114 protein-coding genes and 1 pseudogene (2 of these 115 cut by a window edge) are annotated in these 110,656 nt (G+C 59.9%); 52 read left to right on the top strand and 63 right to left on the bottom strand.

Features of this window, described 5'->3' with window-relative positions; genetic code table 11:
* The 16 genes from B9Z49_RS06915 to rpmH all read right to left on the bottom strand — a co-directional run.
* Window positions 1-16, bottom strand: partial view of an ABC transporter ATP-binding protein gene (locus B9Z49_RS06915; RefSeq protein WP_108352813.1) — the start only. The gene continues 695 nt to the left of window position 1, outside the view; 16 of the gene's 711 nt are visible here — the first part of the coding sequence; its start codon is at window positions 14-16; its stop codon lies beyond the left edge, outside the window.
* A complete protein-coding gene (locus B9Z49_RS06910; protein ID WP_108352692.1) occupies window positions 9-785 on the bottom strand; it encodes an ABC transporter ATP-binding protein in 777 nt (258 codons plus the stop codon). The genes B9Z49_RS06915 and B9Z49_RS06910 overlap by 8 nt, the downstream gene beginning before the upstream one ends.
* Window positions 786-1,017: 232 nt before the next feature.
* Entirely contained in the window at window positions 1,018-2,550 is a 1,533-nt protein-coding gene (locus B9Z49_RS06905; RefSeq protein ID WP_108352691.1) for an AMP-binding protein, read from the bottom strand.
* A 43-nt stretch (window positions 2,551-2,593) separates the two neighbouring features.
* A complete protein-coding gene (locus B9Z49_RS06900) occupies window positions 2,594-3,376 on the bottom strand; it encodes an SDR family NAD(P)-dependent oxidoreductase (protein WP_108352690.1) in 783 nt (260 codons plus the stop codon).
* A 23-nt stretch (window positions 3,377-3,399) separates the two neighbouring features.
* Window positions 3,400-4,377: a fatty acid desaturase family protein gene (locus B9Z49_RS06895; protein ID WP_108352812.1), complete on the bottom strand. Its 978-nt coding sequence runs from the start codon at window positions 4,375-4,377 to the stop codon at window positions 3,400-3,402.
* A 154-nt stretch (window positions 4,378-4,531) separates the two neighbouring features.
* A complete protein-coding gene (locus B9Z49_RS06890; RefSeq protein ID WP_108352689.1) occupies window positions 4,532-5,110 on the bottom strand; it encodes an amino acid synthesis family protein in 579 nt (192 codons plus the stop codon).
* Between the two features lie 92 nt (window positions 5,111-5,202).
* A complete protein-coding gene (locus B9Z49_RS06885; protein ID WP_108352688.1) occupies window positions 5,203-6,171 on the bottom strand; it encodes a tripartite tricarboxylate transporter substrate binding protein in 969 nt (322 codons plus the stop codon).
* 55 nt (window positions 6,172-6,226) lie between these two features.
* Entirely contained in the window at window positions 6,227-7,222 is a 996-nt protein-coding gene (locus B9Z49_RS06880; protein ID WP_108352687.1) for a zinc-binding dehydrogenase, read from the bottom strand.
* 14 nt (window positions 7,223-7,236) lie between these two features.
* Window positions 7,237-8,103: a fumarylacetoacetate hydrolase family protein gene (locus tag B9Z49_RS06875; protein WP_108352686.1), complete on the bottom strand. Its 867-nt coding sequence runs from the start codon at window positions 8,101-8,103 to the stop codon at window positions 7,237-7,239.
* A 24-nt stretch (window positions 8,104-8,127) separates the two neighbouring features.
* Window positions 8,128-8,667: a VOC family protein gene (locus B9Z49_RS06870; protein WP_108352685.1), complete on the bottom strand. Its 540-nt coding sequence runs from the start codon at window positions 8,665-8,667 to the stop codon at window positions 8,128-8,130.
* Between the two features lie 30 nt (window positions 8,668-8,697).
* Window positions 8,698-9,405, bottom strand: coding sequence for a GntR family transcriptional regulator (locus B9Z49_RS06865; RefSeq protein WP_108352684.1), 708 nt, complete (start codon window positions 9,403-9,405; stop codon window positions 8,698-8,700).
* A 109-nt stretch (window positions 9,406-9,514) separates the two neighbouring features.
* Complete coding sequence (gene mnmE / locus B9Z49_RS06860; protein WP_108352683.1) at window positions 9,515-10,927, bottom strand: tRNA uridine-5-carboxymethylaminomethyl(34) synthesis GTPase MnmE; 1,413 nt, start codon at window positions 10,925-10,927, stop codon at window positions 9,515-9,517.
* A 64-nt stretch (window positions 10,928-10,991) separates the two neighbouring features.
* Window positions 10,992-12,704 (bottom strand): membrane protein insertase YidC, encoded by a 1,713-nt coding sequence (gene yidC, locus B9Z49_RS06855; RefSeq protein WP_108352682.1) that lies wholly within the window; start codon window positions 12,702-12,704, stop codon window positions 10,992-10,994.
* The gene (gene yidD, locus B9Z49_RS06850; RefSeq protein WP_233254549.1) at window positions 12,701-12,973 is read right to left on the bottom strand and encodes a membrane protein insertion efficiency factor YidD; all 273 of its coding nucleotides are present in this window, start codon (window positions 12,971-12,973) and stop codon (window positions 12,701-12,703) included. Before yidD ends, yidC begins: the two co-directional genes overlap by 4 nt.
* Complete coding sequence (locus tag B9Z49_RS06845; protein ID WP_108352811.1) at window positions 12,973-13,419, bottom strand: ribonuclease P protein component; 447 nt, start codon at window positions 13,417-13,419, stop codon at window positions 12,973-12,975. The genes yidD and B9Z49_RS06845 overlap by 1 nt, the downstream gene beginning before the upstream one ends.
* A gap of 67 nt (window positions 13,420-13,486) precedes the next feature.
* The gene (rpmH, locus tag B9Z49_RS06840) at window positions 13,487-13,621 is read right to left on the bottom strand and encodes a 50S ribosomal protein L34 (RefSeq protein ID WP_005798102.1); all 135 of its coding nucleotides are present in this window, start codon (window positions 13,619-13,621) and stop codon (window positions 13,487-13,489) included.
* Between the two features lie 240 nt (window positions 13,622-13,861).
* Between rpmH and dnaA the strand changes: the two genes are divergently transcribed.
* The 4 genes from dnaA (at window position 13,862) to B9Z49_RS06820 (ending at window position 19,748) form a co-directional block, all read left to right on the top strand.
* A complete protein-coding gene (dnaA, locus tag B9Z49_RS06835) occupies window positions 13,862-15,262 on the top strand; it encodes a chromosomal replication initiator protein DnaA (RefSeq protein ID WP_199225005.1) in 1,401 nt (466 codons plus the stop codon).
* Window positions 15,263-15,415: 153 nt separating this feature from the next.
* On the top strand, window positions 15,416-16,525 hold the full coding sequence (dnaN, locus tag B9Z49_RS06830) for a DNA polymerase III subunit beta (RefSeq protein WP_108352679.1): 1,110 nt from the start codon (window positions 15,416-15,418) through the stop codon (window positions 16,523-16,525).
* Window positions 16,526-16,610: 85 nt separating this feature from the next.
* Window positions 16,611-19,214 carry a DNA topoisomerase (ATP-hydrolyzing) subunit B gene (gyrB, locus tag B9Z49_RS06825; protein ID WP_108352678.1) on the top strand — a complete coding sequence of 868 codons (2,604 nt, stop codon included), beginning with the start codon at window positions 16,611-16,613 and terminating at the stop codon, window positions 19,212-19,214.
* A 111-nt stretch (window positions 19,215-19,325) separates the two neighbouring features.
* Window positions 19,326-19,748, top strand: a complete 423-nt coding sequence (locus B9Z49_RS06820; RefSeq protein WP_146188489.1) for a DUF3800 domain-containing protein — start codon at window positions 19,326-19,328, stop codon at window positions 19,746-19,748.
* Between the two features lie 149 nt (window positions 19,749-19,897).
* Here B9Z49_RS06820 and B9Z49_RS06815 read toward each other — a convergent pair whose 3' ends face one another.
* Both B9Z49_RS06815 and B9Z49_RS06810 read right to left on the bottom strand, forming a co-directional pair.
* Window positions 19,898-20,191 carry a hypothetical protein gene (locus B9Z49_RS06815; protein ID WP_199225004.1) on the bottom strand — a complete coding sequence of 98 codons (294 nt, stop codon included), beginning with the start codon at window positions 20,189-20,191 and terminating at the stop codon, window positions 19,898-19,900.
* A gap of 23 nt (window positions 20,192-20,214) precedes the next feature.
* A complete protein-coding gene (locus B9Z49_RS06810; protein WP_108352676.1) occupies window positions 20,215-20,628 on the bottom strand; it encodes a hypothetical protein in 414 nt (137 codons plus the stop codon).
* A gap of 119 nt (window positions 20,629-20,747) precedes the next feature.
* Here B9Z49_RS06810 and B9Z49_RS21535 point away from each other — a divergent pair, with 119 nt between their 5' ends.
* The 4 genes from B9Z49_RS21535 (at window position 20,748) to queA (ending at window position 24,133) form a co-directional block, all read left to right on the top strand.
* Window positions 20,748-21,128: a glycine zipper family protein gene (locus tag B9Z49_RS21535; protein WP_146188488.1), complete on the top strand. Its 381-nt coding sequence runs from the start codon at window positions 20,748-20,750 to the stop codon at window positions 21,126-21,128.
* A gap of 13 nt (window positions 21,129-21,141) precedes the next feature.
* Complete coding sequence (locus B9Z49_RS06805) at window positions 21,142-21,540, top strand: DUF4189 domain-containing protein (RefSeq protein ID WP_146188487.1); 399 nt, start codon at window positions 21,142-21,144, stop codon at window positions 21,538-21,540.
* The gene (locus B9Z49_RS06800; protein ID WP_108352674.1) at window positions 21,530-22,969 is read left to right on the top strand and encodes a S8 family serine peptidase; all 1,440 of its coding nucleotides are present in this window, start codon (window positions 21,530-21,532) and stop codon (window positions 22,967-22,969) included. The genes B9Z49_RS06805 and B9Z49_RS06800 overlap by 11 nt, the downstream gene beginning before the upstream one ends.
* A 66-nt stretch (window positions 22,970-23,035) precedes the next feature.
* Window positions 23,036-24,133, top strand: a complete 1,098-nt coding sequence (gene queA / locus B9Z49_RS06795; RefSeq protein ID WP_108352673.1) for a tRNA preQ1(34) S-adenosylmethionine ribosyltransferase-isomerase QueA — start codon at window positions 23,036-23,038, stop codon at window positions 24,131-24,133.
* Here the strand turns inward: queA and B9Z49_RS06790 are convergent.
* From B9Z49_RS06790 to B9Z49_RS06775, 4 genes are all read right to left on the bottom strand, one after another.
* Window positions 24,111-24,839: an alpha/beta hydrolase gene (locus B9Z49_RS06790; protein ID WP_108352672.1), complete on the bottom strand. Its 729-nt coding sequence runs from the start codon at window positions 24,837-24,839 to the stop codon at window positions 24,111-24,113. The genes queA and B9Z49_RS06790 overlap by 23 nt on opposite strands.
* A gap of 82 nt (window positions 24,840-24,921) precedes the next feature.
* Window positions 24,922-25,242: a non-heme iron oxygenase ferredoxin subunit gene (locus B9Z49_RS06785; protein WP_108352671.1), complete on the bottom strand. Its 321-nt coding sequence runs from the start codon at window positions 25,240-25,242 to the stop codon at window positions 24,922-24,924.
* Entirely contained in the window at window positions 25,239-25,727 is a 489-nt protein-coding gene (locus B9Z49_RS06780) for an aromatic-ring-hydroxylating dioxygenase subunit beta (RefSeq protein ID WP_108352670.1), read from the bottom strand. Before B9Z49_RS06780 ends, B9Z49_RS06785 begins: the two co-directional genes overlap by 4 nt.
* Window positions 25,724-26,989, bottom strand: a complete 1,266-nt coding sequence (locus B9Z49_RS06775; RefSeq protein WP_108352669.1) for an aromatic ring-hydroxylating dioxygenase subunit alpha — start codon at window positions 26,987-26,989, stop codon at window positions 25,724-25,726. Before B9Z49_RS06775 ends, B9Z49_RS06780 begins: the two co-directional genes overlap by 4 nt.
* Before the next feature lie 109 nt (window positions 26,990-27,098).
* Here B9Z49_RS06775 and B9Z49_RS06770 point away from each other — a divergent pair, with 109 nt between their 5' ends.
* The 3 genes from B9Z49_RS06770 to B9Z49_RS06760 all read left to right on the top strand — a co-directional run bounded on the left by B9Z49_RS06770 (window position 27,099) and on the right by B9Z49_RS06760 (window position 30,510).
* Window positions 27,099-28,034: a LysR family transcriptional regulator gene (locus B9Z49_RS06770; protein WP_108352668.1), complete on the top strand. Its 936-nt coding sequence runs from the start codon at window positions 27,099-27,101 to the stop codon at window positions 28,032-28,034.
* Window positions 28,035-28,096: 62 nt separating this feature from the next.
* A complete protein-coding gene (gene tgt, locus B9Z49_RS06765; RefSeq protein WP_108352667.1) occupies window positions 28,097-29,293 on the top strand; it encodes a tRNA guanosine(34) transglycosylase Tgt in 1,197 nt (398 codons plus the stop codon).
* Between the two features lie 47 nt (window positions 29,294-29,340).
* Window positions 29,341-30,510, top strand: coding sequence for an ATP-binding protein (locus tag B9Z49_RS06760; RefSeq protein ID WP_108352666.1), 1,170 nt, complete (start codon window positions 29,341-29,343; stop codon window positions 30,508-30,510).
* Here the strand turns inward: B9Z49_RS06760 and B9Z49_RS06755 are convergent.
* The 4 genes from B9Z49_RS06755 to B9Z49_RS06740 all read right to left on the bottom strand — a co-directional run bounded on the left by B9Z49_RS06755 (window position 30,497) and on the right by B9Z49_RS06740 (window position 34,683).
* Window positions 30,497-31,744: an FIST N-terminal domain-containing protein gene (locus B9Z49_RS06755; protein ID WP_108352665.1), complete on the bottom strand. Its 1,248-nt coding sequence runs from the start codon at window positions 31,742-31,744 to the stop codon at window positions 30,497-30,499. The two genes, B9Z49_RS06760 and B9Z49_RS06755, sit on opposite strands and share 14 nt — an antisense overlap.
* A complete protein-coding gene (locus B9Z49_RS06750; RefSeq protein WP_233254540.1) occupies window positions 31,741-32,433 on the bottom strand; it encodes a PhaM family polyhydroxyalkanoate granule multifunctional regulatory protein in 693 nt (230 codons plus the stop codon). The genes B9Z49_RS06755 and B9Z49_RS06750 overlap by 4 nt, the downstream gene beginning before the upstream one ends.
* 154 nt (window positions 32,434-32,587) lie before the next feature.
* On the bottom strand, window positions 32,588-33,853 hold the full coding sequence (locus B9Z49_RS06745; RefSeq protein WP_108352810.1) for a Zn-dependent hydrolase: 1,266 nt from the start codon (window positions 33,851-33,853) through the stop codon (window positions 32,588-32,590).
* 20 nt (window positions 33,854-33,873) lie between these two features.
* Window positions 33,874-34,683, bottom strand: a complete 810-nt coding sequence (locus B9Z49_RS06740; protein WP_233254539.1) for a GntR family transcriptional regulator — start codon at window positions 34,681-34,683, stop codon at window positions 33,874-33,876.
* Between the two features lie 28 nt (window positions 34,684-34,711).
* Between B9Z49_RS06740 and B9Z49_RS06735 the strand changes: the two genes are divergently transcribed.
* On the top strand, window positions 34,712-35,221 hold the full coding sequence (locus B9Z49_RS06735; RefSeq protein ID WP_158273432.1) for an ureidoglycolate lyase: 510 nt from the start codon (window positions 34,712-34,714) through the stop codon (window positions 35,219-35,221).
* A 30-nt stretch (window positions 35,222-35,251) separates the two neighbouring features.
* On the opposite strand, the gene B9Z49_RS06730 is transcribed toward B9Z49_RS06735, so the two are convergent.
* The 6 genes from B9Z49_RS06730 to B9Z49_RS06705 form a co-directional block, all read right to left on the bottom strand.
* The gene (locus B9Z49_RS06730) at window positions 35,252-36,454 is read right to left on the bottom strand and encodes an amidase (RefSeq protein ID WP_108352663.1); all 1,203 of its coding nucleotides are present in this window, start codon (window positions 36,452-36,454) and stop codon (window positions 35,252-35,254) included.
* A gap of 38 nt (window positions 36,455-36,492) precedes the next feature.
* On the bottom strand, window positions 36,493-37,503 hold the full coding sequence (locus B9Z49_RS06725) for an ABC transporter ATP-binding protein (RefSeq protein ID WP_108352662.1): 1,011 nt from the start codon (window positions 37,501-37,503) through the stop codon (window positions 36,493-36,495).
* Complete coding sequence (locus B9Z49_RS06720) at window positions 37,500-38,561, bottom strand: ABC transporter ATP-binding protein (protein WP_108352661.1); 1,062 nt, start codon at window positions 38,559-38,561, stop codon at window positions 37,500-37,502. Before B9Z49_RS06720 ends, B9Z49_RS06725 begins: the two co-directional genes overlap by 4 nt.
* A 7-nt stretch (window positions 38,562-38,568) precedes the next feature.
* A complete protein-coding gene (locus B9Z49_RS06715; RefSeq protein WP_199225002.1) occupies window positions 38,569-39,462 on the bottom strand; it encodes an ABC transporter permease in 894 nt (297 codons plus the stop codon).
* Window positions 39,463-39,483: 21 nt separating this feature from the next.
* The gene (locus tag B9Z49_RS06710) at window positions 39,484-40,437 is read right to left on the bottom strand and encodes an ABC transporter permease (RefSeq protein WP_108352659.1); all 954 of its coding nucleotides are present in this window, start codon (window positions 40,435-40,437) and stop codon (window positions 39,484-39,486) included.
* A gap of 101 nt (window positions 40,438-40,538) precedes the next feature.
* Window positions 40,539-42,155, bottom strand: coding sequence for an ABC transporter substrate-binding protein (locus tag B9Z49_RS06705; protein ID WP_108352658.1), 1,617 nt, complete (start codon window positions 42,153-42,155; stop codon window positions 40,539-40,541).
* A gap of 539 nt (window positions 42,156-42,694) precedes the next feature.
* Here B9Z49_RS06705 and B9Z49_RS06700 point away from each other — a divergent pair.
* Window positions 42,695-43,459 (top strand): aspartate/glutamate racemase family protein, encoded by a 765-nt coding sequence (locus B9Z49_RS06700; protein ID WP_108352657.1) that lies wholly within the window; start codon window positions 42,695-42,697, stop codon window positions 43,457-43,459.
* Between the two features lie 122 nt (window positions 43,460-43,581).
* Here B9Z49_RS06700 and B9Z49_RS06695 read toward each other — a convergent pair whose 3' ends face one another.
* From B9Z49_RS06695 to B9Z49_RS06620, 16 genes and pseudogenes are all read right to left on the bottom strand, one after another.
* A complete protein-coding gene (locus B9Z49_RS06695) occupies window positions 43,582-43,875 on the bottom strand; it encodes a hypothetical protein (protein ID WP_146188486.1) in 294 nt (97 codons plus the stop codon).
* 132 nt (window positions 43,876-44,007) lie between these two features.
* Window positions 44,008-44,124: pseudogene (locus B9Z49_RS06690) on the bottom strand (sulfate transporter subunit); the annotation flags it as partial.
* 37 nt (window positions 44,125-44,161) lie between these two features.
* Window positions 44,162-45,031 (bottom strand): TauD/TfdA family dioxygenase, encoded by an 870-nt coding sequence (locus tag B9Z49_RS06685; RefSeq protein WP_108352655.1) that lies wholly within the window; start codon window positions 45,029-45,031, stop codon window positions 44,162-44,164.
* A 22-nt stretch (window positions 45,032-45,053) separates the two neighbouring features.
* Window positions 45,054-45,581, bottom strand: a complete 528-nt coding sequence (locus B9Z49_RS06680; RefSeq protein WP_146188485.1) for a hypothetical protein — start codon at window positions 45,579-45,581, stop codon at window positions 45,054-45,056.
* On the bottom strand, window positions 45,565-46,800 hold the full coding sequence (locus tag B9Z49_RS06675; RefSeq protein ID WP_233254538.1) for a hypothetical protein: 1,236 nt from the start codon (window positions 46,798-46,800) through the stop codon (window positions 45,565-45,567). The genes B9Z49_RS06680 and B9Z49_RS06675 overlap by 17 nt, the downstream gene beginning before the upstream one ends.
* Before the next feature lie 89 nt (window positions 46,801-46,889).
* The gene (locus B9Z49_RS06670; RefSeq protein WP_108352653.1) at window positions 46,890-49,019 is read right to left on the bottom strand and encodes a TonB-dependent receptor; all 2,130 of its coding nucleotides are present in this window, start codon (window positions 49,017-49,019) and stop codon (window positions 46,890-46,892) included.
* A 97-nt stretch (window positions 49,020-49,116) separates the two neighbouring features.
* Complete coding sequence (locus tag B9Z49_RS06665; protein ID WP_146188484.1) at window positions 49,117-49,479, bottom strand: DUF2946 family protein; 363 nt, start codon at window positions 49,477-49,479, stop codon at window positions 49,117-49,119.
* 73 nt (window positions 49,480-49,552) lie between these two features.
* Window positions 49,553-50,803 (bottom strand): hypothetical protein, encoded by a 1,251-nt coding sequence (locus tag B9Z49_RS06660; RefSeq protein WP_146188483.1) that lies wholly within the window; start codon window positions 50,801-50,803, stop codon window positions 49,553-49,555.
* Entirely contained in the window at window positions 50,754-51,941 is a 1,188-nt protein-coding gene (locus tag B9Z49_RS06655) for a methanobactin export MATE transporter MbnM (RefSeq protein ID WP_108352650.1), read from the bottom strand. The genes B9Z49_RS06660 and B9Z49_RS06655 overlap by 50 nt, the downstream gene beginning before the upstream one ends.
* A complete protein-coding gene (locus tag B9Z49_RS06650; RefSeq protein WP_108352649.1) occupies window positions 51,938-52,843 on the bottom strand; it encodes an MbnP family copper-binding protein in 906 nt (301 codons plus the stop codon). Before B9Z49_RS06650 ends, B9Z49_RS06655 begins: the two co-directional genes overlap by 4 nt.
* A 28-nt stretch (window positions 52,844-52,871) precedes the next feature.
* On the bottom strand, window positions 52,872-53,417 hold the full coding sequence (locus B9Z49_RS06645) for a copper chaperone PCu(A)C (RefSeq protein ID WP_233254537.1): 546 nt from the start codon (window positions 53,415-53,417) through the stop codon (window positions 52,872-52,874).
* A gap of 9 nt (window positions 53,418-53,426) precedes the next feature.
* Complete coding sequence (locus B9Z49_RS06640; RefSeq protein WP_108352648.1) at window positions 53,427-54,014, bottom strand: Crp/Fnr family transcriptional regulator; 588 nt, start codon at window positions 54,012-54,014, stop codon at window positions 53,427-53,429.
* A 95-nt stretch (window positions 54,015-54,109) separates the two neighbouring features.
* On the bottom strand, window positions 54,110-54,508 hold the full coding sequence (locus B9Z49_RS06635; RefSeq protein ID WP_108352647.1) for a DUF2946 family protein: 399 nt from the start codon (window positions 54,506-54,508) through the stop codon (window positions 54,110-54,112).
* A gap of 26 nt (window positions 54,509-54,534) precedes the next feature.
* Window positions 54,535-55,008 (bottom strand): copper chaperone PCu(A)C, encoded by a 474-nt coding sequence (locus B9Z49_RS06630; RefSeq protein ID WP_108352646.1) that lies wholly within the window; start codon window positions 55,006-55,008, stop codon window positions 54,535-54,537.
* Between the two features lie 131 nt (window positions 55,009-55,139).
* Window positions 55,140-55,505, bottom strand: coding sequence for a DUF2946 family protein (locus B9Z49_RS06625; RefSeq protein WP_108352645.1), 366 nt, complete (start codon window positions 55,503-55,505; stop codon window positions 55,140-55,142).
* 63 nt (window positions 55,506-55,568) lie between these two features.
* Window positions 55,569-55,991 carry a BLUF domain-containing protein gene (locus B9Z49_RS06620; RefSeq protein ID WP_108352644.1) on the bottom strand — a complete coding sequence of 141 codons (423 nt, stop codon included), beginning with the start codon at window positions 55,989-55,991 and terminating at the stop codon, window positions 55,569-55,571.
* 130 nt (window positions 55,992-56,121) lie between these two features.
* Between B9Z49_RS06620 and B9Z49_RS06615 the strand changes: the two genes are divergently transcribed.
* The 3 genes from B9Z49_RS06615 (at window position 56,122) to B9Z49_RS06605 (ending at window position 57,654) form a co-directional block, all read left to right on the top strand.
* Window positions 56,122-56,772 carry a glutathione S-transferase gene (locus tag B9Z49_RS06615; protein ID WP_108352643.1) on the top strand — a complete coding sequence of 217 codons (651 nt, stop codon included), beginning with the start codon at window positions 56,122-56,124 and terminating at the stop codon, window positions 56,770-56,772.
* A gap of 115 nt (window positions 56,773-56,887) precedes the next feature.
* Window positions 56,888-57,259: a TraR/DksA C4-type zinc finger protein gene (locus B9Z49_RS06610; RefSeq protein ID WP_199225001.1), complete on the top strand. Its 372-nt coding sequence runs from the start codon at window positions 56,888-56,890 to the stop codon at window positions 57,257-57,259.
* A gap of 20 nt (window positions 57,260-57,279) precedes the next feature.
* The gene (locus B9Z49_RS06605) at window positions 57,280-57,654 is read left to right on the top strand and encodes a hypothetical protein (RefSeq protein ID WP_108352641.1); all 375 of its coding nucleotides are present in this window, start codon (window positions 57,280-57,282) and stop codon (window positions 57,652-57,654) included.
* Window positions 57,655-57,787: 133 nt separating this feature from the next.
* Here B9Z49_RS06605 and mrdA read toward each other — a convergent pair whose 3' ends face one another.
* The 4 genes from mrdA to B9Z49_RS06585 all read right to left on the bottom strand — a co-directional run bounded on the left by mrdA (window position 57,788) and on the right by B9Z49_RS06585 (window position 62,363).
* A complete protein-coding gene (gene mrdA, locus B9Z49_RS06600; RefSeq protein WP_108352806.1) occupies window positions 57,788-59,767 on the bottom strand; it encodes a penicillin-binding protein 2 in 1,980 nt (659 codons plus the stop codon).
* A gap of 23 nt (window positions 59,768-59,790) precedes the next feature.
* Entirely contained in the window at window positions 59,791-60,312 is a 522-nt protein-coding gene (mreD, locus tag B9Z49_RS06595) for a rod shape-determining protein MreD (protein ID WP_108352640.1), read from the bottom strand.
* Window positions 60,309-61,250: a rod shape-determining protein MreC gene (gene mreC / locus B9Z49_RS06590; RefSeq protein WP_108352639.1), complete on the bottom strand. Its 942-nt coding sequence runs from the start codon at window positions 61,248-61,250 to the stop codon at window positions 60,309-60,311. The genes mreD and mreC overlap by 4 nt, the downstream gene beginning before the upstream one ends.
* Before the next feature lie 69 nt (window positions 61,251-61,319).
* Window positions 61,320-62,363 (bottom strand): rod shape-determining protein, encoded by a 1,044-nt coding sequence (locus tag B9Z49_RS06585; protein WP_100120121.1) that lies wholly within the window; start codon window positions 62,361-62,363, stop codon window positions 61,320-61,322.
* 215 nt (window positions 62,364-62,578) lie between these two features.
* Here B9Z49_RS06585 and gatC point away from each other — a divergent pair, with 215 nt between their 5' ends.
* From gatC to B9Z49_RS06565, 4 genes are all read left to right on the top strand, one after another.
* On the top strand, window positions 62,579-62,878 hold the full coding sequence (gatC, locus tag B9Z49_RS06580) for an Asp-tRNA(Asn)/Glu-tRNA(Gln) amidotransferase subunit GatC (protein WP_108352638.1): 300 nt from the start codon (window positions 62,579-62,581) through the stop codon (window positions 62,876-62,878).
* An 8-nt stretch (window positions 62,879-62,886) separates the two neighbouring features.
* A complete protein-coding gene (gatA, locus tag B9Z49_RS06575; RefSeq protein WP_108352637.1) occupies window positions 62,887-64,362 on the top strand; it encodes an Asp-tRNA(Asn)/Glu-tRNA(Gln) amidotransferase subunit GatA in 1,476 nt (491 codons plus the stop codon).
* A gap of 5 nt (window positions 64,363-64,367) precedes the next feature.
* Entirely contained in the window at window positions 64,368-65,846 is a 1,479-nt protein-coding gene (gene gatB, locus B9Z49_RS06570) for an Asp-tRNA(Asn)/Glu-tRNA(Gln) amidotransferase subunit GatB (RefSeq protein WP_108352636.1), read from the top strand.
* 70 nt (window positions 65,847-65,916) lie between these two features.
* Window positions 65,917-66,828, top strand: a complete 912-nt coding sequence (locus tag B9Z49_RS06565; protein WP_108352635.1) for a restriction endonuclease — start codon at window positions 65,917-65,919, stop codon at window positions 66,826-66,828.
* Here B9Z49_RS06565 and B9Z49_RS06560 read toward each other — a convergent pair.
* The gene (locus B9Z49_RS06560; protein ID WP_108352634.1) at window positions 66,810-67,979 is read right to left on the bottom strand and encodes a Fic family protein; all 1,170 of its coding nucleotides are present in this window, start codon (window positions 67,977-67,979) and stop codon (window positions 66,810-66,812) included. The genes B9Z49_RS06565 and B9Z49_RS06560 overlap by 19 nt on opposite strands.
* Before the next feature lie 155 nt (window positions 67,980-68,134).
* Between B9Z49_RS06560 and B9Z49_RS06555 the strand changes: the two genes are divergently transcribed.
* Window positions 68,135-68,395, top strand: coding sequence for a prevent-host-death protein (locus B9Z49_RS06555; protein WP_108352805.1), 261 nt, complete (start codon window positions 68,135-68,137; stop codon window positions 68,393-68,395).
* Between the two features lie 91 nt (window positions 68,396-68,486).
* Here the strand turns inward: B9Z49_RS06555 and B9Z49_RS06550 are convergent, their stop codons facing one another.
* Window positions 68,487-69,497, bottom strand: a complete 1,011-nt coding sequence (locus B9Z49_RS06550) for a fumarylacetoacetate hydrolase family protein (RefSeq protein WP_108352633.1) — start codon at window positions 69,495-69,497, stop codon at window positions 68,487-68,489.
* Window positions 69,498-69,610: 113 nt separating this feature from the next.
* Here B9Z49_RS06550 and B9Z49_RS06545 point away from each other — a divergent pair, with 113 nt between their 5' ends.
* From B9Z49_RS06545 to B9Z49_RS06535, 3 genes are all read left to right on the top strand, one after another.
* A complete protein-coding gene (locus tag B9Z49_RS06545) occupies window positions 69,611-70,438 on the top strand; it encodes an IclR family transcriptional regulator (protein WP_108352632.1) in 828 nt (275 codons plus the stop codon).
* Window positions 70,439-70,503: 65 nt separating this feature from the next.
* Window positions 70,504-71,877 carry a DUF3108 domain-containing protein gene (locus tag B9Z49_RS06540; protein ID WP_233254535.1) on the top strand — a complete coding sequence of 458 codons (1,374 nt, stop codon included), beginning with the start codon at window positions 70,504-70,506 and terminating at the stop codon, window positions 71,875-71,877.
* A 100-nt stretch (window positions 71,878-71,977) separates the two neighbouring features.
* Complete coding sequence (locus B9Z49_RS06535; RefSeq protein WP_108352631.1) at window positions 71,978-72,259, top strand: DUF3567 domain-containing protein; 282 nt, start codon at window positions 71,978-71,980, stop codon at window positions 72,257-72,259.
* A gap of 7 nt (window positions 72,260-72,266) precedes the next feature.
* Here the strand turns inward: B9Z49_RS06535 and B9Z49_RS06530 are convergent, their stop codons facing one another.
* Together B9Z49_RS06530 and B9Z49_RS06525 are read right to left on the bottom strand one after the other, a co-directional pair.
* The gene (locus B9Z49_RS06530; protein ID WP_108352630.1) at window positions 72,267-73,343 is read right to left on the bottom strand and encodes an AbrB family transcriptional regulator; all 1,077 of its coding nucleotides are present in this window, start codon (window positions 73,341-73,343) and stop codon (window positions 72,267-72,269) included.
* Between the two features lie 31 nt (window positions 73,344-73,374).
* Window positions 73,375-74,709: an aminotransferase class III-fold pyridoxal phosphate-dependent enzyme gene (locus B9Z49_RS06525; RefSeq protein ID WP_108352629.1), complete on the bottom strand. Its 1,335-nt coding sequence runs from the start codon at window positions 74,707-74,709 to the stop codon at window positions 73,375-73,377.
* A 200-nt stretch (window positions 74,710-74,909) separates the two neighbouring features.
* On the opposite strand from B9Z49_RS06525, the gene purU reads away from it, so the two are divergent.
* The 3 genes from purU to B9Z49_RS06505 all read left to right on the top strand — a co-directional run bounded on the left by purU (window position 74,910) and on the right by B9Z49_RS06505 (window position 78,404).
* On the top strand, window positions 74,910-75,758 hold the full coding sequence (gene purU, locus B9Z49_RS06520; protein ID WP_108352628.1) for a formyltetrahydrofolate deformylase: 849 nt from the start codon (window positions 74,910-74,912) through the stop codon (window positions 75,756-75,758).
* A 170-nt stretch (window positions 75,759-75,928) separates the two neighbouring features.
* Entirely contained in the window at window positions 75,929-76,810 is an 882-nt protein-coding gene (locus tag B9Z49_RS06510) for a LysR substrate-binding domain-containing protein (RefSeq protein ID WP_108352626.1), read from the top strand.
* 85 nt (window positions 76,811-76,895) lie between these two features.
* Window positions 76,896-78,404: an FAD-linked oxidase C-terminal domain-containing protein gene (locus B9Z49_RS06505; protein ID WP_108352625.1), complete on the top strand. Its 1,509-nt coding sequence runs from the start codon at window positions 76,896-76,898 to the stop codon at window positions 78,402-78,404.
* Window positions 78,405-78,574: 170 nt separating this feature from the next.
* Here the strand turns inward: B9Z49_RS06505 and radA are convergent, their stop codons facing one another.
* Complete coding sequence (gene radA / locus B9Z49_RS06500) at window positions 78,575-79,960, bottom strand: DNA repair protein RadA (protein ID WP_108352624.1); 1,386 nt, start codon at window positions 79,958-79,960, stop codon at window positions 78,575-78,577.
* 28 nt (window positions 79,961-79,988) lie between these two features.
* Window positions 79,989-81,038, bottom strand: coding sequence for a nitronate monooxygenase family protein (locus B9Z49_RS06495; protein WP_108352803.1), 1,050 nt, complete (start codon window positions 81,036-81,038; stop codon window positions 79,989-79,991).
* A 172-nt stretch (window positions 81,039-81,210) separates the two neighbouring features.
* On the opposite strand from B9Z49_RS06495, the gene hpaR reads away from it, so the two are divergent.
* From hpaR to B9Z49_RS06430, 13 genes are all read left to right on the top strand, one after another.
* Entirely contained in the window at window positions 81,211-81,702 is a 492-nt protein-coding gene (gene hpaR / locus B9Z49_RS06490) for a homoprotocatechuate degradation operon regulator HpaR (RefSeq protein WP_108352623.1), read from the top strand.
* On the top strand, window positions 81,699-82,331 hold the full coding sequence (locus tag B9Z49_RS06485) for a fumarylacetoacetate hydrolase family protein (protein WP_108352622.1): 633 nt from the start codon (window positions 81,699-81,701) through the stop codon (window positions 82,329-82,331). Before hpaR ends, B9Z49_RS06485 begins: the two co-directional genes overlap by 4 nt.
* Window positions 82,328-83,092, top strand: coding sequence for a fumarylacetoacetate hydrolase family protein (locus B9Z49_RS06480; protein WP_108352621.1), 765 nt, complete (start codon window positions 82,328-82,330; stop codon window positions 83,090-83,092). Before B9Z49_RS06485 ends, B9Z49_RS06480 begins: the two co-directional genes overlap by 4 nt.
* 2 nt (window positions 83,093-83,094) lie before the next feature.
* Window positions 83,095-84,564 carry a 5-carboxymethyl-2-hydroxymuconate semialdehyde dehydrogenase gene (gene hpaE, locus B9Z49_RS06475; RefSeq protein ID WP_108352620.1) on the top strand — a complete coding sequence of 490 codons (1,470 nt, stop codon included), beginning with the start codon at window positions 83,095-83,097 and terminating at the stop codon, window positions 84,562-84,564.
* 69 nt (window positions 84,565-84,633) lie between these two features.
* The gene (locus B9Z49_RS06470) at window positions 84,634-84,909 is read left to right on the top strand and encodes a hypothetical protein (RefSeq protein WP_108352619.1); all 276 of its coding nucleotides are present in this window, start codon (window positions 84,634-84,636) and stop codon (window positions 84,907-84,909) included.
* Window positions 84,906-85,301, top strand: coding sequence for a type II toxin-antitoxin system VapC family toxin (locus B9Z49_RS06465; RefSeq protein WP_108352618.1), 396 nt, complete (start codon window positions 84,906-84,908; stop codon window positions 85,299-85,301). Before B9Z49_RS06470 ends, B9Z49_RS06465 begins: the two co-directional genes overlap by 4 nt.
* Before the next feature lie 37 nt (window positions 85,302-85,338).
* On the top strand, window positions 85,339-86,265 hold the full coding sequence (gene hpaD, locus B9Z49_RS06460) for a 3,4-dihydroxyphenylacetate 2,3-dioxygenase (RefSeq protein WP_108352617.1): 927 nt from the start codon (window positions 85,339-85,341) through the stop codon (window positions 86,263-86,265).
* A 94-nt stretch (window positions 86,266-86,359) separates the two neighbouring features.
* On the top strand, window positions 86,360-86,791 hold the full coding sequence (locus B9Z49_RS06455; RefSeq protein WP_108352802.1) for a 5-carboxymethyl-2-hydroxymuconate Delta-isomerase: 432 nt from the start codon (window positions 86,360-86,362) through the stop codon (window positions 86,789-86,791).
* Window positions 86,792-86,794: 3 nt separating this feature from the next.
* Window positions 86,795-87,616, top strand: a complete 822-nt coding sequence (gene hpaH, locus B9Z49_RS06450) for a 2-oxo-hept-4-ene-1,7-dioate hydratase (RefSeq protein ID WP_108352616.1) — start codon at window positions 86,795-86,797, stop codon at window positions 87,614-87,616.
* Window positions 87,617-87,779: 163 nt separating this feature from the next.
* Window positions 87,780-88,595 (top strand): 4-hydroxy-2-oxoheptanedioate aldolase, encoded by an 816-nt coding sequence (gene hpaI / locus B9Z49_RS06445; protein ID WP_108352615.1) that lies wholly within the window; start codon window positions 87,780-87,782, stop codon window positions 88,593-88,595.
* Between the two features lie 128 nt (window positions 88,596-88,723).
* Entirely contained in the window at window positions 88,724-89,512 is a 789-nt protein-coding gene (locus tag B9Z49_RS06440) for a class II aldolase/adducin family protein (RefSeq protein WP_108352614.1), read from the top strand.
* Window positions 89,509-90,492 carry a 2-dehydropantoate 2-reductase gene (locus B9Z49_RS06435; RefSeq protein ID WP_108352801.1) on the top strand — a complete coding sequence of 328 codons (984 nt, stop codon included), beginning with the start codon at window positions 89,509-89,511 and terminating at the stop codon, window positions 90,490-90,492. Before B9Z49_RS06440 ends, B9Z49_RS06435 begins: the two co-directional genes overlap by 4 nt.
* 4 nt (window positions 90,493-90,496) lie before the next feature.
* Window positions 90,497-91,414 (top strand): DMT family transporter, encoded by a 918-nt coding sequence (locus B9Z49_RS06430; RefSeq protein WP_108352613.1) that lies wholly within the window; start codon window positions 90,497-90,499, stop codon window positions 91,412-91,414.
* A gap of 210 nt (window positions 91,415-91,624) precedes the next feature.
* On the opposite strand, the gene B9Z49_RS06425 is transcribed toward B9Z49_RS06430, so the two are convergent.
* Window positions 91,625-92,530, bottom strand: coding sequence for an NAD(P)-dependent oxidoreductase (locus B9Z49_RS06425; protein ID WP_108352612.1), 906 nt, complete (start codon window positions 92,528-92,530; stop codon window positions 91,625-91,627).
* 122 nt (window positions 92,531-92,652) lie between these two features.
* On the opposite strand from B9Z49_RS06425, the gene B9Z49_RS06420 reads away from it, so the two are divergent.
* The gene (locus tag B9Z49_RS06420; RefSeq protein ID WP_108352800.1) at window positions 92,653-93,336 is read left to right on the top strand and encodes a YggS family pyridoxal phosphate-dependent enzyme; all 684 of its coding nucleotides are present in this window, start codon (window positions 92,653-92,655) and stop codon (window positions 93,334-93,336) included.
* A 140-nt stretch (window positions 93,337-93,476) separates the two neighbouring features.
* Here the strand turns inward: B9Z49_RS06420 and B9Z49_RS06415 are convergent, their stop codons facing one another.
* From B9Z49_RS06415 to B9Z49_RS06400, 4 genes are all read right to left on the bottom strand, one after another.
* Window positions 93,477-94,487 (bottom strand): asparaginase, encoded by a 1,011-nt coding sequence (locus tag B9Z49_RS06415; RefSeq protein WP_108352611.1) that lies wholly within the window; start codon window positions 94,485-94,487, stop codon window positions 93,477-93,479.
* A 127-nt stretch (window positions 94,488-94,614) separates the two neighbouring features.
* Window positions 94,615-95,811 (bottom strand): amidohydrolase family protein, encoded by a 1,197-nt coding sequence (locus tag B9Z49_RS06410; protein WP_108352610.1) that lies wholly within the window; start codon window positions 95,809-95,811, stop codon window positions 94,615-94,617.
* Between the two features lie 11 nt (window positions 95,812-95,822).
* A complete protein-coding gene (locus B9Z49_RS06405; RefSeq protein WP_108352609.1) occupies window positions 95,823-96,536 on the bottom strand; it encodes a TetR/AcrR family transcriptional regulator in 714 nt (237 codons plus the stop codon).
* A 6-nt stretch (window positions 96,537-96,542) separates the two neighbouring features.
* Window positions 96,543-97,316, bottom strand: a complete 774-nt coding sequence (locus B9Z49_RS06400; protein ID WP_108352608.1) for a ferredoxin--NADP reductase — start codon at window positions 97,314-97,316, stop codon at window positions 96,543-96,545.
* 206 nt (window positions 97,317-97,522) lie between these two features.
* On the opposite strand from B9Z49_RS06400, the gene B9Z49_RS06395 reads away from it, so the two are divergent.
* From B9Z49_RS06395 to B9Z49_RS06345, 11 genes are all read left to right on the top strand, one after another.
* Window positions 97,523-99,118: a 6-hydroxynicotinate reductase gene (locus B9Z49_RS06395; RefSeq protein WP_108352607.1), complete on the top strand. Its 1,596-nt coding sequence runs from the start codon at window positions 97,523-97,525 to the stop codon at window positions 99,116-99,118.
* A 10-nt stretch (window positions 99,119-99,128) separates the two neighbouring features.
* Entirely contained in the window at window positions 99,129-100,049 is a 921-nt protein-coding gene (locus B9Z49_RS06390) for a UPF0280 family protein (protein ID WP_108352606.1), read from the top strand.
* A gap of 20 nt (window positions 100,050-100,069) precedes the next feature.
* Window positions 100,070-100,714 (top strand): amino acid synthesis family protein, encoded by a 645-nt coding sequence (locus tag B9Z49_RS06385; protein ID WP_108352605.1) that lies wholly within the window; start codon window positions 100,070-100,072, stop codon window positions 100,712-100,714.
* 41 nt (window positions 100,715-100,755) lie between these two features.
* Window positions 100,756-101,340: an amino acid synthesis family protein gene (locus tag B9Z49_RS06380; RefSeq protein WP_108352799.1), complete on the top strand. Its 585-nt coding sequence runs from the start codon at window positions 100,756-100,758 to the stop codon at window positions 101,338-101,340.
* Between the two features lie 56 nt (window positions 101,341-101,396).
* Complete coding sequence (locus B9Z49_RS06375) at window positions 101,397-102,602, top strand: ABC transporter substrate-binding protein (RefSeq protein WP_108352604.1); 1,206 nt, start codon at window positions 101,397-101,399, stop codon at window positions 102,600-102,602.
* 91 nt (window positions 102,603-102,693) lie between these two features.
* Window positions 102,694-104,604, top strand: a complete 1,911-nt coding sequence (locus B9Z49_RS06370; protein WP_108352603.1) for an ABC transporter permease — start codon at window positions 102,694-102,696, stop codon at window positions 104,602-104,604.
* Complete coding sequence (locus tag B9Z49_RS06365) at window positions 104,601-105,371, top strand: ABC transporter ATP-binding protein (RefSeq protein WP_108352602.1); 771 nt, start codon at window positions 104,601-104,603, stop codon at window positions 105,369-105,371. Before B9Z49_RS06370 ends, B9Z49_RS06365 begins: the two co-directional genes overlap by 4 nt.
* A complete protein-coding gene (locus tag B9Z49_RS06360; protein ID WP_108352601.1) occupies window positions 105,368-106,102 on the top strand; it encodes an ABC transporter ATP-binding protein in 735 nt (244 codons plus the stop codon). The genes B9Z49_RS06365 and B9Z49_RS06360 overlap by 4 nt, the downstream gene beginning before the upstream one ends.
* A gap of 27 nt (window positions 106,103-106,129) precedes the next feature.
* Window positions 106,130-106,618 carry a (2Fe-2S)-binding protein gene (locus B9Z49_RS06355; protein WP_108352600.1) on the top strand — a complete coding sequence of 163 codons (489 nt, stop codon included), beginning with the start codon at window positions 106,130-106,132 and terminating at the stop codon, window positions 106,616-106,618.
* Window positions 106,615-110,283, top strand: a complete 3,669-nt coding sequence (locus B9Z49_RS06350; RefSeq protein ID WP_108352599.1) for a molybdopterin cofactor-binding domain-containing protein — start codon at window positions 106,615-106,617, stop codon at window positions 110,281-110,283. The genes B9Z49_RS06355 and B9Z49_RS06350 overlap by 4 nt, the downstream gene beginning before the upstream one ends.
* A 111-nt stretch (window positions 110,284-110,394) precedes the next feature.
* On the top strand, window positions 110,395-110,656 hold the start of the coding sequence (locus B9Z49_RS06345) for a carboxyl transferase domain-containing protein (protein ID WP_369913496.1). It continues 1,538 nt past the right edge of the window; 262 of the gene's 1,800 nt are visible here — the first part of the coding sequence; its start codon is at window positions 110,395-110,397; the stop codon falls past the right edge of the window.

Below are 110,656 nucleotides of genomic sequence, written 5' to 3'. Positions count from 1 at the left end.
CTTTGGAATCAGCCATGGGCACCCTCCAGTTGGTTGTCGGCGGTGCCCATGTAGGCTTCAAGCACTTGGGGATTTTTCGAAACCACTTCGTAAGGTCCTTCGGCAATCACTTGTCCACGTTGCAAAACGCTGATGGTGTCGGCAATCTTGGACACCACGCTCATGTTGTGTTCCACCATCAGGATGGTGCGGTTGGCGCCGACTTTTTTGATCAGCTGCGTCACACGGTCCACGTCTTCGTGGCCCATGCCTTGGGTGGGCTCATCCAGCAGCATCAGTTCGGGGTCCATGGCCAGCGTGGTGGCGATCTCCAGGGCGCGCTTGCGGCCGTAGGGCAATTCCACGGCAGTCAGATCGGCCATGCTGCCCAAATCGACCTGGTCCAGCAGCGCCATGGCCTTGTCGTTGAGCTGGTTCAGGCTGCGCTCGGAACGCCAGAAATGCAGCGATATGCCCGTGGCGCGCTGCAAACCAATGCGCACGTTTTCCATCACCGTGAGGTTGGGGAAGGTGGCCGAAATCTGGAACGAGCGCACGATGCCCCGGCGCGCCACCTGGGAGGGTTTTTCGCCGGTGATGTCGTGGCCATTGAACAGGATCTGCCCCTTGGTCGGAATCAGGAATTTGGTCAGCAGGTTGAAGACCGTGGTCTTGCCTGCGCCATTGGGGCCGATCAACGCGTGAATCTGGCCGCGCTGCACGCTCAGGTTCACGTCATTGACGGCGACAAAGCCCTTGAACTCTTTGATGAGATTCCGGGTTTCAAGGATGGTGTTGCTGGACATCTGGAGGGCTCAGTTTCTTTCGGCGTATGTTTCAAACTGTACAAAGTGGGCCATTGTGAGACTGGAGCGTCACTTTTTGCTTCATGGTTATCCCGTGGTTTGTCTCGTTGGTGTCTACAAATCGCGAGCATTTCCCATTTCAGCGGCTGCCATAGGGCTAGGCCAAATCTGTGCTGCTTGCAAGCTGACGGCGTTACCTGGGTAGGGACAAAGAATTCAGACCCATACCGACTCAAGTCCGACGCGTTTCCAGTCCTTGCGCGTCGATGGCGCGCAACTCGGTTTTCAGCACCTTGCCGTAATTGTTTTTGGGCAAGGCATTGACAAAGTGGTAGTGCTTGGGCCGCTTGAAACGCGCCACCTGGTCCAGGCAGTGCGCGTCCAAATCGGCAACAGCCAAGGGCTGGCGGCACACCACAAACGCCACCACCACCTCGCCCCACTCCGGGTCGGGTCGGCCAATCACCGACACCTCGGCCACCTGCGGGTGCGTGAGCAAGGCTTCTTCGACTTCGCGGGGGTAAATGTTGGTGCCGCCGCTGATCACCAGGTCCTTCGATCGGTCCAGCAAAGTCAGGTAGCCATCGGCATCCAGCCGCCCCACATCACCGGTTTGCAACCAGCCGCCGCGAATGGCTTTGGCAGTGGCCTCAGGATCGCGCCAATAGCCCGCCATGACCAGCTCGCTGCGGACGCAAATTTCACCCACTTCACCCACCAGCAAGCCCGCCCCTGACTCGTCGCCAATCTTCAGCTCGACCATGGCCTGTGAATGCCCGACCGAAGCCAGCCGTTCCCGGTAACGCGGGTGGGTGGTGTCCAGCACATCGCTCTTGGGCAGCACGCTGATGGTCATTGGGCATTCACCTTGGCCATAAATCTGCGCAAAGTGCGGGCCGATGACCTGCAATGCCTCTTCGATGTCGGCCAGGTACATGGGGCCGCCGCCATAGACGATGGTGGCCAGACCCTGCGGCCGCTCAGGCAAGTTGCGCGCCGCATCCACCAGCCGCCGCACCATGGTGGGCGCTGCAAAAAACGAGGCCCGCTGCCAGTGCGCAGCCAGCAACAAGGCTTCATGCGGGTCAAACCCGTCCGAGCGCGGCACCACATTCAGCCCGGCGTTCAGCACATAAGGCAAGTGGTACATGCCGCCACCGTGCGACAGCGGCGCGGGGTGCAGCATGGTGTCGCCACGTTCCACCGATTGCACCGAGCCGAAATACGCCAACGTGCAGCCGCGCAATTGGCGGGCACACAGCACCACGCCCTTGGGCCTGCCGGTGGTGCCGCTGGTGTAGAACAACCAGGCCGGGTCGTCGTCCTCGCGGGCTTGCAGTGGCAGTTCTGGGCCTTCGACTTGCAACATGAATGAGCTGTCAGCCTTAACGGCTGTAACAACGCCCAAGTCGCGCAGTGCTTGTGTGAAAGTGTGTTCCCGTTCGCTGTCGCAAAAAGCGATGTGCGCCTCGCTGTGCTGAGCGATCCATGCCGCTTCGCGTTCGTGCAGCTTGGCGTTGACGGGCACCGCCACCGCACCGGCCCACCAGATGCCCCACATGAGGGGCAAATATTCGGGCGTGTTGTACAGGAACAGCATCACGCGGTCGCCGGGCTGCACACCTTGGGCGTGCAGCCAGCTGGCCGTGCGGGCAGCGCGGTGGGCGAATTCGGCGTAATCGCACCAGACATCGGTGCCGTGCGCGATGGCCGCTTGCTGCGGGTAACGTTCGGCGGTGCGCGCCAACCAGAGAGCGATGTTCATGTGAATGGGGCAAGTATGCGTGCGGTGCGATGCGATCCGTCCACTAGACCAGGACCATGCCGCCATCGAGCAAGATAGACTGCCCTGTCATGCCGCGTGACTCGTGAGAGCCGAGGTAGACCGCCAAGGCAGCGATTTCGTCGGGGTTCAGCACCCGCCCCAGCGGCACCCGCGCCAGTGCGGCCTTGACCATGTCGTCGCCGCTCATGCCGGAGCTTTGGGCCACCTGGGCTTTCAGCGTTTCCACCATGTCGGTCTGCACAAAGCCGGGGCAGATCGCATTCACCGTGACCGCGTGCGGGCTGGCCTCAAGGGCGACGCAGCGCGTCAAGCCCACCACCGCGTGCTTGCTCACGTTGTAGGCCGACTGGTTGCGCGAGCCCCATTTGCCAGCCGTGGAGGCGATGTTGACGATGCGCCCGTGCCGCCGTGCCTGCATGCCCGGCAGGCACGCCTGCATGAAGTGCAGCACGCCAAACAGGTTCACATCGAGCATGTCCTGAAAATCTTGCGGCGCGTAGTTGAGGAAAGGCTTGGCCCGGTACACCCCGGCGTTGTTGACCAGCACATCGACACGCCCAAAGCGATCTTCGACTTGCGCCACGGCCGCAAAGCAGGCGTCACGCTCGGTCACGTTCAGGCCCAAAGTCATGATGCGCTCGGCGGGTAAGCCCAGGCTGTCCTTGACCTCCTGCAGGCGCGACGTGTCGGTGGCAATCAGGCACAGGCTGGCGCCTTCAGCGGCATAAGCCTCGGCGATCGCGCGGCCAATGCCTCGGCTGGCCCCGGTCACGATGGCCACTTGTTGGTCAAGTCGGTGTGCCATGTTCAGTCCTTGTTTTGAAGGGGTCAGATGAGTGCAGCGCGTTTGCGTTGATCGCCTGGCTTACCGTGATCGGGGTCGTCGTGCGGGTTGGACACCGCTTTGCGCAGCACGGCCAGATAACCCGGGGCCAGTTCCATGCGCGGGCCAAAGCCTTGCGCGATCAGCATGCGGTGCGCCGCAGGCAGCTTCCAGCAGGGGGTGAACACAAACAGGTGGTGTTCCAGGTGGTAATTGACCCAGTAGGGCGCCAGCACCATGCGCATGCCCCAATTCGTGAGCGTGGTGCGGGTGTTGCGCAAGCGGTCGTCGTTGTCGCCCACCACCGCATGCTCGGCAATGTTGCGGACGCGGCTGATGACCTGGTACCAGGTCAACAAAGGCAGCAGCCACAAGGCAAAGTAGGCCCACCACACGCCGACTGCTGCCGTGATGGCGAAGATCGCCAGGTTGCTGAGCAAGAAATATTTTTCTGCGGCGATCAGGTTCTTCAGACGTTGCCAGCGGCTGGGGCTGTCGCCCATTTCCAGGCGGAAAGATTCCATGCGGCGTTGGTAGCCTGTCACGCCCAGAATATCTCGCCGCATCTTGCGCCAAAAGCTGCTTTGGCTGATGGGAAACGGGGCCGACAACATCAGGTCGGGGTCTTCGGCTTGCTGGGTGTGGCGGTGGTGACTCAGGTGATAGGGGCGGTACAGCGTGAGGCTTGCGCCCACAGGCCAGCCGCACAAAAACGCGCCCAGCGTGTCATTGAACCGGGTGTTTTTGAACAAGGCACGGTGCGCTGCATCGTGCATCAAAATCGCCAGGCCCAGTTGCCGCCCGCCAATGATGACCACCGCGACAATGAAGCTCAAGGGGTTAGGCCAAGCGATGAAAACCGCCATGGCCAATGCGATCACGCCCCAAGCGTGCAACACCAAATAAGCGCCCATCCAGTCAGAACGTTCGCGCAAATAAGCGTCTTGCTCGGGGCTGAGGCTGGGCTGGGTGTCGGCGGTCATGACAAGTTCATGGGCAAAGATGTGCATCTTGGACCCATTGACCTGCAAAAACAGTCACAGGTGTGACCGGTCCATACAGCCGTAGGCAGAGGCGTCAATTTGTTTTGGGAAGGGCTGTCAAAACGAGCCCTGGCCAACTGTTTTCGCAGGCGATTCAGCGCTGGCCGTCGTGGACCGAAACAGCCTCCTTGGTCAGACCACCCAGTCGCGAGTGAATGCGGCCACCTGTTCCCATGACCAGCGCAAACAAAATTTCATTGGGGCGCGGCGCATCCTGAATGCCCACCTCCATGCTGTTGAAGTGGCTGCGCACATAACAAGCGTGGATGTAATGCACGGGAACCATCAAACGATACCCAGCGCTGGCCACCGCCTTGCTGGCCGGGACGATGGCTTTGGGGTCACCCAACAAGGACCGCATGGCCCAGCCCCCAGCTTCGTGCCAGACAGCACCGTGTTCCATTTCACCATTGACGCCCACAATGGCGGCTTTGCTGTAAACCTCGATGTTGTCTTTGCCCAGTGTGTCGATCAACTCTTGTGCCAACACGGTGCCCAGCGACCTGAGCTCTGCCATGAAAGGCATGAGATCGGGCGCATAGGTGCCGGCGTAGGGGTTTTGAATCACTGCACAGGCTGCGGCGAGTTTCAAGGGTTGGTCGGAGACGGGTCCACCTTCGTGGTAAGTCGTTTCAATGGTGAGGCTGCGTTTGCGGATCTGAATCAGTGACATCTTGAGCTTTCAAAAAAGGCGGGGACGGAGCCCTGGGTTGACCTGGCAACAAGTTGCCCGTTTGGGCAAGGCCCCGGAACCCACTGAGGGACTTAGTTTTTCGGTATTTTGGCGTCGTTCACCACTTGAATCCATTTTTGGGTTTGTGTGGCCACCATGTTCCGCATCTCCTCCGAGGTGCTGCCGCGCACCTCGCCGCCCATGTCTTCCAAGCGCGTTTTCACAGTGGGCACCAAAAGGGCTTTTTGCAACTCCGCGTTCAGGCGGTCAATGACGGGTTTGGGTGTGCCTGCAGGCGCCATCAAGCCGGCCCATGACTGCACGTCGTAGCCCGACACACCTTGCTCCGACACGGTGGGCACATCAGGCAACCCCTGCCAGCGCTGAGGACCCGTGGTGGCAATGGCGCGAAGCTTGCCAGATTTGATGTTGGCCATAACCGCCGTGGGCGGTGCAATGATCATGGGGATCTCGCCGCCCAAGAGGGAGGTGAGCGAAGCCGAGTCGCCTCTGAAGGGCACATGCAGCAACTGTGTTTTGGACATGCTGGCGAGCAACTCGCCCGCCAAATGGTGTGTGGAGCCGATGCCCGCGGTGCCATAGCTCACCTCCGTCGGGTTGGCTCTGGCGGCCGCCAACAAGGCCGACAGGCTGGGGTACTTGCTGTTGGCCGGAACGACCACCAAGAACGGGAAGTAAGTGATGGTGCTGACCATCTCAAAGTCTTGTACCGTGCGGTAAGCCAAGTTGTTGTACAAAGCGCCAGCCACCGCATGCCCGCCCGTAGCCAACAGCAAGGTATGGCCATCGGGCCTTGACTTGGCGACGGTGGTGGCCGCAATGGTGCCGCCTGCGCCTGCCTGAGCTTCGACCACGATGTTTTGGCCTAAGCCCTTGCTCATTTCTACGCCTACAGTCCGGGCGATGTTGTCGGCGTTGCCGCCTGGCGCAAAGCCTTGCATGACCTTGATGGGACGGTCGGGATAGGCTTGTGCCAGCGCGACCCCGGGCAACATCAAGGTGGTGATGGTCAAAGTGGCGAGAAGGTGTCTGCGAATCATGTTGGTCTCCTGGTTATAAAAGTATCACTGCCAAATGCACGCGTTCAGCTGCGGGTCATGGGTGCATGACCAGCTTTCCACTGACAAGTCCTTGGTCGAGCAAAGCGTGGGTTTTTTGGACCTCGCTGAGCTTGAAAATCTGAGGGGGCGAAAAGCTGACGTGCTGCTGCGCCAACAGGGCGATGGCCTCGTTCATCAGCCCGCGACGTGTGGCGCGGTTTGCGTCAAAGGTGTGCATCGAAAAACACCGAATGGCCAGGCTTTTTTCCAGCAATTGACGCATCACCTGGAAGGTGTCTTCGGAGGGCATGCCTTGCACGACGTTGTAGGACACCAGGGTGCCAAAGGGGGCCAGATTTTTGAGTCCATCGATCAGACTTTGACCCCCCAAGTGGTCAAACACCAGATTCAGGCCCTGCCCCTTTGTGATGTTCGCCAGGCGCTCATGGGTTGTTTCGTAATCGGTGCAAATGACGTGGTCAAAACCACGCGCCAACGCAAACTGAGCTTTGTCACGGCTCCTGCTGGTGCCTATGGTGACAAAGCCCTTAAGTTTGGCCACTTGGCACAACATGCCCGCCACGCCCCCTGAGGCACCGGTGATCAACACATGGGGCGCTTGAGATGCGATGGGACCCGCGATCTGAAAAAGTGCCAGGGCCAACTGCAAATTGGGCAGGCTCACCGCATCGTCAAACGAGACGGTGTCCGGTAATCGGTAGGGTGAATCTTCGGGCACCACGATGGCTTCTGCATAACAGCCGCCTCGTTGGGGCAACTCACGCGCACTGACCAAAACGCGGTCACCCGTTTGCCATTGCGTGACCCCCTCGCCCACGGCATCCACCACACCGGCCAATTCGGCGCCGGGTATCGCTGGCAGCGGCGGCATCCATTTGTAGGTGCCTTTGCGAAGCAGAACGTCAGGGCGGCCGACCCCAATGGTGCTGGCTTTGACGCGAACTTGTCCACGACCCGCAACCGGCTCTGGCAGCACCACCTCCAACAGGTTTTCTGGTCCGCCAGTTACATGGACTTGGATCGCTTTCATGTTCAGGCTTGCGCTTAGGCTTGAGCGGCGATGGGATTGACCAAGGTGCCAATGCCTTCAATTTCAACCTCGCACACATCGCCGGGCTTCATGAACCAGGCTGGCTTACGGCTCCAGCCCACGCCTGCAGGCGTGCCGGTAGCGATCACGTCGCCGGGCACCAGGGTGAAGATGGTCGAGGCATAGCTGATGAGTTTGGCAATCGGGAAGATCATGTGCCCGGTGTGGCTCGACTGCACCACTTCACCATTCAAGCGCGTGATCAGCTTCAGTTCTTGGTTGGGGGCAATCTCGTCAGCCGTCACCATCCAGGGGCCAAAGCCGCCGGTGGACTCGAAGTTCTTGCCCGATGCGATTTGCTTGGCGTGAAATTGCCATTCGCGGATGCTGCCGTCGTTGTAGCAAGAGTAGCCCGCCACATGGTCAAAAGCATCGGCTTCAGAAATGTTGCGGCCTTCTTTGCCAATGATCACGGCCAACTCACCTTCCCAGTCGAGCGAACCAGAAACCTTTGGGCAAATGATGGGTTGGCCATGCGCGACCTGTGAGCGCCAAACGCGCAGAAAAATCGGCGGCTCTTCGGACAGTTCACGGTGCATGCCTGCGGCCAACACTTCTTTGTGGTGGTCCATATAGTTGCGCACGGCACACACGATCTTTTCTGGCTTGGGGATCACGGGCAAAAACGTGATGTCGGCCATAGCAATGGACGTTTTTTGTTGGGCCGCGTCATGCTGGGCCTGCAAGTAAGCGCCCGAAGCAATGTAATCGATCAGCGTGGCAAATTGCGGCATCGCTTGACCCAGATCCACCACGGTGTCTGAGCCTGTCACGGCGCCCCATGTTTCGCGACCTTGGTGAATGAAGGAGAGTAATTTCATGGAAGTTCCTAGGGTGAAATAGATTTAGATTTTTTGAGCGAATTGCGCTTGCCATTCGGCAATGGGCATGAAGCTGGGGTCGCTGCGGCAGATGGCTTCGGTCTCGCGCAGGATGGTGGCATCGTCTTGACTCAGATCGAGCGGATCGCCGTGTGGCTGAGAGATGTAGAAAGGCATGTCGATGTAGATTTCCACCGTGTTGCCCTCGGGGTCTGCAAAGTAAACAGACAAAGCATTGCCGTGGTTCATGGGCATGACCTTGGTCGCGCCCAAGGCTGTGGCTTTGTCGCGCAGCTCGCGCAGCGATTGGATGGAGGGCACTGCAAAAGACAGCTGCATCACCGTGCTGAAAGTGGCTTCTGGGGGGCGGCCGCCGGCAATGACCAACTGATGGTGCTGGTCGGGTGTCGAGCTCAAAAAAACCAAGGGGGCTTTGAAGGTTTTGCCTACCCCTCGGTCATTGATCACCATGCCAAAAACCGAGGTGTAAAAGTTCACCATTTTGTCGACATCCCAAACATAGATGCCGAAATGAGAGGGGGTAGGTTGCGTGACTTTAAGCATATGTGCTCTGGGTTCAAAAAGTGAATGAAATCAAACGCGGTTTTTTTGCGTCAGGGCAAAAGCGGCCAGCACATTGGTTTGCGTACTGGAAATGTGCTCGCCGAGCAATTGAGCGGCCGTGGCCGCATCGCGCCGCACCACGGCTTTCATCAGGGCGCGGTGCTCGGCGTCTTTCTTCTTGAGCACGGTTCGGTTGCGTGCTGCGAAGTGCCGATACCGCTCGGCTTGGTCAAAAAGACTCATGCTCCAAGCCAATTGCCGCTCAGAGGGGCAGGCGGCGATCAGAGACATGTGAAAGTCGCGGTGGCGTTGACTCCACTCGGCATCCAACACAACGGGACCTTGGGGCAGGCGAGACTCTATTTTTTCGAGGCGGTGAAAGCTCGCCACAATGTTCGCTTCCCAAGTGTCATCGCCGTGCTGGATCGATTCGTGCAGCGCGGTCACGTCGAGCAGTAATCGCATTTTGGTGATGTCGGCCAGATCGTCTGGCGACATGGCGGCCACCCTGAAGCCACGGCGTTCATCCGCTTTGACCAAGCCCTCTTGAACCAAACGGTTCAGGGCTTCACGCAGCGGGCTGCTGGAAAAGCCATATTGTTGTTGCAGGGCGTCGACTTTGAGCTTGCTCTCTGGCACATGACGGCCAGACAAAACGTCCAGCCGCAAAGCCTGAAAGGCTTGCTCGGAGACGGTGGTATTGGAGGCTATTTCTTGCATGATTTTCAAATTGTGCATAAAAATAAGACCGGGCGCACCCTCGAAAACCCTAGTCCAAGGGGCGGCTGAGTGGTGGGTGGAAGTGCAGGGGCTGCCTTTGTCGCTGGGCGGCGCTAGCCCCCAGGGCTCATTTGCCGATACAAAAACTCGAAAAAATCACGCCCAACAAATCGTCGGCGCTGAACTCGCCCGTGATCTCATTGAGCGCGATTTGGCCCAGCCGCAGTTCTTCGGCCAGCAGGTCGAGGTTTTGCGCTTGCGCGGCCAAGTGCGCATCGGCCACTCCCAGGTGTTCGCGCACGCGGTGAAGCGCTTGCACATGGCGTTCGCGGGCGATGAAGAGGCCTTCGCTGGCTTGTTGCCAACCGGCTTGTTGCAGCAGTTGCTGGCGCAGGGCTTGCAGGCCTTCGCCCGTGCGTGCAGACAGGGTCAGGCCGCTGCGCTCGCCCGATGACTGTGCAGCATCGGCTTTGTTCCACACATCGATCACGCTCACGCTGGCGGGCACGCGGGCTTTCAAAGCCAACGCGATGTCGGCATCGGCGCTGTCGTAATCGGCCTGACCTGCACGCGTCAGGTCGTGCAAAAACAGCACCGCATCGGCGTTTTCAATCTGGCCCCAGGCACGGGCAATGCCGATTTGCTCGACTTCGTCCACACCTTCGCCTTCGCGCAGACCGGCGGTATCGATCACATGCAGAGGCACACCTTCGATCTGAATGGTTTGCTGCACCACATCGCGGGTGGTGCCTGCAATCGGCGTCACGATCGCCAGCTCGGCACCCGCAAGCGCGTTGAGCAGTGAACTCTTGCCCGCATTGGGCTGGCCCGCAATCACCACCTTGATGCCCTCGCGCAGCAAGGCGCCTTGTTTGGCCCGGCCCAAAACTCTTTGCAGTGCAGTTTGAAGGCGCGTCAGTTGGCCTTGTGCATCGGCCTTTTGCAAGAAGTCGATTTCTTCTTCCGGAAAATCCAGCGTGGCCTCGACCAACATGCGCAGGTGGATCAGGGCATCACGCAGCACATGGATCTCTTTGGAGAAATCGCCCGCCAAAGACCGGCTGGCACTGCGCGCAGCGGCTTCTGTGCTGGCGTCGATCAGGTCGGCAATCGCTTCAGCTTGTGCCAAGTCGATCTTGTCGTTCAGGAACGCGCGTTCCGAAAACTCACCTGGCTGCGCCACCCGCAAACCCGCCAAACGCGGTTGGCCCGTGGCCGAGTCGACTTCGGCCGCCGCTTGCAGGCAGCGCGCCACCAACAGCTGCAACACCACCGGTCCGCCATGCGCTTGCAATTCCAGCACGTCTTCACCCGTGAACGAGTGCGGCGCCACAAAGTGCAGCGCCAGGCCATGGTCGATCGGGCTGCCATCGGCATCGGCAAAGGGCAGGTAGGTGGCCTCTCGGGCTTTAAGGCTGCGGCCGCACAAGGCCTGAATGAGCGAAGACAGGTTCTTGCCAGAAACCCGCACAATGCCCACCGCGCCGCGACCGGGTGCTGAGGCTATAGCGACGATGGGTTCTTGGTGGCGGGCGAGCATGGTGGCAATGAGCGAGGTGAAGCAAAAAAAGGCCGCTTTCGCGGCCCTTTGAACGGATGGGGATTTACTTGAACTTGGGCAGATTGAACTGCGGGGGCACGCCCATCCGGGTGTTGATCATCCACTGTTGGGCAATCGACAAGATGTTGTTCGTGATCCAGTACAGCACCAGGCCTGCCGGAAAAAAGAAGAACATCACCGAGAAGATCAGCGGCATGAACCACATCAACTTGGCTTGCATTGGGTCGGGTGGCGCGGGGTTGAGCGCGGTTTGCAGCAAAGTGGTCAAGGTCATGACCACCGGCAAGAGGAAGAACGGATCGGGCGCTGACAAGTCATGAATCCAGCCAATCCAAGGCGCATTGCGCATCTCGACGCTGGACAGCAACACCCAATACAGGGCAATGAACACCGGGATCTGAACCATGATCGGGAAGCAGCCGCCCATGGGGTTGACCTTTTCCTCGCGGTAGATCTTCATCATCTCCTGCTGCATTTTTTGCGGATCGTTTTTCAGGCGTTCACGCATTTCCATGATCTTGGGGTTGATGGCTTTCATTTTGGCCATGCTGGAATAGGCCTTGGCATTGAGCCAGTAGAACGCAATTTTGATCAGCAGCACCAAGGCGACGATGGACCAACCCCAGTTGTTGAGCACGCTGTGCAGTTGGTCCAGCAGCCAATACAACGGCTTGGACAGCATGGCCAGCCAGCCGTAGTCCTTCACCAAGTCAAGGCCCGGAGACAGGGCTTCCAGCACTTTTTCTTCTTGAGGCCCACTGTAGAGCTGGTTGCTCAGAGATTTGGACTGGCCAGGCGCCAGATCGGCAAAGGGCGTGATCATGCCTACGGCATAGAGGTTGGTGTCGACCTTGCGCACAAAATTTTCACGCGCTATGCCATCGGGCAACAACCAAGCACTGGCAAAGTAGTGTTGAACCATGGCCACATAGCCGTTGGTGGATGTCTTGTCGACTTCGGCCTTGTTCTTTTCGATGTCACTGAACTCGAATTTTTGGTATTTTTTGGAATCGGTGTAGATGGCCGGTCCGGTGAACGTGAAATAGAAAGACGATTCGCCTTCAGGCTTGTTGCCGTCACGCACCAGCTGCATGTACAGCAGCGGCGACACGCTGGCCTGACCGTTGTTCACCACCTCGTGCTTGACATCGATCACGTAGCTGCCGCGCTTGAGGGTGTAGGTCTTGACGAGCTTGACGCCATTCATTTCAGCCGATTCGAATCGCAAAATCAGTTCTTTTTGACCCGCTTTGAGGCTGCGCTCGCCGCTGAAGGCCATGGGTGCTTTGTGGGTCGGAAAATCACCCCCGATCAGGCCGGTCTGTGCCAAATACACACGGCTGGTGCTCTGGTCAAGCAAGACCATCTTCTTTTTCGGGTCAACCAGGTCGCTGTGCTGGGTGAATTCAGAACGCACCAGCGAGCCGCCTTCTGAGTCAAAGCTGAGCTTGAGCACATCGGTTTCCACCTCAATCTTCTCGCGCGGAGCAGCCGAAGCCACAGGCGCAGAGCTGGGCACCTGACCCGGCGTCGCTGTCACTGCGGCAGATGTTGTGGGCACAGCATTGGCTTGGGCAGCCGCTGCTGGCGTAGGAGTAGACACAGACGCAGACGAAGGAGCCGATACAGTGGCGGCCACTTCGGGCTTGGGGAAAAACGTGGCTTTTTTACCGTTATAGAGCTGCCACTGGTCCCACAGCAAGACCATGGAAAAACCAAAAATCACCCAAAGGATGGTACGGCGGATATCAGTCATGGGGTCTTCTTTGACGAACGAGGAGAAAACAAAGCAGAGAACAAGCGAGGCGCTTGCGAGGGAACAGGGTCGTGACCACCGGTACACCAAGGGCCGCAACGAACCATACGGTGAACCGTCAAATAAGCGCCTTGAGCGGCGCCATGCTGCGCCAACGCTTGCAAGGCGTAAGCCGAACAAGTGGGCTCAAACCGGCAGGACGACCCCAGCCAAGGGCTCAACAGCAAGCGGTAGCCGCGCACCACACCCATCAATAAACGCTGAACGATCATGCGCGAGCCTCGGCGGTTTGTGGCCGAACGGCGCGCTCGAACAATTGCTCAAGCTCTTGCCTCACGGCCAGCTTCAAGGGATCAGATGTGGCGCTGATGAATTGCTTGCGGTCAAATGTGGTGCGCAAACGAACCACATGGGCCGCCACAGGCAGGCGATCACCAAAGTTCTCGCTCACGTTGTAGATCTGGCGTTTGATGGCGTTGCGGGTCACAGCCCGACGCGCCCAGCGTTTGGGCACCATGGCACCGAGCCAAACGTCAAACAAGCCAAAAAGGGCCTGCTCCGGTGAGGGTGCAGGCCCAATGTGTTCAGCAGGTGCCGAGGGGGTGTCTGCGGGTTGGGCCAGTGCCAGGCGATGCAACGCAAAGTGCGTTGTGCGCGAGACTGTTCCACCCGCCAGGGCGGCCTGAAACTGTGGGCGTGTTTTCAAACGCTGCACGATGGCCAAACCCTGAGATCAACCGGCTGCCGTGGCGACAGGCCACGGCCACACGGTCGAAAAGGCATTAGACAGCCAAACGCTTGCGGCCCTTGGCGCGGCGTGCATTGATCACGGCGCGACCGCCACGGGTCTTCATGCGAACCAGAAAGCCGTGGGTACGGGCGCGACGTGTCTTGGAGGGTTGATAGGTGCGTTTCATAATTCTTCCTTTGTGCCCAGGGGCATTAACTAGCTTTGGGCGAAACCCAAGATTATCGCAAACTTTCGCCACCTCGGCAAATTAACTGTATTTTCTCCCATCAGGGTGAGCCCGGGGTTCAATCGGATCGATGTGGTTTATGATCGCTCTCCCGACTTGAATCGGTATGTGGATAAGCTCTTGATAAAGTTGCCCATTTCGCCACCCCAGACCCTCACTGTCCACAATAAAAAGCACTACATGTCCGAGGGAATCACCCCAGAATTTCAGATGGATGCAGGTCAAACGCTGTGGCAAGCTTGCGTCGAAGAGCTTGCCCGAGAATTGCCCGAACAGCAGTTCAACACCTGGATCAAACCGCTCAGCGCACAGGTTTCAGAAGACCAGCTGAGCGTCACTTTGTTTGTCGGCAACCGCTTCAAACTCGACTGGGTGCGCGCCCAATACGCCAGCCGTCTGGCCGCTTTGCTGGAAAATCTGCAAGGCCATCCAGTTAAGATTGAGTTAGCGATCACTCCTCGCGAAGGCGGCATCAGGCCTGCAAAAGCCTCCACTCCTTCGTCCATGGAAGCTGCGATCGAGGCCTCACCCGCGCCCGAAGAAGCGGTGGCCAACACCTTTCGCAACCGCCTCAACAGCGCGCTGAATTTTGACAACCTGGTCGAGGGCACCGCCAACCGCATGGCGCGTGCGGCGGCCATGCACGTCTCGGGCTCGCCGGGACAGCTTTACAACCCCTTGTTCATCTATGGCGGCGTGGGTTTGGGCAAGACCCACCTGATGCATGCCATCGGCAACAAACTGCTGGCCGATAGGCCTGAAGCTAAAGTTTTGTACATCCATGCTGAACAGTTTGTGTCGGATGTGGTTAAAGCCTACCAACGCAAGACTTTTGACGAGTTCAAGCACCACTACCACTCGCTCGATTTGCTGCTGATCGACGATGTCCAGTTTTTTGCCAACAAGGACCGCACACAAGAAGAATTCTTCAATGCCTTCGAGGCCCTGCTGGCCAAAAAGTCGCACATCGTGATGACCAGCGACACCTACCCCAAGGGCCTGGCTGACATCCACGAGCGCTTGGTTTCGCGCTTTGATTCGGGCCTGACGGTGGCCATGGAGCCACCCGAACTCGAGATGCGGGTGGCCATTTTGATCAACAAGGCCATCAGCGAAGGCAGCGAAATGCCCGAAGACGTGGCGTTTTTTGTGGCAAAAAACGTGCGCTCTAACGTGCGCGAGCTTGAAGGCGCCTTGCGCAAAATTTTGGCCTATTCCCGGTTCAACCAAAAAGACATTTCCATACAGCTGGCCCGCGACGCCTTGCGTGATTTGCTGTCCATCCAGAATCGCCAGATCAGTGTCGAAAACATCCAAAAAACCGTTGCCGATTACTACAAGATCAAAGTGGCGGACATGTACAGCAAAAAACGCCCGGCCAGCGTTGCCCGTCCGCGCCAGATTGCGATGTACTTGGCCAAGGAAATGACCCAAAAAAGCCTGCCCGAGATCGGCGAGCTGTTTGGCGGGCGTGACCACACCACTGTGCTGCACGCCGTGCGCAAGATCAACGCCGAACGCCAGCAACTGACAGAGCTGAACCAGCAACTGCACGTGCTGGAACAGTCCCTTAAGGGCTGAGAACACTTGCACCCCGAACAGCCGCCTCCGCTTTTAGCTGATTTGAGCCGCATGCAGCCCGTTTTAAGTCCAAAAAACAGCGAAAATGCATGCTGTTGTGAAAAATTCGCCCAATTTTGAGCTGCAGCGATAAAAACCACCAAAGGTAGACCCATGATCGTCCTGAAGGCCACCCAAGACAAATTGCTGTCGGTCCTGCAATCCGTGTCCGGGATTGTCGAACGCCGCCACACCCTGCCCGTGCTGGCCAACGTGCTGATCCGTAAAACCGGTCACGCTCTGCAACTGACCACCAGCGATCTGGAGATCCAGATTCGCACCACGGCCGAAATGGAAGGCGACCCGGGCGACTTCACGACCACCGTGGGCGCACGCAAACTCATCGACATCCTGCGCACCATGCCCGCCGACCAGACCGTGAGCCTGGAGTCTTCACAAGCCAAGCTGATTTTGAAAGGCGGCAAGTCCAAGTTCACCTTGCAGACCTTGCCCGCAGAAGACTTTCCGCTGGTTCAAGAAGCGGCCAGCTTTGGTCCCGTGTTCAGCGTGCCGCAAAAAACCCTCAAGGCTTTGCTCGGTCAGGTGTCGTTTGCGATGGCCGTGCACGACATCCGTTACTACCTTAATGGCATCCTGTTTGTGGCCGAAGGCAACCGACTGAGCCTGGTCGCCACCGATGGCCACCGCTTGGCTTTCACCGCCGCCACGCTCGACGTGGAAGTGCCCACCAAACAAGAAGTTATTTTGCCGCGCAAGACCGTGCTTGAGCTGCAGCGTTTGCTGTCGGACGCCGAAGGCGCGATCGACATGCAGTTCGCCAACAACCAGGCCAAGTTCAGTTTTGATGGCATGGAGTTCGTGACCAAGCTGGTTGAAGGCAAGTTCCCCGACTACAACCGCGTCATCCCCAAAGGCCACCGCAACAACCTGACCTTGGGCCGACAAGCCTTGCTGTCGTGCTTGCAACGCACCGCCATCTTGACCAGCGACAAATTCAAAGGCGTGCGCCTGAACTTGGAGCCCGGCACCTTGCGTGTGGCGTCGACCAACGCCGAACAAGAAGAAGCCGTCGACGAACTCGACATCGATTACGGCGGCGACGCCATCGAGATCGGTTTCAACGTGACCTACATCATCGACGTCTTGTCCAACATGGGCCAGGACATGGTCCGCATCGATCTGGCCGATGGCAACAGCTCGGCGCTCATCACGATTCCCGAAAACGACAACTTCAAATATGTGGTGATGCCCATGCGCATTTAAGGCCCGCGCCATACGGCAATAGACCTTATCGAAACCCGCGACCCCTCGCGGGTTTCGGCCATTCAAGCGATAGAGAAAAATTCAAATGACCGACGACATTCAGCCCAGCGAAGAAGCTTTCACCACCGCGCAACCCAAGATCGACGCCCACCAAGCGGGCGCATCCGAAGGCTACGGCGAAGGCTCCATCCAGATCCTGGAAGGCCTGGAGGCCGTGCGCAAACGCCCCGGCATGTACATCGGCGACACCTCCGACGGCACCGGTTTGCACCACCTGGTGTTCGAGGTGGTCGACAACTCGATCGACGAAGCGCTGGCGGGCCACTGCGACGACATCGTCGTCACCATCCACTCCGACAACTCAATCAGCGTGACCGACAACGGCCGCGGCATCCCCACCGGCGTCAAGATGGACGACAAACACGAGCCCAAGCGCAGTGCCTCAGAAATAGCGCTGACCGAACTGCACGCAGGCGGCAAGTTCAACCAAAACAGCTACAAGGTCTCGGGCGGTTTGCACGGCGTGGGCGTGTCTTGCGTGAACGCCCTGAGCAAATGGTTGCGCCTGACGGTGCGCCGCGAAGGCAAAGTGCACCAGATCGACTTTGCCAAGGGCTTTGTGCAAAACCGTTTGCTCGATACTGTGGACGGCATCGAAATTTCGCCCATGCGCGTCACCGGTGCCACCGACAAGCGCGGCACTGAAGTGCACTTTTTGCCCGACGTGGAAATCTTCACACAAAACACCGATTTCCATTACGAAATTTTGGCCAAGCGTTTGCGCGAGTTGTCCTTCCTGAACAACGGTGTGCGCATTCGCCTGAAAGACGAGCGCACCGGCAAAGAAGACGACTTTTCCGGCGCCGGTGGCGTCAAGGGCTTTGTCGACTTCATCAACGCCAACAAAAAAGTGTTGCACCCCAACGCTTTCCACGCCAACGGCGAGCGCCCGGCCGACAGTTACGGCGGCATCCCCGGCACCAGCATCGGTGTGGAAGTCGCCATGCAGTGGAACGACGGCTACAACGAGTCCGTGCTGTGCTTCACCAACAACATTCCGCAGCGTGACGGCGGCACCCACCTCACGGGCCTGCGCGCAGCCATGACCCGCGTGATCGGCAAGTACATTGAGAAAAACGAGATCGCCAAAAAGCAAAAAGTCGAAGTCAGCGGCGACGACTTGCGCGAAGGCCTGTGCTGCGTGCTGAGCGTCAAAGTACCCGAACCCAAGTTCTCTAGCCAGACCAAGGACAAGCTGGTGTCGAGCGAAGTGCGCGCCCCGGTGGAAGACATCGTGGCCAAAGCCCTGAACGACTACCTGGAAGAGCGCCCCAACGACGCCAAGATCATCTGCGGGAAGATTGTGGAAGCCGCCCGCGCCCGCGAGGCCGCCCGCAAAGCCCGCGAAATGACCCGCCGCAAAGGCGTGCTCGACGGCATGGGTCTGCCCGGCAAACTGGCCGACTGCCAAGAAAAAGACCCCGCCCTGTGCGAAATCTACATCGTCGAGGGTGACTCCGCTGGCGGCTCAGCCAAGCAAGGCCGCGACCGTAAATTCCAGGCCATCTTGCCCCTGCGCGGCAAGATCCTGAATGTCGAAAAAGCCCGCTACGAAAAACTGCTGACCAGCAACGAAATCATCACGCTCATCACCGCCTTGGGCACTGGCATCGGAAAAGTGTCAGCCGACTCCGGCAAGAGCGGCACCGACGACTTCAACGTCGACAAACTGCGCTACCACCGCATCATCATCATGACCGACGCCGACGTGGACGGCGCGCACATCCGCACCCTTTTGCTCACGTTCTTCTATCGCCAGATGCCCGACTTGGTCGAGCGCGGTCACATCTACATTGCCCAGCCACCGCTCTACAAAGTCAAAGCGGGCAAAGAAGAGCTGTACCTGAAAGACGGCCCCGCGCTCGATGGCTTCTTGCTGCGCATCGCACTCAAAGATGCCAGCATCAGCACCGGTGGTGCTGTCCCGCAAGTGCTGTCAGGCGAACCACTCGAGGCCTTGGCCCGCAAACACCAAGTGGCTGAAAACGTCATTGCCCGTTTGTCCAACTTCATGGACGCCGAAGCCCTGCGGGCCATGGCCGACGGCGTGTCACTGAACCTGGATGGCATGGAACAAGCCGCTGCATGCGCTCCCGCGCTGCAAGCCAAACTGCGCGAACTCAACACCACCGGCATCCCTGCCGAAGTGAGCGCTGAGTTTGATGTGCGCACCGACAAACCGATCCTGCGCATCAGCCGCCGCCACCATGGCAACATCAAGAGCAGCATCATCACGCAAGACTTTGTGCACGGTGCTGACTACGGCGCCCTGGCCGAAGCGGCTGAGACCTTCCGCGGTTTGCTGAGCGAAGGCGCCAAAGCCCTGCGCGGCGAAGGCGAGCGCCAGAAAGAAGAAAAAGTGGGCGACTTCCGCCAAGCCATGCATTGGCTCATCAGCGAAGCCGAACGCACCACCAGCCGCCAGCGCTACAAGGGCTTGGGCGAAATGAACCCCGCCCAACTGTGGGAAACCACCATGGACCCCACCGTGCGCCGCCTGCTGCGCGTGCAGATCGACGACGCCATCGAAGCCGACCGCGTGTTCACCATGCTCATGGGCGACGAAGTCGAGCCACGTCGCCACTTCATCGAGAGCAACGCGCTGCGGGCGGGGAACATTGATATTTGATGGTGTCGTGCAGCACGAGCATGAAATCCGCAATCAAAAGCACGGTTGCATCGAAGTTAAGGTGCCGGCCCTAACTCATGTCACATTGATTTGGGCATCTGCTTGGAGGTTTTGCGGGTATTTCTGGCAGAAAAGATGCAGTATCACCTTCAAACTGATGTCGTGGTTGAGTGCAGAGACAAGAAGGAATACGCTGAACTGGCGTTGGAGTTCAGACGCATCTGCGATGGCGAAAACACGGGCAACCGACAACTGCCATTCAACGTCATCTTTGCTGAGAAGAAAACCAACCTGACCGGTTTGCAATTGGCCAACTTGGTGGCAAGGCCTATCGGGCTGAATGACATACGGGCCAAGCAGGCCAACCAAGCCTTTGGGTTACCCAAGAATAAATTCTTTTGCGCTGCAGGACTGGACCATGTTGGGCAAGGCTACCAAAATATAGGGTTGAAGATTTACCCAGCCCAGAAAGCGAAAAGCCCCGGTGAACCCACCGAGGCTGCAGCGCCGACCGGGAACCCCCAATCCACTTGACCATTAGTTTATAACAAAAATGACCGGCATATAACGCCATCGAAGCCGACCGCGTGTTCACCAGGCTCATGGGCTACGAAGTCGAGCCACGCCGCCACTTCATCGAGAGCAACGCGCTGCTGGCGGGCAACATCGACATTTGAGTCTTGTTAACGCCGAACCGCGATCACGGTACCGCGCAAATAAGCTAGGGCCAAACCCGCCACGGTGGGGTACACCGGCGTCAGCGCAGCGGCCAGGTTGCCGCCCGTCGTCTTGAACGTCGGTTGCATCATGATCAGACCCATGAAGTCGCCCTTGACCTCGCCCCGCGCCGGGTTGCCCACCGCCAGCACCTTTTTGTGCGAAGGGTACAAGCTGAAAAACCACAGCACGCCATCGTCTGAGCCGTTAACTACCGTGACCGTCACCTTTACCGGCAACTGTAGGGGCGGCCATGCCACGTTTGTGCTGCGAAAGAGCCTCCTCAAGTAGGCCTTTTAGCGTTGGCGGCAATCGATAACGCAGTGACGACTTCACGGACCGTCTTGCGGTCGACCAACGTCAAAGCAAGGTAACGCTTCATCATTTCGCGATCGGCCATGTCGAGGGCCCCTAAGCTGGCATCGGAGTCCGAAGTTCTAGCGTTTGCGGATGAACTGCCAAAACGCAAGGCATCTGGACTGACCTGGAGCCAGTCAGCCAAGACCCTGAGCTTGTCTTGTGTCGGAATCGCCTTGCCCAGCAACCAATTGCGTGCCGTGTGCGGCGTGATGCTCCGCCCCCAATAGCGTAGGTTGAACTCATTGGCAACCAATGTGGGTGATACGCGCACGCCTGAGCCTTCAAGCGCTTGCTTAAGACGCTGTGCAAATGCTTCTGTTTCGGATGTAGCTGCCATGTTACGAAAGTAGCTGGCGGCTTTCAGTAAATTTTGATTATTTATTACAAATTATGTTAAAGTTGATTACAAATTTAAAGTGTTGAGTGCCAAATCCACCCAAAACTGGCTAAATACATATGAGATTTTCTACCGCAATCATCGCTGCTTCCATAGCATCACTGCTCACTGGATGTGCCACCACATCTGGCACGAACTATCGCCCCATCATTGATACGCGGGGTGTTGACTTCAACCGCTATGAAGGCGATTTGCGAGATTGCCAAAGCTACGCAAAGCAGACGGCCGGAGCCGCAGAGTCGGCTGCAGCAGGCGCTCTGGCTGGCGCATTGCTTGGTGGCGTATTGGCTGCCGCAGCAGGAAAAAACTACAGCCGTACAAGCACCGCCAGGGTGGGTGCAGTGACTGGGGCCGTAGGTGCTGGCGTTCAGGGTGAAACAGATCAAAGAAATATCATTCGTCGCTGTCTTTCAGGGCGTGGATACAACGTGCTGCAATGAGAGAGACACCACAATGAATAAATTCATTTATGCAATGCTACTTTTAATCTCATCCTTAGTGTTGCCTGCTTGTGGTGGGGGGGGAGAAGATGGTGGTTTTGATTACTATACGCCCCCAAGCTACGGTTCAATAGCCATAAATCAAAACACAGGTGCCGGGGGTATAGCAACCAGTTACAGCGGCCAATCAATTGCCAACAGTAATGCACTGAAGCAATGCGGCAGCAGTTGCATTACTATTTTGGAATTTGGGTCTTATATGTGTGGTGCCCTAGCACGCTCTGACAACTTGGTTTTTGGTTGGGCAAGTGACTCCAAAAAATCCAGTGCCGAATCGAACGCAATGAACAGTTGCATATCACGCAGCGGGGTACGTTGCCAAATTGTTTTGAGTAATTGCAATGATTCTTAAAATAGAAATCCACATGAAAAATTTAAATCAACTGATAGCGATCGTTGCATTGGTTGGTTTACTGATGGGTTGTGGCGGAGGTGGCTCAGGAGGAACTGGCGGTACCAATCTAACCATACCTAATCCCGAACAAACTTACAGCTTGAGCACCCCAGCAAAGCTGCTGTCATATCCATCTACTGGAATTGCCTCAACCAGCTTGCCTTTGAGTGATTACGGCACCGCAACATTAAAATTCCCTGAAGAAACGGAATACGGGCGCAAGTATTACGCAGCTACCACTCAGCCTGAAATTTATGGTCCTCAAGCACATCTAAGCGATTTAAGCTCAATGACCGCTTGGCGTGACGGCTGGACTGGTAAAGGCACAACAATATCGATCATCGACGACTTCAATACAAAGTCAAATTGGACCCTGGCTTTTGACCCAGTCCAGCGAAAAAAAGACGGCTCAGATTACAACGGTACTTACACTGCTGATTACACAGTTTCTTACGCAATGGACACCAGCGTAAACCATGGGACTTTGGTTTCAAACATTGCTGGGGGGGACTTTTCGGCCTCTAAAGCATCGACTTCGGTAACTTTACAAGTCAAAAAAGATTCAAATTTAATTTCTAGCTCTTGCATCATCAAAACTCAGACCTCTCAATACTACAAACCAACCTGCAGCAGTTCATTTTATGGAAGTTCCTATTTAACTGGAATCTCTCAGGCCGCCGTATTAACCAGGCAACGAGTACCTGGCGTTGCTGCTCAAGCTCTTGTTATCGAAAACACCGTAAATTTATCTTCAGCTCAAAATGCATTGAAGACAGTGGCAGATCTGCAGGGTCATTTACAAAACAGCGCTTCAACTGATGTGATTAATTTGAGTCTTGGCTCAGAAATACCCACAACCAATCGAACTTTTGATGAGGTCATGGGTGAGGCTCAAAAATTTCCACTTCCACGCCAAATTAACTCCGTCATCACCGTCGCTGCAGGTAACGGTGGTGCGCCATGTGCAACTAGCAATTTGAATGGGTGTAATGCAGTTGCAGTGTCACTGGCGTTTCAGAATCAGACAAAGGCATCCACAATTGTCGTAGGTGCACTTGCTGGGTCTGGGACATCTGAAAACATTGCGACCTACTCGACAAGAGCAGGAATACTTGCAAATCGCTTCATCCTCGCACAAGGTGGTACGGGCTTCTATTCAAATATGCAAGGCACCTCTTTCGCGGCACCAAGGGTCGCTGGGGTTGCCGCACTCATAAAACACAAATACCCATCACTTAGTGCCGCTCAAATTTCAAGTGTTATCTTGTTGTCTGCAAACAAAGACATCAACAATGATGGAGTTCCTGACTTCACTGGGGTCAGTCCAATCTTCGGACATGGAAAGCTAAGTTTGTCGCGCGCTTTAGCATTGGCAGGCGCAATTTAAAGGGGGAAAACGGCGTGAGACAATCACTCCGTTTTTCATTTCTACGGGCCTGTCCAGCCCTACACCATGTCGCCTTCTGACTCTCGCCATGCGCCCCGCGCTTTCACGCTCAGCGATTTCGACTTCGAGCTGCCCCCCGAACTGATTGCCCAGCACCCCACTGCCCAGCGCAGCGGTTCGCGGTTGCTGGATGGCTCAGCCCCCCAAGTGGTCAACCGCATCTTTCACGAACTGCCCGGCCTGCTGAACGCTGGCGACCTGCTGGTGTTCAATGACACCAAGGTGGTCAAGGCGCGCATCTTTGGGGAGAAGGCCTCGGGTGGCAAGCTCGAATTGCTGATCGAGCGCGTGCTGCCTGGCCACCAGGTGGTGGCGCACATGAAGGTGAGCAAAAAGCCGCTGCTGGGCGGCCGGATGTACCTGGCCGGTGGCGCCCGCCAAGGCGGTTTTGATGCGGTTCTCCTCGGGCGCTGGCCCGATGAAAACGGCCAGTTATTTCACCTGCAGCTGAGCGACGAGCCGCATGCACTGATGGAAAAGCACGGCGTGATGCCACTCCCCCCCTACATTGAACGCCCTGCAGGCACGGCCGATCACGCGGACACCGCAGAAGACGCCAGACGCTACCAAACCGTGTTTGCGCGGGCACCCGGTGCGGTGGCTGCACCCACGGCAGCGCTACATTTTGACGAAGGGGTGTTGGCGGCCTTGGCGGCGCGGGGGGTGCACACCGCCAGCGTGACCCTGCATGTGGGTGCGGGCACTTTCCAACCTGTCAAAACCGAAAACATCGCCGAGCACACCATGCACAGCGAATGGTACGAAGTGCCCGAAACCACGCAGCAGGCCATTGCCGCCTGCAAAGCCCGAGGAGGCCAAGTGGTGGCGGTGGGCACGACCACCGTGCGCACACTGGAGTCGTGGGCCAAATTCAATCAGGCCAGCGGTGACACTCAGATTTTCATCACGCCGGGGTTTGAGTTTCAGGTGGTGGACCGGCTGATCACCAACTTCCACCTGCCCAAAAGCACGCTGATGATGCTGGTCAGCGCTTTTGCGGGCTACGAACACATCATGGACCTGTACCGTCACGCGATCGCGCAGCGGTACCGGTTTTTCAGCTATGGCGATTCGATGCTGCTCAATCGCGCCCTGCGCGGATGACCGCATCGGCGATGGTGGCCGGGTCGGTGAACCAGATTTCGTGGCTACCCTGACATTCGACCAGTCGGAAGAGGCCCAGACGCTCTGACAGGCGTGGGTGCCAAGGCATGCTGTGCGGCATGGCCGCGTCCTGCTGGCAGTTCACATAGGACTTGCCAATTTCCAGTGCAGCCAGCGGCGCTTTGAGCGAGATCGGATCGGTGAAAGTCTTGTAAGGCTGCATATTGAGCTGGTCAAAGGCCGATTGGGCCAAGGCCAAGTCGGCATCGTTGATGAAGGCTTCGCGCCAGATCGGGAAAGGCAGCATCACCGCGTTATTGCTGGCGGCGGCCACCGCGTCAAACAGCTCTTTGTAGTGGGGCGGCACCATGTCGTTGAGGCACTCACCCGGGTTGGGCACAAAGGCGTTCACGTAGACCAAGCGTGCAATGCGCTCAGGCATCACATCGGCCATGCGAGAAATGATCATGCCGCCATAGCTGTGTCCGACCAGCCGCACGTTCTTCAGATCATGTTCACGCAAATAATCGCACACCGATTGCGCTGCGTCTTCCAAACCGATCTGGCTGCGGTCATCGCCGGGCCGATTGCCTTTGAGCGTGGGGCAATGTACGGTATGGCCCTGATGGCGGATGTGTTCGGCCGTAGGCTCCATCAAGGTGCCTGTGTGCCAGGCGCCGTGAACCAAAACATAAGTGTCGCTCATGCATATCTCCTGAATGTTGTTACTTTTCAGACGTGTCTTCCCTTTAAGGGCTCGGCGCCAGAACCATTACAACCAGCCCGCTTCAAGCCGTCAATTGGAGGAAAACCCGCCCACCTTCTACCTTGACTGGCCAGGTCTTTGCAGACTCGGTCGCTGGACCACAGGCCACCGAGCCATCACGCAGGCTGAACTGGGCCTGGTGGAAGGGGCATTCCACATGGTCACCTTCGACGAAGCCATCGCACAGCTTGGCGCTGCCGTGGGTGCACAGGTTGTTGATGGCAAACACCTCACCGTCCACGTTGAACAGGGCAATGTCTTGCCCATCAGGGGCGACGGCGATGCCTGCGCCTTCAAACAAATCAGCCTCGGCGGCCACGTCGGTCCAGTTGCTCATAGTCAAATTGGGTAAATGATGGCGTTGGGGATCATTTCGCTGTCGTACACGCACAGGCGCTCAGCGAACTTCAAGCCCTCGGGGGTGGGCACGATGGTGTCAATGTAGCGGCCCACATTGAACACCGTGCTGGCCTTGTCGAGCTTGGTGCGGAACACCGCATAGTTGGCCTCGGCATGGATGCGCTCGCCCTGCACACGGCGCACCACCGGCGCGCCCACCACATGGCGCTGGTAATAAGGGTCGTGGTACAGCGTTTCCTGGATGCCATACACACGGTCTTTCAACATCCCTTTGCTGGTGAACGACAGCGTGCACAGCGGAAAGCCACGCTCATGGTTTTCACGCGGAATGAGTTTGTACACGCATTGCTCGGTAAAAAACTCGGGCCACAAATCCCATTGGCCGCTGTCCACGGCATGGGCGTAATCGGCATACAGGCGGGTCAGGGCCATGTGGGTTTCAAAGTTCACCATGGTCATCTTTTTCATGCCTCCATCACTTTGCGCCAGTATTCGTACATGCCCCGGATCAGCGTCTCGGTCACCATGTGGTCCGTCTCGCCCACATCGCGCCCGCCCAGCTCCACCAGCATGCGGTGTTCGGGTTTGGTCTCAAAGGCTTGTTGCGAGAACTCGATCACCTCGCCGTCGTCCGCGCTCACAAAACCCGCCGGGCCAAACAAATTGGACTGGCGCAGGCGGCGTTCGGTCATCTCGGGCGTGTCGTCTTCAAAGCCGAAGTGCGTCCAGACAAAGTCAAACGCACCATGCCCGTCGGGCTGGATGTGCCGGGTGGACACGCTGTTGACCTGCTGCTGAAAAATCACGCTGGGGAACAGCGTCATCATCACGGCCGTGGGCATTTGCTCTTCCATCTGCCACCAACCCTCGAGCACGATGTCCAGAAAGCTCGGGTCGTTGAGCTGCATGCTGTCCTTGAAGCTGCTCACCTGCGTGACTTGCGAGGCCGCGCCCGTGGCCTGGCCCGCGCTGCCCCGGGTCGAGATCATGGCGGCGTGGCGGTGGTGCGCGTCCATGCGCAGCTCGCTCTTGTTGTCGGCGCGCCAAAGGCCAAAGGTTACAAACCAGGTGTGCAACAGACCGGGGTGGTAGGGGTCTTTGATGTTCTCTTGCATCAGCTTCCAGTTGCCTGGGATGCGCTGTCGGTTGTAGCCCAGCACCACCAACTTGCGGCCGTTGAACAGGCGGTCAAAGTACTTGAGGATGGTCGGGCCCATGAAATCTTCGAGCGACTCCACGTTGTGGTCAAACGACGCGAAGACCACACCGCCACGCGCGGCCACTTTCAGGGGCGTGAGGCCGTGGTCTTTGGGGTCAAAGTCGGCGGGCATGCCGCCGTTGACTTTGCCGTCTTGCCGCACACCACGCCGAAACGGCACGCCCTGCAAATCGCCTTTGAGGGTGTAGCTCCACTGGTGGTAAGGGCAGACAAACTCTTTCTTGTTGCCATGACGCTCGCGACAAAACTGCATGCCCCGGTGGGCACAGACGTTTTCCACCACATGGATCTGGCCACCCTCGCTGCGCGTCATGATGACCGAGCGCTCGCCCACCACGGTGCGCTTGAAGTCGCCCACATTCGGGATCTCGGCCTCAAGGCCCACATAACTCCAGTGGTTCTTGTAGAAGAAGCGCTCCAGCTCCTTCTTGTGCCGGCCTTCGTCGGTGTACACGGCAAACGGGACACGGCTGGTGCCTTCCGTTTCCCAGTGGATGGGGTGTTCGGTCATGGGGTCTCCTGCAAATTCTTGACTCGCATCATGCGCAAAACATTGAATTCCGTAAATCGAAATTCAAAGATAATCATTATCTAAATTTCAAATATTACTAAAATCCTCCATGGAACTTGCCCGACTCGACCTGAACTTACTGCTGGTGTTTCACCACCTGCTTCGCGAAAAGCGCGTGTCCAACGTGGCCACGGTGCTGGGAATGAGCCAGCCCGCCGTCAGCAGCGCCTTGGGTCGGCTGCGTGCCAGCCTGGGTGATACGCTTTTTCTACGCACCCAGGGCGGTATGGAACCCACGCCCTATGCCCTGCAGCTGGCCGAGCCCGTGGCTGCCGCACTCGATGGCCTGCAGCAAGCACTGAATGTGCGCGCCTCCTTTGACCCCGTCACCAGCGAACGCCTTTTCACTTTGGCCATGACCGATGTAGGTGAGATGTATTTTTTGCCGGTGCTGATGGACGCGCTGGCCCAGGCCGCCCCTGGCGTCACGTTGAATGTGGTGGCCGTGACCAGCGCCAGCCTGAAAGACGACATGGCAACGGGCCGCACCGACTTGGCCCTGGGCCTGCTGCCGCAACTGCAAGCGGGCTTTTTCCAGCAATCGCTGTTTCGTCAGCCCTATGTGTGTCTGTTGCGTGAGGGCCATCCTTTGGCCAGCAAAGACGACTTGACCCTGCCCGACTTTGCCGCGGCCAGCCATGTGCGCGTGATCGCTGCAGGCACGGGCCATGGACGGGTGGACGAAGCACTGGAACGTCAAGGCCTGCAGCGGCGCATCCGCCTGACGGTGCCGCACTATGTGGCTTTGGGCGATGTGCTGGGCCACTCGGACCTGATCGCCACCGTGCCCGAACGCTTTGCCCAGCGCGTGACCCGCCCCTTTGACCTGACCACCCGCGCCCTTCCCTTGGCGGTAGACGGCAGCGCCATCCACCAGTTCTGGCACGCCCGCCTGCACAAAGACCCCGGACACCAATGGCTGCGCACGCTGGTGTCGCAATACTTTGGCGATGGCAGCAAAACCAGCGCAGAACAAATGGCCTGATTTTTTGGAGAATCGCTCACAGGTTGCGCTCCTACAATTAAAGCCTCAGCTTTAGGCCTTACATGCTCCAATTCGACCTGCTCAAAACCGATCCCTCAAGCCACGCCCGACGCGGCACGCTGACCCTGAACCATGGCGTGGTGCAAACGCCCATCTTCATGCCCGTGGGGACTTACGGCACCGTCAAAGGCGTCATGCCGCGAAGCCTGCACGAAATGGGTGCGCAGATCATTTTGGGCAACACCTTCCACCTGTGGATGCGCCCCGGGTTGGACATCATGAAAGGCTTTGGCGGTCTGCACCAGTTCGAGAAGTGGGACAAACCGATATTGACCGACTCGGGCGGCTTTCAGGTCTGGTCGCTGGGCCAAATGCGCAAGATCACCGAAGAAGGCGTGACCTTTGCCAGCCCGGTGAACGGTGACAAGCTGTTCATGTCGCCCGAGGTCAGCATGCAGATCCAGACCATCCTGAACTCCGACATCGTGATGCAGCTCGACGAATGCACGCCTTACGAAACCAAGGGGCACCTGACGACCGAGGCCGAAGCGCGCAAGTCGATGGAGATGAGCCGCCGCTGGGCCGTGCGCTCCAAAGACGAATTTGCCCGGCTGGAAAACCCCAACGCGCTGTTTGGCATCGTGCAAGGCGGCATGTTTGAAAACCTGCGCCAGGAATCGCTCGACGCCCTTGTGGAGATGGACTTTCCGGGTTACGCAGTAGGTGGCGTGAGCGTGGGCGAGCCCAAGGACCTGATGCTACAAATCATGGCGCACACACCGCACCGCCTGCCCGCGAACAAGCCGCGTTACCTCATGGGCGTGGGCACGCCCGAAGACTTGGTGCAGGGTGTGGCCAATGGTGTGGACATGTTCGACTGCGTGATGCCCACCCGTAACGCCCGCAACGGCACGGTGTTCACCCGCTTTGGCGACCTGAAACTGCGCAACGCCCGCCACAAAAATGACCCGCAACCGCTGGACACGACCTGCACTTGCTACGCCTGCGCGGGCAATCCTGTGGATTCGGCCTCCGGCTCCGGTGGCGTGTCTTGGGACCAAGGCCGTCGCGGCGGTTTCAGCCGGGCCTACTTGCACCACTTGGACCGCTGCGGCGAAATGCTCGGCCCCATGCTGACCACCATCCACAACCTGCACTACTACCTGAACCTGATGCGCGAAGTGCGCGAATCGCTGGACGCGGGTCAGTTCAGCGCATTCCGAGCGCAGTTCAAGTCAGATCGGGCACGGGGCGTTTAACGAATTTATCCTTGCAAATCATGGAATGAAACTCCATAATTGCAAGGATGTTTACACGTCATCTGCAATCTTTACTGACTGAAGAACTGAGGTTTTCACCGGCTGTGGCCTTACTCGGCCCAAGGCAGGTGGGCAAAACCACGCTGGCACTGGAAGTGGCTCGCGACATCCCGCACGTCTATCTCGACCTGGAGTCAGAGCGCGATCGCGGCAAACTGGCCCAAGCCGAGCTTTATCTGGAAAGCCACTTGGGCAAGTTGGTGATCCTGGACGAGGTACATAGGGCGCCAGGATTGTTTCCGGTGCTGCGCGGCCTGATTGACCAAGCCAGGCGCTCGGGGTACTCGGCGGGACAATACCTTTTGCTGGGTTCGGCCAGCCTGGATGTGTTGCAACAGTCAGGAGAAACGCTCGCTGGTCGCATTGCATATCTGGAACTGGGCCCCTTGAATGTTCTGGAAACGGGCCCTGATGCAGTGGACGCCTTGTGGCTACGCGGTGGTTTTCCGCAAAGCCTAAGCGCCCCCTCAGATGCCCGCAGCCTGCGCTGGCGAGAAAATTTCATTCGCACTTATTTGGAGCGGGACATTCCGCAATTCGGCCCCCGCATCGCGGCCGAAACATTGCGCCGCTTCTGGACCATGCTGGCCCACCACCAAGGAGGCATGCTCAACGTTGCCCAGCTGGCGCGCAACCTGGGTGTTGACGTCAAAACAGCGCAAAGCTACATCGACCTCTTGTGTGACTTGCTGCTGGTGCGCAGGCTTGCCCCCTGGCACACCAACACCGGCAAGCGCTTGGTCAAAGCCCCCAAGATGTATGTCCGCGACAGCGGTCTGGTGCATGCCCTGCTGAACATCGAATCCAAAGAAGGCCTGCTCTCACACATGGTACTGGGTGCCAGTTGGGAAGGCTATTGCATTGAAACCCTTCTGGCCTGCGTGCCTGGGGGTGTCACTGGCTACTTTTACAGAACCAGTGGTGGCGCGGAAATTGATTTGCTACTGGCCTGGCCGGGCGGCGAACTCTGGGCCATCGAGATCAAACGCAGCAGCGCCCCCAAAGTGGAGCGCGGCTTTCACAGTGCCTGCGCCGATCTGAAGCCCAGCCGAAAGTGGGTGGTCTACCCTGGAAAAGATGCTTACCCACTTGCATCAGATATCCAAGCCATTTCGCTGCATAGCCTTTGTCAGAAACTCGCCATCATTCGGTCGTGAACACCGTCAACACCCCTGTGTAGCCATACAACTGGTTGTGGGCGATCTCGCCTGCCGCAAAAAAGCCCACCAGAGGCACATCGCCCAAAGCGTGCCGGATGATTTGTAACTCGGCACTCGGTCCACCAAAGTGCGGACCACCGCGTCCGGTGCAACTGACGTACACCGCGCCCGCGATGCGCTGCCCGGCTTGGGGCAGCGTGGGCACCGGGTCATCGCTCAGGGCATTGATGGCTTCGATGGACAGCATCTCAGGCTCCAGCGCTTCGCGGATTTCTGCGCATACCCGGACCAAATCGGCTCGAGCCGCTTGGACATCGCGGCGGCAAAACGTCATCAGCATGCCGGGCTCCAGGTGCTCGGCAATGGCCACCCCCTGGCGCAAAGGGTCCAGGCCAATGATGTGGCGCACCCGCACATCGCTGCCCAAGTTGCCCGCTCGACCCACGCCAGACTGGCCGGGCGCACTCAAACCGACCAAGGTGGAACGAACGACGGCAATGGCTTTTTGCGGCTCGCTCAGACTGATGTTCAGATCGGCCAGCATCACATCCAGTGCAGGCTCGTCCGCCAACTTCAGTACCACATGGCCTTCGGCCTCGGTGATCTCGCGCTCGGGCGCCACAGGCTGGCAGCCTTGCGTGACGCGTGACAACAAGGCCACATCAGGCGAGAACGCCACGCCGCTCAAGCCACCTTCTAGTACGCCGCCATGCACCTCTGGCCCACCCGCGTCTTCAGCCCGCACGGCAAACTGCACGCTGCGTGTGCGACTGGCACTCAGGCCCCCAAACAAATAGCCTTGTTGCGTGCGCTCTGCCACTTCACCGATCAACTCGGCCAGGTCGGGCGTTTGCGGGTCGGCATGCACCAAGGCGGCATCTGCCCAACCTGCAGGCAAGGGCGACACACCCGAGAACACCCGGTATTGCTCTGGCGTCAGGTCGCACAGCATGAGCGCCATGGCCGGCTCGTCAAAGTACTCGGCGTTGTTAACAGCCACGCCAATGCCCACCGTGCCGGCCCAGTCGGGCACCTCGGGCAGCGCCTGGCGCAGGTGGTCAAGCAAGGCTTGCGCATCGGCCGCGTAATGGTCGGTGATGTAGAGCAGCGCCAGCTGGGGTTGGCTCGCGTAATCGGGCAAGCTCATTTGGGCGCGCAACTGCGCAAGCACCAGGCCAGCGGCTATTCGCCACTGTGGATGGGTAGCGTGACCGCAGGGAAAAAGCTTCATGGCGTTTTGCGCCGAGAGACCGCCTTTCGGGGGGCGGATTTTGCGGGCGGTTTGGTTTTGACAGTGGTGGATTTTTTGCTTACTGGGGATTTTTGGCGGCCTGCTGCCGTGCTGGCACCCTTGGCCGTCATGCCCGTCTTCATGGCTTCGGCAGCCACATCTTTGACAGCGGCGGCGGCAATGGTTTGAAACTGTTGGGTCAATGCGCCCCACCACTGCATGGGGTCCACGGCGGGCTTGGCCGAAGTTGCGCCAGAAGATGGGGGTTCTGACTGTGCGGGTTCTGGCTGAACAGGTTCTGGCACAGGTGCGGCTTTTGGTGCAAAGGGTGTTGGCGCAGCGGCCTGCGGCTCAGTAGCTGGTGCTTTGACGGTGAAGGCTTTGGCCAGATCCGCCATGTTCACGTTCATGCTTTGCAACGTGGTCAAGGTCATTTTTTGCACCTCCATCGCCTGAATCGTGGCCTTGAGCGCTGTGGTGTTTTGCTCCAGCCAGAACAGCACCGACTTGAGCTCTTGGATGCGCTTGTCAATGTCTTCGATGCTGAGCGTGGGCGCTACCCAGCTGGCCATGCCAGGCATGCCTGCAGCAGCAGATGGCTGGGCTTGCGATGCGGTTTTGGACAGGTTTTGCAAGAAGTCAAAACCTGGTACGAATTGGCCGAAGCCGAAAGCCGATGCGTCGCTCATGGTGTCTCCTGAAGAAGGACTTGGTAAAGCTTACCTCATGCAACTTTCAGCAACCATCGGGGCTCTCACAAGCGCCACCAGGCATCAGTGGGCTTTGGCGGCCGATGGCTCTAAAGCAACCCTTTCTAACGGCCTACTCAGCGACAGCACTTTCTCAACGGATCTGCGCCACTTTCGCTCTGCCGAGCATGGCGTGCAGCAACACGTTGCAGCCCGCTTCGATGTGCTCGGGCTTGGCGTCTTCGATTTCGTTGTGGCTGATGCCGTCTTTGCAAGGTATGAAAATCATGCCGCTCGGGGCCAGACGGGCGGTGTAGATGGCATCGTGCCCAGCACCCGAGACCACCGGCATTTGGCTGTAGCCCAAGTGGGCAGCGGCGGCAGACACCGCCTCCACACACTCCGGATGGAAGGGTTGCGCCGGGAAACTCGACACCAGGGTCAGATCTATGCGCAGGCCTGTGCTGCCCTGCAAACTTTGAGCCAGGGCTTTGATCTTATCGGCCATCGCCTCCACCCCGGCGTCGGTGTTGTTGCGCAGGTCGATGCTGAACTTGACCCGCCCCGGAATCACGTTGCGGCTGTTGGGGTGCACATGCACCATGCCCACCGTGCCACGGGCATGCGGGGCGTGTTGGTGGGCGATGCTCACCACGGCTTGCATCAGGTGCGTGGCCACTTGCAGGGCATCTTGGCGCAGGGCCATGGGGGTGGGGCCCGCATGGGCCTCCATGCCTGTGACGATACAGTCAAACCATCGAATGCCCAAAGAACCACTGACCACGCCAATCGTCACATCTGCGTCTTCGAGTACTGGGCCTTGTTCGATGTGCGTCTCGAAGTACGCCCCAATGGGGTGCTGGCCGGGCACTTCGGTGCCGACATAGCCAATCCGCTGTAACTCCTCGAGCACGGTTTTACCCTCTTGGTCTTGGGCTTTGTAGGCGTGCTCCAGCGAAAACGCACCCGCAAAAACGCCCGAGCCCATCATCACCGGAACAAAACGCGAGCCTTCTTCATTGGTCCAAAAGGCCACCTCGATGGGGGCCTCGGTTTCGATGCCGTGGTCGTTCAGGCAACGCACCACCTCCAGCCCTGCCAACACACCGTAGTTGCCGTCAAATTTGCCCCCTGTGGGCTGGGTGTCGATGTGGCTGCCGGTCATGATGGGTGGCAAATTGGGCTGTCGCCCGGCCCTGCGCATGAAGACGTTGCCGATTTGATCGACCGTGACCGTCATGCCCGCTTCGCGCGCCCAAGACGTGACCAGGCCACGGCCCTGTCGGTCCAGATCGGTCAAGGCCAGGCGACACACGCCGCCTTTTTCGGTGCCACCGATTTGGGCCAAGGTCATCAGCGATTGCCACAAACGGTTGGCGTCAATGCGCAAGGAAGACAAGTTGTCGAGACTCAAGTTCATCGGGTGATCTCCAAAGGTGTTCATTCGGGGCTGTCCCGGTAGGCTTGAAAGACATCGCGCAATTGCCTGCGAGGGGTTGTGGGTGCCGTCAAAGACTGCTCCAATTCGTTGAGGTGTTTGCGCATTTCTGCGCCGGCCGCTGCAGGACTTTTTTGCAAGGCGCTTATCAAATCGACATGGCGGTGGGCCACACACACTTGCCCCCCTTGGCGTTTGAAGCGCGACATGAGCAAGGACGTGGTGGGTAACAAGCCATTGAGCCAACGGGCCATGACCGGGTTGCCATGCATGTCAGCCATGGCTTGGTGAAATTCACCCGAAAGGCGAATGGCCAGGGCATGCTCACCGATGCGATCGGCCTCGGTTTCAGCGTCAGCCAAATCTTGCAAGGTCTGCAATTGCTCGGCGCTCAGTCGCCCGGCAAGTTGTTTGGCCACTTCGCACTCCACCACCCTGCGGGCATCAAAAACACTGCCCGCATCTTCCAAACTGGGAATGGGGACACGCGCCCCTCGGTTGTGCAGCAATTCGATCACCTGCTCTTGCGCCAGACGCTGCAAGGCTTGGCGCACCAAAGTGCGGGAGACATTGAACTGCTCGGCCAGCTCTTGCTCGCGCAAGCGCTCTCCGGGGGACAGTCGGCGCTCCAGAACTGCCTGATAAATCGCCTCGTATACCCGGTCGGCTCCAGTGACATGCACCACTGCACCCGCCTCCTGCGGCAAGTTTGAACCGTCAGCCACAGTCAGCACCGAAACAGGCGTTTGAACGGGCAGATCGAAGCTGGCTTTGAGCGGCTGGGACACGCCCCGGCGATGTTCATCTGTCATGATGGACCCCATGCACCCGAGTCATTCCATGAACACCGAACATCCTTTGGGCACCCTGGCTTGTCAGCCCCTGACCGCACACGCTTTTTCGCCCTATGGCGAGGTGTTGAATTTGTTTGCACCAGCCCACCAAACTATCAACCAAGGCACCAGCGGACGGCTGGATTTGCCAGCGGGCCTGGACTTGGCGGGCGATCAGGGCCAGGCGGTGTTGGCGGTGTTTCATGCGCTGGCACAGAACCCCGAGGGTCCTTGCCACATGCTGGAGCGCCACCAATGGGGCAGTCAGACCTTTGTGCCCTTGACCGGGGCGCGCTGCCGTTTGCTGGTGGCCTTGGGCCAAGACCAACCCGACCTGCGCACGCTGGTGTGTTTTGAGGTCACGGGCCAGCAAGGCTTCACGCTGAACAAAGGCACCTGGCACCACCCCTTGATGGCCATGGACAACGGTGCTTTTTTGGTGATCGAGCGCCGGGGCTTGAGCGTAGATTGCGAGATTCATTCACTGCCTTTGAGCGTGCGCCTGAGTCCTCTTTGACGCCGCGTACATGGGGTGTTCCTGCGGCGTTCAGGACCACGCGCGGTGGATGTGTTCTGCCAGTTTGACCAGGCTGCGGTCTGAGCCCTCTGGGCCCACCAAAGAGATGCCCAAGGGTGCGCCCTGGTGACTGGCCAATGGCAAGCTCACCTGCGGCAAGCCCGCCATGCCCGCCACACACAGCAAACTGGTGGCCCGGTTGCGGTAGACCTCCAGCTCGGCATCGGTCTGACGAATCAAAGGGGCCACATCGGGCATGGTGGGCATCAAGAGCACGCCGTCCGTGCCCAAGATGTCTTGCATGTGGGCGCGCCAGACTTCGCGAAAAGCCCGCGCCTTGGCCACTTGATCGTCCGTGACTTTGGACGACCAGTCAAAGCGCTGGGCCACCGCAGCGCCCAGCACAGGACGAAAGCGCTGAAGAAAACCCCCATGCACATCCCAGGCCTCGCGCCCCTGAATGGCGCGGAAATGCCAGTACATGGTGTCCATGTCATCGTTCATGACACGAACCGTTTTGGCCTTGCCCAAACACTGCTCTATTTTTTGACGCACCGGCTTGAGAGCTTTGAGGGCACCGGGTGTGGCCAGCGCCCACATGTCAGTCGGGGCCAACAAGCGGATGTGATCGGGCAAGGGCTGCGCATCCTGACCCAACAAAACATCTGCCACACGGGCAAAGGTGGGCACATCACGGGCGAACCAGCCACAGGTGTCCAGGCTGGGCGACAAGGCCATGGTGTCTTGCAAACTGATGCGTCCCTGGCTGGGCCGCATGCCCACCAAACCGCAATGGTTGGCGGGGGCACGTACCGAGCCGCCTGTGTCTGAGCCCAAAGCAAAGTCGCACAAGCGGTTGGACACAGCAGACGCCGAGCCCGACGAAGACCCGCCGCTGATGCGTTCGGCCACCGCGCCATTGATGGGCGCACCGTAATGGGCGTTCTGACCGTTCATGGAGAACGCCAATTCGTCGGTGACCGTTTTACCGACAAAGCGCGCACCGGCGTCGAGCAAGCTTTGCACCACCGGGGCCGTTCGGTCCTGAACGCCCCACAGGGCCATCAGCATGGGTTGACCGCCACTCGTGGGATAGCCCTTGACGTGGTAGATGTCTTTGGCCGCGAAGCTCAGTCCCGACAAAGGACCCGTGGCGGCATGGGCCACCGGGCTCGATGGGTAGGGCATGAAGGCTTGGGCGTTGTCCCACAGGGCATCGGTGTGTCGACTCATGTTCACCTCACGTTTAAAAAAATGATCAGGCCCAATGATCAGGCCACTTGCTGAGAATTGGGCTGAGACTGGGCCAGCAGACAACGAACACTGTGGCCTTCGGCCAGCCAGGTGACTTCCGGGCGTGTCGCACTGCATTCAGGCACCGCCATCTTGCAACGACTGGCAAAGGCGCAGCCCTGTGGCAAATTCGTCAAGTCGGGCGGTGCGCCGGCAATGGTTTCCAGGCGCTGGCCTTTGGCCAAAGCGCCGTCGGCGCGGCTTTGCAGCAAAGCACGGGTGTAGGGGTGACGGGGTTCACGAATCAGTGTTCGGGCAGGCCCCTCCTCCACAATGCGGCCGGCATACATCACGGCAATGCGATCGGCCACCTCCACCGCTGCACCGATGTCGTGGGTGACAAAAATCACCGACAAGCCCATTTCTTTTTGCAACTCGCGCAACAACAGCAAGATTTGGATTTGCACTGTGGCATCCAGCGCGGTGGTGGGCTCATCGGCCAGCAGCAGTTGGGGTTGGCAGGCCAGGGCCAGGGCAATCATGGCGCGCTGGCGCATGCCACCCGACATTTCGTGTGGATAGGCGTGCAAACGACGCTCTGGGCTGGGAATGCGCACCCGCTCAAACAAGGCCAAGGCGCGCTGCCTGGCCGCGGTCTCGCTCACATTTTCATGACGGCGAATGGTCTCGATAATTTGCTGCCCCAAACTGTAAACAGGGTCGAGCGCCAGCAAGGGCTCCTGAAAAATCATGGACGCCACGCGTCCACGAAATCGGCTGAGCTGGTCCTGCGACAGCGTGAGCACGTCCTGATCACCCACCCGAATTTGCCCTGTGATTTGGGTCTTCTTTTCAGCATGCAGACGCAAAATAGTGCGCAAGGTGACGCTTTTGCCAGAGCCTGACTCGCCAATCAGGGCGACCACTTCACCGCGTTGCACGCGCAAGTCCACGCCCGAGACTGCCTGCACGGGTTTTTTGCCGCCGGTGAAGGTGACATGCAACTGGCGGATGTCCACAAATGCGGGTGTCGAGGTGTCCGGTTTCATGCCACGACCTCCAAAGGTTTGAACATGCCCTGCGCATCGGGTGCCCCGGTGTGAGCTGCACCCGCCACATGCATCCAGCAAGCCACTTGTTGGCCGTGTTGGGCTTGGGCCAACACCGGCATCTTTTCGCTGCAAATGGCTTGGGCGTGCACACAACGGGTGTGGAAACGACAGCCGCTGGGCGGGTTGATCGGGTTGGGGGGGTCACCGGCCAAAGGCGGGGTTTCGGTGCGCCGATCCGGGTCCAGGGTCGGAATAGACGACAACAAGGCTTGTGTGTAGGGGTGTGCGGCATGCTTGAACAGGGTTTCACTGTCCCCCACTTCCACCACTTGGCCAAGATACATCACCATCACCCTGTCGCTCATGTAGCGCACCACATTCAGGTCGTGGCTGATGAAAATGTAGGTCAGGCCAAACGCCTCTTTCAGGTCGAGCAAGAGGTTCAACACCTGGGCTTCGACCGACTTGTCCAGGGCAGAAACCGCCTCGTCCAAGATGATCAGACGCGACTGCAAGGCCAAAGCCCTGGCGATGTTGACGCGCTGCCTTTGCCCGCCCGACAACTCATGGGGGTAACGCTCGGCAAAGCGCTGCGGCGCCAGCCCCACCCGTTCGAGCAAGTCACGCGCACGCTCAATCGCCTCGCGCTCAGGCAGTCCATGCACCATGGGGGCAAATGCGATCGAGTCTTCCATGGTCAGGCGCGGATTCAAGGACGCATAGCTGTCTTGAAACACCATTTGGGCCTGGCGGCGATAGTCCTTCAGGGGCAGCGACTTGCTGCCCACCGTCTGGCCATCGAACACCAACTCGCCCTGGTCGTGGCTGATCAGTTGCATGAGCAAGCGCGCCGTGGTCGACTTGCCGCAACCGGACTCGCCCACCACCCCCAAGGTCTCGCCCTTGAACACGTCAAAGCTCACCCCGTCCACAGCGCGAACCACCCCTGCGCTGCGACCCAACAAGTCTTTCTTGAGTGGAAAGTGCTTGACCAAGCCGCGCACCGAGAGCATCGGCTGGGTTGATCCGCCCACCTCATCATTGGCCAAAGTCATGCGGGCCTCACTGTTTGATTTCCATGGCCGAGCGCAAGCCGTCGGCCAAGAGGTTGAAAGCAATCGATGTCATGAAAATCATCGCACCAGGCAAGGCTGCAATCCAAGGTTGCGAGTAAATGGCGGTGCGCAAGGTGTTGAGCATCAGGCCCCATTCCGGCTCGGGGGGTTTGACCCCGAGACCCAAAAAGCTCAGGCCCGAGGCCAGGATCATGGACACCGCGATCAAACTCGTGGCGTACACAAAAATCGGCCCCAGCACATTGCCCAGCACATGCACCCGCACGATGGTGAAAGCCGACGCACCCGACGCCCTGGCCGCCTCGACAAAATCACGCTCCCGAATCTGCGTGGTCACGCTTTCGGCCACACGGGCCAGCGGGGGTATGAACACAATCGTCAAGGAGATGAGGGAATTGGTGATGCCTGCCCCCAAAGCGCCCGACAAGGCGATGGCCAGCAAGACCGAAGGAAAGGCGTAAAAAACGTCGATGGTGCGCATCATCACGCTGTTGACCCAGCCCCCGGTGTAACCGGCGGTGATACCGATCAAGGAGCCGATGAAAAAAGCACACACCACGGGCGTGATGCCCATGAACAAGGACAACTTGGCCCCCACCATCAATCGGGTGAGCATGTCGCGGCCCAACTCGTCTGTGCCCAAAGGGTGGCCTTCAAAGCCAATAGGTTTGAGGCGTTTGAGCATGGCGGACTGGTAAGGGTCCATGGGCGCAAGCCAAGGACCGAACACCGCCAGAACCATCAACAACAGCACCACCAGGGCGGCACCCACGGCCACTTTGTCACGTAAAAACCGACGGCCCACGGTTTCCCAATAACCAGCGGAGCGCTCGTACACCAGCGGGAGCACGGGACTGGCGGCCGCATTCAATGAAGTCATGTCAATTCCTTGGGGTCGAGATCAAGAGCGTGCAATGCGAGGGTCCAGCAAGGTCTGGATCACATCCACGATGAGGTTGAGCACCACAAAAAACATCGCCAGCACCAAGATCGTGCCTTGCAGCAAAGGCAGGTCGCGCTGGAAGATGGCCGAGTTGAGCAAGAAGCCCGTGCCAGGCCAAGAAAACACCGTCTCGATCAGGATCGAGCCGCCGAGCAAGTAACCCAACTGCAAGCCCATCACCGCCAGCGCCGTGGGCGCTGCATTTTTGACCACATGCCAAAAAATACCCAAATTGGTCAAGCCCTTGGAGCGCAAACCCACGATGAACTCTTGCGCCAGGATGTCGGCCACCAAGGCGCGCACCGTGCGAGAAATGATGCCCATCGGGATCACGCTCATGGTGATGGCGGGCAACAGCATGTGCTTGAAGTGCTCCCAATCCCAAACCCACTGGCTGGAGCCACCCGGTCCTGCGCCGCCGGGCGGCAGCCACATCAGGATCGAAGAAAAAACAATCACCAGCACCATGCCCAACCAATAGTGCGGAACGCTGACCCCCAACACAGACAGCAAAGAGGCGAATTTATCCAGCCAAGAGTTCTGGAAATAACCGGCCACAAAACCAAACAAACAGCCCAGCACAAACCCGATAAAGGTCGCCAGCATCGCCAGCCGCAAGGTGTTGCTCACGGCAGTCATGACCTCCGAAGCCACCGGGCGGTTGCTGGCAATGGATGTGCCCAGATCGCCCTGCAAAGCACGCCAGACCCAACTCACAAACTGTTCAGGGTAAGAACGATTGAACCCGTACAACTCGATCAACTGCGCCTGCAAGTCAGCAGAGGCGTCAGGCGGCAAAATCGACATCAGAGGATCACCGGGTGCCAGGTGCACCAAGCCAAAACAAACCAGCGCCACCCCCAGCATGATGGGCAGGGAATAAATCAGTCGCCGCAACAAAAAGCCGAACATGCCAGCACTCCAAAACTGCAATGAAGAAGTGTGCAATCAGGCCGTTCTCCACCTGACTGCACACCCAGCGGCGTGGGCCCGATGGGCCCACACCTTGACCATCAGTCCATCGACACTGGCGCCAAATCGACAAACCAACTGCGGGGCTGCACGAAGCCCTTGACCTTGGTGCTCATGGCACGGGGTCCCACGTCATGGGCAATCCAGACAAAAGGGGCTTCTTCGACAATGCGGGCGTGCAACTTGGCCAGCGCCTCATCACGCCTCTTGTCCTCGAACTGAGTCCGTGCATCGGTGATCAATTTGTCGAATTCCGGATTACCAAAGTAACCCCAGTTGTTGGACACCGGTGGGAAGGCGCCTGTGCTGGTGAAACGAACCATGGCAAAGAAGGGGTCCATCGCTGCATAGCTCACATTGATGGCATTGGCGCCGTTTGCCGATGGATCCTTTGCACCCTTACGCCAGTTGGTGAACAAGGTGTTCCACTCGATCACGTCAAACTGGACGTCAAAGAAGCACTGCTTGAGCGACTGCTGCACAAACTCGTTCATAGGCAAGGGCTGCATCTGGCCAGAGCCTGACGCCGAAATCTGCACCTTGACTTTGAGGGGCTTGGCTGCAGTGTGGCCCGCTTGGGCCATCAAGGCCTTGGCCGCGTTCACGTCGTACTTGATGTCAAATGTGGGGTTGCCCCACCAGGGGTGGCCAGGAGGTACCGTGCCTTTGGGCGCAGCCATCATGCCGCCCAAAAGGGTTTTCAAGCCCTCACGGTCCACGCACAAGTTGGCCGCGTGACGGACCCGCTTGTCCAACCAGGGCGAACCTTCGGCAAATGACAACTGCCAAGGCCACACATGCGGCTGGGCGTTGCTTTCAATCTTGAAGCCCCGCTGGCGAATTTGCGGCATGGCATCAGGGGCGGGCGCTTCGATCCAGTCGACCTGGCCCCCGAGCAAGGCTGCCGTGCGGGCATTGGCCTCGGGCATAGGCACAAGCACCACACGGTCGACCTTGGGTAGGCGCTTGGCGTCCCAATAGGTTTTGTTGGCCACTATCTCCAGGCGTTCACGCGGAACGAATCGGGCCATCTTGAAGGGGCCAGAACCGGAGGCATCTGCCGCAAATGCGGTCCAAGCCGCCTTGGATTTGTCTGCGGGTGTGGCGCCTGCAGCGGCATCGAATTTCTTTTGCCAATGGGCCGGCGAGGCAATGAACAAGTTGGTCAAGTTGATCGGCAAAAACGCATCGGGCTCGCTGGTGGTCAGCTCGACCGTCAGGTCATCAATTTTTCGGGCGCTGCGCAATGTGGGCATGCGCGAAGCCGTGACACCCACCTGGCTGGCATCGAAATGAACCGCGTCTTTGTCCAATACCTTGCGCACGTTCCAGACGATCGCATCGGCATTCAAGGCCGAGCCATCGTGGAACTTGACACCGGAGCGCAACTTGAAGGTCCATTTTGTTTTATCACTGGCACCAACAGCCCAAGAAGTGGCCAAGCCAGGAATCAACACACTGGGGCCATCCGATTTGGACAAATCCCAATGGGTCAAGGCGTCGTACATCGGGATGCCGGTGAAGCGATTGCCTTCAAAGCCTTGGTCGGGCTGCCCCAAGGTGCGGGGAATGTCGGCCGCCGTCATGGCAATGCGCAAGACTTTTTCTTGCGCCTGAACGGCCATGGAGATGGCGCTGAGCCCCATCCCGACAGCCATGGTGAACGCCCAGGATGTGGGCAAACGAGGGGAAAGGATAGACCGCTTCATCATCAAGACTCCAGTAAAAGTGCGTTGAAAAAATGTGCACCAGACCCAGGGAAACATCAGATCGGTCCCGTAAACTAACATAAGCTTTAAAAGTCTGGCAAGCATTTTTTGTATGCAATCTTCATGCCCGATGTGGGTCTCAAATCATCCGTCTGTCGAATGAAGTCACAGCTTAAAGCGATCAATTTATAAGCATCAACAAGGCACAAAAATGGTGTTTTCTGGCACCATTCTGGTTTGCACCTATGGAGTCTCGCCCCAATTTGGTGTTCTCTTTGTATGCAATAAACCCAACATCCACATCCAAATTGCAGCCCCCTGACCAACCTTTCACCAGCGCAAATACCTCTCGAACGCTGACTGCAGACCAGACCCATGGTTTGGCCGCAACCGAGCGCACACCCCGGCAAGGCCAGACATCCTGGTTTGGGCATCAGTGCTCTGGTTTGAGGTCGACGTCTCACACACACTGAAAAGGAGCACCCAGCATGGACACCACCGCATTGCGCCGTTATTTGCTGATCAACCCCAACACCAACGCCTTGACCACGCAACGGTTAAGCGACGTGTTGCAGCCCCAACTGCCGCCGGGTGTGCTGCTGGATGTGCAGACCGCTCGATTCGGGGCGCCCTACATTGCTTGCGAAGCCAGTCACGCGGTGGCCGCACACGCCTGTCTGGACGTGTGGACCGAACACCGGGGCAAGCCAGGGAATGCACTTGCCGGTGTGCTGATCGGCTGTTTTGGTGACCCGGGTTTGTTCGCACTGCGCGAAGTCAGCGGCTGCCCGGTCACTGGACTGGCCGAAGCCTCGTTCATTCAGGCCAGTACCCACGGGCCATTTGCCATTGTGACGGGCGGTGAACGCTGGAAAACCATGCTGCAGCGCCTCGCCATCAGCCTGGGTTATGGCGCGAAGTTGCGCCACATCGAGACCGTGGCCCCCACAGGCGCGGCGCTGCAGGCCGACCCCGACATGGCCATTCGCTGCCTCAGCCAAGCCTGCCAAAACGCTGCCCAAAGCGGTGCGGCCAGCATCATTTTGGGCGGCGCAGGCTTGGCCGGATATGCCCGCTTGCTGCAAGCCCACTGCGCCCTGCCCCTGATCGACAGCGCGCAAGCGGGATGGGAGGTGCTGCATGGACAACTGGCCCCCAAAGCGCCCACAGACCATGACGGTTTTTATGCCCCATGGGTGGGACTGCCAGCTGCGTTCACACAAGTCCCGGACAAAGTGAATCCCGGTATTTAGTCCATCTTCCTTTCCTTAGCACGAAAGCCAAGAAAAAAGCCAGCTGGTGCGGGTGCACATACTGGCTCTGGCTGAGTTCTTCATCCGAAAAGCCGACGCATCGGCCCTCGGCTTAAGTTCCATCACTGACCATCGGCTTCTGAGCTCTCGTCTTCAAACTCTTCATCGTCCTCGTCGATCGCGGCCATTTCAGCGTACTGTGTGGCCAACAATTGGTTGCGGTAAGCCAAGTAACCACGGCGGTGGGTTTCGTACAAGTTGCCGGCGTCGTAGGCTTCGGCAGCCAAGCCGTGCTGCTTGGCAGCTTCCAGAAAATGCTGAGCCGCCAAAGCGTGGCACTGAGAAATACTGACAAATTCATCGTCCAAGAGTTCGTCGTGTTCGTGTTCGGTTTCGTTTTGAATGTCGTTCGTCATGCGGTACCCCTTGCTTGAGAGTTGATCGGCAAATGCCGAGATCAAGCTTCCTCCATGGACAAGTCTGTGCAGTGACAAAAAAATGGCGAGATTGCGGCAACAGCAGACTCCCTGCGCAAGCCTTAACGCTCATCACTTCTTGGTGTAAATCTGGTCAAAGCTGCCGCCATCGGCAAAGTGGGCTTTGTCGGCTTTTTCACAACCACCGAAGGCCTGCTCAATGGTGAACAGTTTGAGCTTGGCCAACCGCTTGAGCGAGCCGTTCTCGCCCATGAGGTCTTCAGATTCAAAAAGCCTGATCGGCCGTAAAGGTGATGCGGTGCAATTTTCGATGCTGCGGATAAAAATCGGCCACGGCGTAGTGCTGGGTCGAACGGTTGTCCCACACGGCCAGCGTATCAGGCTGCCAGCGCCATCGCGCCTGCACTTCGGGCGCGGTGATCAACGCAAACAGCTGGGCCAAAAGTGCATCACTTTGCGCGCGCGGCAGGCCATGGATGTGGGTGGTGAAAGTGGGGTTGACGTACAAAATCTTTTTGCCTGTGACGGGGTGCACACGGACCACCGGGTGCGTCACGGGCGGGTATTTGGCGCGAGCAGCCTGCAGCTGCTCGCCCGTGGCATCTTGGCGCAGCAAGTATTCGGTCCAGCCGGTCACCTCCCAGGTGTGCATGGCGCTCAGGGTTTCCAGATAGGCTTTGAAGTCGGCAGGCAAGGCATCATAGGCGGTGGTCATGCTGGCCCAGACGGTGTCGCCACCACTGGCCGGAATCACTTGCGCATACAGGCTTGTGCCTATCGGTGGGTTGGCCTGCCAGGTGATGTCTGAATGCCAGTTGTTGTTGGCAGCCGGGCGCTCGGCGGTGCTTTCCACAATTTCAATCTCAGGCTGGCTTGCCACGCGGGGGAAGAAGGCTTTGACCTCCTGGACATGGCCAAAGCTTCGGGTGAAGGCCACCTGCTGAGCAGTCGTGAGCTTTTGATCCCGAAAGAAGATCACCTCGTACCGAGCCAATGCCGCTTTCAGCTCGGTTTGCGCCAGATCACTCAGCGACTGCGACAAATCCAAGCCATGGAGCGTGGCCCCGATGTTGGGGGTAAAGGGCTTGGCAACAAAGCTTTGGTACGCGGCTGAGGTTTGGATCGGAGAGCTCATCTTTCGATCATGCCAGAGCACTTCAAGCTGGTGCCAACCAGCGCTTGAGCATCACGGGCGTCGGTGGCCCAATCACCCTTTGGGTCTGGCCTTTGGCATCCACCAGAACCAAGTAAGGCGTGACGTTGGGCCAGGCCGGATCGACCGCCTGCCGGATGGCGGGCTCGAACCCATCAAAGGCGTACATCTGTGTCATGCCTTTGAAGTGCGGAGCATGGCGCAAGGCCTGTGGGCCCGCCACGTCCATCATGACGGCATTGAGTTCGGGTTTGTCTTTGCGTTGTTGCACGGCTTTGTGCAGCACCTCAAAAGCAGCCGGACAAGTGCTGCAATACGAGGTGGTGAACAAATAAGCAGCAGGGCGAGGGCCGTGCTGCAAAGCATGCGCCCAGGTTTTTTCGTCGAATGGCAATACCGTGCGCGGGGTCGATGCCTTGGATTGGCCCTGAGGGTGTGAGTGCGGGTGTGTTTGTGCCCCATCCGCTGCGGCACTCAAGCCAAGTGCAGCGCTACAGATGGCCAGCGCCGTGAATTTAAAAACGGAGTTCATGGACTTGTGTCTCCTGTGTGTTGCGCCACACCACCACCATGCGTGCGCCACTTTGGGCCAAGCGTGGGTGGTCGTTGTAGCCCGTGGCTTGGCCCAAAGTTTTGAGCGTGAAATTTTGCCCGCCATCGGTGGATAGCCAGGCTTTGAGTGAGGTCACAGCGCCTTCGCTGCTGCGCCAGACCACGGCCACGTTTTGGCCATCGGCCAACACATCAGCATGCTCGGCCCGCGCATCGGGCAACACGCGAAGGGTTTCGGGCAAGGGCTCACCTTGTGCATTCAGGCGGGCATAACGCACAGCAGCCTGGTCTTGGCCATTCACTTTGCGGATGCCAAACCAGACCGTGTGGTAACCCGAAGTGCTGGCATTGAGCGCCAAACCAGGGCCGTGGTGTGGGCAGGCGTTGATCTGCCAACCATCCTGCGTGGTGCGGGTGATGCGGTTGGCGGGGGCGCTCACGCTGGCAAAAGCATGGTCTCGCGTGGTGCTGTCGAACACATGCCGCCAAGTGGCTTGCAACTGGCCTTGCGGGTTGCGGGCCAGGCCAATGCGGCAGCACTCGCACGAGTGGTCGGCCAGCTTGGTATCGGGGCCAAAGGTCTGACCACCATCTTTGGACTCGTTGCGGTAAATAGCGGCCCCTGCGTATTTTTGTGCCGAACCTTTGGGGGGTTGGTCGCGCTTGTCCACCCAAAGGGTGTGCAGCACTCCTTGCGCGTCAAAGGCTACCGAATCAAAACGGTGGGTGATTTCCTGACGATCCTGGTGCACGGTGAATGGGGCGCTGAAGGTTTGCCCACCATCGCTGCTGCGCAACATGCGGATGAAGCCTGTGTAAGGCTTGGCCAACGGCATGGTGTAGCTGATCACCGCCCAGCCTTGGGGTCCAAATACTATTTTTGGGCGGCTCTCGCCATCGGCCGCAATCGGGTCGGCCCCCGTGTTCAGGATGCGTGCTTCGCTCCACTGCAAAGCGCCGCCCAAAGGCGTGCTTTGCACAAAGAGTTGCGCCTGCGCATTCAAACCCACCACCCACAAACGGCCATCGGGCGCAATGGCTGCGCCTGTGGCCAGTTGCGGGCGCTGGTGGCGGTGCTGTGAAGTCGCAGCAGGTTTGCTGGCTTCTTTGAGAGCGTCTTGCGCCCCAGCCTGCGGCACCACACACAGCACGGCCATCACAAGGCCCCACACGGCACACCAACGGTTAAAGAGGTTCATGGGCTTCTGTTCCAAAAAGAGGAGATTGAATGAAAGGCTGGCGAAGTCATGGTTACTTTTAAACAAATCATCGCCAGCCGAACTTCACATCAGCGTTGACCCAAAGATTTGGTAAGGCCCACCATCACGCTGCGCGGCGCACCAGCGGCGTAGGTGTTTTGCGTGTTGGGTGAGTAAGCGCCACTTTTGTAGCTGCTGGACGCATTGTCCGAGTACAGCTTGTCCGTCAGGTTGCGCACCTGGCCCCAGACTTCCCAGCCATCGGTGAGCTTGTGGCTGGCCGTCAGGTTGAGCAGGGTGTGCCCCGCGTATCGCACCGTGTTGGCGTTGTTCATCCAGTAGCTGCCTTGCTTGACCAGGCCCAACGCCACGCGCGATGCGGGTGTGAACTTCCAGCCAACTTGAGCGGTGATGGTGTGGTTGGGTGCCTGTGGCATGTCTTTGCCCGAGTAGTCTTCGATGGCGCCCACTTTGTCACTCACTCGGTAGCTCACAAACGTGTGCTCGGCCCAGGTCGCGCCCACGCGCCAATCCCATTCACGCAACTCTTGGTTCAGGCTCAGCTCCAGGCCTCGGCTGCGGGTGTTGCCCGCGTTCTTGTTGAAGCTGTTGCCAATCTCCGAGGTGTAAGACACGATGGTGTCCTTGCCGCTGAGTTGGTAGAGCGCCGAATCGAGGCGAATGCCCGAGGCCAACAATGCACGCCAGCCCACTTCCACGTTGTCGTAGGTGGCCGAGTTCAACTCTGGAATGGCGGTTTTGCCGTACAGCTGACTGACCTCAGGCGGTGTGAAGCCCATGCTCAGGTTGCTGTACAGACTGCTCGTGGGGCTGATGGCGTAAGTCGCGCCCAGCTTGGGACTGAACTTGGCAAAGCTTCGCACCTCGTTGGCGGCACCGTAGTTGGCCCCTGGCGTCAGGTTGTTCTTGAAGTCGTAGCGAATGCTGTCATAACGGCCACCGGCCACCACACGGATTTGCTCGCTGGGGCTGAACTCCAGTTGTGCAAACAGCGCATCGTTGGCAATGCCCGCGCCGTAGTTGCGCACACCGCTGGGGTTGGCCACGCTGTTCAAGGTGTAGCTGACATAACGACCGGTGGGCACATCGCGCACCACGGCCAAGTTGTCCGACACATAGTCGTTTTGGCTGCGGTCAATGTAGACACCTGTGACCAGACGGGCACGCAGCCATTCGAGCTTTTGTTCGTGCTTCACGTCCAAGCCCAGCGATTCGACGTGGTTGTTGTTCAAGGTGCCCTTGCAAGTGGCGCCCGCGCAACCCGAGATGGTGTAGTTGGGCAATTGACCGTGGTCGTTGTTACGGGCAAACAGCGTCACCGTGGTCAAGCCGCCTTGGGTGGTTTCGCCTTCCCAAGCCAAGTTGGCGCGGGTGGTTTTGTCTTTGCGCCAAGTGAAGGTGTTGATGCTTTTGCCGGGGTTGCTGCGGAAGTCGTTTTCAAACAAGCTGCCGGGCGTGTCCGAGTCCAGATTCGTGTGCACCAGCGAGGCACGCAACCAGGACTTGTCGCTCAGGTTGTAGTCGCCACGCAGTGTGAAAGAGTCTTTTTTGCCGCCGCTGTACTGCTGCCAGTTGTTGGTGTCGCGTTGTGAGCTGTAGTGTGAAAAGCGCAGACCCAAATCACCCCAGGTTTTGCTCGCACCCGAATCCACACGGGTAAAACCATCGGTGCTGTCGTGGCGAATGCCCACATAGCCCGTGGGCGTGCGTGAAGGTCGTTGCGTCAAAAAGTTGATCGCGCCGCCCACAGCGTTGCTGCCATACAGCGACGAGGCCGCACCTTTGACCACCTCAACCCCGCCCGAGCCGTTCATGTTGTTTTCGTTCAAGGCGTTATGGTTGAACACGCCCAGCGGACGGATCGGGATGCCATCTTCCAGGTACTGGTAGACCGCGTTGGTGCTGATGGGCTGGCGAATGGCCATGCTGTGCTGCTCGTTGCCCAGATCGTTCCAGTGCACGCCGGGAATGCGGTTGATGATCTCGCCCACCGACTTGGGCTTGTCGGCGTCCCACTGGGCGCGGCTGACGGCCCCAATGGACACGGGGGTTTCGGACAATTTGGTTTCAGAGCGCGAGCCCGACACCACGATGGTGTCCAGCGCAGGCGCAGTTTGGGCCACCGCAGCAGCACTCAAACTGGACAACAAGCCGAACACGGCCAAAGACAGAGGTGAAAAGGAGAGGGAATTTTTCATGACAAGTTTTCAATCGATCGGTCGCCATTAACCATTCAGGCCAAGGGCAACAACAGACACCAAGCACCCAAGGGTGTTCAGCATGCGGGGGTGTGGATCAATTAAAAACAGGTGGCCCGCGAGAAGGCAGTGGCGGCGCGGTGCGTGCCAACAGCAGCGCCTCGGGCAAGGCTTGCACGATGTGGGCGCGTGCATCGTGCACATGCGCCAAAGCAGCCACCGTGGGCGGTGGCAATGCGGGGGTGGCGTGGGCGCACAGCGGGCAGTCCATGCTGCTGCTCAAGGGGGCGGCGTCACCCTCGCCTTGCACCACCACCTTCATGATGCCCATGGTGGAACACACCACGTCCATGGTCTTGGGCTGCAGCGTGGCAGCCAAAACCGAAACACCCACAAACAACACGTACCAAACCAGCACGAGGCGGCTCAGTTGGCGCAGGAAGGGGCGTTGGAAAAACATGGTGTAGATTATCGCAAAACGGCCCACTTGAAATAATCCAAATCAAATTACCCACGATTGTCATGCGGCAAGTTCATGGCTTTGTCGACCACCGAAACACCGCACGGATGAGCATAAAACTTGTCGCTTGCGAACCTTGTTGCTCACGCCCCGTCTCGGCCGACAAGCTCACAAGAGGGTGCACCTGCCAGCTCAGCAGGGCCGTGTCGCGCCGCACCGGGGCGCTGCCGGTCAATCCAGCCTCTTGCACCAGCAAGCTGGCCCCTGCCCCGGTCAAGGCCAGTTGTGCGCGCACACGTTCACTGCGTGCGCCCACAGTCCAGTCGGGGGTGATTTGCCAAAGGGCTTGCAACCAGCCGCCCTGGTTCTTGCCAGTGTGATCGGCCAAGCCATTGACCGAGCGCAGCATACCTTCGTCTTGGCGCTGAACATAGGCTGCTTGGGCCGTGACGGGCCAATCGTGGCTGGCCCATTGCAGGCTGGCACCACTCAGTTGACTGCGCCCGGCAAAGCACAACACACCACTTTGCAGGCTGCTGCAATCGGGGGCGTTGTGCGTGTGCGCGCCCGTGCTGCTTTGCACCAAGCTGCCGCGCCCTTCAGGGCGAAACCAGGCCACAAAGGCATCGGCGCGCCAATCACCCCGGGCCAGCCCCAGATGCACAGACGGTGCCGAAGCTGCGCCAGCGCTGCCGGGGAAGGTGCGGCCTTGCCACACGCCTGCATCCATGTTGGCCGTCCATTCCCCCCATTCGCGCTGCCCGCTGACTTGTACACCGTCGTCGATCCAATCGCCGTCGGCTGCCAGGCGTTTGGCCAGCGGCATGAGCGAAAAGCGGTCCATGTGCCCGGCCTGTGTCATGACCGGCCCCAACTGGGGGCGGCTTCTGCCCGCTTGCAGTGACCAAGCTCCCGTCTCTGAGGGAGCCCACTGGTAGCGCACCCATGCCGCCTCGGTGTGCGCCGGGTCGCTGTCGTGTTGGCCCACCGCCACGTAACTGGACCACTGCGGACTGATGCGCCAAGCCGCTTCGAGCACGGCGTGCTCCAGCGCCGAATCACGGCGGTCCACCCCGGAGTCACCGCGCAACAAATACCCCGACATTTTTTGCGAGGGCAAAGCGCGGCTGGCACGCACATCGGCCAAGGCCGCCGACGCACCCAAGCGCCAGCCGGGTTCATCGGGCACAGACGTGCTTTCTTCGTGCGCCCATGCCCCCAGGCTCAAGCTGCACACCAGCCCGGCCAAGGCCAGACGGCTGCGCAGGGGTCCATCAAGGCGCAGCAAAGGGGTTGGCCAGTTTGGGGTTGGTGAGGAAGTCATGGTCGGTCAAGGTTTTGAGGAAGGCCACCAGATCGGCTTTGTCCTGGGCGGTGAGGTCGATGCGCGAAATCAAATCGCTCTTGTTGGGGTTCAAGCGCCCGTCTCCAGCGTGCGGGCCGCTGGTGATGTTGCGGCCGCCTGCGGCATAAAAATCCAGCACCTCTTCAAGCGTGGCCATGCTGCCGTCGTGCATATAAGGAGCCGTCACCTCCACATTGCGCAGGCTTTGCGCACGGAACTTGCCCCGGTCGGCCAGACGCTCGGTGATTTCAAACAAGCCTTGATTGCCCGCCGGGAAATTGCCCGTGCCGCCGATGTTGTAAAGCCCGGTGTTGTGAAACGGGGTGTCGGTCACTTGGGTGGAGGCGTGCACCACCTGGTCGTTGAAATTGAAGCCCGAATGGCAGTGAAAGCATTCGGCTTTTTCGCTGTTGAACAAGGCCAAGCCGCGTTTTTCACTGGCCGTCAACTGGGCTTTGTTTTGCAAAAACTGGTCGTAACGGCTGTTGCCAGAAATCAAAGTGCGTTGAAACGTGGCAATGGCCCGCGTGACGTTGCCCCAGGTCACGGGCTGATCTGCACCGGGAAACGCGGCCTTGAACAGGGCGGCGTAGCGTGCATCGGTTTTCACACGGTTCAGCACCTCGTTGACATTGCTGTCGTTGAGGCCCAATTCAACCGGGGCTTCAGAAAACAGGGGCACTTGCATCTGTGCCTCCAGACTCAGCAGCGAAGGATTTGCCCAAGTCAGGGTGGTGTTGTAGACCACATTGGCCAGCCCTTGCGAATTGCGCGGATGCATCTCGCCCGTAGAGCCCTTGGCCAGTGCCCGCCCATCGGTGAAGGCTTTGTCTTGGTGGTGGCAACTGGCGCAGGCTTGTGTGCCATTGCCCGACAGCCGACGGTCATAAAACAAAAACCGCCCCAGCTCGACCTTGGCTTCGCTCATGGGGTTGTCGGCCGGGACACGCGGGGTCGGAAAGTTGGCAGGCAAGGCCCACACCCAGGCCCCAGCCTGGGTGCTGTCGCTCACACTGACGCTGTTGCCGCCACAACCCCACAAGGACAGGGTGGCCGTGACCACCACTGTCCCCGCCAGGCCGAGCAACGCCTGCTTCAAGCGTTGCCCGTGGCTCATTTGCTGATCACTTTGAACAAGCGCTGGTTCAAGCCGCCGTTGAGCGTGGTACCTGCGGTCAGGTCCAGACTTAGGGCCTTGAAAATTTCACCGCACTCCGGATCGGTATTGCCAGACATGCACCCTGTGGGTCCACCGCCGTTGAGGGTGACGTTGTTGCCCGACAGCAGCGCCTTCACATCCACCGCCACTTTTTGGGTGCTGGGGTTGAAGCTGGCAAAGCCAAAGTCCACACGATTGGGGCGCGAGCAGGTGTCCACCTGACCTGCTGCCGGGTTGGCACCTGTACAGCCTGTTGAACCCAGGTGCACGTTGAACGTGGGGGCCGTCCAGGTGCTGTTGGTCACTTCAATTTTGGTGAACTTGCGACCGCCTGCCCAGCTCCAGGCCATGCCGGGGTGAACGGCGTTGTTGACCACGGCCGGGGTCACGCTCAAATCGGCCGTGTGGTCGGTGTGGTTCATGGCCAAGGGCACGCCCAAGGTCATTTTGACGCCCACATAGTCGCCTGCTGGCACGGTGCCCTTGATGGTGCTGTTGGTGGCGGTGGTGCCCACGCAAGTGCCGGTTTTGTCTTCCAGGTCAATCAGGGTGACGGCATCGCTGCCTTTGGTGGCGTTGAAGTTGTCAGTGGCATCCAGGGTGAGGGGGGCTGTGCTGCCATCGGCTTTCACCAGCTTCACGTTGGACACATAAAAGCGCAGATCTGACAGCGTGCCGCCGGCATTGGTGGTGCCCAGATCACTCAGGCTGGATGTGCAGGTGATGGGCGTACTGCCCGTCATGGCCGCGAAATCGATGCTGATCGACTTGGGCGTGTTGTCACTGCCACCGCCGCAGGCGGTCAATGCGGCCACGCTGACGGCTGCCATTGCGGTGAGGATGTATTGGATTTTTTTCATGTGGACTCTCCTGTTAAATAATTAAAAATCAATGCTTGTGCGCAGGTGCACCTGCTCGCGGTGTTTGCACCCAAACGTTCACACGCCGGGTGCCTGCTTTTTCAAAGACCAGCTCCAGATCGAAGCGGTCACCGTCTTTGAGGGGTTTGGCCATGTCCAGCAGCATCAGGTGGTGCGTGCCCGCGCCGCCGTGCCGCAAAGACACTTCGGTTTGTGCGGGTAACTCCAAGGCGGGCACTTGGCGCATGCGCATCACGTTGCCGTCCATCTGCATCTGGTGGATTTCGACCCGCGCAGCCACAGCGGTGCGGGCCGACAGCAGGCGGTCAGGCGTTTTGCCTTTGTTGCGGATGGACTTGAAATACACCGCGCCCGTGGTCGTGCCTGCCAAGCTGGGCGTGGCGTAAGGGTGGTCCATCACCACATCGCCCTGCTTAAAGTCGTGTGCGTGGGCAGAGCCCATGCCCAACAACGCCATGGCGACCAGACCCATGAACAAGCCGCCTGCCACAAAACCCAGGCCAAAGCCGGTTTTTTGAGCGCTTTGCCAGAACCTGAAAATCACCTGTTGCATGTCTTGCTTTCAGGCCGCCATGGCAAAGGGCTGGCCCACCGCCCACACGCTGGGCACACGCAGGCGAGGCTGCTTGCGTTCGGGCAGCAAGGTGTTGAGTTCGCGGCACACGGTCTCAAAAGTGGAGTCGACCACGCGGGCCATTTCCTTGAGTGTGGGCAGTTCTTTGCGTTGCACGGTCAACACACGGCCATCGGCCTGCTTGCCCAATACCGTCAACAAATAGGCCAGGCGTTGCACGATGGGGCCGGTGCGCAAACGGTGCATGTCGCAGGTCTGTCGTTGCTGCTGCAAGAAGCCCTGCGTCATGGTGGTGTAGCGGTCCAGGTCTTGGCCAGCTGCAAGCGGCTTTGCTTGCGCGGCCACCAAGGCCACGGCCGTGAAGGCATAGGGTTCGGCGCACAAAGACTCCACGCCGATCAGGTCTCCGGCTTGGGCCAGTTGCACCAGAATTTGGCCGTCTTGGCCATGGCGCTCCAGCTTGAAAACACCTTGGGTCACGCGCCACACGGGGCCGACACCGCCTGCGGCCAACAAGCTTTGGCCACGGTTCACATGGATGGGCTCACCCACCGGAATTTGATTGAGAAATTGCACACGCTGCTCCTGACTGAATGGGCCAGTGCACCTGCATGAAAGCAGGCTCCTGGCGAACAGCAGGCGGGCATGAGCCCGGCCTGCCACGGCTGACTTCAGGCGTGGGCAGGCGGGGCGCGGGAGTGAACCGTCCAGCAGGGGACGGCTTGAGGCATGTGTGGATCCAAGTGCGCCAACAAGGGCGGCGCTTGTGGCAAAGCCTGCCACGATAAAGGTGTGGGCGGGGGCGCCATGCGGTCGCTGGCCAACACGCACAAGGCGCAATGGTCGAGCATGGCCGCGCCTGGCAAAGAACCTTCGTCGCCCTGTGCATTGCCCTGCTGGTTGTGCACCGTCTGCTGTCTGCCCTCGGTGGTGCACACCTCCATCCATGGCACGGCGCTGCCCTGGCTCCATGCCCGCGCACGCGAGAGCGTGGGGGCCAAAGCCGCCAGCAGCATCGCGCACAGCAGCCACAGGCTGAGCCTGCGCAGTTGGGCTGAAGTCCAGGTCATGGATGGATCAGAAAAAAGTTACGAAATCAATGCTTGTGCATGTGGCCGTCGCCATGCTTCATGGCGGGTGCTGCGGCCATGCGTGCAGAGGCCTTGATCTCGATGTTCTGGCGCTTGCCGTCTTTGCCTTCAACCACCAGGGTCACGGGCACGGTGTCACCGTCTTTGACCTGGCCTTTCAGGTCCATCAGCATGACGTGGTAACCACCGGGCTTGAGGTCCACCGCTTTGCCAGCGGGCAAGGCCAAGCTGGGCACCGCACGCATTTTCATGACGCCGCCGTCCATGGCCATCTCGTGCACCTCCACCACACCCGCCACAGGCGACTGGGCCGAGATCAACTTGGCGTCTTGGCTTGACTGCAGTTGCATGAAAGCACCTGTGGCTTTTTGCTGCGCCACGGTAGCACGCACCCAAGCGTCTTTGACGGTGACTTGGGCTTGGGCCTGGCTGAACAGGGCCGACATCAGGACGGCAAAAGAGACAAAAACGCGTTTCATGGCGAACTCCAGTTAAAAAAAGACACGAGGGGAGAGGGTATGGCGCCGCTTGAAAGCCAGCGCACCGGATCACGGGCAGGTTAGCGGCTCATGCGGGCACGCCGCACTTGGCCGTCAAACAGCTGCCGTGATCAAGAAAAAGAGGGGGGAGCGCGGGCCTGCCAAGGCAGGCCGATGAGCGAAGCCAGCCGGGCCTGCTCTAGAGGACGCAGCGCATGAGACAGCCCGACATGGACTGGCGCTGAAACAGACACCACCGGGGGCGCGGCCACCGGCAAACACAAGGGGCAGTGCAAGCCGTGGTGGCTGCCTTGCGCTTCCTCGCCATCGGCATCGAGCTGAAGCAACTTGACGCTGCCCGCTGTGGTGCACACCAGTTGCACGCCCTCTGGGTTGACCAGCGGCGAAGCCACGGCCACCCCCACAAACAACGCAAACCACACCAGCACGAGGCGGGTGAGGCGGGGGGCGTTGCGCAGGGATTGCAGACTGAACATGGCGGGAATTATGGCATTGAAGGTTGAGGCCTCTGGACTCACCCGGTCCATGCACCCGTCTCTTCAGAGGGTTGTTTCGGCTTTTTCGTCCGAATATGGGGCGTTTGCCCACTGTGCGCAACGATCGGCCGCACGGGACATGCCTTGGGCATCCACCGGAAAAAAACCGGGAATATCGTACTTGTCGAAATGCGCATAGGAGGAAAACGCCATGGCCCAATCTGAAAACTGCCGATCGGTGATGGGGCCTCGCGCTAACAGTTCTACATTGTGGTGCCGCTCATCGCGCTGGAGGCTTCTCCACAAAGTGTCGATGGAGCCACTGGGGCCCTCGATGCACTGAACAAAAATTTCCTCGGTGTAGAGCAAATGCCCCGTGATGCCCAAGCTCAGGTTGCGTTTGCGGCACTGCACCAGCAAATTGAACAAATGCAAGCTACCGAGTTTGTGGGTGGCTTGTGAGCGGTAAACAAGTCGCTCCAACATACGGGCTCCGAATAAAGGGTGGCAACATTTTGGAGGGGGGTCTTGATATGGACCTTACAGGCATATTGGTGACTCGTCAGTTCAGCACCATAGGCTAATCTGTGTTCTACCTACTTAACTGGAGACCCCCATGCTCACACTCTGCGGCTTCGCAGCCAGCAATTACCACAACAAAGTCAAATTCGCCCTGCTCGAAAAAGGCGTGCCTTTTGAAGAAGAGCTGGCGTGGGTGGGTGCCACCGACGCTGCCGCCAGCCCCTTGGGCAAAGTGCCTTACCTCAAGACACCTGATGGCGCGATGTGCGAGTCGGCCGTGATGCTCGAATACATCGAGCAAAAGTACCCGCAAAACCCCTTGATACCAGCCGACCCTTTTGCCGCCGCCAAAGTCCGCGAATTGGCGCTGTTTCTGGACATGCACCTGGAATTGGTGGCACGCAACCTGTATCCCGAAGCGTTTTTCGGTGGCAAGGTGAGCGACTCGGTGAAAGAAAAGACCGCTGCGCAACTGGAAAAGAACGTCGCCGCGTTTGCCAAACTGGCCAAGTTCTCGCCCTTCATTGCGGGCGACAGCCTGACGCTGGCCGACTGCGCAGCCGTCACGCACCTGCCCCTGATTTCGGGTGCCACCAAGCTGATTTACGGCAAAGACTTTTTGGCCGAGTTGCCAGCGCGTGAGTACCTCAAAATGATAGGCGAACGCCCCCACATGCAAAAAGTCAACGCTGACCGCAAAGCCAACATGGAATTGATGATGTCACGCATGAAAGCCAAAAGCTAAATCTGTGTGCTTGAGCGCTTGAGGCACATCAACCCCTGTCCATGGCTGGTGCCCTTGAGCAGCAGGGGTTGACCCACATCAATACCTCCTCACCACAGGCACCTAGGATGAAGCCATGACTTCATCCCACACCCCAACCCTCCCCCTCCACCGCGAACGCCTTTTGCAAGAGCGCGCGCAACTGCTGCAGCGCATCGCAGAGCAGCGTGGGGGTTTGGTCTCGCGCGCCGACATGGCGGCAGAGCACGATGTGCGCAGCTTTGATGACCGGGCGCAGGCCATTTCCGAGCGCAACGACGAGTTCGCCATGAACGAGCACGAAACGGCTGAGCTGGGCGACATAGAAGCCGCACTGGCACGCATGGATGGGGGCACCTATGGCCAGTGCACCGACTGCGGCATGACCATTGCACCTGCACGCCTGAACGCTTACCCCACAGCCAAACGCTGCATCGATTGCCAAACCGTGGCTGAACAACGCCGCTGATTTTTTTACCAAGGATTTTGATGAGTACTTTTCACGCCGTCGTCTGGATGGACCACCAGGAAGCCCATGTGCTCATGTTTGACCGTGAGCACATAGAAGCTAAGCGCATCCATTCGCGCAGCCACCACAAACACCAAGGCAAAGCCGGTGACACTGCTGCCTTTTACGTCGAGGTGGCCCAAGTCCTCTCAGGTGCACACGAAGTGTTGGTGACCGGACCAGGCCTGGTTCGCAACGAATTCCGTGACTGGTGCGCAGCCCACCAAAAAAGCACCGCTGCAGCCATCGTCGACAGCATCGCCAGTGACCACCCCTCTGACGGCCAGCTGGTGGCTCTGGCCAAACATTACTTCAAAAAATTTGACACGATGGCCACAGACCCCACAAAGGTCTGAACGTCACTTGAATTCAGGCTCATGCATGAGCGGGTGTTCGGGTTGTTCCCGCTGCCCTGGCGGTTGACTCACTGATGTGCCTTCTCCAGACCTTACCGATCTGGCTACGGTCTTCGCCAGCTGAACACCCGCATCAGGGTTTTTCGGCTCTGCCAGCAGGCAAGGTTGTGGGGGCCAACAAAGGCACTTCGGATTTGGCCCGCGGCTTGCCTATCGGACTGGCAGACTGGCCTTTTTGGGTGGCCGCCATGTCTTCTTCGCTGGGGTATTGGCCCAACAGCCAATAGTCAAATACACGCCTTGCAATAGGGGCAGCCGAAGCCGCGCCAAAACCTGCGTTCTCTACCACCACCGCCACCGCAATTCGCGGCTTTTCAGCCGGTGCGTAGGCCATGTACAAGGCGTGATCGCGTTGGTATTCAGACAGTTTGCCCGCGTCGTATTTGTCTTTTTGCCCAATGGTCACCGCTTGCGCTGTGCCGGTTTTCCCGGCACTGGTGTAAGCCGCCCCGGTAAAAACACGCGCCGAGGTGCCCGAGGTGACCACTCCCACCAAGCCTTTGTGAACCACTTCCACATGCTCAGGCTTGTAGCCCAAACTCAGAGCTTGCTGCGCATTCACCTCCACCTGAGCATGGGTCAAGGCATCCTGCGTGGCAGTGACCACCCGTGGCTTGAACTGCAGGCCGCCATTGGCCAGCGTGGCTGTGGCCGAGGCCAATTGCAGCATGGTGAAGGTGTTGTACCCCTGACCAATGCCCAGCGAGATGGTCTCGCCGCCGTACCACTTCTTTTGCTCGGGCTTTTTGTAATAGTTGCGCTTCCACTCGGTGCTGGGCAAGATGCCGCGCACTTCGCCGGGCAAGTCAATGCCAGTGCTCTGGCCAAAACCCAGCGGCTTCATGAAGTCGTGAATCACATCCACCCCCATGTCATTGGCCAGCGAGTAGTAATACACGTTGCTCGACAGCACAATGGATCGCACCATGTCGACCGGGCCAAGTCCGGCATCGCCATGGCTGCGGAAAGTGTGCCCACCATACGTCCAAGAGCCTGCATCGTTGATGATGGTAGTGGCACTGCGCTTGCCCGTAGACAAAGCGGCTATGGCCATGAAAGGCTTGTAGGTCGAGCCTGGCGGGTAGGTGCCGCGCAATGCCCGGTTGAGCAACGGCTTGTCGATCGACTCGTTGAGCATCTGCCAATTTTCGACATCTATGCCGTCGACAAACAAGTTGGGGTCAAAGGTGGGCTTGCTCACAAAGGCGAGTACCTCGCCGTTGTTGGGATCCAGCGCCACCAGGGCTCCGCGCCGGTTCCCGAACAAGTCTTCCACCATTTTCTGCAGTTGAATGTCGATGGACAAGACCACGTTTTGCCCAGGTATGGCGGGACGGCTTGACAAGCTGCGTGTGGCTCGCCCCCCTGCGGAAGTTTCCACCTCGTTGACGCCCGTGATGCCATGGAGCTCGCGCTCGTAGCGCTGCTCTACACCCAGCTTGCCAATATATTCGGTGCCCCGGTAATTGGCGGCTGCGTCCTCATCCTCTTCCAGCCGCTCCTTGTCACGCGGGTTGATGCGTCCGATGTAGCCAATCACATGGCTGGCTAACTCGCTGTACGGGTACTGACGGAATAATCGAGCCTTGATCTCTACGCCAGGGAATCGGTAACTTTGCGCACTGAAGCGGGCCACCTCTTCATCGGTCAAACGATTGCGAATGGGCAGCGAGTCAAAGCTCTTGGATTCCTCCCTCAGTCGCTTGAAGCGGCGACGGTCCTTGGTCTGGATGTCGACCAACTCGGCCAGTTCGTTGATCGTAGCCTCCAGGTCCTTGACTTTAGAAGGCGTGATCTCCAGCGTGTACGCTGAATAATTGCTCGCCAGAACCACGCTGTTGCGGTCCAAAATCGTGCCACGCGGTGGCACCGTGGGCAAGATGGCTGTGCGATTGTTCTCGGCTTGTGCCAAAAGATCCTCGTGGCGAACCACTTGCAAATAAGCCAACCGGCTGGCCAGCAGCAAAAAGCAGCACAACACCACCCACTGCATGACAAGCACACGGTCTTGAAAGCGGTGAATTTCAGCGCGCGTGTCTCGCAGCTCGGCCAATGTGGTCAGGTTCAAGGACATGCTCAAAGCGGACGGATGTCGTCACGCTCAAAAGCGCGACGTTGGGGTGCCAGCAGCAAGGCCCCCACCAAGGGCCACAAGGCCGCCTGCAGCAAAGGCCCTGGCAGCTGACTCCATGCGGGCCAGGCATCATGCGCCACCAGTCTTGTGAGCCACTCCACAAGGGCAGCGACCACAAAGAGCGGCAAAATTTGTAACGCCTGCTCTCGCAAGGGGAACCAATCCATCCGCCGCTGCGCCACCGTGGCCAGTCCAGACAGCACCACATAAGACAGCGCGTTTTGCCCCAATAAGGCGGACTCGTGAACATCCAGGGCCAAGCCCAGCAAAAAGGCCAGCACTAACCCCACTCGGCGTGGTTGGTGCACGGTCCAAAAGACCATCACAATGGCCAGCACATCGGGCAGCCAGTACCAGCCCAAGAGACCCAACCACATGTGCAGCAACAAGGCCAAGACAAAACTCATGGCAATGAACTTGGGATTGGCAGGCAAGAGCAGGGGACGCCCTGCGGGCATGATCATGGCTTGGCTCCTACGGGGGGCATGGCGGGCACTTGAGACTTGGCTTTGGGCGCTTTGATCGGCTCTGGCTTTGGCGGCTCGGGCCAGTCCTTGACCGGCTGTAAAACCAGCAAATGACGACCACGCTCTGTGGCCATAGGCTCGGCATGTACACGGGCAAACGACGAGTCCACTCGGCGATCAATCCGGGCAATGCGCCCTACATGCAAGCCTGCTGGGTACACACCATCGATGCCACTGGTGGTCAGCAGATCGCCTTTTTGCATGTCTGCACCTGCAGGCACAAACTTCAAGTCAAGCGAGCCGCTCAGTGCTTGAGGATCGCCATTGGCCACATGACGGCTGCCCGTTCGGGCGTTCATGACCGGAATGCTCTGAGTCCGATCGGTCAGCAGAGTGACTTCGCTGACCAAGGGGTAAACGCGGGTGACCTGACCGACCACCCCGGTCGTGTCGATGACCGCCGAGCCTGGGACAATGCCAGCCATCAGGCCACGGTCCACCACCACACGTTGTGTATAGGGGTCAGAGGTGTCGTAGAGCACCTGCACCGCCTTGGACGGGCCTGCCACTTGGGACCGCAAATCGAGCAGTTGCCGCAAATGGGCGTTTTCCTGACTGAGTTGCTCCACTTGCTGCAAACGTTGGGCCTGTGCGATGGTACGGGTCTGAAAGCTCAAGGCCGCATCTTGCGCCTCTTCCAGATTACCAAAATAACGCGTCAGGGCGTTGACCGCATTCACCGGCTGCAGTGACACCCACTGCAAAGGGGCAAGAACCAAGGCCACACCCGAACGGATAGGTTGGGAGATCTGTAAACGATGGTCGGCCGCCATCAGCAACACCGCGAGCAGCCCCAGCAGCAAGGTCTTGGACGTGATGGACAAGCCCTGCCGGAAGGTCGGGGGGGTACTGCGTTCAAGCGTATCCAGGGCCATGGTTCAATTGCACCGGATGGTGGTGGGTTGGAAAAGTTGGGTTGCAGGAAAACTGCAACCGCCCTGTTCTTATTCGCTGGTGAAAATGCTGCCCAGCTGATCCATGCGCTCCAGCGCCATGCCGCAACCGCGCGCCACGCAGGTCAGCGGGTCTTCGGCCACCAACACCGGCAAACCGGTTTCTTCGGCAAGCAGACGGTCCAGGTCGCGCAGCAAAGCGCCGCCGCCCGTGAGCATCATGCCGCGCTCGGCGATGTCGGCACCCAACTCAGGCGGGGTGTGCTCGAGCGCGGTTTTGACAGCGGAGACGATCTGGTTGAGCGGGTCGGTCAGCGCCTCCAAGATTTCGTTGGAGCTGATGGTGAAGCTGCGTGGCACGCCTTCGGACAGGTTGCGGCCCTTGACTTCCATCTCCTTGACTTCGCTGCCGGGGAAGGCCGAGCCAATGTTTTTCTTGATCGATTCCGCCGTGGGCTCGCCAATCAGCATGCCGTAGTTGCGGCGGATATAGCTGATGATGGCCTCGTCGAACTTGTCGCCACCCACGCGCACGCTGCCTTTGTAGACCATGCCGCCCAGCGAGATCACACCGACTTCGGTGGTGCCGCCACCAATGTCCACCACCATCGAGCCGGAGGCTTCGGAAACCGGCAAACCCGCGCCGATGGCTGCAGCCATGGGTTCTTCGATCAAATACACCTCGGAAGCGCCTGCGCCCAAAGCCGATTCGCGAATAGCCCGGCGCTCAACCTGGGTGGAGCCGCAAGGCACGCAAATGATGATGCGGGGGCTGGGTCGGAAGGTGCTGCGGGGGTGCACCATGCGGATGAATTGCTTGAGCATTTGCTCAGTCACCGTGAAGTCGGCGATCACGCCGTCCTTCATGGGACGAATGGCTTCGATGTTACCGGGCACCTTGCCCAGCATGGCCTTGGCTTCATGGCCAACGGCTTGCAAAGTCTTTTTGCCTTGGGGGCCACCTTCGTGGCGGATCGCAACAACCGAAGGCTCGTCCAGGACGATGCCTTTGTCGCGCACAAAAATCAGGGTGTTGGCAGTGCCCAGATCAATGGCAAGGTCACTGGAGAAATAACGGCGAAAAGAAGAAAACATCGGAAATCCTTGGGTGCTCATGAGCCCGCAAACACCGGAAAACCCAGTGGCGGACAGCACAACGGTCAAATCGTGTGGGTCGAAAAGGGCTGGTTTTCAGGGCGTTCCGAACCCTTCAGCAAACACGGGATAATACCCGATCCCCTGACGCGTCGCGCGTGCGCCATCGCAGTCAGGCCTGGAAAAATCGACCTTTACACCCCCTTTTTCAAACCATGTCGCTGACCCCACAGGATATTGCCCGCATCGCCAATTTGGCTCGGCTGGAGCTTAAACCCGAAGAAAGTGAGCGCATGCTCACGCAAATCAATGGCTTTTTCGGCATCGTCCAGGCCATGCAGGCCGTGGACACCTCCGGCATAGAGCCGATGGCCCACCCCGTGGCCGCCATCCAGGACATCACGCTGCGCCTACGGCCAGACGTAGCCAGCGAACCCAATCAACGCGACCTGAACCAGCGCAGCGCCCCCGCCGTCGAGCGTGGGCTGTTTTTGGTGCCCAAGGTGATCGAGTGAGCCGCACGATGAATTCTTTTCATGACATGACCGTGGCCGAACTGGCCCAGGCCCTCAAGACCAAACAGGTGAGCGCTGTAGAAGTGGCCACCGGTTTTTTGGCCCGACTGGGCGGCAACCCGCACAACGCGTTCCTCGATATCGACAGCGAAGTGACGCTGGCCCAAGCGCAAGCGAGCGACGCTCGCTTGGCCGCTGGCACCGCAGGCCCACTCGAAGGCGTGCCTGTGGGCCACAAAGACGTGTTTGTGACCCGCGACTTCGCCACCACTGCAGGCTCCAAAATCCTGACCGGTTACCGATCGCCATTTGACGCCACGCTGGTGCAAAAACTCGGCGCGTCTGCATCGGGCGGCGCAGGCATGGTGACCGTAGGCAAGCTCAACTGCGACGAGTTCGCTATGGGTTCGGCCAACGAAAACTCAGCTTTTGGCAAAGTCACCAACCCCTGGGACACGGCCCGCGTTCCCGGTGGCTCGTCGGGCGGAAGCGCCGCCGCTGTGGCGGCACGCTTGGTGCCTGCGGCCACCGGCACCGACACAGGCGGCTCGATCCGCCAGCCCGCCAGCTTTTGCGGCATCACCGGCATCAAGCCCACCTATGGCCGCGCCAGCCGCTACGGCATGATCGCCTACGCCTCCAGCCTTGACCAAGGCGGCCCCATGGCCCGCACCGCCGAAGACTGCGCGCTGTTGCTGAGCGCCATGTGCGGCTCTGATCTTGACCGCGACTCCACCTCGCTCGACGTGCCTGCCGAAGACTTCACCGCGTCACTCAACAACTCAATCGAAGGCCTGCGCATTGGCATTCCTAAAGAGTTCTTTGGCGAGGGCCTGAGCGCCGATGTGCGTGCCGCCGTCGATGGTGCTTTGCGCGAATACGAAAAGCTCGGTGCCAAGCTGGTGCCCATCAGTCTGCCGCGCACCGAATTGTCGATTCCGGTGTACTACATCATTGCCCCGGCCGAAGCCAGCTCCAACCTCAGCCGCTTTGACGGCGTGAAGTTTGGCCACCGCGCCAAGGACTACACCGACCTGGTGGACATGTACAAAAAGACCCGCGCCGAAGGCTTTGGCAACGAGGTCAAGCGCCGCATCATGACGGGTGCCTACGTGCTGAGTCACGGCTACTACGACGCCTACTACCTGCAGGCCCAAAAAATCCGCCGCATGATCGCCGACGACTTCCAAAACGCGTTCAAAGAATGCGACGTCATCGCAGGCCCCGTGGCCCCGTCGGTGGCTTGGAAGTTTGGCGAGAACGCGGGCGACCCGGTTGCCGACTACCTGGCCGACATCTTCACCCTGCCCGCATCGCTGGCGGGCCTGCCCGGCATGAGCGTGCCCGCAGGCTTTGGCGCGGGCAATATGCCCGTGGGCCTGCAGTTGATCGGCAACTACTTCAAGGAAGCCCAGCTGCTTAACGCCGCACACCGCCTGCAACAAGCCACCGATTTCCACCTGCAAAAACCGGCAGGAGTCTGAACACCATGAGCAAACTCGTCCAAGGCTACGAAGTCGTCATCGGCTTTGAAACACACGCCCAACTCTCGACCAAGAGCAAGATCTTCAGCCGTGCCTCGGTGGCGTTTGGTGCCGAGCCCAACACGCAAGCTTGTGCGGTGGACATGGCCCTGCCCGGCACGCTGCCCGTGATGAACATCGGCGCCGTAGAACGAGCCATCGAATTTGGCTTGGCCATCAACGCGCACATTGCCGAGCGGAGCATCTTTGCGCGCAAAAACTACTTCTACCCCGACCTGCCCAAGGGCTACCAGATCAGCCAGTTTGAGATCCCCGTAGTGCAAGGCGGCGAGGTGTCGTTCTTCTTGGAAGTGGGCAAAGAGACCGTTCGCAAAACCGTGCGCCTGGAGCGTGCCCACCTCGAAGAAGACGCGGGCAAGTCGCTGCACGAAGACTCGAGCTTGGGAGCGTCCATCGGAGATGGCCGTGGCCAGTCCGGCATTGACCTGAACCGCGCTGGCACGCCTTTGCTGGAAATCGTGACCCAGCCCGACATGCGCAGCAGCGAAGAGGCCGTGGCCTACGCCAAAGAACTGCACAAAATCGTCACCTGGATCGGCATTTGCGACGGCAACATGCAAGAAGGCAGCTTCCGCTGCGACGCCAACGTGTCGGTGCGCAAGCCCGGTGGCCAGCTGGGCACACGCCGCGAGATCAAGAACCTGAACAGCTTCAAGTTCATGCAGCAAGCCATCGACTACGAAGTGCGTTGGCAGATCGACCAAATCGAAGACGGCCACACCATCCAGCAAGCCACCGTGCTGTTCGACCCCGACACGGGCGAAACCCGCGCCATGCGTACCAAGGAAGACGCCGCCGACTACCGCTACTTTCCGGACCCGGACCTGCCACCCCTGGTGATTGGCCGCGACTGGGTCGAGCGCGTCAAAGGCGAAATGGCCGAGCTGCCCCGCGTGATGGGCGAGCGCTTCGTTAAAGAGTACGCGCTGCCCGAATACGACGCCACGCAACTCACGCAAAGCAAGGCGGTTGCCGCCTACTTTGAAGCCACCGCCAAGGCATGCGGTCAGCCCAAACTGGCCAGCAACTGGATCATGGGCGAAGTCTCACGCCGCCTGAATGCCAGCGAGCTGGACATCGAGCAAGCCCCGGTGAGCGCAGCCCAACTTGCGGCACTCATCGGCCGCATCAGCGACAACACCATCAGCAACAACGCGGCGCGTCAAGTGTTTGAAGGCTTGTGGAATAAAGAAGGCGAAGTCGACGCCATCATCGAAGCCAAAGGCCTCAAGCAAATGAACGACACCGGTGAGCTGGAAAAAATCATCGACGAAGTGCTGGCCGCCAACCCCAAGAACGTCGAAGAGTTCAAGGCGGGCAACGCCAAGGCACTGAACGGCCTGGTCGGCCCGATCATGAAAGCCAGCAAGGGCAAGGCCAATCCGGGGCAGGTCAATGCGTTGTTGATGAAGAAGCTGGGCTGACTTCGAGTGCCATTTCCAGAGTTTCTGGCTTTCGGGCCACAAAATCGCGTTAACTTCATTGAGTCCCTCTATGGCTGTTCCAGATTTTCAGGCTTGCATGCTTCCTTTCCTCCTCCATCTTTCGGATGGGGCTGAGCACACCCCTAAGGACACCGAAGAAGGGATTGCACAAAAATTTGAATTGACGCCTGAAGATCTCACCGCGCTGCTACCTTCTGGACAGATGACTGTCTTTAAGAGTCGCGTTGGTTGGGCTCGAACCTACCTGAAGAAGGCAGGTCTTCTTGATTCACCAAAACGCGGTGTTTATGTCATTACACAACGCGGCAGACAAGTGCTTGAGCACAATCCCACACACATCAATATCAAATTTCTTGAGCAATTTCCAGAATTCATTGCCTTCCAAAACGCATCAAAACCATCGCGTAACGAAGATCTTTCATCTGGAAGCGAGGGTCTAGAAGTATCTCCAGCAGAAACCATTGAACTTGCCCACCAAGAACTTCGAAATCAATTAGCAGATGAACTTCTGAGTAGGATTCTTGAATGCTCCCCAGAGTTCTTCGAAAACTTGGTCGTTGAGCTGCTTGTGAAGATGGGCTACGGAGGTTCTAGGCGAGACGCGGGGGAGCGAGTGGGGCAGTCGGGTGATGGAGGTATTGATGGCATCATCAAAGAAGATCGCCTCGGACTCGATACCATTTTTATTCAAGCAAAGCGCTGGCAGGGGTCAGTCGGCAGACCTGAAATTCAAAAATTTGTGGGTGCTCTTCAAGGTCAGCGTGCACGAAAAGGTGTCTTCATCACGACCTCGATGTATACCCAAGATGCCAAGATCTACGTTGAAAACATTGACACCAAAGTTGTTTTGATCGACGGTCAACGTTTGGCGAGTTTGATGATTGACTTTGACGTTGGTGTTTCGCAATCGGCGACCTATGTCTTGAAGAAAATTGACATGGATTACTTTGAAGGTGCCTGATCGCTGGGGAATCGCGGCAAACGGTTTAAATCCAGGTCCTGCAGCCAATACCGCGTCCCCCGCCCCGCCCCCGTCTGCACCAACACCCCCATCTCGCACAGCGCCGTGAGTTCGCGGTAGGCGGTGGCGCGTGACACGCGGCAGAGGTTCACGTATTTCTCGGTGCTGATGCCGTTGGCAAATCCTTCAGGCCCCACGTCATAGAGCTTGTTGATCGCTTTTGTTTGGGTGGGCGTGAGTTGCGGGTGTTGCTCGCGCAGTTCTGACCAGAAGCGGGTTTTGCGCATGGCCGCTTGCATATGCTCAAAGGTGGCATCGGCGGCTTTGTGCACACAGCCCACAAACCATTGCACCCAAGGCGTCACGTCCATGTGGGCTTGCCCGGTGGCCGCTTGCAGTTGGGCGTAGTACCCCGCCCGGTCCAGCCACATTTGCTGCGACAGGCTCCACAAGCGTTTGTCGGTTTTCAGGTCTTGCGCCAGGGCCATTTCTACCAGCGCCCTTCCAACACGGCCGTTGCCGTCTTCAAAGGGGTGAATGGCTTCTAGCCACAGGTGCGCCAGAGCCGCACGCACCAGGCCATCGGTTTGGCTCAGGCTGCTGTTGAACCAGTCGATCAGCTGCGTCATCTGGTCAGGCACGTCGGCCGAATCGGGTGCTTGGTAATGGACGATGTCGGGCTTGCCCAAACGCGGCGTGACGATCTGCATGAGTTCGGCATGGTCACGGTAAGCGCCTGTGCGAATTTTCTGGATGCCGCTGCGTCCGGTCGGGAACAAGGCAGCTTGCCAGCCGTACAGAGTGTCGTGGCTCAAGGGCTGCTGGCTTTGTTCGATGGCCGCTTGCAGCACATCGAGCGTGGCTTCGGTGCGTGCGTCGCGCTCCAGCGCTTTGGCATCGGCCAAACCCAGCCGCCGAGCAGCAGAGGCCCGCACTGAATTGACTTGCAGCGTTTCACCCTCGATCTGCGCCGTGGCGATGGCTTCGTCGGCCCAGCCTTGCAACTGCAAGTCACCCAGGTCAATCAGTTGCAGATGACTGGCCAGCCCCATGGCACGCCCTTGTGCATAGCGTGCACCAGCCAGCGACGGTTGCAGCGCAGTCAAATCAACCTGAAATTCAGGCCAGCAAGGGGATTGCCAGAGGTACATGAAGCGTATTTTAGGGATTTACGCTTCACATGTGAAGCGTAAATGGCTTTTTTACGCCTCACAGCTTCGAGCAGCATGCAGCTGATCGAGAAATTTGATTGACAAATCAACCCATACTCGCAACATACAAATCTTAAACCTGAGGGATGGCGACCATGGGCAATCACACATTCACAAGCGGCAACTTCACGCGAAGCGTCTCAGCCGTCAAACGTGCCGCCTTAGAGGGTCCGGTGTTCATCACCGAATGGGGCCGCCCCGCGTTTGCCCTGCTCAAAATCGACGACTACTACCGCATGGCCGGAAAATCAACCACACCCCTGCTGAAGGTGATGGATGGCATTCCGGGCGGTGAAGGCATCGACTTCGATCCGCCCAAGCTGGGTATCCGTGTTCAGGCCAAATCCTTGGATTGACAGCAACTCAAACGTTAAGTCTGATCAGGGCGTTTACCACGCCCATCGCCCACAGGGTGGTCTCCCACGAGGGAATGACCCTCTACTGGCTTTAGCGCTCCAGCGGCACAACTTCCTGCTCAATCGCGCCAAACAAACTCTCACCGTTTTGGCCCTTCATCTCGATGCGGATGGTGTCGCCGAACTTCATGAATTCGGTGCCAGGCTTGCCGTCCAGGATGGTTTCGATGGCGCGTTTTTCGGCGATGCAGCTGTAGCCTTTTGGCCACTCAGGTTTGCCGTTGACTTCCACGCTTTTGTTGCTCACGGTGCCGCTGCCCACGATGGAGCCTGCGCGCACGTTGCGGGTTTTGCAGATGTGGGCGATCAACTGACCAAAGTGGAAGGTCATCTCGGGGCCGGCTTCGCACATGCCGACTTTGCGGCCGTTCCAAGTCGACTGCAGCGTCAGGTGCACGCGGCCGCCTTGCCAGGCGTCGCCCAGTTCGTCGGGCGTGACGGCCACGGGGCTGAAGGCGGTGGCGGGTTTGCTTTGCAAGAAGCCAAAACCTTTGCCCAGCTCAGCAGGTATCAGGTTGCGCAGGCTCACGTCATTGGCCAGCAAGAGCAGTCGCACGCTCTCGATCGCATCGTCAGCGCTGGTTTGCATGGGCACATCGCCGGTGATGACAGCGATCTCGGCTTCAAAGTCGATGCCAAAGGCTTCGCTGGCGCAGACCACCGGGTCGCAAGGGCCCAGAAGATCGTCACTGCCACCTTGGTACATCAGCGGGTCGGTGTAAAAACTGGCGGGCACTTCGGAGTTGCGCGCCGCACGGACCAGCTCCACATGGTTGATGTAGGCGGAGCCATCGGCCCACTGGTAGGCACGTGGCAGCGGGGCCATGCATTGCGCCGGGTCAAACGGGAAAGCGTGGCGGGCTTTGCCCTGGTTGAGGGTGGTGTACAGGTCTTCGAGCTGGGGGGCCAGAAAGTTCCAGTCGTCCAGCACTTGCTGCAACTTGCTGGCGATGCCGGTCGCATAATGAGCGGTACTCAGGTCGCGCGAAACCACCACCAGTTGTCCATCGCGTGAGCCGTCTTTGTAGGTCGCCAATTTCATGATTTTTACCTGTTTGTTCCGTCATTCAAAGCCAAGTTCACCATGACTGAATCACGTATTAAATTACGCATTGTTAAACTCGTTTAACTAAACGAAACCAGATTCTAGAGCATATGGCCATCGAAAGCACCTTGGACACGACCCCGGACGGGGACAAAGAACGCGCGGGCATCCAGTCGGTGGAGGTGGGTTTTGCCTTGTTGGACGTACTGGCCCAAGCCCCGGGCCCCTTGATGCTGCGCGACCTGGCCAGTGCGGCGGGCATGAGTGCAGCCAAGGCCCACCGCTACCTGGTGAGCTTTCAGCGCCTGAACTTGGTGGTGCAGGATGGCAACACCCGCTATGAACTCGGCCCCGCCACTTTGCGATTGGGCCTGGCCACATTGTCCCGGCTGGACGCGGTCAAACTGGCGCGCGAGCGCTTGCCTACCTTGATGGACCAAACCGGTCACACCTTGGCACTGGCCGTCTGGGGCAACCGGGGGCCGACCCTGGTGCATTGGCAAGAAACCCCTTTGGCCATGCCCGTCAGCTTGCGCCTGGGCGATGTGATGCCGCTTCTGTCGTCGGCCACAGGTCGGTGTTTTGCGGCCTTCATCGGCCACGGCGGCGCAGCCGACAAGGCCCAGCCCATGATCGAAGCCGAGCTGGCCCTGGCCCGCAAGCTGGGCCGCAGCGATTTGCCGTCAACCCCTGCACAAGTCCAAGCCATGCTGAGCGAGACCCGGGCGCAAGGCCTGGGCCGAGTGGTCAATGTGCTGTTGCCGGGCATTTCAGGCCTGTGTGCGCCCGTGTTCGATGCAGACGGGCACTTGGCCTTGGGCGTGGTGTCGCTGGGGTCGTCGGCCACCTTCGACGCCGACTGGCACGGCCCCGTGGCTCAGCCGCTGCGTGCATTTGCGCATCAACTGTCGGCCGACCTGGGTTGGCGCGCCGCCTGAGTGCAGCACCCTGCGCATTCAAGGCCTCCTCATGCCCACACCTTTGACCCACGCCGTGTGAACCCATGAACCCGGTGCAGCCCACTCACCCCCAGCCGCCGCTGCCCGACGCACAGCGGTCAGAGCGGCCAAGCACACGCAGCTTGCTGTGCTGGGGAGCGCTGGTGTTGGCGCTGCACCTGGTGGTGCTGCTGAGCCTGGCGGGCACACTGGACTGGCAACTGAGCAAACCCCATACGCTGCGCACGGGCCCCATGCAGACCCGAACCATCCCAGCCCCAGCGGGTGCCACTGCGGCTTCGGACCCCAGCCAAACACCTGAAGCCCGCACGCGCGTGGCCTTGGTTGAAAAACCCAAACCCAAACCCGCGCCAAAACCTGCGCCCACACCCAAGCCAGACACACAGAAAACTGCAGCGGACCCCAGCACGACGCCAGAAGACAACACCTCTCCACCCGCGGACCCGCCCGTGCCAGAACAGGCGTTGGCTAAAGAGCTGAATAAAGAGCTGGACAAAGTCGCCACCCTGGCCACCCCAGACCCAGTGCCAGCGCAGCTCCCTGTCACCCAGACCGACACCACTACAGACCCCAACGCGGACAAGGCCCTTGCTGTGACCCCTGGCACGCAGACCCCGAGCACCGCCAAGTCTGAGGTGCCTGAACCTATTCAAAGTCCTATCCCGAGCGTCGCAGCCATCGAAGCCGCCGCCAAGTCCGCCGAACCCCACCCCGAGCGCATCGCCAACGCCACCATGGCCTTGCCCGAGATGGCCTTGGGCTCGCTGCCCTCCCCAGCCTTGCTGAGCTACCGCCTCAGTGGCCAGGAAAAAGGCATCACTTACCAAGCCTCAGGCGAGCTGCGTTGGCAGCACAACGACAGCGCCTACGCCATGAGCCTGACGGTCAAAGCCTTTTTACTGGGGTCAAGGCACTGGCGCAGCGTAGGCCAGATCAACGCCACCGGCTTGGCCCCGACCCGCTTTTCTGACAGCTGGCGCAGCGAACGGGCGGCCCACTTTGATCGCCCGAACGAGCGCATCGTGTTCAGCAGCAACGCCCCCAAGGCGCCCTTGCAAGCCGGTGCGCAAGACCAGGTCAGCCTGTATGTGCAGTTGGCCGCCGCCATGGCGCAGTCAGGTCAACAGATGACGCCCGGCACCCGCTTGCAAATCCAGACGGTCACCGTGCGCGACGCCTTGCCCTGGCTTTTGACGCTGGAAAAACTGGAAACGCTTCAAATAGACGGCCAAAGCCTGCAAGCGGTCAAATGGGTGTGTCAGCCGCGCAACCGCTTTGATGCGCAAGTCGAGTTCTGGGTATCGGCCGCACACGATTGGCTGCCCGCTCGCATCCGCATCACGCAAGTCAGTGGCAGTTTCATCGACCTTCAACTGACAGGACGCCAAGTCTTGAGCGCATTACCCCTCACGCCATAACCCCACCCCTTGTGGCCCAGCGCGCACCAAAAACCACACCTATTTGAAGTTGTTACACATGCACCCACTTGCAAGGCACAAGTTGAGGGAGAATGAACCCATGAACCTGTTGTACGAATCCGAAACCTTTGCCGTGATGCACATGCTGGCCAATGCGCCGGTTGAAACATCCGCCACCAGCAGCCAGCCCCAGCTAGAGCGCCATGGTTTTGAAATCGTGGACAAACGCTCGGGCAAAGAAGTTTATCTGGACGGATCTTGGGCCGAGATGTTCCAGCAGCAAATTCAGGCCTGGCAACAGCACACGCCTACCCAGGAAGAAGTGGAAGACACGCTTGAAGGCTACACAGGCTTGGCCCAGCACCCCGTATTGGTGCACTGAGCAACGCTCAAGCCTTGGCCAGCCGGCGTGACAGCCAGGCAAACAGCGGCCCCACAATCAACAACACAGCCACCAAACGGCACACCTGAAAAGCCGTGACCACCGGCACACCCAGTTGCAGCACCTTGGCCGTAATGGCCATTTCGGTGATGCCTCCGGGCGCTGTTCCCAAGACCAGCATGGCCGGATGCAAGCCCGTACCCCATGCCAAGGCCATGCCAAACAGCACGGAAGCGCCCATCATCCAAACCGAGCCCCAGGCCACCGAGGCCAGCCAGCGGGGGGCTGTTTTGACGAATTCGCGCCGAAACCGGATGCCCAAGCTTACGCCGATGACCAACTGCGCAGCGTTGGTCAGCGCGTTGGGGACAGCCGACCATTCCCAGCCCGCCAAGGTCACTGCCATTGAAGTCAGTAGCGAACCCATGAACCAAGGGTTGGTGCGGCCCAACTTCAGCATCACCCAGCCGCCGGCGGCCGTCACCAAGCCCAACCAGAGCAAACCCGGCCATTGCGCCAGACGCGGACCGGGCAACAAAGAGGCATCCACCGTCAAACCCCACTGGTGTTGTGCCCACTGCATGCCAAAAGGCACGGCGATCACCACCATCACCAGGCGCATGCTGTGCGCTGCCGCCACCAGATCGGTGCGCGCCCCATAGCGTTCAGCCAACAGCGTCATCTCGGACGCGCCGCCAATCGATCCGGAAAAATACGTGGTGGCAAACAGGGCGCGGGGCGATAAGTGCGACAACTCAGTGCCATGCTGGCGCTGCAACCACAGGCCAAAAAAGGCCCCCAGCGCCAGCGCCCACACCACGGCCAACACAATAGCCCACCACTGGGCCAGCACCAAGGCGCTGACCTGGGGCGTGAAATACAAGCCAAGCGCGGCCCCAATCACCCACTGACCCCCGTTGCGCAAAAGGTTCTCGCTGTGAGTCGGGGCGCCGGCCATGGACGCCAGCGCCGTGATCAGCAAGGGCCCCAGCATCCAGGGAATGGGCGTGCCCAGCCAGACGCACAATTCAGCCGCAAGCCAAGCGGCGGCCAAAGTGCCCAGGGTACGCTGCCAGAACTTCAAGCGGGCACCCCGGCACCGATACCCCAAGGCATCAGGCGTGACGGCGGATGCTGTCGGCGACCGTCTGCACGATCTGGTCGATGTGCGCGTCTTCCACAATGTATGGCGGGCAAATGACGATGTTTTCGCCTGCCGGACGCACCCACACACAGTGGTGGAAGCAGTCCATGAAGATGTTGTAAGCCCTCTTGCCAGGCGAGCCCGCGATGCTGGCCAAATCAACGGCCCCGGCCAATCCCAAGGTGCGGATGCCGATCACATTGGGCAAGCCCTTCATGGCGCTGTGCATCGCGTCGCCCAGCTTCTTGCCTTGTTGGCCCGCGCGGGCAAACAGGTTTTCTTCCTTCATCAAATCCAGGGTGGCAATGGCCGCCGCACAGGCCACGGGGTGGCCGGAATAGGTGTAACCGTGGAAGAACTCGATGGCGTGGTCTGGCGCGTTGGCGTTCATCATCGCGTCATAGATGAAGTCGCGGCAGATCACGCCGCCCAGCGGGATCACGCCGTTGGTCACTGCCTTGGCGAAGTTCAGCATATCCGGCACCACACCGTAGTAATCGGCGCCAAAATTCACACCCAAGCGGCCAAAACCGGTGATGACCTCGTCAAAAATCAGCAAGATGCCATGCTTGTCGCAAATCTCGCGCAGGCGCTTCACATAGCCCTGCGGCGGGATGTACCAGCCCGCGCTGCCCGCAATCGGCTCCACGATCACGGCCGCCACGTTGCTCGGGTCGTGCAGCACCAGGATGCGGTTTTCCAGCTCCAGCAGCGGATCTTCGGCCCAGACGGGTTCCTCGTGGTGAATGTAGGCGTGGTTCACCGGGTCGTGAATAAAACGCATGTGGTCCACGCGGGGCAACAGCTGCGCACCATACACCTTGCGGTTGGCGGGCAGGCCGCCCACGCTCATGCCACCAAAGTTGACGCCGTGGTAACCCTTTTCGCGGCCAATGAAGACATTGCGGTGGCCTTCGCCCCGGGCGCGGTGATAGGCCATCGCCACTTTCAAGGCGGTGTCGGCAGCCTCAGAGCCAGAGTTGCAAAACAACACCTTGTTCAGGTCGCCGGGGGCCATGTCGGCAATCATCTGCGCCGCCTTGAAAGCCTTGTCGTTGCTGGCCTGAAACGCCGTGGCGTAGTCCAGGGTATCGAGCTGCTTTTTGATGGCCTCATTGATAGGGCGGCGGTTGTGTCCCGCGCCTACGCACCAGAGGCTGGAGATGCCGTCGATGATTTTTTTACCATCGTGCGTGGTGAAGTGCATGCCCTCGGCACCCACAAACACGCGTGGGTCTTGTTTGAAAGAGCGGTTGGGCGTGAAGGGCAACCACTGGTTGTCCATGTTCAGGTCGGTGTGGGCCAAGGCAAATGCTCCTGATTTATTGCAACAAACAAGCGTGACAGTTTACGCCTGCCAAAGCCGCAGCGATAGAGCCAGCAGCGGGGGGGCTGTCCAGAGCCGGACAGCGACACCCCCCCCGGCCCCTTCAAAGGCGCTCTTTACAATAGTCACATCTCAAGCCACTCGACTGACGCGAGCGATTTTCGGAAACATTCCACCACATGACCACCACCTACACCCTGACCCTCTCCTGCCCCGACCGCACCGGCATCGTGCATGCCGTGTCGGGTTTTTTGCTGGAGCGCGGGGGCAACATCGAAGAAGCAGCCCAGTACAACGACCGCGACACGGGTCTGTTTTTCATGCGGGTGCAATTCGCCTGTATTCAAGCAGACGGCACGGCACTGAACGCTCAGTGGGCCGCATTTGCCCAGACCTTTGACATGAAGTGGGACCTGCACGCCACCGCCCAACCCATGCGCACCGTGATCATGGTCAGCAAGGAAGGCCACTGCCTGAACGACTTGCTGTTCCGCTGGAAGAGTGGCCTGCTGCCGCTCGACATCCGCGCCATCGTGAGCAACCACCGCGAGTTCTACCAACTGGCCGCCAGCTACAACGTACCGTTCCACCACATCCCGGTGACCAAGGACAACAAGGCGCAGACCGAAGCCAAGCAGTACGAAATCATCCAGGCCGAGGGGGCCGAGCTGGTGGTGTTGGCGCGCTACATGCAGATCCTCTCTGACGACCTGTGCCGCAAATTGGCCGGACGGGCCATCAACATTCACCACTCGTTTTTACCCAGTTTCAAAGGGGCCAAACCCTACTACCAAGCGCACGACCGGGGCGTGAAACTGATCGGCGCCACCGCCCACTACGTGACAGCCGACCTGGACGAAGGCCCGATCATCGAGCAAGATGTGGCCCGGGTTGACCACAGCAAAACCGTGGAAGACCTGACGGCCCAAGGCCGCGACACCGAAAGCCAAGTGCTGGCCCGCGCCGTGAAGTGGCACAGCGAGCACCGCGTGCTGATTAATGGCCACAAGACCGTGATTTTTAAATGAATATTTTTGCGGGACAGATCTTCAGCTCTGTCCTCAACCGATTAAGTTTTGCGGGACAGATCTTTAGCTCTGTCCTCAACCGATTAAGTTTTGCGGGACAGATCTTCAGCTCTGTCCCCAACCGATTAAGTTTGAGATTGATTTTCAACGCCACCCCCAACTGATTGACCATGTCTGCCACGAACGCATCACGCATTCCGCCCATCCAATGCCTGCTGACCTTTGAGGCGTTGGCCCGATTGCGCAGCGTGACCCAGTCGGCCGAAGAGTTGTGCGTAACGCCCAGCGCAGTGAGCCACCGTGTCAAGCAGCTGGAACAAATCATTGGCACCAAACTTTTTGGCCGGGCCGACTTTTCACTCACCACCGAAGGCAACGAATACCTGGCCCATGTTCGCGAGGGCCTAGTGGCTCTGCAGCGCTTTCCCAGCGCCAGCAACATGCCCGGTCGCCGCAAGCTGCGGCTGGCGGTCACGCCCACCTTTGCGCGCTCGGTGCTCATGCCACGCCTGAAACACTTTCTGGACGCCTACCCCGAAATCGACATCACCCTGCAGGTGAGCATTCCCCTGCTTGACGTGGTGGCCGAGGACGCCGACCTGACGGTGCGTTTTGGTACAGGCCGCTATTCGGACATGGAACACGTGTGTCTGGCCAAGGACGACGTGACGCCATTGGCCTCACCTGCCTGGATTCGTGTAAACGGTCCTTTTACCAGCGCTGAAGACCTGCTGGGACAGCCCCTGCTGCGCAGCCCCCTGGAGCCTTGGCGCACCTGGTTCGCAGCGCACGACCTCGACTGGCCTGAGCCGATCGACGGCTCGTCGTTCAACGACATTGGCCTGGTGTGCGACGCCGCCGCCCAAGGCCTGGGCATCGGTCTGATCCGCACCAAGCTGGGCGCGCCTTGGCTCGATAGCGGCCAGCTGGTGCGCTTGTTCGAGCGCAGCGTCCCCAGTCCCCACGCCCACTACCTGTGCTGGCGCACCGGCACCATGGAGCGATGGGAATGCGCCACCTTTGCCGACTGGCTAAAAAAAGCGCTGGCCTGATTTCACAAGACTGTCAAAGATTCTTCAACCCCCTGTGCCGGGCTAGGGCGTACAGTGGAGGTCCTCTTTCAAGGTTTTGCATGCCATGAGCGCCCACACCCCTGCCGAAACACAGCAATTGACCGCCACCGAACGTGCCCAGCGCCAACGCGCTGTGGTGCAGGCGTTAGGTCGGGTGCTGCCCACCGACGCGATTTTGTACACCCCCGAAGACACCACGCCCTATGAGTGCGACGGCCTGACTGCCTACCGTGAGCGCCCCTTGGTGGTGGCCCTTCCCGAAACCGAGGCGCAGGTCCAGGCCGTGCTCAAGGTCTGCCACGCCTTAGCGGTGCCGGTGGTGGCACGCGGCGCAGGCACGGGCCTATCGGGTGGAGCGATGCCGCACCGCATGGGCGTGACGCTGTCGATGGCGCGTTTCAACCAGATCAAACGCGTGGACCCTGTGAGTCGCACAGCCGTGGTGCAGTGCGGTGTACGCAACCTGGCGATCAGTGAAGCGGCCGCACCCTACGGCCTGTATTACGCGCCCGACCCATCCAGTCAGATCGCCTGCACCATTGGCGGCAACGTGGCTGAAAACTCGGGCGGTGTGCACTGTCTCAAATACGGCCTCACTGTCCACAACGTCCTTAAGGTGCGCGGTTTCACCATCGAGGGTGATCCCATCGAGTTTGGCAGCGAAGCGCTCGACACCTCAGGCTACGACTTGATGGCCGTGCTGGTGGGCAGCGAAGGCATGCTGGCGGTGACCACCGAAGTCACCGTCAAGCTGGTGCCCAAACCACAGTTGGCGCGCTGCATCATGGCCAGCTTTGACGACGTACGCAAAGCGGGCGACGCGGTGGCGGCTGTCATTGCTGCAGGCATCATCCCGGCCGGTCTGGAGATGATGGACGGACCCATGACGATCGCGGTGGAAGACTTTGTGCACGCAGGCTACGACCTGAGCGCAGCGGCGATTTTGCTGTGTGAGAGCGACGGCACGCCAGAAGAGGTCGAAGAGGAAATTGGCCGCATGAGCGAAGTGCTGCGCGACTGCGGTGCCACGGCCATCTCGGTCAGCCTAGACGAAGCCCAACGCCTGAAATTCTGGAGCGGGCGCAAAAACGCCTTTCCGGCGTCTGGCCGCATCAGCCCCGACTACATGTGCATGGACTCGACCATCCCGCGCAAGCGCCTGGCCGACATCCTGCAAGCCATCTCCGAAATGGAAACCAAATACGCGCTGCGCTGCCTGAACGTGTTCCACGCGGGCGACGGCAACCTGCACCCGCTGATTTTGTTCGATGCGAATGACGCCGACCAGCTGCGCCGCTGTGAGCTGTTTGGCGCTGAGATTTTGGAAACCAGCGTGGCCATGGGCGGCACTGTGACAGGCGAGCACGGCGTTGGCATCGAAAAAGTAAACAGCATGTGTGTGCAGTTTTCCGCTGAAGAAAACGAACAGATGTTCGCCGTCAAGCGCGCCTTCGACCCACAAGGACTGCTCAACCCCGGCAAGGTGATTCCGACACTCAACCGCTGCGCCGAGTATGGCCGCATGCTGGTGCGGGCGGGGGCGATCAAGCACCCGGAATTGGAACGTTTTTGAGCCACCTTGGATGCGTGCGTTGACCGGACCATCCTCTGGGGCCAGTTGAACTTGCAAAGGGCAGTGGAACTCTGCTGGTTCCCGGATCAAGTTCTGGATGACAAAAAAACCTGTCACCCCGGGCAACGACCCGGGGTCCATGTTGATCCTTATCACTCAGCGAAGCAGAATCAGTCCAACCCGCGCACCACCTGCATGGCCTCTTCGATGCGCTCAACCGGGTAGATGGTCAGGCCTTCAAAGGCCTTGTCGTTTTTCTTGGGGGCGTTGGCCTTGGGCACCACCGCCACCTTGAAGCCCAGCTTGGCCGCTTCTTTCAGGCGGTCTTGTCCACGCGGCGCAGGGCGCACTTCACCGGCCAAGCCGACCTCGCCAAAAGCGATGAAACCTTTGGGCAGGGCTTTGCCACGCAGACTGCTGGTGATGGCCAGCATGACCGCCAAATCGGCCGCAGGCTCACTGATGCGCACACCGCCTACCGCGTTCACAAACACATCCTGGTCCATGCAGGCCACGCCCGCATGGCGGTGCAAAACGGCCAACAGCATGGCCAGGCGATCCCGGTCCAGGCCCACACTCAAGCGCCGTGGCGAAGGGCCACCACTGTCCACCAACGCCTGAATCTCCACCAACAGCGGGCGGGTGCCTTCGAGCGTGACCATCACGCAGCTGCCGGGCACCGGCTCGGCGTGTTGGCTCAAAAAGATGGCGCTCGGGTTGCTCACGCCCTTCAAGCCCTTTTCGGTCATAGCAAACACGCCAATTTCGTTCACCGCGCCAAAGCGGTTCTTGATGGCACGGATCAGGCGGAAATTGGAATGCGTATCGCCTTCAAAGTACAGCACCGTGTCCACCATGTGCTCCAGCACGCGGGGGCCAGCCAGCGCGCCCTCTTTGGTGACGTGGCCGACCAGCACGATGGTGATGCCGGTCGATTTGGCGGTGCGCGTCAGATGCGCGGCGCATTCGCGCACCTGCGCCACAGAGCCGGGGGCGCTGGTCAGTTGGTCTGAATACACCGTCTGGATCGAGTCGATGATGGCGATGCCCGGTTGGCGCGTTTGCAGCGTGTGCAGGATCTTTTCGAGCTGGATTTCGGGCAGCACCGGCACTTGCGAGTCAGGCAGGCCCAGACGGCGCGAGCGCATGGCCACTTGCGCGCCGCTTTCTTCGCCCGTCACATACAGCGTGTTCATACCGCTGCGCTGCAGCGCATCCACCGCCTGCAAGAGCAAGGTGGATTTGCCGATGCCAGGGTCGCCGCCAATCAGCACCACGCCGCCTTCGACCATGCCGCCGCCCAGCACCCGGTCGAGCTCGTCGATGCCAGTGGGGTGGCGTTCAAAATCGGCCGCTTGAATCTGGGCCAAAGGCAGGACTTCAGACGTGGGGGCCAACGAAGCGTGCACCGAACCAAAGCGGTTTTTGCCTGCAGCGGGTTCGCTCGAACCCTCAATCAGGGTGTTCCAAGCGTTGCAGCTGGGGCATTTGCCCATCCAGCGGGCGCTGGTGCCACCGCATTCGGTGCAGGTGAATATCGATTTATCTTTGGCCATGGGACGCAAGTGTGCCTGAGGCTGGCGCTCAGGCTGCGTGCCAAGCGCGCAGAAAATCGCGGGTGATGTCGGCCGCTGCAGCGGTGCGGCAAACGCTGGCGTTTTGGCCAGACCACAGCGGCGTGAAGTCGCTGCTGCCCTGCGCCTCAGCGGCCGAGCGCAAGGGTGCAATGCCTGCTGTGGCCATTGGAAACGCCGGAGCCTGTGCGCACAGGGGCCCCAACTCGCGCATCAGGCGGTTCACGATGCCGCGCGCCGGGCGCCCACTGAACACATTGGTCAAAGCCGTGTGCTGAGCAGCGGGCGATTGCAAAGCTGCGCGGTGCAGCGCACTGGTGGCGGCTTCATGGCTGCATAAATAAGCGGTACCCATTTGCACGGCCGATGCTCCCAACTGCTTGGCAGCAGCCACGCCAGCCGGTGTGGCAATGCCACCCGCCGCAATCACGGGCACTTCCACGGCCCGCACGATTTGCGGCAACAGGGCGAAGGTGCCGATTTGCGTACTCAGGTCTTCGGTCAAGAACATGCCCCGGTGGCCCCCAGCTTCCAGCCCTTGGGCAATGATGGCGTCTGCACCATGGGCCTGCAGCCACTGCGCTTCTGCCACCGTGGTGGCCGATGACAGCACCAGAGATCCCCAGCTTTTGACGCGGGCCAGCAAGTCGGGCGCAGGCAAGCCAAAGTGAAAACTCACCACGGCGGGGCGAAAGGCTTCCAGCACATCGGCGCTGTCATGCCCAAAAGGCACTCGCCCTGGGCCACCAGGCATCTCGGACGGGTCCAGCCCGAATTCGCGGTAATAGGGGGCAAGGGCCTGCTGCCAACGGGTTTCGGCTTCAAGCGAGGGCGCGGGCGGCGTGTGGCAAAAAAAGTTGACGTTGTAGGGTGCACGGGTGACCACCGTCATCGCTTGAAGTTCGGCCTGCAGGGCGTCTGGGCTGAGCATGGCCGCAGGCAGCGCACCCAGCCCACCGGCTTGGCACACGGCCAAGGCCAAACGGTGGTTTTGCGCGCCCGCCATGGGGGCTTGAAAAATGGGCGCTTCCAGGCCCAATTGTTTGATGGCATGTGACATGGGGTCCACTTTAATGCGTGATCGGCCCATCTGTCTTCGCAGCAACAGCCATTGGCTTGAACACATCACCTTTCAGGCCCACGGCCAGACACCGCCCCTTTTCACCCTCAATGCAAAAACAAGGGAAAACACCCAGGTCATAACCTTGCTAATCAATTAACATGTTAAATAAATGCACACCACCCCATTCATCCACCGCAACCTGCCGCGCCTGCTTTTGCAGGCGCGCGAGTCAGTCATGGGTCACACCCGGCCCAGCCTGCGAGCGCATGGCTTGTCCGACCAGCAATGGCGGGTGTTGCGGGTGTTGGGTGAACACGCCCACGACAGCGGGGTGGAAACCGGCCGAGTGGCCAAAGAGGCGTTTTTGCTCGGACCCAGCCTGACGGGTGTGCTCACCCGGATGGAGCGTGACGGTCTGATCGAGCGCCAACGCTGCCCGCAGGACGCCCGCAGAACGGTGGTTCGTGCGACTGCGGTCGGACTGGCCAAAGTGCAAGCCTTGTCGCGCAGCATTGAGGCCCACTACGCCTGGATGGAGGGGCAATTGGGCAAAACAGTCTTGCAGGATTTGTATGCCCTGCTCGACCAAGTCATCGCTCTGGAAGGCGATGGGCCTGTGGCACCCACTGAGCCTACCCGCAAAAAGAAAGCTGCACCATGAAACATTGGCAACCTGCTGGCACCGTTTACGGCTGCTTGCTGAATTTTCAACGCGAATGGGACCTTTGGGCCCCGCGCATGTCACAAGATCCGCACAAAGGCCCTCCCAAGGCACCCGTGCTGTATGTCAAATCGGCCAACACCTTCAACCCGAGCGGAACATTGATGCTGCAAGACGGGGTGCAAGAGGTGGACATCGGCGCCACGCTCGGTCTGGTGATGGGTGCTCATGGCGCGCCCCACAGCGCGGTTCTGCTCAACGACTGGTCTGTGCCGCACGACAGTTATTACCGACCGCCCGTCAAGTTCCGTTGCCGCGATGGGTATTTGGGCTGCGGATCGCCCCCGGTGCCTTGGGCAACCCTGGACACTTCCGGGCTGAGCATCACGGTGCAGCTCAATGGCCAGCGCGTTCAGACGGTGCATCTGTCCGAACTGGTGCGGCCTGTGGCGCGTTTGTTGGCCGACGTGGCCGAGTTCATGAGCTTGCAAGCAGGTGATGTGCTGATGCTGGGTACCGATGTGCTGGCCAACGGCCAAAGACCTCGCGCACGCGCAGGCGACACGGTGTGCCTGACCGTCCCAGGCTTTGCGCCCTGGGTTCAAACCGTGCAGGGAGAATCCGCATGAAACACGCTCGCATTGCTTGGTCTGGGGCCATCCAGCAAGCCATCGAATCCGACGGGCAGTTGCTGATCACACAAGGCCCGCACAAGGGCCACCGCGTGGGCTTTGACGAGGTCGTCTGGCTGCCGCCACTGGCCCCCGTGCCGCAGGCGCGCACCGTCATCGCGCTGGGCCTGAACTACGCCGACCATGCCAAGGAACTCGCCTTCAAAGCCCCCGAAGAACCGCTGGCGTTCATGAAAGGTGAGGCCTCGCTGATCGGCCACAAGGCCTTCACCAAGCGCCCCACTGATGTGAAGTACATGCATTACGAATGCGAGCTGGCCGTGGTCATTGGCCGCACCGCACGCCGCGTGAAGAAGGCCGACGCCTACGACTACGTGGGCGGTTACACCGTGGCCAACGACTACGCGATCCGTGACTACCTGGAAAACTGGTACCGCCCTAACCTTCGCGTCAAAAACCGCGACACCTGCACACCGATTGGCCCCTGGCTGGTGGATGCGGCCGACATCGCCGACCCCATGGCGCTGGCCTTGCAAACCACCGTCAACGGCCAAGTCACGCAAAGCGGCAACACCGCCGACATGGTTTTTGATGTACCCACGCTCATCGAATACTTCAGCAGCTTCATGACCCTGAACCCTGGCGACTTGATCCTGACCGGCACGCCCGACGGCATCGTGAACGTGAACCCGGGCGATGTGGTTGTCACAGAGATCGAAAGCATCGGGGCATTGACCAATACCCTCGTGAAAGCATGAATATGAAAATCGACCACCTCATCAATGGCCAGCGCGTCGCAGGCCGCACCTACTTTGAAACCGTCAACCCCGCCACGCAAGAAGTGCTGGCCGAAGTCGCCTCGGGCGGCGAAGCGGAAGTGAACGCCGCCGTCGCCGCCGCGAAAGCCGCTTTCCCCAAGTGGGCCGCCACCCCCGCCACCGAGCGGGCCAAGATCATGCGCAAGCTGGGAGACCTGATCACCAAGCACGTCCCTGAAATCTCGGAGACCGAAACCAAGGATTGCGGCCAGACCATCAGCCAGACCGGCAAACAACTGGTGCCGCGGGCGGCCGACAATTTTCATTACTTTGCCGAAATGTGCACCCGCGTGGACGGCCACACCTACCCCACGCCCACGCACCTTAACTACACGCTGTTTCACCCGGTGGGCGTGTGCGCGCTGATCAGCCCCTGGAACGTGCCCTTCATGACCGCCACCTGGAAAGTCGCGCCGTGCCTGGCCTTTGGCAACACCGCCGTGCTCAAGATGAGCGAGCTCTCGCCCATGAGCGCCGCACGTCTGGGCGAGCTGGCACTCGAAGCCGGTGTGCCCGCGGGCGTACTCAATTTGGTGCACGGCTACGGCAAAGAAGCGGGCGAGCCCTTGGTCTCGCACCGCGATGTGCGCGCGATCAGCTTCACCGGCTCTACCGTCACAGGCAACCGCATCGTGCAGAGTGCGGGCTTGAAGAAGTTCAGCATGGAGCTGGGTGGCAAGAGCCCCTTTGTGATTTTTGAAGACGCCGACCTCGACCGGGCATTGGACGCCGCCATCTTCATGATCTTCAGCAACAACGGCGAGCGCTGCACCGCAGGCAGCCGTATCCTGGTACAGCAAAGCATCTACGCCGACTTCTGTGCCAAGTTTGTCGCGCGCGCCAAACGCATCACCGTGGGCGATCCGCTTGATGAGAAAACCCTGGTCGGCCCGATGATCAGCCAAGCCCACTTGGCCAAGGTGCGCAGCTACATCGAGCTCGGCCCCAAAGAGGGCGCCACCCTGCTGTGCGGCGGCTTGGGCCAGCCCGGCTACGCAGCCGACCTGCCCGCGCATGTCAAAAACGGCAACTTCGTCTGGCCCACCGTGTTTGCCGACGTCGACAACCGCATGCGCATCGCCCAAGAAGAAATCTTTGGCCCCGTGGCCTGCCTGATCCCCTTCAAGGACGAGCAGGACGCGATTGAAAAAGCCAACGACATTGAATACGGTTTGAGCAGCTACGTCTGGACCGAGAACTTGGGGCGCGCCCACCGCGTGGCGGCCGCCGTCGAAGCCGGCATGTGCTTTGTCAACAGCCAAAACGTGCGCGACCTGCGCCAACCCTTTGGCGGCACCAAGGCCAGCGGCACCGGCCGCGAAGGCGGCACCTGGAGCTACGAAGTGTTCTGCGAGCCCAAAAACGTGGCGGTCTCGTTGGGCGGTCACCACATTCCGCATTGGGGCGTATGACAAATCACCATCATCTGTCATACTTGATGTCATACATTCATTTTGAATATGTATGACAAGGAGTGAGCCATGTTGTCTGTCCGCCTGCCTGAAACTGTTGAACGCGAATTGACCCAATATTGCGCCGCACGCAAACTGAGCAAGTCGCACGTCGTGCAAGAAGCCCTCGCCGAGTATTTGGTCGCGGCCAAAACAGCCTCCGGTCACAACGCAGCGCCGGAGCCCGATCTGTCGTTTCTGGCGCCAGACGACCCGATCCGGCAGTTCATTGGCATCGCCCGGGACGGCCCCAACACAGACGAGTGGATGGCCATCACCCGCGGCGAGGACTGGAACAAACCATGATCCTGGTCGACACCAACGTCCTGCTCGACATCTACAAGGCCGACCCGATCTGGATGCCCTGGTCATTGCAACAACTGCGCAGCGCCAAAGCCGGAACACTGGGCACCAACATGGTGGTGTATGCCGAGCTGGCCGGACACCCGGCAGAGCCTGCGCGTCTGGATATTTTTCTGGACACACTGAATATCCGCCTGGCTGAGTTGACGCGCCCTGCAGCAAGGCTGGCCGGACAGGCTTTTCGACAGTACCGCCGACAAGGCGGCACCAAAACCGGCGTCCTGCCCGACTTCTTCATTGGCGCGCATGCCCAGGCCGAAGGCTTCCAGCTGCTGACCCGCGATGCAGGCCGCTACCGCAGCTACTTCCCGGACATTGACCTGATCAGTCCCTGACCCTCCCCCACCCGCACACGCATCACCAGGACACCCCATGGGACAACTCGCCCTCGCCGCCAAAATCACCCATGTGCCCAGCATGTACCTGAGTGAAATTCCCGGCCCCCGTTTTGGCACGCGCCAAAGCGCCATCGACGGCCACCGGGAGATCAGCCGCCGCTGCCGCGCCATGGGCGTGGACACCCTGGTGGTGTTTGACACACATTGGCTGGTCAATGCCGGTTACCACATCAACTGTGGCGCACACTTCAAGGGCGTGTACACCAGCAACGAACTGCCGCACTTCATCAGCAACATGGCGTTTGAGTCGCCGGGCAACCCGGCGCTGGGGCACTTGCTGGCCCAAGTGGCCAACGACCATGGCGTGGAAACCCTGGCGCACGACGCCACCACTTTGCAGCCCGAATACGGCACGCTGGTCCCGCTGCGCTACATGAACGAAGACCAGCATTTCAAGGTGGTCTCGGTCTCGGCCCTGTGCACCTCGCACTACCTGAACGACAGCGCCCGACTGGGTTGGGCCATGCGCGAGGCGGTCGAAAAACACTACGACGGCAAGGTGGCCTTTTTGGCCAGTGGCTCACTCAGTCACCGCTTTGCGCAAAACGGTTTGGCCCCGGAGTTTGCCCACAAAATCTGGAGCCCCTTCCTCGAAAAACTCGACGAGCAAGTGCTGCGCATGTGGGACCAGCGCGAATGGAAAGCCTTTTGCGAGATGCTGCCCGAGTACGCCAGCAAAGGCCACGGCGAAGGATTCATGCACGACACCGCCATGCTGATGGGCGCTTTGGGTTGGACCGACTACGATGGCGCCGTGGAAATCCTCACGCCTTACTTTGGCGCGTCGGGCACGGGCCAGCTCAACGCACTTTTTGAAGTGACACCCCAAAAGGGTGAGCACATCCCGCCAGCGCAGGCCAGCAGCGCGCAGGGTTACACGGCTGTGAGCACAAGGTTATGAACCTTACCCGTAGGTCGACGGCTTCAGCCCCGACATGGACCTTTGCCAAACCACCAATGTCGGACCTGAAGTTCCGACCTACCAAGACAAAACCATGCCACATCTTGTGATCCTTTACACCGGCCAGTTGGACGCTGAAGTCAACATGACCACCCTGTGCCGCCAGATGGCCGACGCCATGCTCACCGTGAAAGACGAGGAAGGCAAACAGGTCTTTCCAACCGGCGGCACGCGTGTACTGGCTTACCCAGCGCCGCATTACGCGGTGGCCGATGGCGGTGCTGCAGGTAAAGCGGCCGGTGGCACGGGAGACTACGCCTTTGTTTACCTGAACGTGCGCATGGGCCGTGGCCGGAGCGAGGCCACCCAACAACGCGCAGGGCAAACCCTGCTCGAAGAAGCCAAGGTTTTCTTTGCGCCGGTGATGGCCCAGCGCCACATCGGCATCACGCTGCAAATCGATGTCGGCCCCGAGGTGTTTGATGCCAAACACAGCAACCTCCACCCCCTGTTTAACAAGGCCTGAAACATGTCCGTTTTCACCGAAGACCAAATCCAGCAACTCGCCCGCGAGTTGAACCAGTCCGAAAAATCCCGCGTACAAATCGAGCACCTTTCCAAGCGCTACCCGGGCATGACGATCGAAGACGGTTACCGCATCAACCGCGCCTGGATGCAGATCAAATTCGCCGAAGGGCGCAAGATGATCGGCCACAAAATTGGCCTGACCAGCCGCGCCATGCAAGTGTCAAGCCAGATCGACGAGCCCGACTACGGCACGCTGCTCGACGACATGCTCTACACCTGTACGCCAGGCCAGGTGCTGGACATTCCCTTCACCGATTTCATCGCGCCACGCGTCGAGGTCGAATTGGCCTTCGTCCTCAAGAAAGAATTGCGTGGCCCCAACGTGACCGTGCAACAAGTGCTCGAGGCCACCGATTACGTCACGCCTGCCATCGAAATCATCGACTCGCGCATCGAGCAGTTCGACCGCCACACCAAGGTGATGCGCAAGGTCTACGACACCATCAGCGACAACGCGGCCAATGCGGGCATCGTGCTCGGGGCCAAGCGGGTCGATCCGCTGACCACCGACCTGCCCTGGTGCGGCGCGGTGCTGCGACAAAACGGCGTGGTCGAAGAAACCGGTCTGGCTGCAGGTGTGCAAGGGCACCCCGCTGTGGGCATTGCCTGGTTGGCCAACAAGTTGGCCCCATGGGGCGAGCACCTGCAAGCCGGTGAAATCGTGCTGGCCGGTTCGTTCACCAAACCGGCGGTGGCCAAAGTGGGCGATGTGTTTGACGCAGACTACGGGCCACTGGGCAAATTGGAGTTCCGGTTTGTTTGAGCCGTTCGATTCATCTGCAGTGGCTTCGACTTGCGATAGCGGGAGGCTGCTGGGGCCGGGGTGGCGGCCCGAGCTCAGAGGCGCTTCGCTTTGCCACATCGCCCGAGCCGCCACCCCGGCCCCAACATCCTACAAACCTTGATCACTTTAAAGGAGTCGCCTCATGAACACCCCCGTGAATGCATTCAAACAAGCCCTTCTAAACAAACAGCCCCAGATCGGCCTGTGGATGGGCCTGGCCAGCGCCTACACCGCCGAAATCTGCGCCTTGGCCGGGTTTGACTGGCTGGTCATCGATGGCGAGCACGCGCCCAACGACTTGAACAGCATCCAGTCCCAACTGCAGGCCGTGGCCGCTTATCCCGCCAGCCACCCGGTGTGCCGCGTGCCTGTGGGCGAAACGGCGCTCATCAAACAGTACCTTGATTTGGGCGCACAAACCATCCTGGTGCCCATGGTCGACACCGCCGCGCAAGCCGCGCAACTGGTGCAAGCCATGCGCTACCCACAAGACGATGGCCATGGCGGCGTGCGCGGCATGGCTGGGGCGCGGGCTTCGCGCTGGGGTCATTACCCTGACTACGTCAAACGCGCCAACGAAGAGGTTTGCTTGTTGGTGCAAGTCGAATCGCGCGAAGCACTGAAGAACCTCGACGCGATTGTCGCCACGCCGGGCGTGGACGGCGTGTTCATTGGCCCGGCCGACCTCTCGGCGTCCATGGGCCATGTGGGCAACGCCGCACACCCCGAAGTGCAAACGGCGATCGAAGACGCCATCGCCCGCATCCTGAAAGCCGGCAAAGCCCCCGGCATCCTGACGCCCGACCGCCAACTGGCAGCACATTACCTGTCACTGGGCGCGGTGTTTGTGGCTGTGGGCCTAGACACCCAACTCTTGATGCGCCACACCACCGATTTGGCGGCGCACTTCAAGTCGAACTTGCCCGTTGCTGCACCCGACAAAGGCGCAACGTATTAATTGGTTAATTGGGGTCAGATCCCAATTAATTTGCAACCCGCTCATCCATTAGCGAATGGAAAAACAAATGGGGTCTGACCCCAATTACTTGGTTTTGGATGACACTCAAAAACACAAGGAAAACACACATGTTCCCATCCCCCCAACCGGTGGTGCCCTCGCTGCAAGCGCGGGTGCACCCCGATGAATGGCAAGCCCGCCTAGAGCTGGCCGCTTGTTACCGTGTCTTTGCCCTGCTGGGCTGGACCGAGATGATTTACAACCACATCACGCTGCGCCTGCCGGACAGCGTCACGGGGGGCGAGAAACACTTTTTGATCAACCCCTTTGGCCTGCACTACAGCGAAGTCACGGCCAGCAACCTGGTCAAGATCGACGTGCAAGGCCGCGTGCTGGATGGCTCGCCTTACCCCGTCAACCCGGCGGGTTTCACGGTGCATGCCGCGGTGCACGAAGGCCTGGCCGGGGCGCATTGCGTGATGCACACCCACACCACGGCGGGCGTGGCGGTAGCCTGTGTGCAAGGCGGTTTGCAGCAGACCAATTTTTACAGCGCCCAGCTGCACAACATGGTGGCTTACCACGACTTCGAGGGCATCACCATCCATGCCGACGAAGCGCCGCGCCTGCTGCACAGCATCGGCGACAAACAAGCCGTCATCTTGCGCAACCACGGCCTGCTGGCCTGGGGGCACACCTTGGCACAAACCTTTGCGGTGCTCTGGACCTTGCAACGCGCCTGCGAAATCCAGCTGGCCACTTTCAGCATGGGCCAGCCCATTGCGGTGCCCGAGGCCATTGCTGACAAATGCACTCGGGACGCCTTGCAGTTCAACCCGAACCACGGCGCGGGCCAAGACGTTTTCCAATCGCTGGTGCGCCAAGTCGACCGGCAAGACAAGGGGTGGCGAACATGAAGGTTTGCATTTACGGCGCTGGTGCCATCGGCGGCTGGATCGGGACGCACCTGGCACAACAAGGCTGCAGCCTGAGCGCTGTGGCGCGAGGCGCCACACTCGAAGCCCTGCAACAAAACGGCCTGGTGCTGCTGCAAGGTGACCAGGAAATTCGCACCTCACTGATTGCACGCGAGAACCCGGCCGATCTGGGCGTGCAAGACCTGGTGATCGTGGCGGTCAAAGCCCCTGCCATGGCCGACGTAGCCCAACGAATCAGGCCACTGATCGGCCCCAACACGGTGGTGCTGACGGCCATGAACGGCGTGCCGTGGTGGTTTTTGCAGGGCTTTGGTGGGGCCTTGTCGGGCACCACTTTGCAATCGGTGGATCCGTCGGGCTTGATTGCCCAGCACATCCCTGCCGACCAGGTGATCGGCTGTGTGGTGCACTCGAGCTGCTCGGTCGACATGCCGAGCGTGATCCGGCACCACTTTGGCAACGGCTTGATTTTGGGCGAGCCCACTGGGGCAGACTCGCCACGCCTGCGCGACCTGGTGGCGCTGTTGGGGCAAGCCGGTTTCAATGCTACGGCGTCGGCACAAATCCAGAAAGACGTTTGGTACAAGCTCTGGGGCAACATGACCATCAACCCCATCAGCGCCTTCACCGGAGCCACCACTGACGTGATCCTGGACGACCCACTGGTGCGCGGCTTTGTTTCCAGCGTCATGCTCGAAGCCAAGGCCATTGGTGAGCGCATCGGTATCCCGATCGCGCAGACGCCCGAAGATCGCCACGCCGTCACGCGCAAGCTCGGGGCGTTTCGCACCTCGATGCTGCAAGACGTGGACGCGGGCAAGCCGGTCGAGCTCGATGCCCTCGTGGCCTCGGTGCGGGAGTTGGGTCAGCTGACCGGCGTGGCCACGCCCTTCACCGACGCCTTGCTGGGCCTCAGTCGCCTGCATGCCAGGGGCTTGGGGCTTTACCCTCAACCATGAGCGCATGAGCTCACCCCGCCTCTCCTCGCCGCCAGGTTTGACCGGTGCCGCCTTTGGCACCTTGCTGCTGATCGCCTTCATGATGGGCGCCAACCACGTCGCGGCGCGCACGGCCTTCAACCATGGGCTGGACGTGGTGACGGCGGTGACGGTGCGCAGCGTCATCACCGCCAGCGTGGTGGCGCTGATTTTGTGGCAGCAAAAAGTAGCCTTTCGGGTTTTGCCCGCGCAACGCAAATACCTGGGCGCGGTGGGCCTGCTGATCGCGGTGCAAAGCGTGTGTTTGTATTCGGCTGTGGCGCGCTTGCCCGTCGCCCTGGCCTTGCTGGCCTTCAACACTTACCCGCTGACCACGGCCCTGTGGGCCAGGATTTTGTACGGCCACCAACCCGAACGCGCCGTGCTGTGGGCCATGCCGGTGATGATGGCCGGACTGGCCCTTGCGCTGGACGTGCTGGGCGCAGCCTCAGGCCTGGGCGCGGCGCGGCAATGGGCAGAGATCGGGGCGGGCGTGGCCTTTGCCTTGGCCGCCTCGGCCACTTTTGGCCTGGCCTTGGTGCTCACCCAGCACGAGACGGTGGGCGTAGACGGACGTCTGCGCACCTTCACCACCATGGCCACCGTGGGTGTGCTGGCCGCCATCGTGGCGCTCACGCAAGGTGGGTTTCAGTGGCCGCAGGCGGAGCCTGGCTGGTGGGGGCTGGCTGCACTGACCTTTTTGTACGGCACCGCTTTCACCATCATGTTCACCGTGCTGCCCAAGTTGGGCGTAGTGGGCAACTCGGCCATCATGAACGTGGAGCCCATCTTTGCGCTGGTGTTGGCTTGGGCGCTGCTGGGCCAGGCCATCGCCCCCATGCAGTTGCTGGGGGCTGCCGTGGTGGTGTCAGCCGTGCTGTGGCTGGGCTTGCGCAAGCCCTAATGACCCGGCCTATTGATCCGTCCCCTTGAAGTCTTGAACAGCAGGCAAGGGACCGCTGTCTTTGGTAGGAGCCCACCCCTGTGGGCGATGGGCGTGGAACACGCCCTGAAAACCATCGCCCACCGGGTGGGTTCCCACAAAGACAACAATATTCGCATGCTCGTCACCAACACGGGCCATGCAAACTTCATCGGGCCCGATCTATAAGGTTTAACGCAAGCGGCGGATCAGGCTGGACGTGTCCCAACGGCCGCCACCCATTTTTTGCACATCGGCATAAAACTGATCGACCAGCGCCGTGACCGGCAACCGAGCCCCGTTGCGCTTGGCTTCGTCCAGCACCAAGTCCAAGTCCTTGCGCATCCAGTCGACGGCAAAACCGAATTCAAACTTGTCGTCGGCCATGGTCTTGCCCCGGTTGTCCATCTGCCAGCTCTGCGCTGCGCCCTTGCCGATCACGTCCAGCACCTGGTGCATGTCCAGGCCAGCTTGCTGGCCAAAGGCAATGGCTTCGGACAGGCCTTGCGCCACGCCTGCGATGCAAATCTGGTTGACCATCTTGGCCAACTGGCCCGCGCCCGATGCGCCCAGCAAAGTGAAGGCCCGCGAAAACGCCATGGCCGCTGGTTTGACGGTATCGAAGGCGGCCGCATCACCACCGCACATCACCGTGAGCAGGCCGTTTTGTGCGCCCGCCTGACCGCCTGAGACCGGCGCATCAACAAAGTGCAGGCCCAGCTTTTGGGCTTGGGCGTAAAGCTCGCGGGCGATTTCGGCAGAGGCCGTGGTGTGGTCCACAAAAATCGCACCGGGCTTCATACCGGCAAACGCGCCGTCGGCTCCGAGCACCACGCTGCGCAAATCAGCGTCGTTGCCCACGCAGGCATGCACGATATCGGCGCCCGCTGCCGCTTCACGCGGGGTGGGGGCGGTGGCGTTACCGGGGCATTCTGCGGCCCAAGCCACGGCCTTGGCCGCACTGCGGTTGTACACGGTGACGTGGTGACCAGCGCGGGCCAAATGGCCCGCCATGGGGTAGCCCATCACGCCCAAGCCCAAAAAGGCGACTTTTTTGGCGGGGGCAGCATCGTAGGTTTTGGTGGCAATTTGGCTCATGGCGTGTCTCGTGGTGGATTGGAGAAAAAGGCTATTTTGGCAGCCTGTGGTTGCACTGGCTTAAACCGGGTGCTTTTGCCTGACCATTGGGTGACATCGCCGCTTTTGGTACCCTCCCCTTCATGAGCCCATCCATTGCCGACAACATCGCCCGCGTCAGGGTACAGATTCAGACCGCTTGCCAGGCGGCAGGGCGCGACGCAGACAGTGTGCAACTGCTGGCTGTCTCCAAAACATGGGGGCCTGAAGCGGTGCGCCAAGCCCATGCGGCAGGTCAAACCGCTTTTGGCGAAAACTACATCCAGGAAGCGGTGGACAAGATCACGGCATTGTGCGATTTGCCACTGGTCTGGCACTGCATCGGCCCCATTCAGAGCAACAAAACCCGATTGGTGGCCGAGCACTTTGACTGGGTGCACAGCATAGACCGCCTCAAAATCGCCCAGCGCTTGTCCGAGCAACGCCCCGAACACCTGAAGCCCTTGCAGGTGTGCATTCAAGTCAATGTGGACGGCGGCGACACCAAATCGGGCGTGAGCCCGCAAGAGCTGCCCGCGCTGGCTCAGGCCGTGGCCGCTTTGCCGCGCCTGCGGTTGCGTGGCCTCATGACCATTCCCGAGCCCGCCGAGACCCCTGAACAGATGCGAGCGGTGCACGCGCAGGCCCAAGCGCTGTTAGAAAGCCTGCGCCAGCAAGGCCTGCCACTGGACACGCTGTCCATGGGCATGAGCGCCGACATGACCGAGGCCATTGCCGAAGGCAGCACGATGGTGCGGGTGGGCACGGCGATTTTTGGCCGACGCTGACAGAGGCTGACGAACCATCGAAGACCACCACCCAGCGCCTTGAGGGTTTGCAGGGCGTTTTCCACACCCATCGCCCACAGGGGTGGGTTCCTACAAAAAAGTCAACCCTTGAATGTTGTTCAAAATTTCAACGTACCGATTCAATGGGAATACCGCAGCTCAAACACGCTGCGCCGCTCGCCCACCGGCACCCCCGCCACATTCAGCAGCACCTGTGCACGCCACGGGTCCAGTGCGGTGCGTTGCGCATCGTCGAGCCAACCCAGTTGGTCCAAGGCCTCCACGGTGGCGGCAAACAGCGCGGCCTTGTTGCCATCCATGATCTTGATGGCCAGGGCCTGGCCCCGCGCTCGGCTGGCCACCACCTGCACCCCATCGGCCCCCACTTTGGTCACCCAGTCGCCCCGACCCGCGCGCATGAAGTCAGCGTCGTTGCGTCCGGTGCCCGAGACCAATTCGGGGTGCGCAGTCATGGCCTGCCCCAGCAGTTGCAGACTCTCGCCGTACAAGCCGTCCGATTCGGGCTGCGCCAATCGGGCATAGCTGCGGGCCAAGCGCGACAAGGGCATGGCGTAGTTGGGGGCCGAGCAACCGTCAATGCCCAGCGCCAGTTCTTCTTCGCTCAACCCCGCCAGGTGCGCCACGGCTTTGCGCACTTGTTGCTGCAAAGGATGGTCCACTTCGGTGTACCCGCCAGTGGGCAGGCCGTGCTGCGCGCAATAAGCCAAAAAGCCGCTGTGCTTGCCGCTGCAGTTGTGGTGACGTTCGTCGTAGGCAAAGCCCTCGGGCATGGGGCGGTCAAAAAACGTGAAGCGGTAAGGCACATGGCAGCCGCAGCGCATCTGGCGCGTGCTGGTGCCGCTCTTGCGCAAGATGGACGACACCTGCTCGACGTGCATCTCTTCGCCGTTGTGGCTGGCGCACATCATCGCCAGCTCGGTGGGTGTGAAGCCGAAATGCGCCACGCCGCCCGACTGCACCAGCGGCAGCGCCTGCATGGCCTTGAGGGTCGAACGGGTGAAGCACAGCCAATGCGGGTTGCCCACTTGCGCCAGCACGCGGCCCTCGGTGTCAGTCACGGCCAGTGCACCCATGTGCACGCATTCCTGGATGCCGTTGCGGGTCAGTTCAACCAGAGGGACGAAGTTCATGGGATGGGCCTGCGCATTAAATATCCCAGTTTAAGCGGTCCACGGCTCGCTTCACGGCCTTTTAGACAACGCGGACAAGGGTGATCAGCGGGATGAAAAAAATGCTGCCAGCGCTGCAGACACCGTGTCAATGGCTGCCCAGCACCACCGGAATTTCGGTGGCGGGGGGCGTGTTGCGGCTGCGGCCGCAACGCACGATGCCGTCGATCATGACCATGCCAATGCCGGGGATGTCACCCAACTGAACACTCTCCAGCAGGGTTTTGCCTGCGGTGTGCTGAGCGCGGTCCATGAAGACAAAATCGGCGGCCCGCCCGACTTCGATCAGGCCACAGTTCAGGTTGCGGATGCGGGCCGTATTGCCGGTGGCAAAGCAAAACACCAACTCGGCAGGGATGTTGGCCAGGCTGGACAGCAGCGCCACCATGCGCAGCATGCCCAGCGGTTGCACGCCAGAGCCTGCCGGGCCATCGGTGCCCAAAATGATGCGGTGCGGGCACTTGAGTTCGAGTGCCGCACGCGCCGCTGCAATGGCCACCCGCTCGTTGCCGTTGTGCACGATCTCGATGGCGCGTGAGGATTTTTCGCACAACTCACAGACATGGGCTTCGGGCAGCGAAGTGTGCCCGCCGTTGATGTGGCCAATGATGTCGGCATCGGCTTCAAGCACAACATCCTTGTCGATCATGCCCGAGCCTGGAATGGAGGGGCCGCCGGTGTGGATCGTGCTTTGGATGCCGTGCTTGCGGGCCCAGGCCACCATTTGCTGGGCCTCATACCCGGCCTTGACGGAACCCAAGCCCACCTCGCCCAGCAGGGTGACGCCCGCATCGGCCAGGTCCTTGAAGTCTTGCTCGGTCATGCCTTTTTCGATGATGGGCGCGCCCGCGATCACCTTCACGCCGCCAGGGCGGAAGTTGTCAAAAGCGCGTTGCGCCGTAATGGCCAGGGCTTTGAGGCCGACGATGTCTTTGGGGCGTCCAGGCAAATGCACTTCACCGGCCGAGACCATGGTGGTCACGCCGCCGTTCATGGTGGAGTCGATCCAGCCGATCTGATTTTGGCGTGGCGTCCAGTCGCCAAACACCGGGTGCACATGGCTGTCGATCAAACCCGGGCAAACACAGGTCTGCCGCGCATCGATGACGGTTTGGGCGCCTTCCAGATCGCAATCTTTTTCGCGGCCCACTGCGGTGATGAGTCCGTCAAGAACGACCAGGGTGTCCGCCTGCAAAATAGGCTGATCCAGGTCACCCGATAGCAACAAGCCAATGTTCTTGATGACAACTTTTCCGGATGCGCCGGTGGTGTTGATGTCTGCCATGGGGAATCTCCTTAAGGGTGGGATGGAAGGGGAACATTGACCACGCGGAACACGGTGTCAATGACGAAAGATTTCCACTGCGCCACAGCCTGCGGGGCATCTATGTTTTCGCCCAAAAAGGCCGACAGCGTGTACCGGTTGGACATGTAGAAATAGCCGGTGGCCGCAATCAGCAGGTAAACGTCGCGGGCCGATATGTCGGTGCGAAACAGTCCCTGCGATACACCTGCACGCAAGATGTCATGGATCACGGCGATGGCTGGCGATGAAAATTCGCGTGCACGCAGGGATTTCACGATGTGCTTGCCCTTGTGCAGATTTTCCGTATTGAGCAGGGTGACGAACTCCGGATGGTGGCGGTAATAGTCCAGCACAAAATGAACCACTTGCTCCAAGGCAAGAAGCGGCGTGTTCACATCGATGGCCAATTGCGCCTCGGCGTCGTTCATTCGGCGGTAAATCGTCTCCAGCACTTCGATGAACAAGCCTTCCTTGCTGCCGAAATAGTAATAGATCATGCGGTCGTAGGACATGGCTTGCCGAGAAATTTTTTCGACACTGCCGCCTTCATAACCGTGCTGCGCAAACACCTTGATGGCGGCGCGCAAAATGCTCTCTCGTGTTTGTTGCGCGTTGTGTTCGCGCACCCCTACCACGCGCTTGGCGCTCGGCTTTGCACTCGGCTTGGCCAGGCTGGGCTTGGGTTGGCGTGCTGCAGTCACCATGTGTGTTTATTTCTCGACAAATGCCCGTTCAATGACAAAGTTACCCGGGGTGCTGGTGTTGCCCTCCACAAAGCCCTGTGTCTCCAGCATGTGCTTGAGGTCATTGAGCATGCCCGGGCTGCCGCACAACATCACCCGGTCCTCGGCCGGATTCATGGGGGGCATGCCCAAGTCCGTGAAGAGTTTGCCATTTTCAATCAGCGCCGTCACACGGCCCATGTTGCGGTAAGTCTCGCGCGTGACTGTCGGGTAGTAGCGCAGCTGCTGGCCGATCATGTCGCCCAGAAATTCGTGTTGCGGCAAGTGATCGACGATCAGGTCGTGGTAGGCCAGCTCATCCACCTGACGCACCCCATGCACCACCACCACGGTTTCAAATTTTTCATAAGTCTCGGGGTCGCGGATGATGCTCAGGAAAGGCGCCAAGCCCGTGCCGGTGGACAGCAGGTACAAGCGTTTGGCCGGCGTCAGGTAGTCGATCAGCAAGGTGCCGGTGGGCTTTTTACCGACGATGATGGTGTCACCCACCTGGATGTGCTGCAGGTGGGAAGTCAACGGGCCTTCTTCAACCTTGATGCTCAAAAATTCCAAATGCTCTTCGTAGTTGGGGCTGGCGATGCTGTATGCCCGAAGCAGCGGTTTGCCGTTCAAGCGCAGGCCAATCATGGTGAAGTGGCCATTGGAAAAACGCAGCGATGGATCACGTGTGGTGGTGAAGGTGAACAGGCGGTCTGTCCAGTGGTGCACGCTCAAGACACGTTCTTCAAGAAAGGCGCTCATGGTCGATCAAGGTCAGGTTGAACAAAACAAAAATCCTTTGCAGGGCTGTGTGCGACAGCTTGGGGAAAACACTGTTGCACAGCAAAACAGGATGCGCTAAATTGACTTTAATGTAGTGAACGCAACATTTCGGTGTTGTGAATGCTACACAGAATGAATCTGTCGTGCAAGTGCGCACTTCAGCTTTTTGACAAGCAAAAACCGAGATGACCGAACACTCAAAAACCGATGGGCTTCCCGGCATGGAGACACCTGCGACGCAGCAGGTGCCAGAGCGTGCCAAGCCGCGCAATGAGCGCATGAGCGGTGCCAAGATCGAGTGCAATGCCTGCCCCGTCCTTTGCCAAATTTCCGAGGGTCGGCTGGGGGCTTGTGACCGTTATGCCAACCGAGATGGTTTGCTGGTGCGTGTGGACCCGGTGGTTTTTCTGCGCCGCACGCTCGAGAAAGATGAGCCGGTGCTGGTGCCATTTGCCGCGGGTGCATCCGATGAAGGACCGGCGTCATGGAATGGCGACTTGCTGCACACCGATCAGGTGTTTGTGACGGGCGTCGGCTCGTCGACCACCTACCCCGATTACAAGCCGGCGCCTTTCATCGTGTCTTCACAGGTCGAGGGTGTTGACATGGTGACCGTGGTCACCGAAGGCATTTTCAGCTACTGCAGTTTCAAGGTGAAGATCGACACCGATCGCTTTTTGGGTGCAGAGCAAGCCAATGTGCGCATGAAAGGCGAGGTAGTCGGGCATGTCACCACCGCCGAATATGGCTCGCAAATGCTGTCGCTCGGTGGGGTGCACCACCTGACCGGTGGCAGAAAAAAAGAGGGCCGCGTCACGGTGGACATGATGCAGGCTTTGGGCAACAAACAAGCGGTGGAATTGACCATTGATGGCGGCGCTCAGCTGGTGATCCAGGCTGGGCAAGCACCGATTGTCAACGGCGTGGTGGAGCAGCGCATGCGCGTGGGCTGTGGCTCGGCCGTGGTGGGCATTTTTGCCAAGCAATTTTTAGGACTGGCCGACGAGGTGGTGGTGCTGGACGACCACATCACCGGCGTCCTGACCGAGCACCAGGCGGGGCGCTGCCTGGACATGAAGCCTTCTGGCCTTGAGATGCGGGGGCGAAAATCGACGCCGGGTCGGTATTTTCAGGTGGCCAATCCGGGCAATGGCTGGGGGGGCACTGACATTGCTGACCCCTTGTCCATCATTGAAGGGTGGGACCCTCAGGTGGCCTGGCCGGGCTTGCGAATGCTCATGACCTCGACCACGGGTGAGCATGCGGCTTGGTATGTGCTCAACGAGCAATTGCAGGCCGTACCGCAAGACATGCCTGCGGCGGTGCAGGTCATCGTTGAGCGCATTGGCGAAAATTGCGAGCCCTCGCTGTGCAGCGTGATGTTCCTGGCTGGCGCAGGTGGCAGTTTGCGGGCCGGCGTTACCGAAAACCCGGTGCTCCTCACCCGTGCCATCAAGCAGGCTTTGGTCAATGTGACGTGTGGCGGTGCGCCCGCCTTTGTCTGGCCTGGCGGTGGCATCACGGTGATGTCGGATGTGCTGCGCATGCCAGACCACAGTTTCGGAACGGTACCCACGCCCGCCATCATTGCCCCGATTGAATTCAGCATGCGGCTGTCGGACTACCAAGCTTTGGGTGGGCACATGGCGTACGTGCGCTTGCTCCAGGAGGTCTTGAAGCAAGGGTCCTGGCACAGCGACGGCGCCCCAACGGCCCTGTCATGGCAGGCCCAACCGCAATCCAACCCCTGGCCGCTCGGGCAAGACCCGATGCTCGGATGAGGTACCGCGCGTGAGTGCTACTCGTCATCGCTTGCCCGACGGTCGCTGGCATTTCCAACACGGTCCCATGGACATCGTGATCGGCGCCGACCCTTGGGGTCCCGAGGGTGAAGCGGCCGTGGCGCTCGCGCACGAGCAAGCCTGGACGCGCTTTGAGCCCTTGCTGGCGGAGCTGATGGCTGAATGGCCTGTGTTGCGCTTGCCGGTGCAAGCGGGTGAGCGCTGCCCCTTGCAAAGTGGTGTGGCGCGGCGCATGTGGCGGGCCTGTGCACCTTGGGCAGACCAGACCTACATCACGCCCATGGCGGCGGTGGCGGGCAGTGTGGCGCAAGAGTTACTGGCTTGTTATGTCCGTGCAGGCGTGGCGCGTGCCTGGGTCAACAACGGGGGCGACATTGCTTTGCACCTGGCACCAGACCAGTCCGTGCGGGTGGGCCTGTACGCCGATCTGGCGCGTTTGCAAGTGCAAGAGTTGATGCAAGGGCTGAACCTTGATGGTGCGTTTGAAGTGACCCACGCCATGCCGGTGCGCGGTGTGGCCACCAGTGGCTGGCGCGGGCGCAGTTTTTCTTTGGGCATTGCCGACAGCGTGACGGTGCTGGCCGCCACGGCGGCGCAGGCCGATGCGGCTGCCAGCATCATTGCCAATGCCGTCAATGTGGCGCACCAAGGCATCGTTCGTCAGCCCGCCAACAGCCTGCGGGACATGACCGATCTGGGTGATTTGCAAGTGACAGTGGATGTGCCGAGCTTGCCTGTAGAGTGGGTTCAACGCGCCCTTCATGCAGGGTGGCAGCGCGCACGAGAATGTCAGGCGCAGGGCCTGATCGCAGCGGCGGCACTGGTGTGTCAGGGGCAGTCGCGGTTGTTAACCATGGCTGCAACGCTTGCGCCCTTATCCTTTGAGGAAAACCCTCTGGCCTTGGCCTGAGAAATGCTTATGGTGACGAAATGATTCAGATACGACGCGTGTTCACCCAGGTAGAAGAAATCTTCCATGAGTTCGGTCCTGCACCGGCCCAGCCACTGCTGCGCGGGGCCATTGGCGCGGTGCTGACCAACCCCTATGCCGGGCGCTACGAGCCCAACATCCTGCCCATGATGGAGGCCTTGCAGGACGTGGGCATTGACATGGCGCGCCAGCTTCTGGAGGCCATGGATGTGTCCGCAGAGCGCATTGCCACGTATGGCAAGGGGGCGATTGTGGGTGAGTTCGGTGAACTGGAGCACGGTGCACTGTGGCATGTACCGGGTGGCTATGCCATGCGCGAATTGCTGGGCTGGAAGGGTGACCGCGCCGCTTACACGTCAGGCAAAGTCGATGAAAAGCTCACCGGCCAGCCAGGCAATGCCTTGGCCATCGTGCCCTCAACCAAAAAAGTCGGCCCACCCGGTGCTGCGCTGGACGTGCCGCTCACCAACATCAACGCCTCTTATGTGCGCGGCCAGTTTGACGCCATTGAGGTGCGTGTGCCTGGCGCGCCGCTGGCCGATGAAATCGTCTTCATCCTGGCCATGACCACCGGCTACCGCGTCCATGATCGCGTGGGTGGTTTGCGCGCCGAAGACATCCGCCAGTGGAACGGCCTGCGCTGATTCCGCACGACACCCCACAACCCCTCAAGGAGACGTCTTCGATGACCGCACACATCCGAAAAATCATTGTTCAAGTGGACGAGACACGGCTTGAAATGGGCCGTGCCGTCACGCCCCCCACACGCCGCGCTTTGGCCATGGCCGTGATTGCCAACCCCTATGCCGGGCGCTACAGCGAAAACCTGGACGAGTTGATCGCCATCGGTGAAGAGCTGGGTGCTTTACTGGGTCAAAAATGCGTACAGGCTTTAGGCATTGAGCCTGGCCAAGCACACAGTTATGGCAAAGCCGCCATCGTTGGGGAAGCCGGTGAACTCGAACACGCCGCCGCCATCTTGCACCCCAAGCTGGGCGCGCCTTTGCGTGCAGCCGTTGAAAAAGGCGCTGCACTGGTGCCTTCCGCCAAAAAACGTGGCGGCATGGGCACAGCCATTGATGTGCCCTTGGGCCACAAGGATGCGGCTTTCGTGCGCAGTCATTTTGATGCCATGGAAGCACGTGTGAGCGATGCGCCGCGCGCACAAGAAATTGTGGTCGCGGTGGTGGTGACGGACAGCGGACGTCCACTGCCGCGCATCGGCGGTTTACAAGTGCATGAGATACAAGGTCAGGACGGTTTGCGCTGACGCGCAGACCCCCTCGTTCAGAAATCGTTTTTTTACCCCACCCAAGGAGATCCTTCATGAAAGCAGCCAACCCTCTACGCCGTGCCATTGCGCTGGCAGCCCTTGCCTGGGTCGCCATGCCCACGCAGGCCCAAAACACCTTCAAGATCGGGGAACTCAACAGCTACAAAGCCCAACCCGCTTTCCTGGAGCCCTACAAAAAGGGCATGGAGCTGGCCATTGAAGAGATCAATGCGGCCGGTGGCGTGATGGGCAAGAAATTCGAGCTGATCACACGCGACGACAACGCCAACCCGGGTGATGCGGTGCGCGTGGCCGAAGAGCTGATCTCGCGTGAAAAAATCGATGTGCTGACAGGCACCTTCCTGTCCAACACCGGTTTGGCCGTGGCCGACTTTGCCAAACAGAAAAAAGCTTTCTTCCTGGCCGGGGAACCACTGACCGACAAGCTGACCTGGCAAGGCGGCAACGCCTACACTTTCCGTTTGCGTCCCGGCACCTATATGCAGGCGGCCATGTTGGTGCCTGAGGCGGTCAAGCTCAAGAAAAAACGCTGGGCTGTGGTTTACCCCAACTATGAATATGGCCAGTCTGCCGCTGCCGCATTCAAAACCTTGCTCAAAGCCGCCCAGCCCGACGTGGAGTTTGTGGCCGAGCAGGCGCCACCGCTGGGCAGGCTCGACGCGGGCAGCGTGGTGCAGGCCCTGGCCGATGCCAAGCCCGATGCGATCTACAACGTATTGTTTGGCGCCGACCTGTCCAAGTTTGTGCGTGAAGGCAACACCCGTGGTTTGTTCCAGGGCCGTGAAGTCGTCAGCATGCTGACCGGCGAGCCCGAGTACCTGGACCCCCTCAAGGACGAAACCCCGAACGGCTGGATTGTGACGGGTTACCCCTGGAACAATCACAACACCAGAGAGCACAACGCTTTCTTGCAGGCTTATCAAGCCAAGTTCAAGGACTACCCTCGCCTGGGCTCGGTGGTGGGTTACGCCATGATCAAGTCGGTGGCTGCCGGTGTGGCCAAGGCCCAGAGCGCCGACTCTGAAAAACTGCGCGTGGCCTTCCGTGGCCTGCAGGTGGACACACCGTTTGGCAAGATCACTTACCGCGCTGAAGACCACCAGTCGACCATGGGCGCCTTTGTGGGCCGCACCAAGAACGAAGGTGGCAAAGGCGTGATGGTGGATGCGCGTTATCTGGATGGTGCGCAGTACCAACCTCCAGCCGCCGAAGTCAAGAAGTCGCGCAACGCTGACTGATCGATTGGATTCACGCTTGAGTGATGGACATCCCTTGGGGATCATTCCCCATGGGGTGGCACGACCGGGCCTTTCTTGAAATGATCGACTCATGAGCTTTTCCGGATTTTTAGTTCAACTCCTCAACGGACTGGCCGCTGCATCGTCCTTGTTTTTTGTAGCAGCAGGGCTGTCGCTCATTTTTGGTGTGACGCGCATTGTGAATTTTGCGCACGGCTCGTTTTTCATGGCGGGCATCTACATCGCCTACAGCGTGGTAGAGCGATTTGCCAGCAGCATCGGGTTTTGGCCGTCGCTGGCCGTGGCTGCATTGGCCGTGGGTGTGCTGGGGGCGGCCATAGAGATGCTGCTGTTGCGCCGCATTTACAAGGCCCCCGAGTTATTCCAATTACTGGCCACATTTGCGTTGGTGCTGGTGCTCAAAGACGCCGTGCTGTGGCTTTGGGGCCCCGAAGAGTTGCTGGGGCCACGCGCGCCGGGCCTGGCGGGTTCGGTGTCTATTTTGGGTCGGCAGTTTCCCATGTATGACCTCTTTTTGATCGTGGCGGGGCCGGTGGTGCTGGCGCTGCTGTGGCTGCTGCTCACCCGCACCCGTTTTGGCACCTTGGTGCGTGCGGCAACGCAAGACCGCGAAATGGTCAGCGCCTTGGGCGTGAACCAGGCCTGGTTGTTCACCACCGTGTTTGCGCTGGGTGCTTTGCTGGCCGGATTGGGTGGCGCTTTGCAGTTGCCCCGCGAGCCCGCCAACCTCGAGATGGACCTGCACATCATCGGTGCGGCCTTTGTCGTGGTGGTCGTGGGGGGCATGGGCTCGATCCCCGGGGCGTATCTGGCGGCCTTGTTGATTGCCGAGGTCAAGGCCGTGTGCATCTGGCTGGGGGTGGTCGATGTGTTCGGTGTGTCGGTGTCTTTTTCCAAGCTCACCTTGGTGGTGGACTTTTTGGTCATGGCGGTGGTGCTGGTGTGGCGGCCCTGGGGGCTGCTGGGCAAAGCCCAGGCACCCAGCCGCTATGTGGGCATGCGCGAAGAGCCTTTGCGCCCCGCCAGCAAGGCCTTCTTGGTAGCCGCATCGGTGTTGGGTCTGGTGATGGTGGCCATGCCCCTGCTCACGGCCAGCTCGCCATACACCACGGTGCTCTTGATTGACCTGCTGATTGCAGCGCTGTTTGCGGCCAGCTTGCACTTCATCATGGGGCCTGCGGGCATGCATTCCTTCGGGCATGCGGCTTACTTTGGTTTGGGCGCTTACGGCGCGGCGCTGCTGGTGCGCGCTTTAGGTTTGTCCATGGAAATGGCGCTGCTGGTGGCACCCCTGGTGGCAGCCTTCGGTGCTTTGATCTTTGGCTGGTTTGCCGTGCGTCTGTCGGGGGTTTACCTGGCCATGCTCACGCTGGCTTTTGCACAGATCACTTGGGCCATCACCTTCCAGTGGGACAGTTTCACCGGTGGCAGCAATGGCTTGACGGGCGTTTGGCCTTCCGAGTTGTTCAGCGACAAGCGCATGTACTACTGGCTCACTTTGGGCTTGGTGGCGGCGGGTGTGTTGTGGCTGCGCCGTGTTTTGTTTTCGCCTTTTGGCTATGCCTTGCGCGCAGGGCGTGACTCGGTGCTGAGGGCCGATGCGATTGGCATCGATGTCAAGCGCATGCAATGGCTGGCCTTCATTTTGGCGGGCGGTATGGCCGGGCTGGCGGGGGCGTTGTATGCCTTTTCCAAGGGCAGCATTTCGCCCGAATCCTTGAGTGTGGGCAAGTCGGTGGATGGCCTGGTGATGGTTTTGCTCGGGGGCATCCAAACCCTGGCTGGCCCCGTGGTCGGCGCGTTCAGCTTCACCTGGCTGCATGACGTGGTGGCGCGCAACACCGATTATTGGCGCGCCATGCTGGGCGCCATCATCCTGATTTTGGTGCTGTTGTTCCCCCAAGGCATTGCCGGATCGGTGCAAGGGCTGTGGGAGCGACTGCGGTCCAGATCTTCGACTGCAGGGGGGACTGCACCATGAGCGCACCACTGTTGCAAGTGACCAACCTGGGCAAGTCTTTTGGCGGCGTCAAGGCCGTAGACGGCATCAGCTTTGATCTGTCCCCGGGCGAACTGCTGGCCCTGATCGGCCCCAATGGGGCAGGCAAGACCACCACCTTCAACATGGTCAATGGTCAGCTGCATGCCGACCAGGGCTCCATCCAGCTTCAAGGCCAAGAGCTGGTGGGTCGAAAGCCCCGCGACATCTGGCGACAGGGCGTGGGGCGGACCTTTCAGATTGCCGAAACCTTCGCATCGCTGACGGTGGTGGAAAACGTGCAAATGGCTTTGCTTTCACACGATGACCTGTTGTTGTCCATGTGGCGGCGCGCTGCGAACCATCGCCGCGATGACGCGCTGGCATTGCTCGATCAGGTGGGCATGAAGGCGCAGGCCGACCGACCTTGCAATGTGCTGGCCTATGGCGATATCAAGCGGGTGGAGTTGGCGGTGGCCATGGCCAACAGCCCCAAGCTCTTGTTGATGGACGAGCCCACCGCAGGCATGGCGCCCAAAGAACGCAACGAACTCATGGCCCTGACCAAAGACCTGGTCATCCAGCGCGGCATGGCGGTGCTGTTCACCGAACACAGCATGGACGTGGTGTTTGCCTATGCCGACCGCATGATCGTGCTGGCCCGGGGCCGCTTGATTGCGCAAGGCAAACCCCTGGAAATTCGCGACCACCCCAAGGTGCAGGAAGTCTATTTCGGCACCGGCAAGACATTTGAAAAGAGCAAGGCATGAGCACTTCAGACATTCTGCTCGACGCCAAAGGCCTGGCCGCTTGGTATGGCGCAGCGCAAATCCTGTACGACGTGGACCTGCAGGTGCGCCGTGGCGAGGTGGTTGCCCTCATGGGGCGCAACGGCGCGGGCAAATCCACCACCCTCAAGGCCTTGATCGGCATGCTCGGCCGCAGACGCGGGCAGATCACATTCATGGGGCATGACCTGTCGCACAGCGAACCCCACCATGCGGCGCGGCTGGGCTTGGGCTTTGTGCCGGAAGACCGCCGGGTGTTCACCGACCTCACCGTCATGGAAAACCTGGAAGTGGGTCGGCAGCGCATTCGACAATGGCCCGATGGCACCACCGCACCCCACTGGACGCCCGAACGCCTGTTTAAGCTTTTTCCCAACCTGGGCGAAATGCCCCAGCGCCCCGGTGGCAGCATGAGCGGCGGCGAGCAACAAATGCTCACTGTGGCGCGCAGCCTCATGGGCAATCCGTTTTTGGTGCTGCTCGATGAGCCTTCTGAAGGCGTGGCGCCGGTCATTGTGGAGCAGATGGTGCAGATGATTTTGGCGCTCAAAGCCCAAGGTGTGAGCATCTTGCTGTCCGAGCAAAACATGCACTTCGCCGAGCTGGTGTCAGACCGGGCCTATGTGCTCGAAAAAGGCCAGATCCGCTACCAGGCGAGCATGCAGGAATTGGCCGCCAACGAAGAAGTCAGGCGCTCGTATCTGAGCGTTTGAACTGCCTGATCCCACCTTGCCCTCGCCATGACCGAAGCCTTTGTCCAAGTCAATCAGGTACGGCATGCGTTGACCGAGACCACGCGCCGTACCAATTTGCTTCAGCTGCTGCGCAATGACCTCCAGCTCAACGGCCCCAAATACGGCTGCGGCCTGGGCGAATGCGGTTCTTGCACCGTGTGGGTGGACGGGGTGGCTGCGCGGGCCTGCGTGATCCCCGCACATGGGGTCGCCGGGCGCAGCATCACCACGCTCGAGGGCTTGCCTGCACTGCACGCGCAAGCTGGCCAATTGCACCCGGTGCAGCAAGCTTTTGTCGATGCCCAAGCTGCACAGTGCGGTTATTGCCTCAATGGCATGGTCATGATGGCAGCGGCCTTGCTGGCCCGAAATCCCAACCCGAGTGAGGCCGATGTGCGCAGAGAGTTGTCAGGCAATCTGTGCCGCTGCGGCACGCACCTTGAAATCATCCAGGCGGTGTTGTTGGCTGCCGAACGCATGGGCCAACCGACATGACACGCCGAGCCGAATGGCCACAACGCCGCGCTGATTTTCATGCGGCACAAGGCGTGTTGCTCATCACGCGTGAGCCGCCGCCCCCACCACCGCCCGTCAAGGGCCAACCGATGGCGGTCCCGAGCAACCCGGCCGAGGGCGTCGAGATTTTGTTGGCGGTGTGGGACGACGGCAGCGTCACCGCGCTCAACGGCCATGTGGACTTGGGAACGGGCATTCGCACCGCGCTGTCGCAGCTGGTGGCCGACGAGCTGGACGTGGCGCTGTCCCAGGTGCACACGGTGCTGGGCAGTACCGCGCTGGCACCCAATCAGGGGGCCACGATTGCCAGTGCCACGCTGCAAATTCATGCCGTGCCTTTGCGAGCGGCTGCGGCGCAGGCCCGGGCCTGGTTGTTGGCCCAGGCCGCAGTTGCGCTGGGTGTTCCGGCCGATGATCTGCAGGTGCAAGGCGGTGTGGTGTCCTCGCGTTCAGATCCTTCGCGTCAATGCCCCTATGGCCAGCTGCTGCAGGCGCAACACGTCGCGCTGACTTTGGAGCTGACGACACCTTTGAAGCCTGCCAGTGAGCACCGCCTCATCGGTCAAAGCGTGCAGCGGGTGGACATTCCTGCCAAAGTCAGCGGTGAGCAGGTGTTTGTGCACGACATGCGTGTGCCCGGCATGCTGCACGGGCGGGTGGTGCGGCCCCCGTATGCCGGGGCTGACCATGGTGACTTCATCGGCAACACGCTGGCGTCGGTGGACGAGTCCTCCATCGCGCACATCCCCGGTGTGCGTGCGGTGGTCGTGATCCGTGATTTTGTGGGGGTGGTCGCCGAGCGCGAAGAACAGGCCGAACAAGCCATGCGCGAGTTGCGCGTGCAATGGAAAGACTGGCCCGGACTGCCTGAACTCGGCAACGTTGAGCAAGCCCTGCGCAACAACCCGTCCACCCAGCGCCGACTGGTGGACGAGGGCGATGTGGACGCGGCTCTGGCCCAGGCGTCACAGCGTTTGTCGCGCACCTATGTGTGGCCTTACCAGCTGCATGGCTCGATTGGCCCGTCTTGTGCCGTGGCGCTTTGGCAGGATCAAGCAACCGATGCTTCGTCTCCACAACAGCCGGGCCTCATCGTCTGGGCGGGCACTCAAAACCCGCATGTGCTGCGCGCCGACCTGGCTCGCCTCATGGGCCTGGCCGACACCGCCATTGATGTGGTCCGCATGGAAGCGGCCGGCTGCTATGGCCGCAACGGCGCTGACGATGTGGCCGCAGATGCCGCCTTGCTGGCCCGCGCCGTGGGCGCGCCTGTGCGGGTGCAACTCACGCGCGAACAAGAACATGCCTGGGAGCCCAAGGGCGCAGCCCAGCTGATGGACGTGCGCGGCGGGCTGAATGCCGATGGTTCGGTGGCGGCCTATGATTTTGAAACCAGCTACCCCTCCAACGGCGCGCCCACATTGGCGCTCTTGCTCACCCGCACGGTGGAGCCTCTGGCGCAAGCTTATGAAATGGGTGACCGCACCGCCCGGCCGCCCTATGACTACACCCACTTGCGGGTGAGTGTTAACGACATGGCCCCCATTTTGCGGGCCTCCTGGCTGCGTGGCGTGTCGGCCTTGCCCAACTCCTTTGCCCACGAAAGCTACATCGACGAGTTGGCGGCAGCCGCCGGGGTGGACCCGGTTGAATTCCGTTTGCAGTACCTCAAAGACCCGCGTGCCGCCGAGCTGCTGGCGACCACCGCCGAGCGCGCAGGCTGGCAGGTGCGCACAGGCCCCCGGCAGCAAGCGGTGGCGGGCACAAACGGTGACGTGGTGCGGGGCCAGGGCGTGGCCTACGCGCGCTATGTGCACAGCAAATGGCCGGGCTTTGGCGCGGCCTGGGCAGCTTGGGTGGCCGATGTCGAGGTCAACCGGCGCACGGGCGAGGTGCATGTCAGCCGCGTGGTGGTGGGCCATGACGCCGGCATGATGATCAACCCTGCAGGCGTGGAGCACCAGATCCATGGCAACGTGTTGCAGACCACCAGCCGCGCATTGCACGAGCAAGTGCAGATCGAGCCGCTCAAAAACACCGTGGCCACACAAGAGTGGGGCAGTTACCCGATTTTGAGTTTCCGCAACGTGCCGGTGGTCGAAGTCGTCACCATGCCCCGCCAGCATGAAGCTCCCCTGGGCTCAGGGGAGTCTTCTTCGGTGCCCGGCACGGCAGCCATTGCGAATGCGATTTTTGACGCCACCGGCGTGCGCTTTCGTGAGCCACCCTTCACCCCCGAGCGTGTGCGAGCGGCCTTGCACGGCGACGCGCCCCCCACCGAGTCGCCGACGCCCCAGCCCGCACGCGCGCCCACGGTGATGCCGCAAGGCGTGCGCTGGCCAAAGCGTTGGCCTGTCTGGTCGCGTGCAGGTGCGGTTTTGGTGGGGGTTTTGGGCACCGCTTTTGCGCTGCTGGGCGGGCGTGCGGCCATTGCGCCGGTCAGCTACAGCCCCGGCACTTTGTACACCGCCGAAACGATTGAGCGGGGCCGTCAGTTGGCGGCCGCGGGGGACTGCGTGGTGTGCCACACCGCACCGGGCGGCGTGCCCAATGCCGGGGGCCGCGCCATGAGCACGCCTTTTGGCACAGTCTTCAGCACCAACCTCACACCTGACCCCGAGCACGGCATCGGCCGGTGGTCTTTCAGCGCCTTTCAGCGGGCCATGCGCGAAGGCATCTCCCGTGATGGGCGGCATCTGTACCCGGCCTTTCCTTTCACCTCGTTTGCCAAAATGAGCGACGACGATCTGATGGCGCTGTACGGCTACCTGATGGCCCAGCCTGCCGTGGCGTCAGCGCCGCCCACCACATCGCTGGCCTTTCCTTACAACCAGCGGGCCTTGATGGCGACCTGGAATGGCCTGTTCCACGATGCAAAGCCCTGGGTGCCCACCCCGGACCGATCTGCCGAATGGAACCGAGGGGCTTATCTGGTCAATGGCGTGGGCCACTGCGGTGCTTGCCACACACCGCGCAATGCCTTGGGCGCAGAGCGCAGCGGCCAGGCATTTTTGAGCGGTGCCATGGTGGACGGCTGGGAAGCCCCAGCCCTCACGGCTTTGTCGCGCGCGCCCGTGCCCTGGAGCGCCGAAGAGCTGTTCCGCTACCTGCGCCATGGGCACACCGAACACCATGGCATGGCTGCAGGCTCCATGGCTCCGGTGGTGCAGCAACTGGCCCAGGTGCCCGACAGCGACATCCGCGCCATGGCCACCTACTTGGCCAGCTTCAACCCGCCCGAGACCGACAGCGCCAGCCTGGCCAGGCAGGTGGTGCAACAAGCGGCCGAGCAGCGCACCCGGTTGGTGGGCAGCACCGGGCAGCGTTTGTTTGATGGCGCTTGCAGCGCCTGCCACCACGAAGGCGATGGGCCCAAGCTGCTGGGCGTGAACCGGCCTTTGGCGCTGAACACCAATCTGCACAGCGAACGGCCTGACAACCTGCTGCGCGTCATTCTGGATGGCGTGCAAGAGGTGCCGGGGCCACAAGTGGGTTTCATGCCGGGTTTCAGGCATGCACTCAATGACCGGCAAATCGCCGATCTGGCGCGCTACATGCGCCAGCGCTATGCCCCGGACCAACCCGCCTGGCCATCACTCGAAAAAGACGTGGCACGGGTGCGCAGCGCCACCAGCGGGCACTGACCCGCCACGCTGGCGGCCCAAGGGATGCCGGCGATGAAAAGGCCTCGCCCATTGTCCCGAACTTGACCGTTTGCACTTCGGGGCGCGCCGCACAATCGCCGAATGCAAGACATTCGATCCCCCCTTCAAGCGCAAGTGGTGCAGTGGCTGGTGGCTGCCGGTGATGCCGTGGCCACAGGCGATGTGCTGGTAATTCTGGAAGCCATGAAGATGGAGCACGAAATACGGGCGCCCCATGCCGGGCGCTTGGCCGAGCTGTACTTCCAGGCGGGCGAGACGGTTGGGGATGGCGATGTGCTGGTGACATTGGCACCGATGTCTGAGTCTGTGGCCAGCGCTGTGCCCGATCAGCCCCAGCTTGTTGAGCCTGCGG

It is taken from the genome of Limnohabitans sp. 2KL-51 (assembly GCF_003063645.1).
Taxonomy (GTDB): domain Bacteria; phylum Pseudomonadota; class Gammaproteobacteria; order Burkholderiales; family Burkholderiaceae_C; genus Limnohabitans_A.
This window is presented reverse-complemented; position numbering and strand designations above follow the sequence as displayed.

Excerpts from the sequence above, each read along its gene's own strand:
- B9Z49_RS06910 (WP_108352692.1), bottom strand. The coding sequence starts at position 785 with ATGTCCAGCAACACCATCCTTGAAACCCGGAATCTCATCAAAGAGTTC.
- B9Z49_RS06905 (WP_108352691.1), bottom strand. The coding sequence starts at position 2,550 with ATGAACATCGCTCTCTGGTTGGCGCGCACCGCCGAACGTTACCCGCAG.
- B9Z49_RS06900 (WP_108352690.1), bottom strand. The coding sequence starts at position 3,376 with ATGGCACACCGACTTGACCAACAAGTGGCCATCGTGACCGGGGCCAGC.
- B9Z49_RS06895 (WP_108352812.1), bottom strand. The coding sequence starts at position 4,377 with ATGACCGCCGACACCCAGCCCAGCCTCAGCCCCGAGCAAGACGCTTAT.
- B9Z49_RS06890 (WP_108352689.1), bottom strand. The coding sequence starts at position 5,110 with ATGTCACTGATTCAGATCCGCAAACGCAGCCTCACCATTGAAACGACT.
- B9Z49_RS06885 (WP_108352688.1), bottom strand. The coding sequence starts at position 6,171 with ATGATTCGCAGACACCTTCTCGCCACTTTGACCATCACCACCTTGATG.
- B9Z49_RS06880 (WP_108352687.1), bottom strand. The coding sequence starts at position 7,222 with ATGAAAGCGATCCAAGTCCATGTAACTGGCGGACCAGAAAACCTGTTG.
- B9Z49_RS06875 (WP_108352686.1), bottom strand. The coding sequence starts at position 8,103 with ATGAAATTACTCTCCTTCATTCACCAAGGTCGCGAAACATGGGGCGCC.
- B9Z49_RS06870 (WP_108352685.1), bottom strand. The coding sequence starts at position 8,667 with ATGCTTAAAGTCACGCAACCTACCCCCTCTCATTTCGGCATCTATGTT.
- B9Z49_RS06865 (WP_108352684.1), bottom strand. The coding sequence starts at position 9,405 with ATGCACAATTTGAAAATCATGCAAGAAATAGCCTCCAATACCACCGTC.
- mnmE (WP_108352683.1), bottom strand. The coding sequence starts at position 10,927 with ATGCTCGCCCGCCACCAAGAACCCATCGTCGCTATAGCCTCAGCACCC.
- yidC (WP_108352682.1), bottom strand. The coding sequence starts at position 12,704 with ATGACTGATATCCGCCGTACCATCCTTTGGGTGATTTTTGGTTTTTCC.
- rpmH (WP_005798102.1), bottom strand. The coding sequence starts at position 13,621 with ATGAAACGCACCTATCAACCCTCCAAGACACGTCGCGCCCGTACCCAC.
- dnaA (WP_199225005.1), top strand. The coding sequence starts at position 13,862 with ATGTCCGAGGGAATCACCCCAGAATTTCAGATGGATGCAGGTCAAACG.
- dnaN (WP_108352679.1), top strand. The coding sequence starts at position 15,416 with ATGATCGTCCTGAAGGCCACCCAAGACAAATTGCTGTCGGTCCTGCAA.
- gyrB (WP_108352678.1), top strand. The coding sequence starts at position 16,611 with ATGACCGACGACATTCAGCCCAGCGAAGAAGCTTTCACCACCGCGCAA.
- B9Z49_RS06810 (WP_108352676.1), bottom strand. The coding sequence starts at position 20,628 with ATGGCAGCTACATCCGAAACAGAAGCATTTGCACAGCGTCTTAAGCAA.
- B9Z49_RS21535 (WP_146188488.1), top strand. The coding sequence starts at position 20,748 with ATGAGATTTTCTACCGCAATCATCGCTGCTTCCATAGCATCACTGCTC.
- B9Z49_RS06805 (WP_146188487.1), top strand. The coding sequence starts at position 21,142 with ATGAATAAATTCATTTATGCAATGCTACTTTTAATCTCATCCTTAGTG.
- B9Z49_RS06800 (WP_108352674.1), top strand. The coding sequence starts at position 21,530 with ATGATTCTTAAAATAGAAATCCACATGAAAAATTTAAATCAACTGATA.
- queA (WP_108352673.1), top strand. The coding sequence starts at position 23,036 with ATGTCGCCTTCTGACTCTCGCCATGCGCCCCGCGCTTTCACGCTCAGC.
- B9Z49_RS06790 (WP_108352672.1), bottom strand. The coding sequence starts at position 24,839 with ATGAGCGACACTTATGTTTTGGTTCACGGCGCCTGGCACACAGGCACC.
- B9Z49_RS06780 (WP_108352670.1), bottom strand. The coding sequence starts at position 25,727 with ATGAAAAAGATGACCATGGTGAACTTTGAAACCCACATGGCCCTGACC.
- B9Z49_RS06775 (WP_108352669.1), bottom strand. The coding sequence starts at position 26,989 with ATGACCGAACACCCCATCCACTGGGAAACGGAAGGCACCAGCCGTGTC.
- B9Z49_RS06770 (WP_108352668.1), top strand. The coding sequence starts at position 27,099 with ATGGAACTTGCCCGACTCGACCTGAACTTACTGCTGGTGTTTCACCAC.
- tgt (WP_108352667.1), top strand. The coding sequence starts at position 28,097 with ATGCTCCAATTCGACCTGCTCAAAACCGATCCCTCAAGCCACGCCCGA.
- B9Z49_RS06760 (WP_108352666.1), top strand. The coding sequence starts at position 29,341 with ATGTTTACACGTCATCTGCAATCTTTACTGACTGAAGAACTGAGGTTT.
- B9Z49_RS06755 (WP_108352665.1), bottom strand. The coding sequence starts at position 31,744 with ATGAAGCTTTTTCCCTGCGGTCACGCTACCCATCCACAGTGGCGAATA.
- B9Z49_RS06750 (WP_233254540.1), bottom strand. The coding sequence starts at position 32,433 with ATGAGCGACGCATCGGCTTTCGGCTTCGGCCAATTCGTACCAGGTTTT.
- B9Z49_RS06745 (WP_108352810.1), bottom strand. The coding sequence starts at position 33,853 with ATGAACTTGAGTCTCGACAACTTGTCTTCCTTGCGCATTGACGCCAAC.
- B9Z49_RS06740 (WP_233254539.1), bottom strand. The coding sequence starts at position 34,683 with ATGACAGATGAACATCGCCGGGGCGTGTCCCAGCCGCTCAAAGCCAGC.
- B9Z49_RS06735 (WP_158273432.1), top strand. The coding sequence starts at position 34,712 with ATGAACACCGAACATCCTTTGGGCACCCTGGCTTGTCAGCCCCTGACC.
- B9Z49_RS06730 (WP_108352663.1), bottom strand. The coding sequence starts at position 36,454 with ATGAGTCGACACACCGATGCCCTGTGGGACAACGCCCAAGCCTTCATG.
- B9Z49_RS06725 (WP_108352662.1), bottom strand. The coding sequence starts at position 37,503 with ATGAAACCGGACACCTCGACACCCGCATTTGTGGACATCCGCCAGTTG.
- B9Z49_RS06720 (WP_108352661.1), bottom strand. The coding sequence starts at position 38,561 with ATGACTTTGGCCAATGATGAGGTGGGCGGATCAACCCAGCCGATGCTC.
- B9Z49_RS06715 (WP_199225002.1), bottom strand. The coding sequence starts at position 39,462 with ATGACTTCATTGAATGCGGCCGCCAGTCCCGTGCTCCCGCTGGTGTAC.
- B9Z49_RS06710 (WP_108352659.1), bottom strand. The coding sequence starts at position 40,437 with ATGTTCGGCTTTTTGTTGCGGCGACTGATTTATTCCCTGCCCATCATG.
- B9Z49_RS06705 (WP_108352658.1), bottom strand. The coding sequence starts at position 42,155 with ATGGCTGTCGGGATGGGGCTCAGCGCCATCTCCATGGCCGTTCAGGCG.
- B9Z49_RS06700 (WP_108352657.1), top strand. The coding sequence starts at position 42,695 with ATGGACACCACCGCATTGCGCCGTTATTTGCTGATCAACCCCAACACC.
- B9Z49_RS06695 (WP_146188486.1), bottom strand. The coding sequence starts at position 43,875 with ATGACGAACGACATTCAAAACGAAACCGAACACGAACACGACGAACTC.
- B9Z49_RS06685 (WP_108352655.1), bottom strand. The coding sequence starts at position 45,031 with ATGAGCTCTCCGATCCAAACCTCAGCCGCGTACCAAAGCTTTGTTGCC.
- B9Z49_RS06680 (WP_146188485.1), bottom strand. The coding sequence starts at position 45,581 with ATGAACTCCGTTTTTAAATTCACGGCGCTGGCCATCTGTAGCGCTGCA.
- B9Z49_RS06675 (WP_233254538.1), bottom strand. The coding sequence starts at position 46,800 with ATGAACCTCTTTAACCGTTGGTGTGCCGTGTGGGGCCTTGTGATGGCC.
- B9Z49_RS06670 (WP_108352653.1), bottom strand. The coding sequence starts at position 49,019 with ATGAAAAATTCCCTCTCCTTTTCACCTCTGTCTTTGGCCGTGTTCGGC.
- B9Z49_RS06665 (WP_146188484.1), bottom strand. The coding sequence starts at position 49,479 with ATGTTTTTCCAACGCCCCTTCCTGCGCCAACTGAGCCGCCTCGTGCTG.
- B9Z49_RS06660 (WP_146188483.1), bottom strand. The coding sequence starts at position 50,803 with ATGACTTCCTCACCAACCCCAAACTGGCCAACCCCTTTGCTGCGCCTT.
- B9Z49_RS06655 (WP_108352650.1), bottom strand. The coding sequence starts at position 51,941 with ATGAGCCACGGGCAACGCTTGAAGCAGGCGTTGCTCGGCCTGGCGGGG.
- B9Z49_RS06650 (WP_108352649.1), bottom strand. The coding sequence starts at position 52,843 with ATGAAAAAAATCCAATACATCCTCACCGCAATGGCAGCCGTCAGCGTG.
- B9Z49_RS06645 (WP_233254537.1), bottom strand. The coding sequence starts at position 53,417 with ATGCAACAGGTGATTTTCAGGTTCTGGCAAAGCGCTCAAAAAACCGGC.
- B9Z49_RS06635 (WP_108352647.1), bottom strand. The coding sequence starts at position 54,508 with ATGACCTGGACTTCAGCCCAACTGCGCAGGCTCAGCCTGTGGCTGCTG.
- B9Z49_RS06630 (WP_108352646.1), bottom strand. The coding sequence starts at position 55,008 with ATGAAACGCGTTTTTGTCTCTTTTGCCGTCCTGATGTCGGCCCTGTTC.
- B9Z49_RS06625 (WP_108352645.1), bottom strand. The coding sequence starts at position 55,505 with ATGTTCAGTCTGCAATCCCTGCGCAACGCCCCCCGCCTCACCCGCCTC.
- B9Z49_RS06620 (WP_108352644.1), bottom strand. The coding sequence starts at position 55,991 with ATGTTGGAGCGACTTGTTTACCGCTCACAAGCCACCCACAAACTCGGT.
- B9Z49_RS06615 (WP_108352643.1), top strand. The coding sequence starts at position 56,122 with ATGCTCACACTCTGCGGCTTCGCAGCCAGCAATTACCACAACAAAGTC.
- B9Z49_RS06610 (WP_199225001.1), top strand. The coding sequence starts at position 56,888 with ATGACTTCATCCCACACCCCAACCCTCCCCCTCCACCGCGAACGCCTT.
- B9Z49_RS06605 (WP_108352641.1), top strand. The coding sequence starts at position 57,280 with ATGAGTACTTTTCACGCCGTCGTCTGGATGGACCACCAGGAAGCCCAT.
- mreD (WP_108352640.1), bottom strand. The coding sequence starts at position 60,312 with ATGATCATGCCCGCAGGGCGTCCCCTGCTCTTGCCTGCCAATCCCAAG.
- mreC (WP_108352639.1), bottom strand. The coding sequence starts at position 61,250 with ATGGCCCTGGATACGCTTGAACGCAGTACCCCCCCGACCTTCCGGCAG.
- B9Z49_RS06585 (WP_100120121.1), bottom strand. The coding sequence starts at position 62,363 with ATGTTTTCTTCTTTTCGCCGTTATTTCTCCAGTGACCTTGCCATTGAT.
- gatC (WP_108352638.1), top strand. The coding sequence starts at position 62,579 with ATGTCGCTGACCCCACAGGATATTGCCCGCATCGCCAATTTGGCTCGG.
- gatA (WP_108352637.1), top strand. The coding sequence starts at position 62,887 with ATGAATTCTTTTCATGACATGACCGTGGCCGAACTGGCCCAGGCCCTC.
- gatB (WP_108352636.1), top strand. The coding sequence starts at position 64,368 with ATGAGCAAACTCGTCCAAGGCTACGAAGTCGTCATCGGCTTTGAAACA.
- B9Z49_RS06565 (WP_108352635.1), top strand. The coding sequence starts at position 65,917 with ATGGCTGTTCCAGATTTTCAGGCTTGCATGCTTCCTTTCCTCCTCCAT.
- B9Z49_RS06560 (WP_108352634.1), bottom strand. The coding sequence starts at position 67,979 with ATGTACCTCTGGCAATCCCCTTGCTGGCCTGAATTTCAGGTTGATTTG.
- B9Z49_RS06555 (WP_108352805.1), top strand. The coding sequence starts at position 68,135 with ATGGGCAATCACACATTCACAAGCGGCAACTTCACGCGAAGCGTCTCA.
- B9Z49_RS06550 (WP_108352633.1), bottom strand. The coding sequence starts at position 69,497 with ATGAAATTGGCGACCTACAAAGACGGCTCACGCGATGGACAACTGGTG.
- B9Z49_RS06545 (WP_108352632.1), top strand. The coding sequence starts at position 69,611 with ATGGCCATCGAAAGCACCTTGGACACGACCCCGGACGGGGACAAAGAA.
- B9Z49_RS06540 (WP_233254535.1), top strand. The coding sequence starts at position 70,504 with ATGAACCCGGTGCAGCCCACTCACCCCCAGCCGCCGCTGCCCGACGCA.
- B9Z49_RS06535 (WP_108352631.1), top strand. The coding sequence starts at position 71,978 with ATGAACCTGTTGTACGAATCCGAAACCTTTGCCGTGATGCACATGCTG.
- purU (WP_108352628.1), top strand. The coding sequence starts at position 74,910 with ATGACCACCACCTACACCCTGACCCTCTCCTGCCCCGACCGCACCGGC.
- B9Z49_RS06510 (WP_108352626.1), top strand. The coding sequence starts at position 75,929 with ATGTCTGCCACGAACGCATCACGCATTCCGCCCATCCAATGCCTGCTG.
- B9Z49_RS06505 (WP_108352625.1), top strand. The coding sequence starts at position 76,896 with ATGAGCGCCCACACCCCTGCCGAAACACAGCAATTGACCGCCACCGAA.
- radA (WP_108352624.1), bottom strand. The coding sequence starts at position 79,960 with ATGGCCAAAGATAAATCGATATTCACCTGCACCGAATGCGGTGGCACC.
- B9Z49_RS06495 (WP_108352803.1), bottom strand. The coding sequence starts at position 81,038 with ATGTCACATGCCATCAAACAATTGGGCCTGGAAGCGCCCATTTTTCAA.
- hpaR (WP_108352623.1), top strand. The coding sequence starts at position 81,211 with ATGCACACCACCCCATTCATCCACCGCAACCTGCCGCGCCTGCTTTTG.
- B9Z49_RS06485 (WP_108352622.1), top strand. The coding sequence starts at position 81,699 with ATGAAACATTGGCAACCTGCTGGCACCGTTTACGGCTGCTTGCTGAAT.
- B9Z49_RS06480 (WP_108352621.1), top strand. The coding sequence starts at position 82,328 with ATGAAACACGCTCGCATTGCTTGGTCTGGGGCCATCCAGCAAGCCATC.
- hpaE (WP_108352620.1), top strand. The coding sequence starts at position 83,095 with ATGAAAATCGACCACCTCATCAATGGCCAGCGCGTCGCAGGCCGCACC.
- B9Z49_RS06470 (WP_108352619.1), top strand. The coding sequence starts at position 84,634 with ATGTTGTCTGTCCGCCTGCCTGAAACTGTTGAACGCGAATTGACCCAA.
- B9Z49_RS06465 (WP_108352618.1), top strand. The coding sequence starts at position 84,906 with ATGATCCTGGTCGACACCAACGTCCTGCTCGACATCTACAAGGCCGAC.
- hpaD (WP_108352617.1), top strand. The coding sequence starts at position 85,339 with ATGGGACAACTCGCCCTCGCCGCCAAAATCACCCATGTGCCCAGCATG.
- B9Z49_RS06455 (WP_108352802.1), top strand. The coding sequence starts at position 86,360 with ATGCCACATCTTGTGATCCTTTACACCGGCCAGTTGGACGCTGAAGTC.
- hpaH (WP_108352616.1), top strand. The coding sequence starts at position 86,795 with ATGTCCGTTTTCACCGAAGACCAAATCCAGCAACTCGCCCGCGAGTTG.
- hpaI (WP_108352615.1), top strand. The coding sequence starts at position 87,780 with ATGAACACCCCCGTGAATGCATTCAAACAAGCCCTTCTAAACAAACAG.
- B9Z49_RS06440 (WP_108352614.1), top strand. The coding sequence starts at position 88,724 with ATGTTCCCATCCCCCCAACCGGTGGTGCCCTCGCTGCAAGCGCGGGTG.
- B9Z49_RS06435 (WP_108352801.1), top strand. The coding sequence starts at position 89,509 with ATGAAGGTTTGCATTTACGGCGCTGGTGCCATCGGCGGCTGGATCGGG.
- B9Z49_RS06430 (WP_108352613.1), top strand. The coding sequence starts at position 90,497 with ATGAGCTCACCCCGCCTCTCCTCGCCGCCAGGTTTGACCGGTGCCGCC.
- B9Z49_RS06425 (WP_108352612.1), bottom strand. The coding sequence starts at position 92,530 with ATGAGCCAAATTGCCACCAAAACCTACGATGCTGCCCCCGCCAAAAAA.
- B9Z49_RS06420 (WP_108352800.1), top strand. The coding sequence starts at position 92,653 with ATGAGCCCATCCATTGCCGACAACATCGCCCGCGTCAGGGTACAGATT.
- B9Z49_RS06415 (WP_108352611.1), bottom strand. The coding sequence starts at position 94,487 with ATGAACTTCGTCCCTCTGGTTGAACTGACCCGCAACGGCATCCAGGAA.
- B9Z49_RS06410 (WP_108352610.1), bottom strand. The coding sequence starts at position 95,811 with ATGGCAGACATCAACACCACCGGCGCATCCGGAAAAGTTGTCATCAAG.
- B9Z49_RS06405 (WP_108352609.1), bottom strand. The coding sequence starts at position 96,536 with ATGGTGACTGCAGCACGCCAACCCAAGCCCAGCCTGGCCAAGCCGAGT.
- B9Z49_RS06400 (WP_108352608.1), bottom strand. The coding sequence starts at position 97,316 with ATGAGCGCCTTTCTTGAAGAACGTGTCTTGAGCGTGCACCACTGGACA.
- B9Z49_RS06395 (WP_108352607.1), top strand. The coding sequence starts at position 97,523 with ATGACCGAACACTCAAAAACCGATGGGCTTCCCGGCATGGAGACACCT.
- B9Z49_RS06385 (WP_108352605.1), top strand. The coding sequence starts at position 100,070 with ATGATTCAGATACGACGCGTGTTCACCCAGGTAGAAGAAATCTTCCAT.
- B9Z49_RS06380 (WP_108352799.1), top strand. The coding sequence starts at position 100,756 with ATGACCGCACACATCCGAAAAATCATTGTTCAAGTGGACGAGACACGG.
- B9Z49_RS06375 (WP_108352604.1), top strand. The coding sequence starts at position 101,397 with ATGAAAGCAGCCAACCCTCTACGCCGTGCCATTGCGCTGGCAGCCCTT.
- B9Z49_RS06370 (WP_108352603.1), top strand. The coding sequence starts at position 102,694 with ATGAGCTTTTCCGGATTTTTAGTTCAACTCCTCAACGGACTGGCCGCT.
- B9Z49_RS06365 (WP_108352602.1), top strand. The coding sequence starts at position 104,601 with ATGAGCGCACCACTGTTGCAAGTGACCAACCTGGGCAAGTCTTTTGGC.
- B9Z49_RS06360 (WP_108352601.1), top strand. The coding sequence starts at position 105,368 with ATGAGCACTTCAGACATTCTGCTCGACGCCAAAGGCCTGGCCGCTTGG.
- B9Z49_RS06355 (WP_108352600.1), top strand. The coding sequence starts at position 106,130 with ATGACCGAAGCCTTTGTCCAAGTCAATCAGGTACGGCATGCGTTGACC.
- B9Z49_RS06350 (WP_108352599.1), top strand. The coding sequence starts at position 106,615 with ATGACACGCCGAGCCGAATGGCCACAACGCCGCGCTGATTTTCATGCG.